Raw genomic sequence first — 115,343 nt, 5'->3', positions numbered from 1 at the left:
AAATCTGTCCACCACTTAGCGGTTTGTTGATAGGCTTTTTTAGGACTAGGAGACTGAGCAATCCATCCAGCAATTTCCTTTTCCCAAGTTGCCGCATCAGGTGTTTGCCGGGTATAGCCGGCTATCCGAATATCAATGTTTTTTAATGGCCTCTTGGTGTGTAAAACGCTATCAGAAAGACTTACTAAACCTGAAGCTTTGATATAACCGCCAAAAGTATTATCCTTCAAGGGATCAATAATCTGATTAGCATAGTCTTCCATTCCTTGTTTCTTAATGTGCACAGGCACACTGCTGTAGGCATTTCGATGATACCAAGCAATAACATCCGTTTTTTTAAGAAATACATCTGCAGATTCCCAGGCTTGTGCCCCTTCTGGAACTCCGGTTCTATAGAGCCAGGTAGAAGCAAGTTCTTCCGTATTGAGTTCATGTTTATTTTTTCTCCAGTTTTCCAAAGCCACCTTTACCTGAACTGGCTTTTCACTATATCCAGAAATATACATCACAGGAGAGTTTGCATCAATAAAGATCTCTAAATTTAACTTCTCTCCTTTTTTCCCCGCTAGAATTTTTAATGTTCCTTCTTTCAGATTCAATTCCTGATGGAAGGGCTTCCCTTTAAAAAAAGGACTCTCTGAAAAGGAAATCCTGATCCTTCCTAACTTTAACAGCCGTTGTAATTCAGAATGTGAATCATTACGCGAGAGATATAATAATAGATCGCCATTCTCTTCTACCCAGACGTTACTGCCTAGACTTCCATTACCGATTGGAACATTACCTGTTTCGTTGATGGATGGTGTATTAAAAACGATTTTATAGTTATTCTTCTCTTCCTGCGGAAATGCTTCGGATATCAGCAATTGCACTATAAACAAGATGGTTAGTCGGAGTCTACTCATTTTTAAAAATATTTTGAATACAAACTGCAGATAGCACAGCTTTCTTATATCATTGTAGATCGATCAAATCAATGTGTCAATACGAATTGATCCATTAATAGCTTGCCTAATCAACTTTTAAAATAAATAGATGCTAATAGCTGCAATTGGTTATTATTAAATTGTTTTCTTCCTATAAAGCTATAGAGTAAAGTCATAAAGTATGCATTCAATATTAACATGAAATGCATGCATTATTAACTTCTTTTAGAAAAGGGCTAAATGACTTAGTAAATGATGTTTAATAATTTATCAAAGAGCCACCTAGGATTACTTTTATAATTTAAACTATCTTTGTAAGACAATCTCTTAACACTGTCAAGATGGATTTTGAAATCTTATTGAAACAAATTGATTTTATAAAAGAAATCGATAAGGTCAAATACATACAACGGAAAACTAAATTGTTCAATAGTAACCGTAATGAAAATGATGCGGAACATAGCTGGCATCTGGCGATGATGGCATTGATTTTGGCTGAACATGCAAACGAACCAATTGATGTCTTGAAAGTGGTAAAAATGGTTCTGATCCATGATATTGTTGAAATTGACGCTGGAGATACCTTCATCTACGATATGCAAAAAAATCATATTAATACAGACCAAGAAAGACTGGCTGCTAATCGGATTTTTGGCCTGTTACCTCAAGAACAGTCGAAAGAATTTATTGCAGTGTGGGAAGAATTTGAGGCAGGTCTAACTCCTGAAGCTAAGTTTGCGAGAACATTGGATCGATTGGAACCTCTCTTGCAAAACACTTCAAATAATGGGGGAACCTGGAAAGAGTTTGATGTTGATTACAGTAAGGTATTCGAAAAAAAGAAAATCATTAATGAGGGATCTACTACGATATGGAAATATGCTGAAGAACTCATCAACGAAAGCGTGGAAAATGGTATTTTAAGAAAAGATTAAACTGCAAATGGCTCATTTATTCGACTTGGTCGGTGGAGCGTTTTAAGGTAAGAACTGTGATTTCGGGCCATACGCCCACCCTGCCTTTCAGACCATGGTAGCCAAATCCTCTGTTAACATATAGAAATTTTCCTTCGCGTTGGTACAGTCCTGCCCATTGTTTATAAAAGTACTGGATAGGACTCCATTTAAAACCAAAAAGCTCAATTCCAAATTGCATACCATGCGTATGACCAGCCAGGGTGAGGTGAACATGTTTAGCGTGATCTACAGTAACTGCATCCCAGTGTGATGGATCATGCGACATCAGGATCTTAAAGGAATCGGCAGGTATAGCATCTGTTGCTTGATTGAGATTGCCAAACTGATGGAAACCGCCTTTACCCCAATTCTCCACCCCGACTAATGCAATACGTTGTCCATGCTTATGCAGTAAGACAGCTTCATTAAGTAATAATTTGAAACCCATCTCGCTGTGGATTTCCTTTACACGCATCAGATTTGCCTCTTTCAGTGATGTGCTCGACCATTTGGTATAATCACCATAGTCATGATTACCTAAAACAGAATACTTCCCATAAGGAGCTTTTAAGGTGGTAAAAAGATCAATCCATGGATCCATCTCGGAAGCCATGTTGTTGACCAGATCTCCTGTAAATAAGAGCAGATCACTGTTTTGGGCATTCGCAAGATCAATACCTTTCTGTACACCTTTGATGTTACTTAAACTACCAGAATGGATGTCGGACAATTGTGTAATGGTAAAACCATCGAAAGCTTCGGGTAAATCTGAAAAATGTAAGATCTCTTTTCTAACCCTATAAAAATGACGACCTCTAGTCAGCCCGAAAATAATCGCCAAAAAGACTATGCCAGCAAGTACTGCGACAAGTTCACTAACGTAAAAATTCCTGGGCGGAAAACTACGGAATAGTCGACCAATATCTTCCAATAATAGAATCGGAACAGAAAATAATTTTGGAATAAAGATAAGCAACATCGCTGTGATCAAACTCGATGCATAACGCTGAATATCGCTAATACGTTTCCGCAGAAATATAGTGACTATAATAGCACCCAGTACAACAATATCAATAAGCCAATAAATGACATGGATCAGCGGATTTGAAAAAAGTGTAATTATTGCCTGATAAAAATAAATATCTCCTATGAGGAATAGTAATAAAATTAAAATAAGTCTCTGTGCCATATTGTATATAGTAAGGCGAATGCCGTGCCAAAACATAAAATGAGTTACAGAACATTTATTCCTATTCGACAGGAATACGTAAAATTACTAATGTACCGCCACCTTCTGGAATTTCTGTAATAGAGACGCTTGCCTTTTTACCCAATAATTGTATTCGCTCGTGACTGATCGTACCTGATAATGACCGGTGTCCAGAATCAAAATTACTTGTTTCAGTTTTACCACTATCTGCAATCTTTACTTGTAAGATATCTTGTTCTATCTCAAAATGAATACTAATATCTCCTAGACCGTCTTCCAGATCGATCCCGTGAAGTATCGCATTTTCTACATAAGGCTGTATAAGCATGGGCGGAACCATAATTGCTCCCAGATCATGTTCGATTGATTGTAATATAGTATACCTAAATGCATCTTCATAACGCATTTGCTGCAGGCTTAAGTAGTTCTCTAACGTTTCAATCTCCTCATCTAGAGGTACACGATTTTCGCGACTGAGCTCTAAACTGCTACGCAATAATCGACTAAAACGGTTAAGGTATTTGATGGCAATTTCTTTTTTATCCAACCGCACAAAACTCTGTACAGCTGCTAATGTATTAAAGATAAAATGGGGTTCCATCTGTGTGCGTAACAATTGTTGCTGCAATAGTATTTTTTCTTTTTCTTGAAGAAAACGACGTTGACGAAAACTATAAAACAAAAACAATATGGTGACACCAAGGAGGATAATACCTAAAACAGATACGGCAAGCCATAAACGATTTTGTTGCAATTGCAGTTTATTAATTTTTATACCTTCATTTAATTTATGAATAGAGCGATCTTTAGTCTGCAACTGATGAAGAGCATTCATTTCTGCAACAGCTTGTGTATTTTCTGTCTGATAGATTCCTTTTTGTAATGCTGCTGTTTGAGTCAATACCGCTATGGCTTCATTTTTCTTTCCCTGTAAATTGTACAATGATGCCAAGCTTTGCTGATAAACGAGATCACTGTCTGCGAAAATTAGTCCTGTATGTTTTTCCTTTAGAAATTTTGCTTTTTCAAGAAATTGTGAGGCTAATGTTGCGTGTTTTTGAGCCGTATAAATAGCTGCAATATTGCAGTAATCGATAAAAAGATTATTAATTTCACTGGAAGTTGCCTCTTCATTGTACAGATATCCATCTGATTTAATTTTAAGCAGCTGATAATGAAGTAACGAATCAAGTTGCTTATGTTTTTCAAAATATTGAATTTTAGAATCGTATAGAAAACTAATATTATATTTATCAGGGTTCTGCGCATGTAACACTTCCAGTTTTTGAAGATAAAAAGACATACTATCTGCTGGTTTCTGGCGCTTATTCAGAGTCTGTATCATTTGTACCAGCACACGTTGTCGATTAATATGTCCTTGTGGCAATGAATCTGCCATAGGCAAAGCAGCACGGTTCATTTTTTCAGCTAAGTCATATTGAAAGCTTAGGAGGTTACTTTGTGCTGCAGATAGTAACATAGATGTTTTTGCTATAAATGACAGATCTACCGTTGAGTCTGCTAAAACAATTGCGGCTGCTTTGTTATAATAATAACTGGCTTCTTTCATCCGGGCTCCCATGCTCAAAACATTCCCCATCCCATTGTATATAAGCGCCTTATTCTTAAAACCACCATCTATAGGATCTATCAGTTCAAGTGCATCTTCAATAAGGACACGAGCAGAATCATTGCCCTTCATACTGTAAAGCCTTGCCAATTGATATTTAACGGTTGATGATTGTATGGTATCATTTTTCACAATGGGGTTTCGATCGAGTTTTCGCCAAACAGTAATCAATGAATCTCTATTGGTGGGATTAGCTCCTACTTTTTCCAAATCCTTTATCTGAACCGAAATGGCATCATCAGATTTTGCCAACAAAACTTTCTTGTTATTGTCTTTACAAGATGAATAACCTATAACCATCCATAAATAAAAAATAAGTAGCTGTATACGTATCATTTTTTCAAAAAAAGTTGGGTTAATATCGTATTCTTCCGTCGTGTAGAGATTGGAATCTCTTCTTTATTTTTCAGAACAATATATTCGGATCGGTTAATGCCTGAGATATATTGCTGATTAACCAAATAAGACTGATGCGTGCGTAAGAAATGTGGAGCTGGCAAAAGTTCCTCGTAATACTTAAGAGGTCTTGAGATAAGCTCCTTATCACCATTACTTAAAATGAAAAGAGTATATGGACCATCACCTTTACAATAGACAATATCACTAACAGAAACAATGCGTGTGTTATTGATGGAATTCAAAACAATACTTTCTGGTAATTCACCTATCTGGATTGAGGTCTGTGCTAAAGACAATTGTTGCATCCATTGCGGATTATTTTCCCTTCGACGACGATATCGCTCTAATGCCTCCTGGAGCTCTATCTCATCAATAGGCTTGAGCAGATAATCGAGTGCTCCGTACTTGATGGCCTTTATAGCAAAATGATTATATGCAGTAATGAATATTATATTTTGTGGAATGGGCGTTAATTTTTTCAACAAATCGAATGCTGTTCCATCTTTGAGCTGAATATCCATAAATATTACATCTGGTTGCTTTTCTTCAAGCAACTTAATGGCTTTATGTACGCTGTCTGCCCAACCCACAAGTTCGGTATTGGTTTCTTGCTGTATCAGGTAAGCGATCTCTTTACGAACTGCAGGCTCGTCTTCTATTATGGCAACGGTTATCATCTTTTCACTTTTAGCTATTGTAAAGATAGTATATTGTAAGTGCTCTAAAATAAATTCATTTTTTAAATTTAACGATATAGCAATAAGAAATAAACATTTGGAAATAGTTTAAAGATCAGCATCGAGATTGGAACGATCATTTTTTTAAGTTCTATTCTCATGAGATGATAATCGAATAACGTATTGAATAACAAAAGCGCCAGATCTTTATTAGATTGGCGCTTTTGTTATCTATTGAACTGGATACTTATGTTTCCTGATCAACAACAGGACATACTTATTTCAATATTTTAAAAGATTTAGCTTGTTTCTTTACTTTAAAAAAAGCAAATGCACATAAAATCGACATTGTAGTAAAAAGCAAATCAATAAATAAGATATCATATGATTTTGTTTGAAATGTATTCCAGATCCAGAGATTTGTGGTGATACCATTTACAATCGGTACTGCCAAACACAAAATGGTTGATAAGAATAGGGTATGCTTGTTTACTTTCGTTAGATCACGCAGTATTAATAAATAGATGATCATCACTAACCAACTATAAAAATAAAGACTATAGATAAAACTCTGATTTACGACAGCTGAAAATTTTATGACAATAAAGGTAAATGCAGTAACAGGAAGCATCCCTAGCGACATAGATATAAACAGATTGGCTGCCCAAAAATTAAACTTCCTTTTGTATGCAGGAATATTAGGTTTTTCTCGTGCTACCAGCCAAATCATAATGCCTGAAATAATGACAACACAGCCCAGTAAACCCAAAACGAAATAAACAATACGCAAGGTCCTACCTCCAAAATCTCCAAAATGAAGGTGATAAACTAAACTTTTTACCCAATCAACATATGTTGCATCTGTTGTAGGTGATTTTACTGATGAAGGTTTTGCTTCAGCGGCTTTCATAAGAACATAACCAGACCCCGCGAAACTAGCGCTGGGTTTAGGTTTAGTTTCTAAAGCAATTTCCATACTTTTATCTCCAAAATTTCGGATATAAAGTCTCGAAATATCCGATTCTGGCCATTCATTCATCCAGTGGTTTACGAATGCGTTGACATCTAATTTTTTGGCTAAGGGTTGATAACTGTAAGTTGGTTCCATCGCTCGGTTATACTGAAGCTCCTGGTATAATTTATCCTGATCACCATTGTAAATTAATTTACTAAATGGTGAAATCAATACATAATTTACGATAAGAACAACTCCTGTAATGGCAAATATCAATTGAAATGGAAATCCGATAACTCCCAAAACAGTATGCATGTCGGTCCACACTGTTTTCCATTTACTCCAGGGTCTAAATAAAAAGAAGTTATTTTTAATCTTATCCCAATGAAGAAATAAACCTGTAATCAAGGCAAACAGAAACAAAAATGAAACAATTCCTGCCAGAAGGTAACCAAATGGAGTTCCCAATCGAATTGGAATCTGATTGAGCGGTGCTAAGAAATGTAATCGATATAAAAATTCGCCGATATCATAGCCTTCATCATAAGAACTCTGTGTTTTGTCTACAAATGAGTGTAAAAAATAGGCCGAATCTTCATTTTTTGCTCCCCGTCTCTTACGACCTTTTGATTTTTCGGTTTTTGGTTCAGGTTTACTGATCGTTGTATCTTGTGACACACTCATATTAACATAAGTCCCGTGTCCTTGCCTCAATAAATAGAAGTCGAAATTTCTACCTTGGAGATTATATTTTGTTCCCATCGAATCCAATATATAATTGAAGTCAGCGGGAGATTCTACATTGCTAAGTGATTTACCTTTTTGCCATGCAGCGATATCATCTTTAAAAAAAGAGAAAGAGCCTGCAAAAAAAATCACATAAAGCAGTGCTGCGATAACAATACCACTGATCGTGTGGGTATGAAAGTAAATATTATATTTTCTTTGATCCATGGTATAAACTTAATGATTGATAATATAAGGTAGCGAAAACAATAAAGTAAGGCCAATATAAGTTAGTGCCAACCGCCACAATTTAGGCTCTAAAAATGCCCAGAATAATAAAAATGCCCAAAGTAAATATCCGGTAAAGAAGGCCGTAGCAATTACATTTTCTGGTGGAAATAATGCTGTTAATAATACATGAAAACTGATCATGACCGTATAACCACCTAGGGTTCCCAACAAAATACGACAAAGTCTTATCCAGGGAGATTTTGTTAAATATTTTTTATTAGCAGGCATAGATTAATGAATAAGTACTTCAATCAGAAATGAACATAAATAAACTCCTAATACTACACGATAACCAAAGTAGGAAAAAGGAAAGAAAAAGACTACTAGACAGCCCATACACATGAGGATAACAAAAAAAGCAAATATTCCACTGGCTATACCTACAACATAAATCAAGCAGGCAGTAGCTATTAGGAACAGAACTATTGCTATTGTACGTGATTGTTTTTTTCGATCGGCAAGATTGGCCCAAAGTTTGGATTTATTCTTCCACGCAATACGTTTGGAAGTATTCATCCATAACATAAATGCAATAAACAATATTAAACATACTGTACTTATCATAATGAGAAAAGCAAATTAAAAGATAGAACTTGGGAATCTCTTTGAGATTCCCTTATGCTCTACCTGTTATTGATATGAAACAATTTTTTATACTAAATATTTATTGAATACGCGCGACGGCAGTTATTGATCCCTCCTCAATTTTCAAATCCAATGTTTCTACATCAATAGTCAATATTATTTTGCTATTTTGCATTGTCTTTTAAATTGTAACACTTTTAGGGATATACTACATGCTTAACGTAGTAGTAAAGGCAGCCTAATTACCGTTAGACTACCTTTGGCGTCATTCTAGAATTACCGTTCTAGATGACGCTTTTTATTTTACTTGAAAACTTGCGGTAAGTCCCTGCCAATTCTTATTGTAGGTTTTATCGTTCCAAGTTCCTGATTGATCTGCCATATGACTGTTTTCGATTACGTAAGTACCAGCCCAGATAGCCTCTGCCTTAATTTTACCTTGACTATCAGTCTTATAGTTTTTGCTCCAACCGTTTGGAGACATCACCAAAACTTCTTTATCAGCAACTGGACTATTCCCGCGCAATAACTGAATTTCTACCAGATCATTTGTTTTAAAGATTTTGTTTTGGAAGATAAAGTGAGCGGCTAAAGGTATTGCTGCATATCCAACGTCTTTACCTACTTGAATCTGGCTTTGCGCTAAAAATTCATATCGTGTGGTGCCTCCAAGTTCTTTGGCAGGGTGAGAAACAAAGATCTGATAAATGCCATCTTTAGCAGGTACAAAACTAGCTTCTAAATATTCTCCTTTATCAGTAAGTTTTAGCTCAACCTTATTCTCAGAATCAACAAGATTAAGTTTTAACTGATTCAAGTCAGAATACCAATCTTTTGTCTTTTCAATTTCTCCAGTTGCATATTCTCCATAGTAAACTCGGATGGTATGAGATTGATTTTTAATACCTACAGGATTACTTTCAATCCAAATCGCGTGAGCTTGAACTATTTGGTTACCGCCAAAAAGTACAATCATCGCAATTAATAGTTGCTTAACGTAGTACATTGTTATTTAGATTAATTAAAGATAATGGACAAATATACAAACATTGACAAAATATCCAAGTCAATTTATTAATTCTATTAAATGAATTTATATCTGGAGTATAACTGGTTTAGGCGATTGGTAACCATAATTATATTTATGAAAAGAACTTTTAAGAAGTCCTAAATATCATTGTGTGAAAATTGATTACTCGTTTCTATCTTCTGTAATTGCCTGTCAATAAACATCAAATCAGAGAAAACAAAAGAGGTTGTATCTGATGATACAACCTCTTTTGTAACGTTTAATAAAAATCTATGGAACTCCTACAATGAAAGTATCCATTTAACAATTTCATTCGCATCCTCTTGCTTTAATGATGGATGAGCAGGCATGGCTACCTCACCCCAGACACCGCCTCCACCATTGATGATTTTCTTAGATAACAACGATAATGCGTCCTTATTATCTTTATAGTGTTTAGCAACTACTGTATATGCAGGACCAACTGATTTCTTGTCGACACCGTGACATGCTTGACAATCAGAAGCTAACACTAAAGCTTCTCCTTTTGGTGTATCTGATCCTTCTTTATGCCCCAATGCTCCGTTTGCTTTATCTAAATCTTTATAAGTCGTATCACTTGGTGATTTTTTTGCCGAAACAGTTTTATTAACACGTTTTGAAGCTAATTCACCTGCATTATAATCGATTCTTGATATTGCTGCATCTGCATTTTTACTGAACCAACCGTTACCATATTCTAAAAGATATATTCTTCCATCAGGACCAACTTCCATATCAATCGCAGAAGCTAATTTTGTATGTGGCATAAATGGTTCCATTTTATCAAAGTCTCCATTTGGTAACATAGTGACTGCTTTGATCCATCCTCTAACCCAATCGTAAATAAATAGCTTGCCATCATAGTAATCTGGATACCTCGTTTCTTTTGGATAAAGATCCGAATAGTATACTGGCCCGGCCATCGCATTACGCCCTCCTGAACCCACCTGTGGAAAATCTGTTGATTCTGCATAAGGATACCATATAAAGGCCGGTTGTGCGGCCGGTAATTCTTTTATACCGGTATTATTCCGGGAACTGTTAATTGGCTTTTGTACATCAAATGCCTGTCCACTAACTCCAGTTTCATAATTATACGGATTGTAGGCATAATTATTACCTACGAAAAATGGCCACCCGAAGAAGCCTGCCTTACGCGCTTGGTTTACCTCATCATATCCGCGAGGACCTCTACCTAAACTATCGGTATTGGCATCAGGTCCCACTTCTCCCCAATACAAGAATCCATTTTTCGGGTCAACAGATATCCTATAGGGGTTTCTGTTTCCCATCACGTAAATTTCTGGTTTTGTATTTTCCTGTCCCTCTGGAAATAAATTTCCTTTTGGAATCTGATATGAACCGTCTTTTGCTACTTTTATTCTCAAAATTTTACCACGCAGATCATTGCTATTTCCAGAGCTACGTGCGGCATCATACTGCTCATGTCCAGCCCTATCATCCCGCGGTGAATAACCATTGCTGACAAATTTTTGATCCTTTTCGTCAAATGGTGTTGAGTTGTCTCCTGTTGATAAATAAAGATTTCGGTCTTTATCAAATGCTAAAGAACCACCAGTATGACAGCAGATATCTCGTTGTGAATAAAACTGAAGCACAATCTTTTCGGTTGCGAGGTCTAACTTATTATTTTTGAACTCAAAACGTGACAAACGATTAACAGATGTATCCTTTGGACTATAAAAAGCGTATATATAATGATTATCTGCAAAATCCGGATCTATTGTTAACCCCATAAATCCTTCTTCTGCATTAACATTGGGTGTTTCAGTTTTGTGATAAACATCTAACAGTCCCACTTGAGTTACTTTTTTTGTTTCTTGATTGTAATGAAGCAATTCTCCCCGACGTTGTGCTACTAAAATATCCAAATTAGGAAGTATGGCCATTTCGGTAGGTTCAAAGAACTCGCCTACAGCCAATGAAACTTTCGTAAATCGTTCCTCTTCTGGAACCCGCTTTGTTTTAGCCTTACCATAATCTAATTCGTAATTATCTCCAATTGCATATTCGATAGCACCTAAGATGTGCTTTAAGAATAAAGGGTCTGAATAATCTTCATCTTGATGACCTAAACCTGTATAAAAAGAACGGCCACCATCAAAATCATGATACCAGGCCATTGGCGTCTCGGCCATTTGTTCTGGATTTGCATATACCTCCTTATTGATATTCATTAACACATGGGTAGCTTCATAACGTTTTTTAAAGACATACCACTCATCTGTATGTACCCAAGTATCGGGAAGCATTTTTGTTGCTGGATGTTTTTTATCAACCACTGTTAATTTTCCTTCTTTGACTTCAGGATGAGTAGCAAAGTATCCACCTACCAACCTTCCATACCAGCCCCAATCATACTCGGCATCGGCAGCTCCGTGAATACCGACAAAACCTCCCCCAGCTTGTATATAACGCTCAAAATCGGCTTCCTGATAATTATTCAAAAGATCACCAGTGGTATTTAGGAATATCACAGCTGAATAATTTTTTAACGAATCTTCGGTGAACCAATCTGCATTTGTTGTTGTATCTACATCAAAGTTATTTTCGAGTCCTAACTTCTGGAGGGCAATATTTCCTTTTTCAATAGAATTATGGTGGAAACCTGCAGTTTTACTGAAAACCAATACTCTTGGTTTTCCGGACCTCTTTTGATGGCAAGAACTTAAAACTGATATAAAAATCAATAGTAAAGAAATCTTTGACAAAAGTGTTTTAATCATAATAAATTTTAATATTATCGGTTGTACTTACTTAAATTTGTATTCTTGACATAAAGATGCAACTATAACCCCACTCATACTAGCTTTATTTTAGCCAATATATATATTATTTTGCTGATCCATTTTTAGAGGCTATTTTACCAGTAATATGAATATTTAGAAATCATAGGTTAATATTAACCGCAACAGTCAGTATATTCACTTTGTTACACAAAATCCTTTTAGCAAGCACAAAAATTACTATATTTAAATTTTTAAACCTAGTACTCCATATGAAATTAAACTATTTGAAGTTCGGAACAACCGGCTTATGCTGGTTATTTGGAACGACATTATTACTAGCCCAACAGCTAACCGATCAATCGGAAATTAAACTTAATGATCTTGCTGCTTTCAATGCTGTAGGAAAATCTTGGACTATTGCTGAAAAAGTAATCTCTGACCCAAGAAATGAGAATGAATTGAAAGCTACAAAAGGATCCGGTATCCTTGTTAACATCACTTCTAATAAAATGAAGGGGTATGACTTGTTAACAAATGCAGTTCATGGTAATATAATTCTTGAACTGGATTACTTAATGGCAAAGAACTCAAATTCAGGAATCTACCTACAGGGGAATTATGAAGTCCAACTTAAAGATTCTTGGGGAGTGCTGCAACCCATGTCGTCTGACAATGGCGGTATATACGAACGTTGGGATGATGCTAGACCGGAAGGATCCAAAGGTTTTGAAGGTTATGCTCCTCGTCAAAATGCAAGCAAAGCACCAGGTCTATGGCAACATTTAAAAATTGCATTTCAAGCGCCTAAATTTGATGCTACAGGAAAAAAGACTGCAAATGCGAGAGTTTTAGCTGTGGAACTGAATGGTGTTTTAGTTCAGGATAATGTTGAATTGTTTGGTCCAACGGGCGGAGCGGCCGATAAAGAAAAGCCGTTAGGTCCACTGCGTCTTCAAGGCGATCATGGTTCAGTTGCTTTTCGAAATATTAAAATATCAAAACTTCCCGAAGAACAGATTAATGTAAACAATAGAGGCGGTGGTGATGCTGACCCTATTTATATAGATGCACCTTCTAATACCATGATTAGAAGTTTTGTGAATTATGCACCTAAGTTACTTGCTGTTCACGCAATATCTGTCGGCAGTCCATTAAAGACACATTACAGCTATGATTTGGACAATGGCCTATTGTTGCAGGGATGGCATGGCGAATTTATTGATGCCACTCCTATGTGGGACGGTAGAGGAAACGGTACTTCTAGAGCCCGTGGAGCAGTAACTTCTTTTGTAAAGAAAGCTACTCCTGCTTTAGCACAGCTCGCAACGGTTCAAACCACATGGCCTGCTGACAGTACTGGTAGTGGTTTTAAAACTAAAGGTTATATTATCGACAATGAGGATAGACCACAATTTAAATATAATATATATGGCGCTGAAGTCACCGATATCATCACAGTTTCAAATGATGGTAAAGGACTGAACAGATCCATAAACATAGACAAAACTGTCCCTAACTTGTATGTTTTACTGGCAAATGCAAGTTCAATTGAAGAACTAGCGAAAGGCTATTACCTCGTTGATGGTCAGTCTTATTACCTAGAACTTGACAAAGGTGCTCCTAAACCTATTATTCGAGATGCTAACGGAGGAAAAGAATTAATCATTCTCCTAGACAAACAATTAAATTATTCTATTTCATTCTAATTGAGAGAGTACAAATATTATATGAAACACACTTTTAGAATGCTAGCAATGCTAGCTTTGAGTTTTGGCTATACTGTTTCCCAAGCTCAAGAAACACCAAAAGAAGAAGATTTTTTTAAGATCATGAAAGTAAGAATGCCCGAAGGACCTGTTTTAGAGGTTGGTGGTCTGGTTACTTTACCTAATGGAGATCTAGGTATATCCACCCGTAGAGGTGATGTATTTATCGTTGAAAACCCCACCAGCAACAGACCGTACTTTCGAAAATTTGCAACGGGTCTTCACGAGATTTTAGGTCTTGCTTACAAAGATGGTGCGTTATATGTTGCACAAAGAGGTGAGCTAACGAAGTTAATTGACAAAAATATGGACGGCAAAGCTGATGTTTATGAAACTGTGTATGCTTGGCCTTTAAGCGGACATTATCATGAATATAGTTTTGGTCCTAAAATCGCATCTGACGGTTCTTTTTTCGTATCTGGAAATGTAGCTTTTGGTGATGAAGAATGGTGGCGCGCAGAAAGTCGTGTTCCTATGCGTGGATGGATTATGAACATTAGCGCAGATGGAAAAATGCAACCATGGGCTGCAGGTGTGCGTTCTCCAGCAGGAATAAATGTGATTGACGGTCAACTCTACTATACAGAAAACCAAGGTGACTGGGTTGGTTCCGGAGGATTATGGAAGGTCAGTAAAGGAGATTTTATGGGACATCCAGCCAGTTTAGTATGGACAAAAAGACCTGATTCACCGTTAAAGTTATCATCTGAATCTTTCTATTCTAAAGTAGATGAACGTCGTATCAAAAATGCTGAAGGTCGCTACATCAAACCGGAAAATAGAGTCAACGAGAATTTCAAAACGGTATTTGAGATGAAAAAAGAAATTCCAGAGATTCGTTTACCGTCGGTATGGTTGCCACATGGTATTCTTGGTATTTCAAACTCTGAACCGGTCAAAATTCCGAAAGGCACATTTGGTCCATTTGAAGGACAATTACTCGTTGGTGACCAAGGTATGAGCATCATTTCACGTGTTTTCTTAGAGACGGTAAATGGTGAAGAACAAGGCGCCGCATTTTTGTTTAAGAGTGGTTTCCGTTCTGGTGTTTTGAGAATGGCGTGGGGACAGGATGGATCTTTATTTGTCGGTGAAACCAACCGTGGGTGGGGTTCTGCAGGTGAAGCAAATGAGGGACTTGAGCGCTTAGTATACAACAATAAGACGCCTTTTGAAATGAAAGCAGTAAGAGCTATGCCAGACGGTTTTGAGATCGAATTTACACAACCTGTTGATTTAAAATCTGCTGAAGATCTAGCTTCATACAGCGTTGAAAGCTTCATATATAAATACCATCCTGTATATGGTTCTCCTCCAGTAAATAAAGAGACTTTAAACATAAAAGGAGTTAAGGTTTCTTCTGATGGACTAAAAGCAAGAATTGTTGTCGATGGTTTACGTGAACATTATATCCACACCATAAGTGTAGATGGTATTCGTGAGAAACAAAACTTTTATTCAATTGTCCATCCTGAAGCTTACTATACTTTAAATGCAATTCCATCTGGAGAAAAACTAGCAATAAGTTCACTTAGCACAAGGAATTCTACTCACGACCCTGTAGTTGAAGTTACAGCTAAACCGGCAGAAAAGACAGTAACAGCAAATAATAAAACTGTTGCCGGTAAAAAAACTGCGACTGTTAAAACAAAAAACACAGAAGCGAAACCTGTTGAAGCAAAGGCTAAAGTACATGAAGTGAAAACAGTAACTAAAGCTCCTACTTATGCTGAGGTGAAGGGAATTTTGACTAGTAATACTTGCTTAGCCTGTCACAATCCTACGAAAAAACAGATTGGACCGTCATTCACTGATATTGCAAAACGCAAATATTCAAATGAGAAAATTTTGCAGCTCATCTACAATCCTAAACCAGAAAACTGGCCTGGATATGCAACAGAAATGCCGCCTATGCCACAAGTTTCTAAAGCCGATGGCTTGAAAATCGCGGCTTATATCAATTCATTGAAATAATACTTTGATGGTATCAATGTCTTAAAACAAACAAAGCCATTCTGTAAAAAGAATGGCTTTCTTTATTTTAGAATAAACTATGTTCGGCTTGTTACTTATAGATGTATTATACAAGTAGTAGTAAAATTACTTCTCGCTATGCAAAGATTTCCAAATTAAATCGTAAACCTCAGTTGCCTGTACATTGCCTATACTTAGATCAGGATCTGTAATTAAAACAGGGTGAAATTCCTCAGGTGTATTCACGCTACCATGTGAACCTTTTACCAAATTAGCATTTAAAGGTATTACATCCATAACGTAACGAAAACCTGCTTTTTTTCTCAACAGTTTATATAATGCACGAAATTTAGAAGACATAAACATTTCAACAGGATCATATCCTGGTTTTTTATGGATATCGACGCATCTTGCATAATCGGGTGCTTTAGCATCATCCTGCCAGAAATAATAAGTAAACCAACTTTCTGGATTTGCAACCAAAACAAAATCTCCTGCACGGTCATGGTCTATCCCATATTCCTTTTTACCTTCTTTGTCAAGCACTACCGCAATTCCTGATAATTTATCTAACATATCCTTCACCTGATCAACTACCGATAAATCATTTATATAGACATGTGCAACCTGATGGTCTGCCACTGCAAATGCTTTGGAGGCTCCTGCATCCAATAATTCCAGACCTCGTTCTACACGGATCTGTAATAATCCGGCTTCCCTTAGTATTCGATTGATATGAATGGGATTATTTACAGGTACAATACCATATTCCGAAAGAATAATAATGTTCGCTCCTCTTTTTTCATAGAATTCAACCAAGTCCTTAATCAGAATATCGATCTCACCTAGTTCCTTACCGATATTAGACCAATCATTTCCAAATTTTTGCAAACAATAATCCAAATGTGGCAAGTAGATTAAAGACAGTGTAGGATCATACAGTTCATCTGTGATCATAGATGCATCAGCAATCCATCGGCTTGATTTAATATTAGCACCAGGTCCCCAAAAATTAAAAAGAGGAAACTGACCAAGCTTTTCCTGCAAAAGATCTCTCAATGTTGCCGGTTCTGCATAACAGTCCGGAAGCTTTCGACCGTCGGCCAGATAATTAGGTCGTGGTGTAACGCTATAATCTGCATTTGAATACATATTATACCACCAAAATAGATTTGCGCACGTAAAGTTCGGGTCTTCTTTTTTTGCTCTATCCCAGATCTTTTCCGCTAATACAAGTTTGTTAGACTGCTTCCAAAACTTAATTTCCGAATCTACATGATCATACCAACCGTTTCCAACCACACCATGCTCGGTAGGTTTTTTACCTGTAAGATAGGTAGACTGGACGCTGGTAGTAACAGCCGGTAACATTGGAGCTATAGTTGCTAAATTTTTTCTATTTATGTATTGTTCCAAAAATGGGGTATACTTTCCTATTAAATTTGCAGATAGCCCAACTACGTCAATTACAACTGTTTTCTTCATCTTATACATTTGTTTTAATTACCCACTCCAGTTCATTACTGATAGAGGCAGCTATTGGTATCTTTAACTGTTCGGGCAATACTTCCCAAGTATAGGTTTCCACTTCCAAATGTTCGGTAAAAGGCGCAACTTTTTGGAGATTCAACACTTCTATAATATCTTGTTGCGTTGACTGCAAGACTCCAATATCCCGAACAGATATAGGAACATGAAAATGTGCGCGCCATTGCATCACATCCTGGTGCTCAAAATCTGCTATGGCTGGTGTTAGATCTGTATAACGAATAAGCTTGCCATCTCTTTTTAAGGCCACGACCTGATGTAAATATGTCGGTTCGTTGAATTTTTGAAAACTTTCTTTAATAGCTATACGCTGATCAGGGGACTGATCCATATTTGCTTTCAAAGCAGCAGATATCTGTATCTTCCCTACTGCAATACCTTTCTCCTTAAGTTCTTTTAATACATCGGCGTGATCTTCATAGCCAATTGCAAAATGGCATACGTCATAACAAAGGCAAAGATGTCTCTTGGTAAGAGCTTCAGCTTCGATAGCGGTAATGCCAAATGAATCTACAAGATCTGAAATAGCAGTTGGAAGCAGATCGTCTGTATACCAATCTATAAATTCTCGTCCAGTTTCAATGATTCCATCAGGTTCTGGTTCCAAGTCAAGGTGCATAACCGTACCTGTCGCATTTGCTATTGTAACTAATTCTTGTATTACAGCAACTATATTTATCGTAGCAGCATTTTTGGCTTCCGTAAAATCGGTAGTCGTCTTGAACCAATGTCTATAACTAAGCGGCGATGTCGAAATTCCACCGACCATTCCTTCTGGTAATAAGGATTGAAGAATAGTGAAAAGTCTGATTGTATAATCTTTACGTGCTTCTGTAGTCCAGTCAGGGGTATGTACATCTTCTTTGACAACAGTACGGTGAAATTCTCCATAAGGAAATCCATTCATTGTAAAAACATAAGCATTATTTTCTTTTAACCAATGTTTAAATTCCGCTATATTACCCTGCTCGCTAAGTTCTAAACTCGATACATTTGATAATCTTAATCCTATTCCCAATGGCTGGCCAGGCGAAACTGATTCTTTGATAAAAGAAAAATTATCTTTTAGAGCTGTAAAATCATCATTCCAATTTTTCCCTGGATGAATATTGGTGCAATAGGTTAAATGTCCTGTATTAACTTTCATTTTAACTAATTTAATGATCCAAACCAGCTGTTGTGCTGGTAAAATTTAAGACATAGTTACTTGCCGCTATCAATAACTGGTGATCCATGTGGTGAACTTCCTTACCTGTTCCGAGATCCGTCAATAATGTAATGGTCAATTTACCGCCAAGATGTTCCTGGAATTCAGTTAAACCGCGAAGTATTGGTGATTCTTCATCATTGATCTGAATAAATGGATTAGAAATATCAAATGATAAATGAAGCAGCACATTCAATATGCGCAAAAGCTTATCTTCTGTTAACAATCCACTTAAGAAAGAATACGTGCTATCCAAAGCTATTCCCATGGCTACAGCCTCCCCATGCAGCACACTGAAATTACTCAATTGTTCTAATTTATGTGCACTCCAATGACCGAAATCTAATGGTCTCGCAGATCCCATCTCGAATGGATCGGCTGATGCGATATGGTTTAAATGCAATTCGGCACAACGTACAATTAAGTAATCCATGGTCTCTAAATCACGACTCACCAGTTTCGCTGCATTATCTTCGATCCAATAAAAGAATGTAGGATCTTTGATTAAAGCAACTTTAACTGCTTCAGATATTCCTGACCGCCAATCTCTATCCGTTAATGTTAACAAAAACTGATCATCATTAAACACAGCCGCGGGGGGAGCAAAAGTGCCTAAAAAATTTTTCTTACCCTTATAATTTATACCGTTCTTAACACCAATCCCAGAGTCATTTTGCGAGAGTACAGTCGTTGGTATACGAATGTGTTTAATTCCACGATGTGACACTGCGGCTGCGTAACCGACAAGATCAAGCACGGCACCACCACCGATCGCGGCAATGTAAGAATGTCGGTCTATTCCATATTGATCTACTGCTTCAACCAAACGATCGAATAGACCTGTATCATTTTTTGAGGCTTCTCCTCCTTGTATAATCAAAATTTCAGAAATCAGCTGTACTTCTTGCTGATGATCGAAATAGGTTCTGATCGCTGAAACCAGATCTGGGTGTGCATCAGCAACTCCCTGATCTAGGACGAAAAAAATCTTACGCAATACATCTGTAGGATTGCTTTTAAAAAAATCTGTAAAAGTAGGGTTATCGGTGTGAAATAACGATTTAGTAAAATGTATTTTATATTCAAATTTCACACTAAATGACTGTTCTAAAAAACTCATAATTGAAAATCATTAATTAAGTAACTGCGAATGCTTTACTCAGTATAATAGATAATGGTAATAAAAAAATAATGACAAGTGCAATTTTCCAATCAGCAAATACACTTGCCCATGCAGCATTCATGAGGATCAATGCAATCACTCCTGCTTTAACGGCTTTACCTATATTGGGGCCTATCGGATTATTTATAGCTCTTAATAGGGGTTTAAAAATCATCCAAGCGAACGGAATGATAAACAAAAGAGTAATAATAATATCCCCCTTTGTTTGTGCAAAAAATAAAATGTTAGCGATAACAACTGCATAAAGAACAGCGGCAAAATAAAGCATTTTTTTACTTCCTCCATGTACTTCTCCCCGACTAATCATTGTAATAGAAGCGATGTAGATAATAGGTACAATAGCCAAGAACCACCATTGACTTACCTCTGTACTTATAATACTAACTCCCAATAAGAGGTTTAGGCCACGGCAAAGTCCCATATTAAGCGGACCTAAAAATGAATGATGTTTTGCCCATCTGTTGTAGACAAGACAAGCTAAAATAATCGCTATAGCTAATATTACTGTAATACTTCCTACTAAATAGGCTGCTATTAGTCCAATTAAGAAGAATAAAGATCCAAATACTGTGGCCTCTTTTTCGCTGATCAATCCACTAGGTATGGGTCGCTCAGGTCGTTCTATTCTATCCAGATCTGCATCAAAAACATCGTTAAAAATAATTCCACCACTATACAGCCCTATTGTTGAAATGCAAAGTAAAATAATAGGTACTGGAGAATTCCATCCTTCGGTTAATAAATATCCGGATATTGCTATACCAGCGAGTGCGTCGGCTACTGCAGTAACGACATTTGCTGGTCTCATTAATCGTATATATCCTTTTAATTTTTTCAATATGTGTACGATTAAGTAATAATGATCGAATTCTTATCTATCCTTGGTTGTTGACCACCACGCAAAATAGAATTACTTTCAAATTTTTGAGACTGATCAATATTTTTTATAGTTACAAAATCACGTTCGTCTATCTGTCCACTTTGACCAAAAGCGGTAATTGCATTCCGGTAACTCACCAATTCAATATCATCTAAACTAATACCTGATTGTTTCATCAGAGCTGCCGTTTTAGGAACAGCGAGCGGATCAGAAATTCCCCAATCGGCAGCTGAATTAATCATAATTCTTTCAGAACCATATTGTTTAACAACCTCAACCATACGTTCATTTCCCATTTTCGTAAAAGGATAAATCGTAAAAGCTGCCCAAAACCCTCGATCTAAGACTTCTTTAACCGTTTCTTCATTATTATGATCTATAATCACTGAATACGGAGAAAGTCCATGTTCAATAGCAATATCCATGCTTCGTTGCGTGCCTTTTTTCTTGTCTCTATGTGGTGTATGAATCTGTACGGGAAGTCCAGCTTCTTTAGCAAGCTCCAGCTGTAACCGGAAATATTTTTCTTCGGCAGCAGTCTGATCATCAAAACCAATTTCACCAATACCGACCACACCTTCCTTGAAAATAAACTGAGGCAGTAATTCCATCACCTGCTCGGCTAATTGCTCATTGTTCGCCTCACGTGAATTTAATCCTATAGTACAGTAATGCTTAATACCAAACTGAGAAGATCTAAATCTTTCCCATCCAATTAAGCTACTGTAGTAATCCGTAAAACTATCGATCCCTGTTCGAGGTTGTCCTAACCAAAAAGCAGGTTCAATAATTGCCACAATCCCGGCATCAACCATTGCTTGGTAATCATCGGTAGTTCGTGAAGTCATGTGAATATGAGGGTCAAAAAACTTCATTCCACTAATATCATCTAAATCAAGAGTACTTTGGTTTCTTTCGCCTAAATTTCTTTCTTGGAAATTTTCATTACAGCACATAATTCAATATTTTTTTATTTTCCTAATTCTATTAATTGGTAGATTTCTGGATGAACAGTTCTATGGGCTGCCAAGCGTTCCTGTACATAATCGTTCAAGGTATTCGCTAAAGCCTGATTAACGCGCTCTTTTAATCCAGTAATTTTTTTAACATCTTTCTCTGTAAAAAATGCTTTCAAAATCATTTGATTCCATGCTCCTTCTGAAAGCATAACTGATGGATAAGGATTATGATACATAATTGCTTCCAATACAGTACCTATATTACTACGGATTCCTTCTTCACATTTACCGACCCATTCTTCGGTATGGCTCAAGAAAGGTAAAGCGGAGTATAATGCAATCAGTTCATTCATTTCTGAAGCAATAAATAAAGTCTTGATTTTTTTCAGATATTGTTCCTTGTTCTGATCAGGTAACTGCATCAACAACCATACTCTACATAATCGGTCAATGGTCCATGCTTCCAAAGAAAAGCCAGGTAATAATTGTTTTAGATCAAAAACATCTTCGGATTGGACAACAATATTTTCTTTTCCAAGCTTTCTTGGGAGCTGGGAAAAACTCAAATTTAATTGAAGTGTTTTTTCTTCATTTTTAATCAATTCCACTTTATTGTCCAACCAAGACCATGCATCTAATTTTAGGTTTTGTTGGATAATTTTTTGAAATATATCACTTAGCTGTTTTTTCTTTTTTAAATCAATCACAAGTATAAATTTTATAAATTAACAGCAACAAAATAATTTATAGCTAATGCGCCACTAACAATCAGAAGACCAAAAAACTCTCTTGTCTTCTCAATATATGGCTTCGTTGCTTGCATACTTTCCACAATACTTGGTCTACGATATTTCATCAACCAATCGCGAACGCCATCTTTTGCAAAAAAAAGTATAACTGCATAAACTAGATAAAATACAATAGCACCAAGGTATATAAATGGATAGTAGAAATTAAACACGGCTAGTCCGCAACAAATAGAGGCCAGCATATAAATTGGAATCCACAGCCAGGAATCTTTATCATTGAGATTTACATAGGCAAATCCTATAAAAGCAATGCAAAAAATAATATTTAAAATAATTAGCGCCATACGGTTAGGTTTATTCGATGAAATTTCATCATTACTGATACACAAATAAACAGATTATAAATCTGTTTTAATCAGTCAAATTGTAAAAAAATTAAGACGAAAGTAAAATCACAATAAGAGAGATGCTTAAACAACTAATAAATAGGTTTAAATTTCATCTTTTTCTATCCATTTAGTAACCTTGGGTGCTTCGTACCGTTCCATTTTTTCTAATAACTCTTCAATGGTATTTCCAAACAGAAGCATGGATTTATTCTCTTCTTTCAATAAACCTTCTGCCGTCATGTGATCAATAAATAGCAGGAGGTGATCATAATAACCATTCGTATTGAGAATTCCAACTGGTTTTTTATGCAACCCCAGCTGACCCCAAGTCACCATTTCAAATAGCTCTTCGAGTGTTCCAAAGCCCCCTGGCAATGCAATGACTCCATCTGAATAATCGTGCATGATTCGCTTGCGATCATGCATGGTATCTACTGTAATTAACTTTGTAACCCCTGTATGCTCTCTTTCCTTGGAATTGAGAAACTCAGGAATGACACCTATCACTTCGCCTCCTTTTTCTAATGCACCATTGGCAACTGCTCCCATCAATCCAACTCGTCCACCACCATATACTAGACGAATACCTTTTTTCGCAAATACATGCCCGACATGAGCAGCTTGCTCCTCATAGCTATTTTCTTTACCTAAACTAGAAGCACAAAAAACAACGATACTTTTAATTTTTCGCATCATAACACTTTTTTTATTTAAACAATTGAGGAACAAAATCATTGAGATATTTCCTCCAGTTGCTCCAGGTATGACCGCCTTCTGATTCGACATATTGATAGCTAAAATTCATCTTATCGAGTTTATCCCTGAAGCCGGCAACATGCTTGTATAAAAAATCCGTTTTCCCAATGGCAATCCAGTACAAGCGGCAAGCGTTGTTTTTTTGAACCTGAAGCTTGGCATCAAGATTTTCGTAAATCGGACTTTTCTTATTTTCTGGAGGAAGAATTGCAGGAGAAAATAATCCAATATAATCAAAAGTTTTAGGTTGGTTAGCTGAAATATACAAGGAATGAAAACCTCCCATTGAAAGTCCAGCAATAGCTCGATTTTTCGCATCAGCTTTCACCCGATAATTCTGTTCTGTAAAAGCTATGATTTCATTAAAATTAGCTTCCATATCTCCTGTAAAAATATCTGGAGTTACCATATCAATTTTATAGAAACCCTTAGAAGACTCCCCTGGTGCAGCCGCATTACTCGTGTGACCATTAGGCATAATGACGATCATCGGCTCTGCTTTTCCTTGCGCTATTAGATTATCTAAAATTTGTGAAGCTCTCCCTAAGGTCATCCAAGCTTCTTCGTCCCCCCCCATCCCATGTAAAAGATAAAGGACAGGATATTTTTCTTTTGAAGCCTCATAACCGGGAGGTGTATAAACGGTTAATCTACGATCTTCTTTTAGCCCTCTTGAAGTATACCATCTTTTAGCAACAGTACCATGAGGGACATTTTGAACAGTATAATTGGATGATTCTGATCCATTTACGATAAACATGCTCATGACAGAACTCACATCCCGAACCTGATAAGCGTTATTGGGATCAGTAGCTTTAACTCCATCCACAATAAAAGAATAGGTATAAATATCGGGTTTCAGATCTTGATTTGTAAACGACCATACTCCCCTTGAATCTTTAATTCCAGAATTCAAGTCATCAGTTTGCATCCAATTTCCCTGTAACTTTACAGTCTTCGCTTCTGGAGCCAAAAGTCTGAAGGTTATCTGTTTTCCGTTAATCTCGGGAGAAACAATGGTCTTATTGCCACTAAAATCGAGATTTTCCTGGGCTTTGCCAATTAGGGGCCCCAATAGCAATAAATATAAAATGGATGTGATCTTCATTTCTATGTTTTTATGAACATTAACAATACAAGCTTGACAAAAAGCTTAAGGCTAATAAGATATTGATTAACTAAACCCGCTTAATATTGGAGTATTTAAATTTAAGGAATTTCAGTGGGAAATACGAATATTTAAAATCACCATATGCTTTTAAAATGATAAAACGAATATTGTATTTCATCACCCCATATTACAGGACTTTAAGTAATAGTCAATTGAATATAAAATAGACATCACAGTTAATTACCACACACTAGCATCAATCAGATCGATCGGAACAAAATAAACGTCAATAATAGAAAACAGAGTCAATTCTAATTTTTGAGTTCTACTATCCACTATAGCAAACACGAATTTTTATTCAGCAAATCATTAATCACAAAAAAAACACTAACAATTTGACTGTTAGTGCTTTTTAACTGTTAATTATTCCAATTATTATTTTCCGATACAGAATTTAGAAAATATATTATCCAACAAATCATCGGTTGAAACAGAACCTGTAATTTCGCCTAAATGATATAATGATTGACGTATATCCATGGCTAAGAAATCAGATGTAACCGGGTTGTCAATTCCGTTGAGTACGCGTTCCAAGGATGTTCGTGTATGCTGAAGAGCTTCTACGTGACGGATATTGGTTACTAAGACATCGTCAGTATTTAAGTTAGATAGATTTACTTGATTTAATAGTTCATCTTTTAGCTCTTCTACCCCTATTTGTTCTTTTGCAGATATGTATAGCGGTTTTAAAACCTCATACTGCTTTTTCTGCTCTACTGTAAGCAAGTCAGCTTTATTAATAATTGTAACAAAAGGTATGTTCAACACTGCAACTTCTGCAATCTGCTCCTCAATATCTACCACCTCGTCTTGTGTAGGATCAAATAAATAAATGATTAAACGTGCCTGCTTCATTTTTTCTCTTGTACGCTCTACTCCTTTAGCCTCGATAACATCGATAGTTTCACGAATACCGGCAGTATCAATAAATCGGAAAGTAATTCCTTTGATATTTATTTCATCTTCAATCGTATCTCTTGTGGTACCCGCAATGTCCGATACAATGGCGCGCTCCTCATTCAATAAAGCATTCAACAATGTAGATTTTCCGACATTAGGTTTACCTGCAATTACGACTGGAACACCATTTTTCAAGACATTACCTTGTTCAAATGAAGAAATCAACTTACTCACCACTTGATTAATTTGTTTAATTAAACTTTTCAATTGATCGCGGTTTGCAAATTCTACATCTTCTTCTGAAAAGTCGAGTTCTAATTCTATTAGTGATGCAAAGTGGATCAAATCATCTCTCAATTTTTTCAACTGATTGGAAAATCCGCCTCTCATCTGTTGCATCGCAATTTGATGGGAAGCGGCAGAATTTGAAGCAATCAAATCAGCAACAGCTTCTGCTTGAGAAAGGTCCATTCCCCCATTTAAAAAAGCACGTAATGTGAATTCCCCTGCTTTAGCTGCTCGTGCTCCTTTTTTAATAAGCAAACTCATCACACGTTCAATTATATACTTAGAATTGTGGGTGGAGATCTCAACTACATTTTCTTTAGTATAAGAATTAGGACCTACAAATAGTGAGACCAATACCTCATCAATGATTTCTTCTCCATCTCGTACTGTACCGAAATGAAGCGTATGTGAAGCTTGCTTGAGCAAATTCTTACCCCGAAATACCTGGTTGGTTATTTCAATAGCATCTTTACCAGAAAGACGTATTACAGCGATAGCACCATTACCACTTGCTGTGGCTAATGCCACAATTGTTTCTTGTTCCAAAATAGCGTGTTCAGACATGATGCAAAGATAAGGATTACTACTTTAGTTCATGGGCAAATAAATTACAAATTGACGTATAAAAAACGAATAGCGAATAAATATTTTTTAGTTATTTTAATCTTTCACAAACGTGTAATCTCCATCGATCATTTATCCTATTTCTAAAGTTTGTATTAAAACTTTTCAAAATGAGTTTCAACCTATAGTCATCCTATAAGCTCATTCGGCTATTTGTTGTATGTATATTGTGCATAGCAGGTGCATAGATAACCTATTCATTGTGTCGATCTAGGCTGATGGTATAGTCAATGTTATCTACTTGCAGGCTCAATCCTATGTCGTGCTAGGGTGATCGTATAGCCATTGTTATCATCCTGCAGGCTCACTCTTATATCGTGCTAGGGTGATCGTCTTGTTAATCTTAAAAATACAAAAAGCATCACCTTTGTGGGGCAATGCTTAATATAAATGATAATAATTCAGTTATTTACCGTCGTAAATTAATTTATTTTCGATCATTCGGTTATTATATTGCTGTTCAAAAGCTTTAAATTTTGTTTCCATGGTATCTAGCACTAGGGGTGGTTGTTTCAATAAATCATGTTTCATCAACCTATCTTCTTTTAGATTGTGGAGGGAAATATTTTTTATTCCATCGTTGATCAGCAAATAATCTTTGTAATAAAAATTAAATATTCCTGAATTATTGTTGACTACAAAATTTTCCTTTGTTGGATTTAATGCATCGAAACCAAATGCAAAATATGGTTTATCATAATTCAAATAATTTAATACTGTAGGCATGATATCTATCTGTTGCGCCAATTTATCACTTCTACCTTTTAAATCTCCTCCTGGATGGTAAAGGATAATAGGAATCGCATAACTATTGGCCGCAGTCTGGTATTCTGGCAATGCACTTACCGTTGCATGATCTGCACAGATAACAAACAAGGTGTTTTTATACCAAGACATAGAAGATGCAGTTTTAAAAAATTGACGCAGTGCATTATCAGTATAACCTATAGGTTCTTGAACAGGTAAAGGTCCCTTTGGAAAAACTCCTTCATATTTTGAGGGTACTTTAAAAGGGTGGTGAGAAGAAAGCGAAAAGAAGCTTGCAAAAAATGGCTGTTTAAAGGTGTTAATTTCATTAGCCATATATTGCATAAACGGTTCGTCCCATATGCCCCAGATACCGTCAAAGTCTGCATCGTTATTGTATTCGTTTTTACCATAATAATGTTGAATACCGGCTAACTTCATATATGCAGAAAATCCCATACTTCCATTTGGAGCACCGTGAAAAAATGCTGTTTCATAACCTTTATTTGCTAACAAATTAGCAATACTGGTCGTTTTATTACCTGAATATACCGACAATACAAATGGTTCACCTACAGATGGTATTCCTGTTATAACAGAAGGCAATGCATCAATTGATTTACGTCCGTTAGCATAGGTATGTTCAAAAGTATATCCTTCCCGGATTAAAGAATCCAAAAATGGTGTATATCCTTTATACTGTCCGCCTTGAATATCTTTATTTAACTCTCCAAAATGTTCTTTTGCAAAGCTTTCCAAAATTAGAAAGACAACATTCATTTTTTTAAAAGGCTCCTTACTTTGAGGATAATGAACAGGATTATAAATTGTAGTCAGCTCTTGTTCTGTATACGTATGAATAGGTTTTAAATTAACCGCTTTTAACGTCTTCATTAAACTAAAAGGGGTATTTAATACAATATTCATCTCTTCGGGATTCGTTACATAATCTCCTGCATTACTTAATGTAATAGGCCTTGTACTATGCGCCCATCCTCCACGAACACCTCCAATAAACAGAAAAATAGCAATTAAAAAACAAGCCGATTGAATGCTATATGTAGGCCATCTAAACAGTAGTGGACGCTGCACTTGTACGAGATCATATAGCTTAATTAAAGCATAAATCAATATCGCAAATAGTATAAAAAGATACCAGTAGTCAAGGCAAAAATCTATAGCCAAGGAACCTAAATTTTTTTCATTTGCAAACTGATCAAATACCGTCCCTGTAGTTCGTTTCAAGGTAAATGGATAATAAGCAAAATCAACTAAATTTAAAGCGATTCCGATTGAATTGGTAATAATAAAAATCCACTTTGCTATTTTTTGATATAAGGTATTATACTTGAATGGTGCAGGAATAATCTGCATCAATAAATAGAGTATATTTAAATATAGTAGTGCTACGATATCAAATTTAACCCCACCCCATAACATATACAATAATTGAGCACTATTTACATGGGGAAAAAGAGCATAATTAATCCCATAAAAACCCAGTCTTAAAAAAGCATAAATTAACAACAGTATGAGAAATCTAATCAGCAAACCGAGATATGGTGCAAATGAACCTTTCAACTTTATCATATTTTCTATCTAATATTTTAAAAACTCTTTATACACTTCTTGGTAATAAGCTTTTCCTATATTGAGTAAACTATCTGTTTTTACAGGAGAATAGTCACTATTCTGTTTATAATTAATAATCTTCCCTACATTATCAAAACTCACGACTTGATCTGGTGTAATTACACCAAAAGCATCTTTAGAATTGTAAAACGCAATTTGAGGTGTGGTTGGATTCAATAAGTCGCGACTCCAATGGTATCGAGTAGCCGGAAGATTTAATTGATGAAGCAATGTAGCTACCATATCGGTCTGATTACCGATACGGTCGATTTTTTTACCTCTGAATTCGGGTTTGATTACATCGCCAAAAAATAAAAGTGGGATATGAAAACGATGCGGGTTAGACAACTCCCATTTCTCTGCAGGCAACCGGTGTCCATGATCTGCTACAACAACAAATAGGGTATTTTTATACCAGCTTTTGGTTTTGGCTTGATTAATAAAATCATAAACAATCGAATCTGTATAGAAGGCCGTGCTTCTAAATTTATCTGCATTTGATTTGGTCCCAAATTTATAACGCCCTGGCAAGTTAAAGGGTTCGTGATTGATTAGTGTAAAAATTGTTGAAAAGAAGGGGGTTTTCTCGGTATCAAAATCATGTAGCATTCGTTTTAATACAATATGGTCATAGACACCCCATGAAGCCCGTGAAACATCTACACCAAAGTTTGCATTATCGACAACTTTCGAAACACCGTGCATCAACATGTACGATTTAAAATTGTAAAACTCACTTTGACCCCCATGATAAAATGAGCCATGGTAACCTGCACTGCTTAATTCTTGACCTACGGCCGGCAAATTCTCATGTTTATCGATATACTTGATAATGCTTTCGGGTCCTTGTGCCGGAAAGGCACTGAATATTCCCACCATTCCTTTATCAGATCGATCTGCGGCCGCATAAATGTGATCAAAAAATACGCCTTGATTAATTAATTTCTCAAAATTTGGTGTAATTCCTTTTTCTCCTCCCATTGATTCAATAAGACCGCCAACAAAACTTTCTAACATGATAACAACAACGTTGGGACGTTTCGTAGTCAATATAGAAACGGATGAATCTGGATTTGCATTAAATGCTGGTTTTAAAGTCGAATGGAGCTGGGCTTCATCATTATAAAACTGATAAGGACTTTTTAACCGGGTACTTTTCGCAAAATAGTCCCGCAACAGTGCCCATTGTGTATTTACCGCAGCATGATTATAAAAGCTTTGCTCAGAAAAATAAGCTTTGCTCGGATTTAAAGTTGCTCTTCCATATCCTCCTCTTATAAAGGTAAATAGCAAAATAGCACCAATCAATAATTTAATAGCATTCTGCCAAGGCAACTTAATATTATAAAAATGCACTTTTTTGAACATCCAACGATATAAAAAATAGCCCACAACGATTCCGACAATCATTCCAAAAACTGGAAAGAATACAGGTGTTGATTCGGCAGAAGCAACGGCTCCAGATGGTGATGCTAAAAAAGCATCAATTGCTCTCTTTGAAATTTTATCGCCCCATTCCCGATAAATATTGATATTAATAAAAGAAACAACAAAATAAATAACGAGCAAAGTGATGGTGTACACATCCAATATTTTTCTTTTATAATGTACATTCGGTAAAAAAGATAAGATACAGTAGATAAGAAATGGAACTGCACAGATATAGGATACTGCTGAAAAATCTAAACTAAGGCCGTGATAATAGATTTTGAAAATCTCTGAGAAATTTTTCGATCCAATTTTATCAAAAAAAGCTGTTATAAACAGCAATCGATCAATAAAACATATGATAAGCCAAAATAAAAAGTACTGAGTTAGGGCCTTTAACTCATTGGCAATTCTATTCATTTTTAGTATTTATGTAAAACACGCAAATGTACGCTATTTCAGTAATAATAGTCTAAAATGTTATGATTATGTTATAAAAATATTACCATAAGGTCAATTTCAATTTTACAAGAGAAATGGTTGCAAAACCAACACTACAACAAGATCATACTCAACACATTAAAGCTTGATAAAATTTAAGATATACTCTTAATTATATATTTACATTTACTAATGTGGTTTTATACGCAATGAAAAGCATAAATGAGTCGAAAACCAATTTTTGAAATAGCAATATTAAACTTCTATAAAACAACTAAATTCGCTAAATTTGCAAACGATTTTGAAAAAAAATTATCATGAGTATAGCAAAAACTTACAATCCTAAAGAAGCTGAAGACAAATGGTACAGCTACTGGATGGAGAACGGATTTTTCCGTTCTACACCTGATGAGCGTGAACCGTACACAATAGTAATGCCTCCTCCGAACGTCACCGGTGTATTGCACATGGGACATATGCTGAACAATACCATTCAAGATGTATTGATTCGTCGAGCACGTATGCAGGGTAAAAATGCTTGTTGGGTCCCTGGAACCGATCATGCCTCTATTGCAACTGAAGCAAAGGTTGTCGCTATGTTGAAAGAGCAGGGAATTGATAAAAAATCATTATCGCGTGAAGATTTCTTAAAACATGCTTGGGAATGGAAAGAGAAATATGGTGGCATCATCTTAAAACAACTTGAGAAATTAGGTGCCTCATGTGATTGGGAACGCACAAAATTTACAATGGACGCTGATTTATCAGAATCAGTGATTGACACCTTCATCAAGTTCTATAAAGAAGGTTATATTTACCGTGGTGTCCGTATGGTAAACTGGGATCCACAGGGAAAAACAGCTTTATCTGATGAAGAGGTAATCCGTAGAGAGGTCAACCAAAAACTATACTACATCCGTTATCAAATTAAGGATTCAAATGAACAAATCATCATTGCTACGACTCGTCCAGAGACGATCATGGCCGATGCAGCTATCTGTATTAACCCTAATGATGAGCGCTATACACACCTAAAAGGTAAATCAGTTATTATCCCATTAATAAATCGTGAGATTCCAATCATCGAAGATGAATACGTGGATATAGAATTTGGTACAGGTTGCCTTAAAGTAACTCCTGCTCACGATTTGAATGATTATGCTTTAGGTCAAAAACATAACTTAGAAATCATTGATTTATTAAACGATGATGGAACATTAAATGCCAATGCTCAAATTTTAGTTGGTGAAGACCGCTTCATTGCTCGTAAAAAAATTGCGAAACTTTTAGAGGAAGTCAATCAGATCGAAAAAATTGAAGATTATAAATCTCAAGTAGGCTTTTCAGAGCGTACTGATGCTGCTATTGAACCAAAACTTTCCATGCAATGGTGGTGCAAAATGGATAAATTAGCTCAACCTGCATTAGATTATGTTGTAAGCGGAGAAGTAAATTTAATTCCAGACAAATTTACATCCAGCTACAAGCATTGGATGGAAAATGTAAAAGATTGGTGTATTTCTCGTCAGCTATGGTGGGGTCAACGTATTCCGGCATGGTACAATGAAAAAAACGAATGGGTAGTTGCAAAAACTGAATCTGAGGCAATTCAAGAGTTTGAATCTCAAGGTAAAGTTGCTGGTGCGATCCGTCAGGAGGAAGATGTACTCGATACATGGTTCTCGTCTGGTTTATGGCCTATGTCGGTATTCGACGGGGTTCGCAACCCTGAAAATGAAGAATTCAACTATTACTACCCTACAAATGATTTAGTAACAGCTCCCGAAATTTTATTTTTCTGGGTAGCGCGTATGATGATCATGGGACATGCATATACGGGTAAAGCTCCTTTCAAAAATGTATATCTAACAGGTATCGTTCGTGATAAATTGGGCCGGAAAATGTCCAAATCATTAGGAAATTCTCCTGATCCGATCGAACTGATGGCTCAATACGGCACCGATGGTGTACGCGTAGGTATGCTACTTTCTTCGCCTGCTGGAAATGACTTAATGTTTGATGTCTCTTACTGTGAGCAAGGTCGTAATTTTGCGAATAAAATATGGAATGCATTCCGTTTAGTTAAAGGTTTAGAGACTATAGATGCTCCTGCAACTGAAGCTCAGAAAACTGCGGCAAAATGGTTTGAAAGCAAATTTAATGCTACTTTAATTGAGATCGAAGATCACTTTAATCATTATCGCCTATCCGATGCCCTGATGTCTACTTACAAATTAGTATGGGATGATTTCTGTGCTTGGTATTTAGAGCTTGTAAAACCTGCGTATCAAACTCCTCTTGAAACGGAAACTTTTGAAGTGGTAAAGGGATTTTTCAAACGTATACTTACATTGGTTCATCCTTTTATGCCTTTCTTGTCTGAGGAACTTTGGCATGATGAACTATTTGGAGAACGCGATGCAAAAGATTGTATCATTGTTGCAGAGTATCCAACGGTTGGCGCTATCGATCAAAAAATCATTAAGGAATTTACTTTTGTTCAGCAGATTATTTCTGAAGTTCGAAATATCCGTAATACTAAGCAGATTTCACCTAAAATTGCTTTACCGTTAGCTATCAATGCAACAGAAATTGATTTTACAAACTATCAAGAAAGTATTATCAAGTTGGCTAACATTGAAAAACTAACCTTTGTTCAAGAAAAAGTAGCTGGAGCAGTTAGTTTCTTAGCTGGCAAAGAAGAATGTTATGTTGCGCTTGAAGAAAACATAGATGTAGACGCTGAACGTGAAAGAATCACAAAAGAAATTGATTATTTAAAAGGATTTCTCGTTTCTGTAGACAAAAAATTATCGAATGAGCGTTTTGTTCAAAATGCGAAGCCAGAAATTATTCAAAATGAACAAAACAAGAAAGCTGATGCTGAATCTAAAATTAAAATATTAGAAGATAGCTTAGCTAGTCTTGCTTAAATCATTTCAGAATTAAAAATTTAAGAGGGCCAATTTTAATGAAAATTGGCCCTCTTAAATTTTAGCGTTTCATCCCCATAGCCAATGCTACCCTATATTAAAAATATGTGCGTTTAAAAGACGATATAAACAATTAAAATTCAAACGCATAGAACTGAACAATATTTTCATTTATAATGATGTGTAAAAATAATTACATTCATATCCCTAATTGGAATCAAATTTGTCATCTAATTGATTATGATCATTCCAAAATAAGTATTTTACACAAAAAAACTAGATTGTTAAAAACATGAAAAAAAAAGCACTTCTCTTTCTATTTTCAATTACCTTTTTATTAGTTCGTGCACAGGAACAACCTGCAGCGTATGCTGTCAGTGATGAATACACTTTATGGAATTTTCAGAAAGGTGATACAGCTTATGTATTCGCTGACGTGGCATATGTCCGTGAAAATGCGGATACTAAATCGAAGTTGGTCGATTCTCTACAAGAGGGCGCAATGGTTGTTATTAACAGTGAGGGGTACAATGGAAGTACGATAAGAGGATTTTATGCGCCATGGTATAAAATTAGTTTTATAAAAGACAATGTCAAAAAAGAGGGTTTTATATGGTTAGGTTTACTAGCTCTCAACAGCATACTTAACCAGGAGGGCGAACAGTTCATTTATGGTTTTAAAAAATTCAGATCCTTTACTGAAAATTCACCATCTTATTATGACGCCGAACTCAAAGTTTTTGATCGAGAAAAAAACGTTATTGCGCGCGCTTCATATCAAGCTGAGGTAAATGATCAAACTGGTACCGAGACTAAGATCTTAGGAGGAATGGGATTAAAAAACATTAAAAATATTCATCGTTCTGCTTTTTTAGGTGAGGCATGTGGAATCGCTACCCAATATTACTATTTTGCATGGACTGGTCAAGAATTAATTCATTTTCCAAGCAAAATGTCTGTTTCTGATGCGGGTGTATTCTATTATGATGAAACAATCTTGTTCCCCTCCGAACATAAAGGTGATCCCACTATGATCTATAAAAAAATAGTTGAAGGCGAAAATATTGATGACAATTTAGATGAGCCGAATTACAAGGAAACAAAAAGTCAAAAGAAATACACCTGGGATGGAAAAACGTTAAGTGAGCTCATCGAAATGAGGTAAGCAATTGAAAGAAGGAATTTATTCACCTTTTTATAACCTATGTTCGCCGATGCTTTTTCTAGGTTTACCTAAAAAAGACGTGAATAAATTATTGTAGGATTTATCTTTGGCTAAACAAAGAAACAAAAGATATGATCTTAATAGCAGTATTATTACCTTGGCTTTCCTTTTTTTTAAGAGGGAAAATATTTTCTGGAATTTTATGTTTGATTTTGCAATGCACACTTATCGGTTGGTTGCCCGCGGCAATATGGGCAGTAGCTTCACGAGTTGATGGTAAAAATAAATCCAGATTTAATCAGTTTAAGCGTGAGCAACGCTTTTAACATTTCTATCCAATTATTTGGACAATAATGATTATATTTATTGGACATCATTTTAAAAATCAAATCATTATGAGCATTAAAGAAACTTTCTCGATTACAGGTGAAAATCTACTAAAGAAGATTAAAGAACTCATTGCGGATGGAAATGTGACGAAAATCAGCATATCCGATAAATCAGGAAAAGAAATCATGAGTTTCCCTGTTACTGTAGGTGCTATAGGCCTCATCTTTGCCCCTATATTTGCAGCAGTTGGTGCTATGGCGGCTTTATTGACAGAATGCAAAATAACTGTCGAGCGACAAGAAAAAGATGATAATGACCAAGACAATCAAAACACATCTCAGAGTATTGAAGTAAAATGATAGACATATGAAAGAGAGCACTTATGATCCTCTCTTTCACATTATGCTTTTTATTAAGAACTAGCTAATAACCGTATCTTTTACTTCTACTTTTACCCAATACTTACTATATTGATCAATCCCAGCTAGATGATCTGGATGTTCTTCATATTTTGTAATTGCTTCCAGATTTTCAAAGGTCAACATGATATGATATGAAAAAGAATTATCGACCACTGGTCTTGGATTAGTTTTAGCGGGTTTACCGATATGGCAAGATTGTACTCCTGGCACTTTTTTCAAAATGTCAAAAAACTTTAAAAAATCCTTATCTTCCTCTGCCGTGATTCCTTCTTTTAACCAGAAATAGACGCTATGAAATATAAATCCGGCATTGAATCCGGCTTGTGTTATTGTTGTTTCATTATTACTTTGTGTATTTAGACATGAAGTCAGTACTGTTCCTCCAACGCTCGCTAGCGCTAATGAGCTTAAAAATTTCTTTCTTTCCATTTGTTTTATGTTGATTATCTCGAATATACGTAGAAAAAAAGCAAAAAACCAATCTAAAAGCCAAACTTAAAAATAGAGGTTGTATACTAGAAATAAGGCACTATTTTTGATTAATTTCGACAACATTACAAATACTTCTCCCTATATTTAGTTCTTGGAGAAAAACTGGAATATCCATCCTTCTTTGTAATAAAATTAAATGTAAAATAGTAAATAAGATATAAACATAATCACTTGTTTTACGTTATAATAATAAATTAAGGTTTATATAAAGACTAAAAAATATTTTGAATAAATTTAGCCGTATCGCATTAAAGACCCTTTTATGGATTATTGGATCTGTCATTGGACTCTTACTTCTCATTATTTTTTTGATTCGACTTCCTTCCGTGCAAAATTTTATTGCCGGAAAAGTAGCCACTTATGTTGAGGGCAAAATTGGCACGCCCTTTCATATTGGTAGCATCAATATTGAATTTCCAAAAAAACTTGTTTTAGAGAACATCTATCTGGAAGATCAATCTAGAGATACATTAGTAGCAGGTGAGGCCATCAAAGTGGACATCAATATGATGAAACTACTAAAAAGTACAGTAGAAATCCAGCAACTGGAGGCTACTGGCATTACCGCAAAAATACGTCGGTCTATGCCTGACAGCAGTTTCAATTTTGACTATATCATAAAAGCATTTGCGAGTCCTGAAAGTACCAAAGCAAAAACTGATACTTCTTCTGCTATGGTATTCAATATGGACAAAGTTATCTTTGATCGTTTTCATGTGGTATATGCCGATGACGTAATTGGCACGAGCGCTGACGTCTATTTGAAACATTTTGACACCAGGATCAAGAAATTTGACTTGACAAAAAATATGGCATTTGATATGCCAAAAGTTACTATTGACGGCTTAAGTGCATTAGTCACACAATGGAATCCTACCCAAGAAGGCGATGGCCCCAGTGTTGAAGATTTTGGAATTACTGATTCCACTGCAATTGCCACTTCTTTATTACCTGATATTGGTATTAATACGGCAGACCTGCGAAATATCAATGTTCGATATGAAGATAAAGCGGGAAAACTGAGAACAAGGTTTGCCATTCAAAAGCTACACGCGGATATTAATAGTATTGATCTTAATAAGGAAATTGTTTCAATAAAAAAGATTAATTTAGAAGGATCTGATTCACAGGTGTTTTTTGATAAAATAGCAAAAATAACTAAACCAGCCGCAGATAAAAATACAACAGCATCAGCACCATCCAAGGTTAATTGGATTGTTTCTGTTTCGGACATCAACATCAATAATACCAATGTATGGTATAAAGATGACAATCAAGCACGGATGAAAGGATTTGATTATTTCAATATTAAAATCCCTGCGATCAATACTGCGATGACTGATTTGTATTATAGCGCAGATTCAATTAGCGGATCGCTAAAATCATTAACAGCAAAAGATCACTCCGGTTTCGAAATTAAAAATCTAAAAGGTGATTTTATCTATACCAATACAGGTGCTGAGATCAAAAATCTGTATGCTGCAACTTCTAAAACATTATTACAAGATTATATTAAAATATCTTATCCTTCTTTAGAGGCTATATCGGAAAAACCTGAATTGCTTACTGTCAATGCCAACATTAAAAAGAGTCATGTTGATATGCGCGATATTTATTATTTTGCTCCGTTCTTGGATACTATGGAGATCATGCATCCGCTCATGAATAAAAAATTCAATATTGACGGAAAAGTAATGGGAAAACTGAACGATCTCAATATCCCACACTTAGATTTCAGCACATTATCGAATACAAAAGTAATTGCCAGTGCTAGACTCAAGGGTCTTCCTAATGTTGATAAGATGTCTATTGACCTTACGCTCAAAAAATTCACAACTGGCCGATCTGATATTGAACAACTTGTTGCCAAATCATTATTTCCTAAAAATCTTGAACTTCCAAATGCAATAGGGCTTACTGGAACATTTAAAGGGGGAATGCAATCATTCAACACCAATTTATCCTTAGTGACGGAAAAAGGAACTGCTAAAGTAAATGGTAAATTTGATATGGCAAAGCGTGATACGACATATGATGCTTACGTATCTATTAAAGACTTTGACATCGGAAAAATTTTGAAACAAGATTCTGTTTTAGGTATCTTATCATTTGAAGCCAACGTAAAAGGGCATGGATTAGATCCTAAAAAAGCGATAGCGAATGTGGACGGAAAACTAATCCGTCTGGATGCTTTAGGATATCAATACCATAATATCGATATGAATATGAATGCTAATGTAGGCGATATCGAAGCTTCAATTAATAGTATTGATCCAAATGTCAAATTCAATTTAAATGCTACCGCGAATATGCATGCAAAATATCCGAAAGTCGATTTTGAACTGATGGTCGATAGCATTAATTTACAGAATTTAAAGTTAATGGATGATGACTTCCGTTATCATGGCAAAATGGTCGGAAATTTTGAAACAGCAGACCCTAATTTCCTGAATGGAGAAGCACATATCATCAATTCTTCAATTGCATACAATAATGACCGCTACACTCTTGATAGTATTTCAATTATCGCTCGTTCGGATAGCAGCTCAAATCTTTTAATGTTAAAATCTGCCTTTTTAAATGCCCATTTAGTTGGTAAATATAAATTAATGGAGCTTGGTACAGCAATACAAGACATTGCACACGTTTATTATCAACCTGGAGCTCCTGTAACCATTCCAAAATACGAAGATCAACAATTTGAATTTTCTGCTCAGTTGACCAGAACAAAATTTATAAAGGACTTCTTACCTGATCTGACTGAAATGAAAGACATCACACTTGATGGTATGTTTAATAGTAAGAACAAGTTAATCCAGGCTAAGCTCGATGCACCAAAAATTGTTTATGCAGGCACAGATATTAATAGTGTGACTTTTGATCTGACAACAGTTGACAGCACCATGTATTATTCTGCTTTGATTAACAAAATAAAAGTTAGCAATATCGAATTGATCAATACGGTACTCAGTGGTAAAGTCATTAAAAATAACTTAGATTTTGGCGTTTGGATTAAAGACAAAAAAGATAAAGAACAGTACCATTTAGGTGCCCATATGAAAGTAGATCGTGGCAACTTTCTTTTTAGCTTACTAGAAGATGGATTAATGCTAAATTATGATAAATGGAATGTCGATAGTACGAATGTTTTATCCTTTGGTAAAGCGGGTATTCAAGCTCATAATTTCATTCTGGAAAACAAGGGACAGTTATTGGAAATTAAATCACAGGATAGTGTTCTGAATTCACCTATAGATCTACTTTTTAAAAATTTCAGAATTGAGACCCTCAGTAAAATGATTGCCGCTGATGACATGAATATTGGTGGTGGTATTAATGGACAAGCAACGATTTCACGCCTTGAAAGTAACCCTGTTTTTGTATCAGATATTGGAATTGATAAATTTTACTTAGGGACGGATACAATTGGAAATGTCAATATTAAAGTTAATAATGAAAAAGAAAACACGTATGCAGCCAATGTCAGTATTACTGAAAATGGCAATAACGTCAGTTTAATCGGAGAGTTTATAAGTCCTCCAACTGGAGAAGCTACTTTTGATGCTACGCTCAACATTGCTCCTTTAAAAATGAAGACAATCCAAGCTTTCAGCTTTGGGTACTTAAAAGAATCTAAAGGGGATGTCCAAGGAGAGCTTAAAATATCCGGGACGACTGATAGACCTGTTATCAACGGTGATCTGAATTTTAATGGTGCTGAATTTAATGTTGCTATGCTTAATGCGGCGTTCTTAATTGATAACGAAAAAATTAGTTTTGATAATAGGGGAATCTCTTTATCCAATTTCAACATCAAAGATAAAAAAGGCAATACTGGTGATTTGAATGGTACCATTTTAACTAAAAACTATACAGATTATGACTTTAATTTGAATCTTAAGACTGATAACTTTGAAGTTGTGAATTCGACTCGGGAGGATAATGATCTGTTCTTTGGTAAAATGTACGTTTCTTCTGATCTACGTATAAGAGGCACATTGGATAAACCTGTTGTCGATGGAAATATCAAAGTTCAAGATAAAACTGATTTTGTATTCATTATGCCGAATGATGACCCTGGAATGGTGGAGCGAAAAGGTGTCGTAGAATTTGTTGATAAAAGTGATACAACAAGAGCAAATGTTTTTGCAAAATTGGATTCACTAACAACAACAAAATTAACAGGAATCGATGTGACGCTGAATCTTCAAACTGACAAGAATGCTAAATTCAAAGTTATTCTTGACGAAGGATCTCAGGACGCCTTAAACATCCAAGGTGAAGCTGAATTAAATGCAGGTATCGATGCGAGTAACAAAATCACCATGTCGGGAACTTATACGGTCGACAAAGGAAGTTATTCGTTTTCTTTTGGGCCTGTGAAACGTGAGTTCTTATTTAAAGAAGGAAGTACAATTACATGGGCAGGAGACCCGCTAGATGCGAGAATGGATATCACTGCAGTATACAAAGTCAAGGCCCCTACCCTGGAATTGGTACAAACTCAACTTGGTGCAGATAATTCTAATCTATACAAACAGCGAGTACCATTTAATGTCAATTTATTAATCACAGAAAAGTTATTCGAGCCTAAACTAGGATTTGATATTGATCTGGATGAAAATAACGCCATTGCGTCTCAAGATGTGGTGAGTAAAGTCAATAATGCCCTTTCACAAATACGAACAGACCCTTCTGAAATGAATAAGCAGGTTTTCTCATTGATCGTATTAGGACGCTTTTTGGCTTCTAATCCATTTGAAAGTTTATCTGGTGGTGGCGGTGTCGAATCTATGGCACGTAATAGTGTGAGTTCATTACTAACGTCACAGTTAAACCGACTAGCTTCGGATTTAATTAAAGGAGTGGAATTAGATTTTGACTTACAATCCGAGCAGGATTTTACAACTGGAGTTGGGGAAACACGTACCGATTTAAATATTGGTGTTTCAAAAATGCTATTTAACGACCGTTTGAAAATCACTATAGGTTCGAATTTTGAAGTTGAAGGGAATTCAAGACCTGGAGAGCAAGCTGCGAATATTGCCGGAGATATTAGTCTAGATTATCAACTGTCTCAAGATGGTCGCTATTTCGCTCGCGTATATCGGAAAAACCAATATCAAGTAACACTTCAGGGCCAATATGTTGAAACAGGTATTGGATTTATCATCAATATGAGCTACAATAAATTCAGAGAAATTTGGATGAATTCTAAAAAATTAAATGAATATAATACCCGAAGCAAAAATTTCCGTAAACGTTTTGACGTAGAACGTATGGAAACCGACTCCGTTTACAGGGACAGCGTCCGCTTTGCAATTCGAGATAGTATGATGCGTAACGATCCTAAGAAATATAAAGAACGTTACTTGGATAGAAAACAAATCCAGCAAACCAAACCAAGCAATAAGACTGATTCAACGAATCAGAAAACAGATACAATAGGAGAAAAAGTGATTAGAAATGAAGAAAGGGAGAATAATGAAAAATAGCAATCAATTTATAGCTTTTGTTGTATTTATAGGGCTTTTCATTGCTTCTTGTTCGACCACAAAAAATTTAAAAGAGGGTCAGTCCTTATATGTGGATGGCCATGTCGATATTGAATCGGATACGATTTCCAAAGAACATAAAAAGGCCTTAGCTACGCATCTGGAACAGGTATTAATGCCCAAACCCAATAAGACACTTTTTGGATGGCGTTACAAACTAGCTTTCAACAACATGGCTGGTGATTCAGTTGGAAAAAACTTCATTCGCAGACAACTAAAAAAAATGGGTGAAGAACCCGTTTTATTGAGTGATGTAAATAGGGAATATAATGAAAACCTGTTAAGAAATCGACTTGAAAATATTGGTTTCTTTAATGCAGAGGTAAAGTCTGACACTACAATTAAGGATAAAGAAGCGACCATACACTATATTGCGACGACTAATCTGATTTATAAAATAAAATCTGTTACGTTTAATGTAGACAGTACGATACAGCTTGGCCGAGATATACTCCTATCTCGTGATAAGTCTCTTTTAAAGGTTGGTAAGCATTATAGTTTAGATGATATCCTGAATGAACGTGATCGGATTGATAATGAACTTAAAAATATTGGGTACTATTATTTCAGTCCTGACTATATATTGGTGGAAGCAGATAGTACAATTGGAGATAATAAAGTCAATTTATATGTCACTATTAAACCTGAAACACCTGTTATAGCTAAATCACCATCCAAGATAAATAATATATACATCTATCCAAATTATACGGACGAAGGTACAGGATATCAACGTGCTCCACGTAATGCGCAATTATTCGATAGTTCATATTACTTTATAGATCCAAAAAATACCTTTAGAAAACCCGTTATAGCTAACCATATCTTCTTTAAAAAAGGAGATCGTTATAATCGCGGTGCCCATAATAAAACAATCAGTCATCTTGTAAATCTAAATAGCTTCAAATTTGTTAAAAACAACTTCGTTGATAGTAAAGATGTCAAAAACGGACTAGATGTATATTACTATCTTACTCCTCTTCCTAAGAAATCTATTCGTCTCGAATTGTTAGGAAAAATGGCTTCGGTATATAATGGATCCGAACTTAATGTGAACTGGCAATTACGCAATGCCTTTAGAGGTGCCGAACTGTTAAGTCTAAATGTTTTTGGTGGATACGAAACACAGACCGGTGGAAGTGTAAGTCTAAACTCAAGCTATTATCGCTATGGTGCAGATCTTACTTTAACATTTCCCCGTATTCTTTCGCCTTTCAAAATAAATCCCAGTCGTAGATTTATACCAAAAACCTACATCAAAACGGGATTTGAATTCTTAAATAGAACTCGAGCATATACATTACGATCTCTAAAACTAGACTATGGTTATATCTGGCAGGAATCTGAAGAGAAACAACATGATTTGGGATTATTAGAGATTACATATGTACAGCCCAGCCGTATTTCAGACGAATATAAAGCCCAGATGGATACGGTACCAACGCTAAAACATGCTATAGAGCCACAGTTTACTATTGGTCCAAATTATAATTTTACTTTATCCAATATGATGAACAAAAATCTAAAAAACACCTTTTATTTTAAAGGAAATTTAGATTTATCTGGTAATGTATTGGGATTGATAAAAGGTGCCAACTACAATGAGGGTAAAACATTTAAATTATTCAACGCTTATTTTTCTCAATATATCAAGGTAAGTGGTGATGGTAGACATTATTTAAAACTAAGTGAAAATTCACAATTAGCATCGCGAGTCAGTTTAGGTCTAAGTTACTCTTATGGTAACTCCCGTGCTTTACCCTATCTAAAACAGTATTATGTGGGTGGTCCAAACAGTATTCGCGCTTTTGCTGCTCGAGCAATTGGTCCAGGAACTTTAAAACCTCAAAACATTGGGACCAATAAGTTCTATGCTGATCAAACTGGAGATATAAAATTGGAAATGAGTACAGAATATCGTGCTAAATTGGCTGGTTTTGTCCATTGGGCGGCATTTATTGATGCCGGTAATGTGTGGCTACAAAATACAGATGATGAAAAGCCCGGAGCAAAATTTAGCAAAGATTTCTTGACTGAATTAGCTGTCGGTGGCGGTTTAGGTTTAAGATTTGACTTTACTTTTCTTATATTAAGAACAGATTTTGCTATTCCATTCCGTATTCCATATTTGGATAAAGGAGAGCGTTGGGTCTTGAAAGATATTGATTTAGGAAGTAGCAGATGGCGCAAGGACAACTTAATGTTTAATCTAGCTATTGGCTATCCATTTTAATAAAAAGGAGAACGAAAGTTCTCCTTTTTATTTCCTATCATTTTTTATACAACTTAATTGCTTTCCTACTATTTATTGAGTAAATTCAAAGAAAAATTAATGTCTAAGGACCAAAATTAAAAGGCTTATGAAAGTTACAATAGTTGGTGCAGGAGCAGTTGGAGCGACAACTGCAGATAATTTAATTAGAAGAGAGGTTGCTGAAGAAATCATCCTTTTAGATATCAAGGAAGGGTTTGCTGAAGGTAAGGCACAAGATATGTCACAGACTGCTGCTTTATTGGGATTCGACTCAAAAATAATAGGTGTAACGAATGATTACAGTGCAACCGCAGGCTCCACTGTAGCAGTTATTACTTCAGGAATTCCGAGAAAACCGGGCATGACCAGAGAAGAACTAATCGGCACTAATGCAAATATTGTTAAAACAGTAGTTGATAATTTGATCAAACATTCTCCTGAGGTCATTATTATTATTGTTTCAAATCCAATGGATACCATGACATATTTGGCTTTAAAAAGCTCTGGTCTTCCAAAAAATAGAATCATAGGTATGGGGGGAACATTGGATTCTGCACGATTTAAATATCAGCTAAGTCAAAAATTAAACGCTTCTGCAAGTGACCTTAATGCAATTGTTGTCGGCGGTCACGGCGATACGACTATGATTCCTCTGATCAAACATGCCACATGGAATAGTATTCCTGTAACTGATTTTTTAACAGAGGAGGAGCAAGAAGAAATTATTCAGAAAACAATGGTAGGCGGTGCAACTTTGACATCCTTAATCGGAACCTCTGCATGGTATGCTCCTGGGGCAGCGACTGCAGCTGTCGTTGAAAGTATCGTTAGAAATCAAAACAAGCTTTTCACAGCAAGTGTATTTTTGGATGGAGAATTTGGATTATCGGATATCAATTTAGGTGTTCCAGTCATCATCAATAAAAATGGATGGGATAAAATTGTACCTTTGAAGCTTTCGGAAGAGGAAAAGCAAAAACTACACAAAAGTGCGGATGCTGTTCGAAACATGAATAATGTACTAAAAGATATTAACGTTTTATAAAAATAATATGCAACTCTTTATTAAAAATATGGTCTGCAATAGATGTAAGATGGCTGTAGAAAATATATTTAAAGAGTTGCATATCCCTTATCATGATCTACAACTAGGTGTTGTTACGTTGGACCATTCACTACAACCGGAACAACGAAAGAAAGTGAAGGAAAATCTGCATGCTATTGGTTTTGAATTAATCGATGATAGAAACACGCGTCTTATTGAAAAAATAAAATTGCTGATCATCGATTATACACGCTGTCCTTATAACTATCTGAATAAAAATTTATCAGATATATTAAGTGATCATTTACATGTTGAATACAGCTCTTTAAGTGCCCTCTTCTCTTCTGTAGCAAGTATCAGTATTGAAAAATATGCTATCTTCCAAAAAATAGAATATATTAAGGAGTTATTAATTTACGATGAACTTTCATTAGCTGAAATCGCTGAAAAGCTTAATTATTCAAGCACTGCATATCTCAGCAATCAATTCAAAAAAAACACAGGTTTAACACCAACGCAGTTTAAAAATTTAAATAATCCTACCGCTTTACGGCAAACTTTAGATCAAGTGCATTAATCTATCTAAATAAAGATACTTTAACTTTCATGAAGCACATATTTTTTCTATGTTTGGAATATGGCAATCATCCCCTTACAGATTTTACAATTACAGGAGCAAGGCACTCATATTTTAATAGAGGTCACTTTATACGAAACTACCCATTTAATGGTTTTAGATACTGGAGCTTCAAAGACTGTTTTTGATAAAAACCAATTAGAAAAAATTCACACAGACCAATTCCAATTAGAAAGTACCGATACGCTTTCAACAGGTTTAGGCACGAATAACATGGAAAGTTTTTTGATTCATATTCCTCTTTTTAAAATCCATGATTGGAAAATAAAAAATTATAGGGCTGCAGTTCTTGACCTCAGTTCTATTAACTATGCTTACGAACAGATGAATCTACGTCCTGTGATCGGAGTGATCGGAGGAGATATTTTAGCTCCTTATGGCGCAGTGATTGATTACAAAAAGAAAACGCTTAAATTACTCAAGAGAAAGTTAAAACTTAAAGAGCCTTTTATGAATATGCAGACGTAAATATAAATAATAAGATAAAGCAATCAAAAAACCTGCACCGCCCATAAAGTATAAGACACTACGCAATCCGAAATAGCTTGCTAAAGCCCCTATAAGCAAACTACCTATAGGGAAAACACCTTGAAACGCCATTACATAATAAGAAATTGCTCGTGCTCTATAGATCGGCATCGCATGCGTCTGTATATACGTATTAATACTGGAGTTCTGCATCATCATAGCGAAAGAAACGATCGCCGTATATAAGAGAGCAAGAACTAAAACAGATGAATGCCCGAGTAAAAACAAGGCAGCTCCCATTAACAATGCTGCGCCCATTACTTGGTAGCGCATATTAGTCCCCGATTTTAGCCGTGCCATATTAATAGCACCTATCATTGCCCCAAGACCAGCTGCACTTTCAAACCATGAAAATGTACCTGCATCGCCATTAAACATTTCTTTTGCTACAGCAGGTAATAAAGAAGTATATGGAATCACTAATAAGCTAGAAAAAGTCATCACTATAATAAGCGAAAAAATATGGGGCGATCTTTTCAAATAATAAAACCCTTCGACCAATCCCTGCCAATTACTTCCTTTGCTTAAGCTTGCTGTACTTTCTGTGACATTCATCATCCATAAAGTAATCAAAACAGGGATAAAACTCAGAAAATTACTGCTGAAACACATCATTTCACCGTATGTACTCAATAATATACCACCAATAGCCGGACCAACCATACGCGCGGCATTAAATATAGAAGAATTTAGTGCTATTGCATTAGGCAGATCTTTTCTATTATCCACTAAGTGTACCATCAACGATTGTCTTCCTAACACATCGAAAGCGTTGATTACTCCTTGTGCAAATCCCAAAATAGATAACCACAATACTGTTTCCATCTTCAGGTACACTAATAGTGTTAAGATTCCTGCTTGAATCATTAGACCTATTTGTGTAATAAAAACAAGCTTATACTTTTTATGTTTATCGACAAAACTTCCAATAAATGGAGATAATACCAAAGAAGGAAGCAGGGAGATGAAAGATACAAAACCTAACCAGAAAACAGAATCTGTTAACTTATATACTAACCAACTTATAGCAACACGTTGCATCCAAGTGCCCATCAATGAGATTGCCTGGCCAATTATATGTAATCTAAAATTTGGATACTGAAGCGAACGAAATATCTGCATATCAATGAATAATAGAAGTAAATGAAAGGAATGATCTAAAATGAACAGTAATGACTAAGCAATATTTGTGCAGTAATTTCATTTCTGCACAAGATTAGTGAATTTTAATCGATAACTTTGCCACTTAATGGTAAATAAACCAAACAATTAACAATCAATTCAATACAAGATGAAATTTTTTATTGACACAGCAAACTTAGAACAAATCAAAGAAGCACAAGATTTAGGTGTATTAGACGGGGTAACAACAAACCCAAGTTTAATGGCTAAAGAAGGAATCAGTGGTGACGAGAATGTAATCAATCATTACAAAGCGATCTGTGCTATCGTAGATGGCGATGTAAGTGCGGAGGTAATTTCTACAAACTACGAAGAAATGATCAAAGAAGGAGAAGCACTTGCAAAGTTAGATGACAAGATTGTTGTTAAAGTTCCTATGATCAAAGATGGTATCAAGGCAATTAAATATTTCAGCAAAAAAGGAATCAAAACAAATTGTACTTTGGTTTTCTCTGCAGGTCAGGCACTCCTAGCTGCAAAAGCTGGAGCTACTTATGTTTCACCTTTCATTGGTCGTTTAGATGACATTTCTACAGATGGTTTAGGACTTATCGAAGAAATCCGTTTAATCTATGATAACTACAGTTTCCCAACACAGATCTTAGCCGCTTCGGTACGTAACAGTGCACACATTTTAGGTTGTGCTAAGATTGGAGCTGATGTGATGACGGGTCCTTTATCTGCAATCACAGCTTTATTAAAACACCCTTTAACAGATAGTGGTCTTGCTACTTTCTTAGCTGACCACGCGAAGGCAGCAGGGAAATAAAATCGATATAAAACGACTTTAAAGAAACGGTCAGAAACGAGTATGAATAACTTGTTTCTGACCGCTTTTTTATATTAGAATAATGATGTATTTTTGTATTATGAGTAAAGAGCAACAACAGGAAAAAACAGTACATGAGCGTGTCGATTTTACAACTTTACTAAAACAATATCAGCTTAAGGTTACACAGCCTAGACTGCGAACTTTGGAAGTTATATCGACTAAGAAATCAGCCATTTCACAACCAGAGCTCGAAAAATTAATCGGTAAAGAAATTGATCGTGTCACCCTCTATCGCGTTTTAGCTTCATTTGAGGAGAAGGGAATATTGCATAAAATTTTTGATCTAAATGGTACAGCTACTTACGCCCTCTGTTCGACCAACTGCTCCGAGCACAATCATCATGACCAACATGTGCACTTCATCTGCAGAAGCTGTAACTCCGTATTTTGTATGGATGAAATCACACTTCCCTCCTTCAACATTCCTGAAGGTTACAAACTTGAAGCTGTAGCTATAAATGCCCTGGGTCTATGCGATCAATGTCAGGAAAAATAATAAAAAAACAAAATTTTACTGAATTCAAAGGAAGGTACCAGTATTTCTAAAAACCTTTACTTTGCACACGCTTCTACTAAATCCTGATGCTAAGATTCTTTCTTAATCATCAACTAAAATTCAGCAAAAAGAAATCTAAATAATTGATACAATACACTTTATTAAATTTTAATAAATAAGAATTTGATAAAAACACATTTAGCAAAATATTAAAAATCGAGCAGAACCTGAAAGTATATTGTTTATCAACATCACAAATAATGATTCATTAAGCTATTTAATACTCACTATACTGGTTATCAAAATATTAAATAAGCTAAATAGAATTAAAAATACACTTAATTCTATAACAAAAACAAAGAACATTTAGATATCCACAATTTCGGATTAATATTTGTATATTGTATGTGATAAGACATCGGGAATAGCCTAAATAGCAATGGTATTATATTGCAAACTACAGTAGCCTTCTCCCCCACTTACAACACGATAAAAGTAAATAAAAACGTATGACGACAAAAAAAGAAAACCCGTACCAAGAGGTTTTAACACAGCTCATCATCGACATCTTCGAGAAGTCAAACAACAAGCCACTCAACTATAAACAAGTCGCATCAAAGCTGAACGTTCACGATTCAGATTCCAAAATAGCAATCGCCAACATTCTGACTGACCATCCGAAAAACAGCCCTTTTTTAGAGGTTGAGAAGGGTAAATTCAAACTTCGTCAACTTAAAGTTTACGTGACGGGAAAAGTCGATATGACTGCTGAAGGATCGGCTTATATTATACCTCAAGACGAATTTGAGAATGATATCTTTGTAGCACCTCGAAAATTACGTCAAGCACTGCATGGAGATATTGTTAAAGTACATACTTTTGAAAAGAGCAGAGGCCGTAAAAAAGAAGGAGAAGTTGTTGAAATTATACAGCGTGCAAAAACAGATTTCACAGGTATTATCAATCTTTCTCAAAACTTTGCATTCTTTATTGCAGACGATAGAAAGATGTTGCATGATATTTTTATACCGCTTGATAATCTTGAGGGTGCTAAGGATGGAGAAAAGGTTGTAGTCTCTATTATTGAATGGCCACAAGGTGCAAAAAATCCGATTGGCAAAGTCAAGACTATTTTAGGTAAAAAAGGAGAAAACAACACGGAAATGAATGCTATATTGGCAGACTACGGATTTCCATTAAAGTTTCCTAAAAAAGTTGAAGAAGAGGCAAATGCTTTACCAGAAACCTGCTCTCAGGATGAAATTGCAAAACGTAGGGATTTCAGGGCAATCACCACATTTACAATTGATCCTGCTGATGCAAAAGATTTCGACGATGCAATTTCTTTTCAGCAATTAGAAAATGGGAATTATGAAATCGGAGTCCATATTGCCGATGTTTCGCACTATGTTATTCCAGAGACTGAACTGGACAAAGAAGCTTACGAAAGAGGTACTTCAGTATATCTTGTCGATAGGGTAATCCCCATGCTTCCAGAGCGACTTTCCAATGGTGTGTGTTCATTACGACCACATGAGGATAAACTTTGTTTTTCGGCGGTCTTTGAGCTTGATGAAAAGGCAAATGTTGTAGAGCAATGGTTCGGAAGAACTATCATTCATTCTGATCGACGCTTTTCTTACGAAGAAGCTCAAGAAGTTATTGAAACAAAAACAGGAGATTTTGCTTCAGAGATACTAAAACTAAATGAACTTGCTTATATTCTTCGTGAGCGCAAATTTAAAAATGGTGCAATCGCATTTGAAAGTGAAGAAGTAAAATTCACGTTGGATGAGAACGGTAAACCAACGGGTGTCTATACCAAAGTAAGAAAAGATGCGCATAAACTCATTGAAGATTTCATGCTTTTAGCCAATAGAAAAGTTGCTGAATACATTGGAAAACAAGGAAAAGGAAAAAATAAATTACCATTTGTTTATCGTTTTCACGATGTCCCCAATCCAGAGACATTAACTACATTTTCTCAATTTGCTGCTCGATTCGGGCATAAGTTAACGATCAAATCTGACAAAGAAACTGCAAAATCTCTCAATGCTTTAATGACTAAAATTGAAGGCAGTAAAGAACAAAATATGTTAACATCCTTGGCAATTCGTTCGATGGCAAAAGCGATCTATACGACTAAAGGAACAAGTCATTATGGTCTTTCATTTGATTATTATACGCACTTCACTTCACCTATTCGCCGATATCCAGATGTAATGGTACATAGATTATTAGCATACTATTTAAGTGGAGGTGATAAAATCAATGCCGATCATTATGAAAAAATGTGTGAGCACACTTCACAAATGGAGAAGAAGGCAGCAGAAGCCGAACGTGCTTCAATTAAATATAAACAAGCTGAATTTTTACAGGAACAAATTGGGACTGAATATACAGGAATTATCTCTGGTGTAACTGAATGGGGTATGTACGTAGAAATTGAAACCAACAAATGTGAAGGTATGGTTAGATTACGAGACATTAACGACGACTTTTATGTATTAGACGAAAAGAACTTTGCAATCATAGGTCAACGCAAGAAAAAGAAATATCAATTAGGTGACGAAGTACAGATCAAAGTTAAAAAGGTTGATCTTGATAAACGTCAAATCGATTTTACTTTAATCAGTTAAGTTATATTAAAATACAATGGACGCCTCCAATCAAGTAAAACACTTTTTTGGGGGCTTTTCATTTCAAAGAGAAACTAACCATCCAAATGTCTTAACATCTCATCTGTAAAATGCTCAATATGCCTAGTCTGCGTAAATTTAACAGCATTAAAAACTTCTGATTCGCCTTTCGGGATGGATAATGACTTCCAATTATTCCCTTTCATCATTTTTCCCAACATAACAATTTGTCCTACATGATAGGGATAATGAGCCAATTGTCGATTAATTGCTTCTACGACTGTATGGCCCTGATTACGGATATAAATTAGCTTTCCTAGATCTTCAAATTCCAAACACTTCAAGGTGTTAAATAAATTGTCCCATGCTTCATTCCACTCCCGAAACAACCTATTCTTGTCCTGATCCACCAATTCAAACTCTGCATCACGATTTCTCCATTCTTTTTCACCATCAGAAGTAAGAAAATCTGTAAAACGAGACTTCATATTACCGGATATATGCTGAATAAGTACAGCTACACTATTACTTTCATCATTGTAGCGCCAAAATAACTGGCTATCACTTAACTGATTCAAAGTACTATCAACTAAATGCTTATAATACAAAAACAATTTTTGAACATCCTCTAAATAATTCATAACAATCTGATTTACAAAATAAAATAATCTCTCATACACCTTCCAATTATTCTTAAATCTAAGTAGAAAAATTCACTTTTTTTTAGGTAAAACACAAAAATTGACATTCAATTGAAAAAAACATAGCCATCATTAATAGTATATTTTAAAAAACCATTCGTTTTCCTTGCTCCGGAAAAATAAAATTAACTTTATAAGAATTATTTTCCAGCAATTGCCGTTTAATCGTGTCAACATTATCGGAAACAGGCTTCATATGGGTAACAATAACATTTAAACCTTGTACCATATCTATTCCGGTAAAACTTGCTAGCTTTCCCAATTCCTCGTTTAAAAGTTGAGGTGTTAAATGTCCAAAAAGTGATTTTTCTGGTTGAGCATTAGGAAATGAAACTTCAATCATTAAAGCTTTCAATCGTCGTGATTTAATTATGGGTGCTATAGATTGCCATAAATTTTCAAGATTTGTGACCTTTTCCACACGGTCTGCTCCTGTATCTCCTAGGTATACGATAGAACTGTCGCCTATAGTTACTAAAACTGCTGAACTCTTCATCGGGTTCACATGGCTTAAATCAAAAGCCTGAATAGTCATTCCGGTATTTGTTACCGTATCGATCTGACCAATTTTTAAACGTTTATATTGATATTTCCGTATGGGTAAATCACCTTCATTAGCAAAATTAGCCCATGTATCGTTTATAAAATAATGCGCTTTCAATACATCTATCATTGCTGCTGTTGCGTAAATATTTTTTGCAGCATCTGAGGGAGAATTGATTATCATCCCTGCCAGATGATCAAGATGTCCGTGCGAGATGAAGTACCCTTTGATATAATCTCGCAATACCCTGCCTGCTGGAACCTCAAATGTTTTTAAGGTTATCGCTTTTCGAATTCCAGCATTTATAGTACCGGCATCTAGCGCTAAATACGCATTTGCCTTATACTTACCAATCAAGTATGAAGATAGATTATCTTCATGATCTCCTCCATAAACTCCCAACGGCACTACTTCAAATGTCTGACTATATACTTTAGAACACAACAGAGTCAGCGTAAGCAGGATGATTTTTTTCATATTTATATTTTCGATTTTGATAAACGATACAAAAATATCATAAAAACATGAACGCAATTTCATGTTTTTATGATATTGTCTAAAAAATAAAATGGAACAAAATTTCATGTTTTTATGATATTTTCTAAAAAATAAAATGGAACAAAATTTAATAGGTGAAATAAATTATTTTGTTCAGATTTGCAGTTTACAAGTTACTTTAAAAATGAAATTTAGAAATGATATAGGGGCATTACGTGCTTTAGCGGTACTGGCAGTAATTTTTTTTCATTTCAAAGTACCCTATTTTGACGGTGGCTTTAGTGGTGTGGATATTTTTTTCGTCATCTCTGGCTACTTAATGACCCGAATTATTTTAAAGGGCTTTGAGAATAGCAACTTTTCTTTTAAGCAATTCTACACTAAACGTATAACACGCATTATTCCTGCACTTTTGTTTCTTCTTGTAGGTGTTTCTATTATTGGTAGTTTTATATTACTTCCAAAAGACTTACAGCAACTTGGAAATAATGCATTTTTCAGCATAATCTTTAGTTCCAATATTGAATATTATTTAAATAGTGGATATTTTGATGTTGCCTCTCAAAATAACATCCTTTTGCACACATGGTCATTATCGGTCGAATGGCAATTTTACCTTTTATACCCTGCCCTCTTATTCCCTTTTAAAAGTCTTTACTCGAACAATAAAATAAGGTTTGTTAGCTTTTTCATCTTTTTGATTATCCTGTCATTAGGTCTGAACTTATATTTCAATAATACAGATCAATCCTTCAGTTTTTATATGTTCCCGACTCGGGCATGGGAAATGTTAATTGGGGGACTTGCATTTTTAGGAGAGTCTTATACTCAAAAGTCGATACCCAAGCTCTTCAGAAAAGTAGTTGCAATTACGGGATATGCTATTTTAATTGTTAGTATCTATTTATTTAACGAACAAAATATAAGCTGGCCTTCCTATTATACACTTATTCCTGTCATTGCGACCTTTGGTATCATTATAGCACAGTGCGATTTCAATTTTTTATCCATTAAACCAATACAATGGGTAGCGAAACTATCCTATTCTTTATATCTATGGCATTGGCCAATTTATGTATTCGCCATTTATCTTGGATTGAATCAACCTCTTATTATCATTCCCATCCTCACACTATCTTTACTTTGTGCAAGTATTTCCTATTATTTCATCGAGATCAATAAGAAATTTGATCAACTACCATTTACAATAGCTGCTACCATCGTTGTTGTGTTGCTAACAGGAATTATGATGATATTTCCTTATAATCGATTACAAATAAACAAAGAAATTGATTACCTGACGAACTATAACACCAATTACAGAAAAAACAGACTTGCTTCACAATTCAGAAAAGGCATATGCCATCTGGATATAGACAATACATTTAAGCAATATAATTTTGAAAGCTGTGCCACCATCATTCCAAACAAAAAGAATATTCTTTTACTAGGGGATAGTCATGCGGGTGTTTTCGGACAGAGTTTAAAAGAGCAATTAGAAAAACAAAATATCAATCTTTTACAAGCAACCGTATCCACTACTTATCCACTTTTGGACACCAAAGGGCCAGAGGCATCTTGCGAACTGATCGACTATATGTATCAAAAATTTATACCAGAAAATACGAAAAAAATTGATGAAGTGATACTTGTTGGTTTTTGGGGCTCGCAACAATATCCGGATGAAACCTTAAAAATAAAACTTCAGCAAGTAATTCAATATTTCAAAGAAAATGGTATTCCACTTAAAATGATCGGACAGACCCCTAGTTATTCTATCATCTTTCCAAATATTTTGGCTCTACAGATAAAAAATAAAAGTGTAAAAGAAGAAAACTACGTTGAATCCCGATCTGCACATATCAACACTTATCTAAAAACCTTTATTCCAGAAGATATTTACATTGATATTTACAATTTACCTGAAATAATTAAATACAATGGTCAAGATCCCTACATGCATGATGACGATCATTTATCGAAATATGGAGCTGATCAAGTTGTTCGTTACTTATTACAAAAAAAACTAATCTAACAGCTAACTCTAAGATTTTCAAGCAAAATGTGGAAAACTAATTGACTGGACATTTCGATTTAACAATAAAATGGTTATCTTTGCGAACTTATAATAATTTAAGAATAAAATTAAATAACAAAATCAGGTAAATGCCTACTATTCAACAATTAGTTAGAAAAGGTAGAGTAGCTCTGGTTGACAAGAGTAAGTCACCAGCGTTGGACTCATGTCCACAGCGAAGAGGTGTATGTACACGTGTATATACTACTACCCCTAAAAAACCAAACTCAGCAATGCGTAAAGTAGCTCGTGTACGTTTAACAAACGGTAAAGAGGTTAACGCTTACATCCCAGGAGAAGGTCACAATTTACAAGAGCACTCAATCGTTTTGATTCGTGGTGGTCGTGTTAAAGATTTACCAGGTGTACGTTACCACATTATCCGTGGTGCATTAGATACTTCAGGTGTAGCAGGTCGTAACCAACGTCGTTCTAAATACGGAACTAAACGTCCTAAACCAGGACAAGCAGCGGCTGCGCCAGCAAAAGGTAAAAAGAAATAATTAAACGGAGGAAAGAAAAATGAGAAAATCAAAACCAAAAAAGAGAATCATTTTACCTGATCCAAAGTTTAACGACACTCAGGTAACACGCTTTGTAAACAATATGATGTACGATGGTAAAAAATCTACAGCATACGAAATTTTTTACAATGCAATTGAATTAGTAGAGCAAAAAACTAGCGAAAGCGGTTTAGAAGCTTGGAAAAAAGCTTTAAACAACGTTATGCCAGCTGTAGAGGTTAAATCTCGTCGTGTTGGTGGTGCTAACTTCCAAGTTCCTATGGAAGTTCGTCCTGAGCGTAAAATTGCTTTGGGTATGAAATGGTTAATTTCATATTCACGCAGACGTGGTGAGAAAACAATGTTTGAAAAATTAGCAGGAGAAATCATTTCAGCTTCTAAAGGTGAAGGTGCTGCTGTTAAGAAGAAAGAAGATACGCACAAAATGGCTGAAGCTAACAAAGCGTTCTCACACTTCAGATTCTAGTTTTGAACTTACACACAAAAATATGATTACACCGATCTTTGGTAAACGTTCATTCTTTTATCAGGATCGGTGTACTTATTTAGACAGAAAAATATTTAGCTCCATCTGGGCTAATGCTTAAAAATATTATGGCAAGAGATTTAAAATTCACTAGAAATATTGGTATCGCTGCTCACATCGATGCTGGTAAAACAACTACAACTGAGCGTATTCTTTACTACTCAGGAGTTAATCATAAACTTGGTGAAGTGCACGAAGGTGCTTCAACAATGGACTGGATGGAGCAAGAGGCTGAGCGTGGTATCACGATTACTTCTGCAGCTACTACAGTTTTCTGGCAGTACCGTGGTAACAAATACCAAGTAAACGTTATCGATACTCCAGGTCACGTAGATTTTACGGTTGAAGTAAACCGTTCATTACGTGTATTAGACGGATTAGTATTCTTATTTTCTGCAGTTGATGGTGTTGAGCCTCAATCAGAAACTAACTGGAGATTAGCTGATAACTATGCCGTTCCACGTATCGGTTTCGTTAACAAAATGGACCGTTCTGGTGCTGATTTCTTAAAAGTTGTTGGTCAAGTAAAATCAATGTTAGGTTCTGAAGCAGTTGCTTTGCAATTACCTATCGGCGCTGAAGACACTTTTACTGGTGTTGTTGATTTAATTAACAACCGTGGTATTGTTTGGAACGAGCATGATAAAGGTATGACGTTTACAGAAGTTCCTATTCCAGAAGATATGTTGGAAGAGGTTGCTGAATACCGTGAGCGTTTATTAGAAGCTGTTGCGGGTTATGATGAGTCTTTGATGGAAAAATTCTTCGAAGATCCTAATTCATTAACTGAGCGTGAAATCTTAAATGCTTTACGTGCAGCAGTATTGGATAACTCTATCGTTCCTATGGTTTGTGGTTCATCTTTCAAAAACAAAGGTGTTCAAACTATGTTGGATTTAGTAATGGAATTATTGCCTTCTCCAATGGATTCAGAAGGTGTTAAAGGTACTCATCCAGATACAGGTGAAGAATTATTACGTAAACCAGATGTTAACGAGCCTTTCGCAGCATTAGGTTTCAAAATTGCAACTGACCCTTTCGTAGGTCGTTTGTGTTTCATCCGTGCTTATTCAGGTAAGTTAGATGCAGGTTCTTATGTATTGAACACTCGTTCAGGTAACAAAGAGCGTATTTCTCGTATCTTCCAAATGCACGCTAACAAACAAAACCCTATCCCTTTCATCGAGGCTGGTGATATTGGTGCTGTTGTTGGTTTCAAAGACATCAAAACTGGTGATACTTTATGTGATGAAAAACACCCTATCGTGTTAGAGTCAATGAACTTCCCAGAGCCAGTTATCGGATTAGCGATTGAGCCTAAAACTCAAGCTGACATCGATAGATTAGGTATTGGTCTTGGTAAATTAGCTGAAGAAGATCCTACATTCGTAGTAAAAACTGACGAAGAAACTGGTCAAACAGTTATCTCTGGTATGGGTGAGCTTCACTTAGAGATCTTGATCGATCGTTTGAAACGTGAGTTCAAAGTTGAGGTTAACCAAGGTGCTCCTCAAGTATCATACAAAGAGTCTATCAACGGAACTACAGAACACCGTGAGGTATTCAAAAAACAATCAGGTGGTCGTGGTAAATTTGCGGACATTAAAGTTGTTATTTCTCCAGCTGATGCTGACTACGATTTAACTAAATCTCCTCTTCAATTCGTAAATGAAATTGTTGGTGGTAAAATTCCAAAAGAATTTATCCCTTCAGTTCAAAAAGGATTTGAAACTTCAATGAAAAATGGTGTATTAGCAGGATTCCCATTATCAGGAATGAAAGTTCGTTTGATTGATGGTTCATTCCACGCTGTCGATTCAGATTCATTATCGTTTGAATTAGCTGCTCGTTCAGCATACCGTGAAGCATTGCCAAAATGTTCTCCTGTCTTAATGGAACCAATTATGAAAATAGAGGTTTTAACACCAGAAGAAAACATGGGTGATGTAATGGGTGACTTAAACCGTCGTCGTGGTTTAATGCAAGGTTTAGATAGCCGTAATGGTGCTCAAGTAATTAAAGCATTAGTTCCACTTTCGGAAATGTTTGGTTACGTAACACAATTGCGTACTATCACTTCAGGTCGTGCAACTTCTACTATGGAATTTGATCACTTCGAAGAAGCTCCACGTAACGTAACTGAAGAAGTTGTTGCAAAAGCAAAAGGTAAATTAAAAGGAGAATAATCCTTTCTAATATAAAGTAAACCGATCTCCTGTTGATAATAGCTCTAACGGGAGATCATTTTAAACAAAAACAAAAATGAGCCAAAGAATCAGAATCAAATTGAAATCATACGATTACAATTTAGTTGACAAATCAGCTGAGAAAATCGTAAAAACAGTAAAACCTACAGGTGCAGTTGTTAGTGGTCCTATTCCATTACCTACTGAGAAAAAAATCTATACAGTTTTACGTTCTCCACACGTTAACAAAAAAGCGCGTGAGCAATTCCAATTATGTTCATACAAGAGATTGTTAGATATTTATTCATCTAACTCTAAAACTGTTGATGCATTGATGAAACTTGAATTACCTTCAGGTGTTGAAGTAGAAATCAAAGTGTGATAGAATTGCACTGATTGAAAACAAGAAAGGCTTCTAATGTTAAATTAGAAGCCTTTTTTATATGCTGCTTTTTACTACTTATGGAGCCTTGTAATGAATAATTTATATAATTCCTAACATAGGTGTGACTTGAAGAAAAAACAAGCTTTAAGCTCAAATACAGTATTTAAATCACAATGACTTTTAAGTCAATTCCAAATCCTGGCTTTACGCTGAAATACTCCAAAAAAAAACTAATTTATTGCTACTTCTTAGAACTTATTGTATTACGTATAGTGCAATAAGTATCTCCTTTATGATCTTCTTCTCCAAGCAAGTAGCCCCATGGCTTCAATTCTTTTACACGGTCCATCACAATTTTGCAGATAGCCAATATAGGAATTGCTAAGAACATACCTGAAATCCCCCATATCAACTCTCCTACGATTATTGCCATCATCGCAAATAAAGAATTTACTTTTACTTTTGAGCCAACTACCTTTGGAACAATAAAATTACTATCGATAAGATGTATAATAATAAGTGCTCCAGTCACAATCAGTACATGTGTAAAGGAGGTCGTCGCAAAAGTAAGTAGTGCAATTACTAACATAGACGTGAAAATCCCAATATAGGGAAGCACATTAAACACGCCCGTGATAATAGCTAACAGTAAACTATATTTCACTCCAATGATACTCAAAGCTGCAAATACCAATGTAGAAACGATCAGCATCTGTAGCAATAAACCAATCAAATATTTTTTCACTACATACTGCACTTGGCCAACGACATCCATAACGATATTGTGGTGTTCTTGATGATTTAACAATAACAGAAATCGCACGATGTGACTACGATAGATAAGTAGAAAGAAAGTATAAAGGAAAGTAAACACAAAAAGTATCAACAGAGAAGATAAAGATAACAAAGCTGTTCCCAGTAAGAGCGTACCGCTATCAAGTGACTTAGTTGCCGTCTTATTAAGGATATCCATTTGTTCATTATGCATAACGCCAAAGCGATCCGTAACCCAGATCTGCACATTATGAAATCCCACTAATATTTGTTCCTTAAAAGCTGGCCAATCTTCCTTAATCATCGATAATTGTGAAGCAAGCATGTAAAATCCAAATCCTAAAAGGCCAAAGAAAAGTAGAACGGTAATAATTCCAGCAAGAGTGCGAGGAAATTTCAATTTTCTCTCAAAAAAATTACTTACGGGAACGAGCAACAACGCTAAAAGCAGACCCAGTATAAAGGGGACTAATATTGTATCCCCTATCTTTGCGAGATAACCTAAAATAACAATGGAAATTAGCGTACAAGCTAATTTGACGTAAAATGGTAAGCCCAGAAATTTTATCATAGTATCATCTAATTGTAATTGTCAAACAATACAACTAATGTAAAGTTTTAGTTGACAATAAAAAACCCCTGCTCAAAAAGCAAGGGTTTAATTTTAAAAGATTTAATTACAATCTTAATTCTTTTAATTAAATTCCGAATCCGAGGCCTATTGACCAAACTCGGTTTTTAACATCCCCATTAAACGTTTTTGCTCCAGCAATATTAGTTAAACCTAAACCGTAGCCAGCATTGATCGATAATCCACTACCCAACTGATATCCTGCTAAAAAATTCACACCGAAGTCTGTACCTTTAAGGGTTTCATCTTTACCAAATTTGAAATCATCGCTAATGGAGGTTGTTCCGCTACCGGATTTAGCTTCATATTTATTTTTTCCGCTTAGACCAAATGATACATATGGACCAGCTCCAACGAAGAATTTACCTTCACCAACTGTTGGAAATTTCAACACAAAATTCACAGGTACTTCTAACCACATTGTATTTTGTTTCAATTCATATGTATTGCCATTAAGTTTAACATCTGCAAACTTAGCTCCTTTTCCTTGTAAAGAAACTCCTGGTTGTATATAAAAGTTGCTCGTAACGGGTGCATCTAAATAACCAGTAACATGAAAATTAACAGTGGATTTTGAATCAGAAAGGTCACTTCCTCCGTAACTGTAAGAAGGAAGATTGACACCTGCTTTAACTCCGTATCCTAATCCTCCTTGTGCATATGCACCAACAGAAAGTAATACTGCTGCAGTAGTTGATAATAATAATTTTTTCATCGCTCTATTATGTTATTAGTGTTTTCACAAACAATGCAAGTTACACGCCAAATGGATAAACCACTAATATTCAGATATATATTAAAAAAACAAAAGTCAAGATTACTGTACAATAAAATAGACAAGGACCTGTTTCTTGCTACAGTCTTTCTGAAACGCGGAGTATCAAAAAAAAACACAAAAAACAAAACAGCTTGATAATGATTATTTTAAAAAATAATTGCACAATAGTCTTTTTTAATCCAAATATTAATTTTACTTTTGCATTCCCCTAGGGGAACAAATAGGGTCGGATGGCCGAGTGGCTAGGCTGAGGTCTGCAAAACCTCCTACAGCGGTTCGAATCCGCTTCCGACCTCGTTTTATTGAACAATAAAAAAATTTATCAAAATGGGAGTTACACGTTTAAAAAGAAAAGATAGAAGAAATAAAACTACTTCACGTGTTGAAGTTCAGTTCTTAAGTTTAGGTAGTAATGTTGAACTTGGTTCAAGATCTAAAATGAAGAAATCAAATCAAATCGTTAAAAACGATGCTATCTTAAACCAATTAGTTTTAGAAGCTAAATAGGTTAAAAAATATTAAGAACAATAGCGTTGTAAATTACAACGCTATTGTTTTTTAAGGATGTCTACCAATTGGTGGACTTTTTCTTTTGATGTACGATAGATCGGTTCATTCATACCTTCCACTTCACTTCTATCATAAGACATTTGTGAAAAAACTGTTTCTTTCGCGGAACTATGTATAGCAGTCGCTCCAGTTGTCTTTAAGATCATTTCAATATTATTACTATCCACTCCTGCACCAGGCATAATAACAATTTTTCCTTCCGCAGATTTGACCAATTCTTTAAGTAATTCAACTCCATCCACTGCTTTATTCTGCAATCCTGAGGTCAATAAACGATCAATTCCCAATTCGATTAAAATAGCTAACGAAGACAGTGGATCGGCGCACTTATCAAATGCGCGATGAAAAGTTACATGCATCGGTCTTGCAGCATCGACAAGGGCTTTCGTTCGTTCAATATCAACTGTTGCATCGTTCTTCATTACTCCTATCACCACACCATCACAGCCAGCCTCTTTACAAAACTGTACATCAGCCAACATCTCATCAAATTCCAAATCGGAATAAACAAAATCACCTCCTCTTGGACGTATGAGGACATGTATGCCAATATCGATCAACTTTCTTGCTTGAACAATCTGACCGTAAGAAGGAGTGATACCGCCATTTTCCAAATTTTGACAAAATTCGATCCGCGTAGCCCCACCTTGCGCAGCATACAATGCAGATTGAGGTGAATTGGAACAAATTTCCAATTGATACCCGTTTATAGTGATTTCTTTTCCCATTAATTTAATATACAATAATCTTTTCTGAAGTTTTCGAATAAAAAGGGAGAAAGATCAATTTGAACCTTCTCCCTTCTATATTAAGTACAAAATCCCAATTATACTCAACCATTAGGTAGATGTAGAGTCCTGTAAAAGCCTCTAATCTTATTTACTTAACAAAGGTACAATAAACTAATAATATACACTAAAACTTCTTTAAACTGGGTGTATGCGTGATATAAAAAGCTCAATGCAAAGCAAAAAAACTTTATTTCGTTTTTTTTGTTTTACACTATTGTAATTTAAAATGATCAAAATTTTAATTATATTCATACAAAAAGGGGTATTATGTCAATCGTATCAAAAGATTTTGAAATTCAAGAAAATCTCATTGTACTCATTGAAGATCTTGAAAGCACGATTTATGATCTTAATCATCGGCTTGCTGGTTACGGCCAGCTCTATAATAAGGCACGTAACCAAACGAATGACTCTAGCGTAGCGTATGAAGAAATTGCAGATCAAATTGGTGAAAAGCATCATATTTTGTATCACAAGATGAAATCGCTTAATCATTTGCTCGAAATAATTAATGACTATCGTGACAGCAATGGTATTTTTCAGGACCATAATGATCTAATAATACAAATACAGGATATTATGCTTACTCATGCTGAAAAAGAGTCTTATGAGGAAGCTGCGACTATCAAAAAATGGTATGACCGACTCTATTCAGCTGTCGACGTTAAGTAAAGCTCCTTGAACTTTATTTGTAGTCTGTTAATCTTACTTTTGTACCTTTGCAAAAAGATTTACATGAAAAAACCCCCTGTACAAATAGATTTACATGCTGAAGCCTTTCTATACGACTGGCAGGATTATACACCAGATGAATTAGCTAATGAGTCTCTCATCTACATGCGCGATATGTTGGATGCTGCAATATATTGGGATATGCCTGAAATAAAATTTGTACATGGAAAAGGTAAAGGAATTCTGAAAAAAATGGTCTATGATGAACTGATGATTTATAAAAATCAAAGAGCAATTTCCCATTTTCATCCTGCTTATCATAATGATGATATTGTCGTAGTTGTTATTGGACTTTAATTCCTAAGTCTTTCCTAATTTCAAAATTAACTTTGTTAGCTAATTAAAAGATATGAAAATATTACTAATCGAAGATGAAGTTGCCTTGAGCCAGGTTATCATGCAATCTTTAGAAGCTGAAAAATACCTTGTTGAACAAGCTTTTGATTACAATAGCGCATTAGAGAAAATATCAATTTATTCATATGATTGTATTTTACTCGATATCATGTTACCCGGAGGTTCTGGATTGCAACTCTTAGAAAAGATTAAAGAAATTGGAAAAGAAGAATCGATCATCATCCTGTCGGCCAAAGATTCTGTAGACGATAAAGTAAAAGGTTTAGAGCTAGGTGCTGATGACTATTTAGCCAAACCTTTTCATTTGGCAGAATTACATGCACGGATCAAATCGATTATTCGCCGAAAGAATCAACATGGTGATGATATCATTACGTATAAAAATATTGCAGTAAACACAACAGACAGAAGCATACAGATTAACAACAAACCTGTGATTCTCAATCGAAAGGAGTTTGATTTACTCTATTATTTTATTATCAGGCCAACTAAGCTTATTCAAAAAAATAGCTTAGCAGAGTCAATTTGGGGTGATCATATTGATCAGGCTGACAGTTTAGACTTTATTTATTCACAAATAAAAAATTTAAGAAAAAAATTAAAAGATAATCATGCTGACATCGATATCCAGGCTGTTTATGGTATAGGATACAAATTGATTTAATGACCCACAAAGCAATAATGGCCAAGATCTAAAAATATATTCACGATTGTTTGAATGGCTTCTAAAACTGGTGAAGTGATCTTTATATTGCCACTAACTGCTAATACCATTATTTAAAACTAAATATTTTAATGAAAAAGTCGCTCAAGAATTACACTATAAGATACATTACAATCATGATTTTGATTGTAATTGCGGTGTGGGCAACATTATTTTATGCATACATCACAGAAGAAGTGTATGATAATGTAGACGACGGCTTAAAGAATCAAAAAATTGAAATTATTCGTGCTGCATACCAAGATGAATCGATTCTAAAAACGGATACATTCGGTATTAATCAGTTTAAAATCACCAAATCTGATGTGCAAGTAAACATGGATGAAAAAAATATTTTCAAAAACGATCTCATATACATGCCATATGATGAGGATATGGAGCCTTATCGAATTTTAAATACTTACTTCTATGGTAAGGACAAACAGCTATATCAACTGGAAATTCGAACTTCAACCGTAGAAGAAGATGAACTAAAATATGATCTGGCAACTGCTTTGATAATACTATACATCTTGATTATTGTGAGTATATTTTTACTCAACACACTTGTATTTCACCGAGCTTTTAAGCCTTTTTATCAAATTCTTGACAAGTTAGAGCGCTATCAGTTTGGGAAAATAAAAACAGCTGTACCGATCAACAGTAATGTTAGAGAATTTATGCTATTGGATACCGAAATCGATAAAATGCTTGATCGCAATGAAAAAATATTCCAGCAACAAAAACTGTTTATTGAAAATGCTTCCCATGAGTTACAGACGCCTTTGGCTATCAGTAGTAATAAACTAGAATTACTGCTAGAAGATGAACAACTGACAGAGCATCATTTAATCACGATCAGTGAAACTAAAGAAGCTTTAGAACGTATGATTAAATTAAATAAGGCATTACTTATGCTATCTCGCATTGAAAACAATCAATTTGATTTTACGCAAACAGTGGATTTTAATAGCGTGATTCGCGAAGCGTGTGAAGAGTTAGCAGACTTGATTGAATTTAGGGGAATCACTTTAGAAGTTCTTGAGCATGGAAAGTTCTCAGCTGATTTCAATGCGGATCTGGTAAAGATATTAATTTCCAATTTACTCCGTAATGCTATCAACTATAATAAATCAAAAGATGGATTTATAAAAATCGATATTCATAAGGATTTCTTTACAATTGCAAATTCAGGCAAAAACACTGCACTACAAGCAGAAAATATTTTTGATCGATTTCACAAAGAAAATACTGCAATCAATTCAAATGGATTAGGTCTTTCTATAGTTAAAACAATCATAGAGACAAACAAGACCATTAGCATAAATTACTCATACTTAAATAATTTTCATATTTTTAAGATACAAAAGCTATAATTCCTAATTCTTTACCAAATTGTATAGGAACTTTGTTATATAAATAAATAGGAGGATATATTATGAAGAAAATTAAAACAATGGCGATCGTTGCTTTAGTAGCATTATCGACAGTTAGCTATGCACAAAAAAAGGTGATTAACAGCAATCAATTACCTGCAAATGCACAAACATTTATTAAAAACAATTTTGCCAGCAATCAGATCACAAGTACAATTGAAGAAAAAGAAAATCTACTTTCAAAAGAATACCAAGTGATTTTAAATAATGGTACAAAAATAGAATTTGATAAATCAGGAAATTGGGAAGAAGTAGATGGTCACAATAACGCTATTCCTTTAAAATTTGTACCAAAATCAATTCAAAATTATGTTACAAAAAGTTTTCCTAATACCCACATTGTAAAAATCAAAAAGTCAAGCCGTAAATTTGAAGTTGAAATTTCAAATGGTCTTGAATTGGAGTTTAATAAAAAAGGGCAGTTTACTAAAATAGATGATTAATAGAATTAAAATATGAAAAAGTTAATTTTAACATTTACGGCGTTAATTACAGTTGCATTCATTTTAGTATCTTGTGACAAAGATGATGATCATCAAGTCCCTGCTACATCTTTACCAGCATCAGCATCCACATTTCTTAACACCTTCTTCAAAGATGTAACTATTCGAAAAGTTGAGAAACAAACTCCTACTGCAACAAATAAAACAGCTTACAGTGTGGAGTTAGCCAATGGAATCGAAGTTGATTTTGATCAAGAAGGTAATTGGAAAGAAGTAGAATCCGACAATGATACTGCTATTCCTACGGGTTTTATCTCAACTACTATAGTCAGCTATGTGGATACAAATTATAAAACTGCACAAATCAGCGCCATCGATAAAGTTACTGCTGGATTTGAAGTTGAACTAACAAATGATATCGATTTATTGTTCGATCCAAGTGGTCAATTTGTAAAAATCATCTTATAAAATTAAAAGCCTCCTTCAGTAGAAAGAGGCTTTTTTATTTGTATTGTTATTATTTCTTAGCCGGTGTGATCTTTATTTTTCTAAATTCTACCGGAGCATGATCTCCTTGTAAATATATAGGTCCTGGTTCACCTTCTTTACTATCTAACGCACCACCTGTTATTCCTGGTATTTCTTGATTATTAATAATCGTCTTACCATTTGCGACAATAGTAACCAATCTTCCAACCAATGTAACTTCATACTTCTGCCATTGATCTGGTCCTAATGTAGCCATTTCATTTGGAGCTAGAAAGCCATAGATACCGCCAAAATAGAGACTTCCTGGATGTTGATCCTTTGGACTGTCTTCAATTTGCAATTCGTATCTTCCTCTTAAATAAATACCAGAATTACCACCGGTTGTATATCGAAATTCTGCTTCTAATTTAAAATCTTCAAATTTTTGATCTGTTACCAAATTAGCACCCGCCTTTGCGTTCGTCAAGATACCCTCTTTTACCGACCAGTTATTCTCGCCACCAATCGTTTTCCAACCTGTCAAATCTTTACCATTAAAAAGCTCAATAGCCTCTCCCCATTGAACAGTTCCTGTACGATTTAAATAAGGTGCTTTTTCACCTGTAAAGTTATAGCTAACACCTTTATTAGTCGTCACGGTCCCTTTAATACCCGTAGCCGTCAATTCACCTGCAATCACAAAATCACCTTCTCCACCTTCCCATTGTGGCGGAATAGCAAATGAAAATTTTCCATCCTCAAGCTTTACATGAGAAACAGGGCGAGCACTGCCACTGTCACCAACATAACTTCCTACCAATGTGTTAAATCCAGATAGTTTTACTTCAATCCAAGATGGTACTACTTTTCCATCTTTATCCACATTCAAATCCCAACGACCGATCAAATCTTTAGCTCTTTCAGGTACGACTTGTTTTGCAGGATTATGTTCTACTTCGGGTTCTTTTTTTTGATCTGCCGTTTGACATGAACTTACACTTGCTCCCAATAAACAAAAGAGAACACTATATTTTAAATGATTTCTTAACATTTTTTAAAGAATTGTAACAAAGATTTAGATTTTTTATTATAGTTATCAAAACGAATATACTAAAAATATCAATTATTGAATCTAGTAACTCCGAATCAACACAAAAAAATTACGAATACAGGCTTGAATATAATAAGAAATACTCTTCCTAAACTAGAAATCGTGCATCTATCACTAAAACAAAAAAATTACGTTACATATAGTTTTTATCAAATGTTAAAATTAATACCACTTTTAGTAAAGATATTTGTATCAGCAATTTATATACGGAAACAATATGAAAACAATACTGAGTACAAAGACAATAATCCGATTAATGACCATCTGGATTATTGTCATCGGTTTAATGGTATTTGACCAACAGATTTTTAAAACAACATTTTCTCCTGTATCGGCAATCACCATATTTATTATTCTTTTGGCTACAATTTTAACCGCTTCATTCGGTGTTGTAAAAGAAGCGGACGAGCTTGCACATAAGTTAGGTGAACCTTTTGGAACACTTATCCTTACACTTTCAATCGTTACGATCGAAGTGGTTTTGATTGCTGCTGTTATGCTTGGTCCTGCAGAATCTCCAACAATCGGAAAGGATTCAATCTTTTCTGTCATGATGATTATCATGAATCTTGTGGTAGGACTTTGCATTTTACTTGGAAGTGCCAAATATAAAGAACAAGAATATAATGCTCAGGGAACACTGTCTTATTTTTCAATGATTGTAATACTTGGAGCAACTTCATTATTACTTCCTAATTTTATTCAAGGAGCAGGCAATGGCGCATTTACGACTTTACAAGCGATATTCATTTCAACTTTAATTATACTTGTATACATCGCATTTCTTTACTATCAATTAAAAGGATATAGTCACTTATACATACAACCGGCAAAAGGAAATCTTGAGATTCAATATCCTAGCCAGATACAAAATTCTGTTAATAAAGATGCCCCAAAATCTCAGGATAAAAAGGAAATATGGATTCGTTCAGCCCTTCTTATTTTAATGATTCTACCAATAGTATTGCTATCACATCAAATGGCAGTGGTGGTTGATTATGGTATTGCTACCGCAAAACTTCCAATAGCATTGGGTGGTATTCTTATTGCTATCATTGTATTTACCCCGGAGTCTATTACAGCGGTTAAAGCAGCTCGTAATAACGAATTTCAAAGAAGTATCAACTTATGTCACGGCGCTTTTGTCTCGACTGTAGGTTTAACGGTTCCCGCTGTACTGCTAGTAGGATTACTAAAAGGAAAATTAGTTCTATTTGGATTAACTGGTACAGAGACTGTTTTATTTACAATGACCCTCTTACTAAGCTTGATCAGCTTTTTAGGGAAAAGGACTACTCCTATTTTAGGTATTATTCATTTGGCTCTATTTGCTCTGTACATGATGCTGGTATTTAATCCATAAGTTTGAATTTCGTCATCTTATCGCCAGATAAAAAAGCGCACCTATGTAGTGCGCTTTTTTTATGAACCTTAAAAAAACAACGATCTACATTATATATTGGTCGACCTAAGAATGATTAATTACATCTCCCATTAAAGGATCAGTCTTACTTGGCATCCCATTTTCAATATGTCCAGCAAATACAAAACAAAATTCTGGATCTTCTTTACAAGTTACCTCAAGATCATACCATCCATGGCTTTTGCTGAGGTCAAGTATTTTGGTACCTGAAAAAGATTGATCTAGCGAAAAAGGCTCAAAGCAACCATAATTCCGATCTTTAATCAAATAACTGTGTCCTTTATTAATCTTTTTCAGTTCCAATGCTATGGTGTTTTTTTTGTGATATTGTTTAACGATGATGGCATGTGGCTTTTCTTTATGCAACTTGAACATTCTGAAAAAGCCGTTAGGACCATGTAGCTCCATTTCGATACTATCTCCCTTTAATTGATCCATATGCCAAGCATACCTCAAAGGTTCATTTTCTTTAACCGCAAAATTCCAAACCTGACCTGCACCTACTTTTCCATAAGCCATTTGGGATCTAACCTGAAAAGGAACTCCAATTTTTTTCTTCGATTTAACAGGAACTTTAGTTTCAAAAGTAATTTCAAAACTATTATGTTCCAACTCTGCATTGACTTCCAATGCATATGGCAGTGCACATGCTGGTTTGATACCTTTCTCCTGTATAGCTTTTATTGAAGTTGGTAAACCTTTTTTACGAATTTGATCCAATTCTGAAGGTGCGATCTGTACAAATTCTGTTGGTAATTTCTTTGCACGTGCACTATAAATACGCTCTACATACTGATCCCGATTAACAGGAACTAAAGAATTAAGGGAAGTATCTGTTACTTTACGAAATACAGAATTTAAATCTCCACATACCAATCTTCTCCATGAGGAAATATTTGTTTCTTTGATATCTTTTCCTGTTTTCTGGAGTAGAAATTGTTCCAAGAACTGTAAACAAGAGGTATGATCGAAAACTTCCGAATTTACCCATCCGCCTTTAGACCAAGGTGAAGCAATCACTAATGGAACTCGAAATCCTAGTCCTATCGGGCTTTCCAGTTCCGAATCGGTTTTCCCTGTTCTTCTCCGCTCCTGTTCTTTAGTGACATATTCATCTGCCGTATGGATACCTACAGCAGTCTTTCCGGAATCTCTATTACCTTCCATTGGAGGGACAAATGGCGAAACATGATCGAAATATCCGTCATTTTCATCATACGTCAATATAAAGATTGTTTTTTTCCAGACCTCAGGATCCTTTGTCAAAATATCTAATGCTTCTGAAACATACCAAGCTCCATACCAAGGCGACCCAGGATGGTCAGAAAAACGACATGGGGCTACCAACCACGACACTGTAGGTAAGTTCTTCTCTTTAACATCTTTACGAAATTGATAAAACACATCTCCAGCAGGTACATCAACTTCCTGCTTACCCTGGCTATCTTCGTAAACCAATTTTTCTACCCGATGATAATCAGGATCACCAATATTAGTTACAAAAGCTTTTTTATGAATGGCCTGATGTAGATCGGATAACTTTTCGAAATTCTGTTTTGAAAAGCGCTGTAAATCTTGTTTTAGATCTTCAATTTGCTTTTTTAACTTAGATTCTTCCACTGAGTCTTTTAAACCGATCACATCTTTTTCTAGCTGTTTCAATTTGCATTCCATCCAGGTACGGTGCGCAGGGTGATAGCGGACACCGTATTGTTTGTGAAATTCCAGATTATTATCTGTAAAGTTGGCCAACCAGTCTTCTTCCTCACCTTCAAATCCGACAGGGATGCTCAGTTCGTTTTGATATACCTTCCAAGATACTCCAGATTCTTCTAACCGTTCTGGATAAGATTTCCAACTTACATCTTTGTAATTGATTTGGCCATTATCCACATGGGCGGTTGATTCAGGGTCACGTGGATTTTCGCGCACTGTTCCTGTCCAAAAATAGGAGCGATTAGCACTTGTCCCTGTCAGAGAAGAGCAAAAATGTTGATCACAGACAGTAAAAGCATCGGCAAATGCATAATAGAAAGGTAAATCTGCCCGATTATAATAGCCCATCGTAAGCGGCATAGCTTTATAATCTTTAATACCTGAACTTTTTGCTTCCAGCCAATTGTCCATCCGGCCATCATTACGCGCGGCTACCATATCTCGCCAACCATGTGGCAAAGAACCCATCCAAGTGGATTTACTATTAACAATATCTAAATGAAAAGGTGCAAAATATTCTCCTTTTTTATTTCCTTGTATCCAAACAGGAAGACCGTTAGGTAGTTTTAGTGCTCGAGGGTCATTAAAACCGCGCACCCCTTTGAGTGTACCAAAGCAATGATCAAATGAGCGATTCTCTTGCATTAAAAAGACAATATGCTCTGCGTCCATATAGGTCGATCCCAACGGTGCTTCAATAGCTAATGCGCGTTGAATTGATTCAGGTAACCAATTAACGACTGCTGTAGCGCCAGCTAATGCTGACGCTTTTTTTATAAATTGTCTTCTAGATTCCATTATTTCAACCACCAGGTCTGTAAGTTTATATTATCATTGCCTGCAAATTGACGTTTAATTGCTTCAGAGACTTGTACCGTATTATTATTGTATTCGTCTTGAGGATACATCCAACGGTAAGCAATTTTTACTTTATCGGCTTTAAGCAAACTTGGATAACCCGTTCTTAAATGATCAAAATATGCTGTATAGCCTCCTTGATGAAAAGAGCGTAAATATTTTTGCATAAGGATACGTTCCAATTTTTCTTCCGAAGTTTTTGCGTTATCCAAATTAACCATTTTTTGTGACAAATAACTTTCTAAACGTGATGCATCAACGTAGGTATTTAAATTTTTAGCATAATTCTCATAAAATTTAAAAGATGCCTTAATACCATTCACATAACAATCTTTCTCATTTCCTGTAATCCATCCTCTTACTATTGCCTCCGCTATTATAAATTGTAATTCTGAATAGCCTATCAGAACCAACGGTTCGGCAGTTGGATCTTTGTAAAAGCGCTCGTGTACCTTAGATAGTTTCCCTTTTACAGCTTTTTCATTGACTTCTGCATAAGGTACAATAGGATCACCGCCTTCATATGAACTAAAATCATCAAGTGCCTTACCCGCCTCTTTTCCTAAACGTGTTTGTGTGGCCAAAACAAATAAACGTGGATCTTTATGATCCTGCAATCGTTGAATAAAAGTGGAGTCCATATACATACCCGATCCATAACCACTTGAATTAAATTCGGGATATCGATTACCTTCTTGATTTAAAAAGATTAATTGTCCGTCCTCTGATCCTGTGGCATCAGCGATCAAAGTCTCTCCTTTATAAATCTTTGCAAACTCTGATTTAATATCTATAGGAAAGTCTGCACTTTTACGGGATAAAGTAAGTAATACTTTTAATCGAAATGAATTGATCAGCTTTCGCCACTTATCAGAATTTCCTCCATAAATAATATCTCCATTAATCGGATTGGTATTTGATTTCAATAAAGTATTTGCTTCTTCTAACTCCTTTAAGATTCCAACAAAAACTTCTTTTTGTGTGTCATACTTCGGCAGAAACATTTCAGAACTTTCTCCTTTTGCAGCTTCCGCGTATGGAATATCGCCAAAAGTCAAGGTTAAGTTATAAAAATAATATGCCCTAAAAAATTTGGCTAAAGCTTGATAATTATTATCAGTGATCTTTTCTGCCTCCTCAGTCATTTTAGTGATATTACGCAAAAAACTATACTGCTCAAAACTACCACGTTGCCAGTTATAAATTTGGTTGGCATTTTCACCATCTGTTTGCACAATCATTTTTAATGCATATAAAGGCGAAGTTCCATGCCAAGTCCTAAAGACATCCCATTCAACTTTTGTCAATAGCGCCTGCGGATGTGTTGTAGATGCTTCATTTGGATTAATATTGACATCTGTCAATTTTTTACATGACTGCAATCCTATTACAGTAAGCAGACCAAACCCTAGTATTATATGTTTGAAAACAAGTTTCATCTTATAGAATTGTTTAAAATTTAAAATCAAGAGATAAACCAATATATCGTGTAGATGGATCTTGCAGATTACCGTCATTCCCCACTCCAAAATCTGGATCTAGGTATGGTACTTTTTTCCACATAGCTAAGTTGTAACCAAATACAGACGCGTCTAATGTTTTCAGATGCTTCAATTTAAATAGTTTATTAACATCATAGCCAATCGATACTCGACGTAGTTTGACAAATGAACGATCAAATACATTGGCAAATAGTTTGTTTTCGGCTTCTGAGACACGAGCTTGATAAGGGTAATTTTGACTCCATGCCTGCCAATCTACTGCTCTGCTATTTTGAGCATAGGTACGTGTATCAGAGGTAATATTACCATTAACATCTCTAGTCAGCTCACCGCCGGTTACAACAACACCTTCAGGTACATAAATAGGTTTTCCAGCATCATATTCTTCTTGTCTGTACAATACTGAAGAAGGGTGTTTTCCTCCCCACCACATCTTTTCAATAGTAGTCGAATTCATAACCCCTCCAATAGATCCGTCGATATCTATATTGACCGTAAAATCTTTAACCTTAAATCTGTTCGCAAAACCAAATTGCCAATCGGGTTGAAAGTATCCTAGATACTGGGGAAACGGATTACGAATTGGCATACCTGTATTGGCATTAAGGACCAATTGTCCATCAGCTGATTTCTCCCAGACTGTTGCATAGTAGCTATCGGCACGATCACCAATTTTTAAGTTACCCATTTTAACCTGGTCTTTATAAATCTCTTCCAGTCTCTTTACTGCTCTCGACCAATTAACTGTTGAGGTCCATGAGAACTCTTGTTGTTTTATAATATTACCGGTTAAAGAGATCTCTAAACCTTTAGTGCGAAACTTGTTTGCATTAACTTTACGGGATGTGAAAGCTGAAGCTGCAGAAATACTTAAATCAATGATTTGGTTTTTATCAATAACCTCATAATATGTTACATCTGCTGATAATCTATTTTTAAATAATGCAAATGCGGCACCTATTTCTAAAGAATTAGATTGCTGTGGTAAGATATTAGGATTCACAATTCCTGCAGGATAAGTCACTGAAGGTGTAGAACCATAAGTTACATCTTTTTTATAAGTCGCTAAAATGCTATACGGATCTAAATCGGATGAAACTGATGCCCAAGAACTATATAGTTTAATAAAATCAATTTGCTCAGGTAGTTTAAAGTAGTCCGACACTACGGAACTTAGTGATACAGAAGGATAGAAAAAGGATTGGTTTTCTTTTGAGAAGGTAGATGACCAGTCATTACGTCCTGATAAATTAAGATATGTTGATTTAAATAAATTAAAATTTACAGTGGCATACGCACTTCTGACTATTTTTTCACTAAATGCACTTTCTGCTTTAACAGGTCCTTGCGTATTCCCTAAGCTGTATATAAAAGGTACTACTAATCCATCGGTCGTTTGATATAACTGACGGTATGTTTTTTTGAAAGTTGAAGCACCCGCATTGACGGTAAGCCCAAATTGATCTGAGAACTCCTTATTGTAAGTTGCCAAAACATCAGCATCAAAATTTAACTGATTACTATCCCAGTTTTTATAATCTCCATTTCTTGAATCACCATAGTTCATATAAGACTTAGGGCTTTGCATATCTTGAAAAACATTTTTTTGTCTGGCAGAAGCACGACCTTTTAGTGTAAAATCGGGCGCTACTTTCCAAGTTAATGCTGTCTGACCTTGCAACACGTCCTGGTCATATACTTGATTAAGTTCGTACGCTGCGAAATAAGGATTATTATACCATGCATAATTATAATTTGCTTGACGATATCCTTCTTGACCAGGAATATAGTGATGTGCGTTAAGCTCTTTGCCATTGACATCATTACCCATCCACAATAAAATGGTATACATATGATTTTTGGGACCATAGTTATAGCGAGGATAATTAGGTGATTTAACTTTATTATAAGAAAGATTCAAATCCAACTGCACTTCTGGTCTAAAACGAAAAGATGTGTTTAAATTCAGACCTCCGGTCGTCAATTTTGTATTCGGCACCTGCCCTTTTTGAAAGGCATATTTTCCAGAACCAAATATGCTTACTTTTTCAGAGCGGTAAGATACCGTAGCATTATTTTCTGTAATCAATCCTGTTCCTAAGAAGTCTTCCAAGTTATCGTGTGACACCCAATCTGTTGGTACTCTTTCATAGCGTGATTTATCGTCGTATTTTGTACCTTTTACGTCGCCCCACCATGGTGTCACTTCACCTGTAACCTTATCTCGGATCGGACTATTCCATTGCGGTACTTTAAGTCGTGCATTTAGCTTTGGACCCCAAGCCATATCACCATCAGAAATACCCCCGTCTGCTCCATCCCAAAATTCGTATTTCCCATTTGATCCACTTCCAAATTCCTTTTGTGATTCAGGAAAAACGGTAAATCCTGCAGAAAACATGTTGGTGGTACCAAAAGAAAACTCTAAGCCTTCATTTTTAGCACTTTTTGTAGTAATTAATATGGCCCCATCCTTACCTCGTAAACCGTAAAGTGATGAAGCGGCTGTACCTTTCAACACATTGATGTTCTCAATACTTTGACTTGGTATATCAAAAAAATCTGTTTCCACAGGAATACCATCAACCACGATCAATGGGGGTTTTCCACGCAATTGAAAAGAGGGTGCTTGGAAGATCCCCGTAGGGTTATTTACAATCAAACCTGATACCTGCCCTGTTAGCGCTGTCCCTATGTTCATGGTTTTCGACTCTTTTAAGACATCGACCTTCACCTCTTGTGTTGCATATCCAATTTGTTTTTTCTGTTGCTTGATACCAATAGCTGTTACAACTACTTCATCTAATTTTGATGCATCTTTTTCCAAGATTATCTCTAGAGTAGCGTTTCTGATCTCTACAAATTGGGGCTTATACCCCAACGAAGAAATTCGAAGTCGATCTCCAACTTTTCCCTTAATAGAAAAATTCCCATTAAATTCTGTTCTTGTACTTTGTTTATTGGCTTCGTTTATGATGGTTCCCCCGTCTACAGGATTACCTTGCTGATCACGAATTACTCCTTTAATGAGTTCTTGACCTATTGCTGTTCCAACAGGTGAAACAGAAGCAATTTTGTTTGCCCAAACCACTTCTGTCTGCATAGCATATAGAAGTGCTACACAGAGTGTCATTTGGGTACTTTTCTTAAATAATTTTAATGAGTATGGTTTCATCATGCTAAGCGATTTGGCGCAAAGTAATGATCTACATATTAAAGAAAAATGAAAGCAGTATTAAGTTTAAAAGGATAAAATTAAAGCAACGATAGGTTAACATACCAACCGATTTTTAACATTTAACAACCGTAAAATAGCACAATCAGAAAAATAGGTGTCTTACATGTTTTTGTTCAAGTCTATTTTCATAAATTTATACTTTATTAAAAAGCATTCCATCATGTTTGAAAAAGAAATATACGTCCACAGAAGAAGAGAACTAAGCTCTAAATTTTCATCAGGTGTTCTCCTTTTTTTAGGAAACATTGAAAATCCTATCAATTTTGAACACAATACCTATCCTTTCCGTCAAGACAGTAGTTTTTTGTATTATTTCGGGATCAAGAGTCCGAAATTAGCGGCTGTTGTCGATATCGATGCCGGAGAAACTCTTTTATTTGGTGATGAAATGACCATTGATGATATTGTATGGATGGGTCAACAACAGACTTTAAGAGAAAAAGCGCAATGGGTAGGAATCGCAGCAGTTCGACCTTTTCATGAACTCCAGCCGTATTTGGAAAAAGTGCTTAAAAATAGTAATCAGGTACACTACCTACCTCCTTATCAAGCGCACAACAAGTTATTACTTCAACATGTATTAGGCTTATCCATTGACCAGATCAAACCATCTGTCGAAATGATCCAAGCCGTCGTAACACAACGCAATATAAAAGCAACAGAAGAGATCGTAGAATTAGAAAAAGCGGTGGACGTAGCTGTGGATATGCATCGTCTAGCAATCAAAATGACAAGGCCGGGTATGCATGAGTATGAAATCAGTAATGCTATTCAACATCTTGCACAAAATAGACAAATGTCATTTTCATACCCTCCCATTGTGACCAAACATGGAGAGATATTACACAATCATATACAATATCATAAAATAAAAGCTGGTGATATATTGCTTAATGATTCTGGTGTTGAAACTGCGCTAGGATATGCGTCAGATTTAACACGTTCATTTCCTGTAGGCAAACGATTTAACCCACTACAAGAAGAATTATACGCTGTTGTTTTAAATGCATTTAAAACTGCTGAAGCAGCATTAAAGCCGGGAGTTGCTTTTAAAAACATCCATTTAAAAGCCTGCGAAGCACTTGCTGAAGGATTAATCCAAATTGGTTTCATGAAAGGAAACGCGCAAGATGCTGTTGCGGCACATGCTCATGCTTTATTCTTCCAATGTGGTTTGGGTCATATGCTAGGACTAGATGTACACGATATGGAAGATCTTGGCGAACAATATGTGGGATACACCGCAGACGAGCCAAAAGACACCAAAACCTTCGGTATAAAATCCTTACGATTAGGAAAAAAATTAGAGGCAGGTAACGTAGTGACAGTAGAACCCGGTATCTATATCATACCTGAACTCACTCAAATGTGGGCACAGCAAAATTTGCATCACGAATTTATTAATTATGATCTGCTCAATAAGCACCTTGACTTTGGAGGTATACGAATCGAAGATGACTATGTTATTAAAGATTCTGGATATCATCGTCTAGGAAAATATCTCGAACGTGAACTCAATGAGATCTATGATCTCAAAGATCAAGGAACAGATTAAAAGCACCTAAGTAAAAATATACATGAAACATATACGTATTATAATACTATTACTAATAGTATGCTACTTTCCAAATTTGCTATTGGCACAGCGATTTTGGGCAGAAGATGATGGACAATATTATGAATTCTCTGAAAAGGGTATTGAACTCATCAATCCCAAAAGTGCTCAACGCACGCTATTTCTAGCAAATAAATTGCTTGTACCTGCAGGTAAAACCAATGCATTAGAGATAAGTCATTTTTCCATTTCGAATAATAAAGAACGTATTTTATTGTACACCAATAGTAAAAGAGTCTGGCGTGAGGAAACGAGAGGTGACTATTGGGTCTTTGACAAGAAAACAAACCAGTTGACTCAACTGGGCGCATCTTTTCCTGCGTCTCAACTGATGTTTGCTAAATTTAATCCACAAGGTACCAAAGTAGCATATGTGGTTAAATCCAATCATAATATTTATGTTGAAGATCTTGCAACAGGAACAATAAAACAGATCACCACAGATGGTACTGATCGTATTATCAACGGAACATTTGATTGGGTCTATGAAGAAGAATTTGGATGCAAAGATGGTTTTAGGTGGTCTCCAGATGGAAATGCTATTGCCTACTGGAAACTCGACGCACGCGCTATTCGTAATTTCTTAATGATCAATAATACCGATAGTATCTACTCTTATACAATACCTATTGAATATCCAAAAGTGGGTCAAGTACCTAGCGCATGCACCATTTGGACTTACCAATTAGCTACAGATGCGACGACACAGATACAAGTTCCTGGAGATGCTATTCAGCACTATATTCCAAGGATGGAGTGGAGTCTAGACAGCAAACAAGTCATCTTACAGCAACTTAATAGAAAGCAAAATGAAAGTAAAATTTATTTAATAGATGTTGCTACTAATAACGCTAAAAATATCCATAGTGAAAAAAATGATTCATGGATAGATATTAAATCACGTTGGAACAATAACGATCCAACCGGATGGGACTGGATTCAAAATGGCAAAGCTTTCATTTGGGTTTCAGAAAAAGACGGTTGGCGTAAGATCTATCAAATCGATCTTCAAGGCAATGAGAAATTAATCACGCATGCAGACTATGATGTCATCGATATTGAATTGTTCGATGCAAAAAGAGAAATGATTTATTTCAGTGCTTCACCAAATAATGCAACACAAAAATATCTTTATTCGGTATCAACCAAAGGTGGAGCTCCAAAAAGACTTACACCGGGATCATTTTCAGGAACTTGTGAATATGATATTGCCAAAAATGGGCAAATCGCGATCTTCAATTTTAGTAACAACAAAACAGCCAAGAGCAATGCTTTAATTGAATTACCTACCCACAAAACTTTAATCGATTTTAGAGGTACAATAAGTAAAAAACCTGAAGATGGGATAACTGAATTTTTCAAAGTAACTACAGCAGATGGTGTTAGTTTAGATGGCTGGATGGTCAAACCTTCGGATTTCAATCCCAAGAAGAAGTATCCCGTAGTTTTCATGGTGTACGGCGAACCTGCTTCACAAACTGTATTGGACAATTTTAGAGCTGGTATGAACAGCTTATATAGTGGCAATATGTCTAAAGACGGTTACATCTACATTTCACTGGAAAATAGAGGTGCACCTGCCCCCAAAGGTACAGAATGGCGTAAAAGTATCTACCGAAAAATCGGACAGCTCAATATCAGAGATCAGGCATTGGGAGCAAAAGAAATACTTAAATGGTCTTTTGTAGATAGTTCGCGGATCGCAGTATGGGGCTGGAGCGGTGGAGGTTCCAGTACTTTAAATCTATTGGGACAATATCCCGAAATCTATAAGACAGGGATAGCTATTGCTGCTGTTGCCGATCAATTATTGTATGATAATGTTTATCAAGAAAGATATATGGGTTTACCACAGGAAAATTTAGAAGATTTCCAGAACGGTTCACCACTAAAATATGCCAAAAATATCAAAGGTAATCTTTTGTACATTCATGGCACTGGAGATGATAATGTACATTACCAAAATGCAGAAGTTCTCATCAATGAACTCGTTAAAAACAATGTGCAATTTCAGTTCATGTCTTATCCAAATCGAAGTCATTCCATCAATGAAGGAGAAGGAACTTCTCAACATTTGAAAACTCTGTTTACAAATTATTTAAAACAGCATTGTCCTCCAGGTGCAAGATAAAAATCAAATAACTTTAACATAAGAAAAAGTCGATATCTTAAGATATCGACTTTTTTTATAAATCGTTAACAAGCATGAATAAGATTACATATTTGAATCCAACCAATTTACAAAGGCGCATTTAAACGTAGTGGGAATACATTTTAACATTTTTTTAACAAAAAGCACAAAAACAAAGACTACTTATCAGGTGGATTTTATATATTTGCATCATTAACAATAAATAATGAAAAAACACAGTACCTGTATGTACATAAAACGAATGCTTCTAGGAGGTACTTTAGCTTAATGATACACAACTATCTCCTATAACAAAAGACTCCCTAACTTCATATATTACATCTTATTAACATGATAAAACATACAACAAATTTTGTCGTAGCAGCAGCGCTTTGCCTCAGTTCAAGCGCACTATATGCACAATCTACCATAAAAGGAAAAGTAGTTGACGAGCGCAATACAGCCATTCAAGGCGCTACTATTACTGATATTTCAAGTAAAAAGCAGGTTCAAACAGATGTAAATGGTTTATTTGAATTTCCGTCAAACGAAAATACGGTTACACTACAAATACAATACATTGGATTTGAAACTAAAACGATTCAAGCAAATATTTCAGGCTTAAATACGATACAGTTATCACCTACTAGTTCACAGCTTAACGAAGTTGTTGTAACTGCATTAGGTATATCAAGAGAGAAAAGATCTTTGGGATATGCTGTACAAGAAGTAAAAGGAACTGAGTTACAAACTCGCCCTACCAATGCGTTAAGTGCATTATCAGGAAAGGTTGCTGGTCTTCAAGTTACAACTTCAGGTGGAAATATGGGCGGTTCATCCTCCGTCTTGCTCCGCGGCATCAATTCAATCTCAAACAATAACCAGCCTCTCTACGTAGTTGATGGTACGCCTATTGACAATACAGACTTTAATTCAAGTTCTACAATCAATGGTAGCGCGGGAAAAGATATAGGTAACATGATTCAGGATCTTAATCCAGATGATATTGAAAATATCTCTGTATTAAAAGGGGCGACAGCAGCAGCACTATATGGATCGAGAGCAGCAAACGGTGTTATTATGATCACCACAAAACGTGCATCAAAGGGTGAAAAGGTCGAAATATCTCTTAATACTGGTATTGACTTTGAGAATATTACCAGATTGCCCAAAAGACAACATCTTTACGGCCAGGGTTATTCGACCAATTTTCAAACTCAGAAAATCAATGGAAAAGATTATAAGATTGTCGATTATGCTTCCGATGAAAGCTGGGGTCCAAAACTTGATGGAACACCGGTGTTACAATGGTATAACCTCAACCCTGAAGATGAAGCGAATTATCTGAATCCAACACCTTGGCTTTATCCAAAAAATGATGTTAGCTATTTTTTCAGAACTGGAATAGCTAATACCAACAATTTTGCCATTGCAGGTAACAGTGGTAGCACCAATTACCGCTTTTCATACACCAATAAAAATGTAGAGGGTACCACCCCGAATTCAAGTTTGACACGAAATGCATTTAATTTTTCTGGTGGCACACAATTGGGAAAAGTCAAAATAACCTCCAATTTTAATTACATCCGTAACTCTTCTATAGGCCGCCCATGGACTGGTGCTTCCAATAGAAATATTATTCTTGAAGCTTTCCAGTGGGGTGCAGTACAAGTCGACTATAAAATACTTGAAAACTACAAACGTGCAGATGGAACACCATTAGCTTGGAACCGTACAGGCTGGCAAAATACACCTGCTGCTGAAGCAACTCGTTTTATCGACAATCCGTACTGGTCAGCATATGAATCTTACATGGAAGACAGTAGAGATCGTTTCTATGGAAATATCGGAGCTGAATACAATGTGAATAGCTGGTTAACCGTGGGAGCAAAGGTACATGGTGATATCTATTCATTGCAAGCACAGGACCGTATTGCCGTATACTCGCGAAGCACATCGCAATATGAAGAAACAAACAATAAACTCAATGAGTATAATTATGAGTTTATAGCGACTGCTAAAAAGAACTGGGATAAATTTTCACTTGTGGCATTTGCTGGTGGAAATATCCGAGACAAAAGCTGGCAAAATAACTATGCTATAACCCAAGGAGGATTAATTCTACCTAATTACTATAATTTAAAAAATGCAAATTCTGTTAAAATAGATAATTTCAAATATCACAAACGCATCGCTTCAGTTTTTGGAAGTGCCTCTTTTGGATATAATGATTTATTTTATTTAGATGCTACAATTCGTAATGACTGGTCCTCAACGCTTCCTTCTTCAAATTGGTCCTATATTTATCCATCTTTAGCGGGAAGTTTTGTTTTTAGTAATCTAGAACCATTTAAAAATTTGCCATGGTTAAGTTTTGGTAAAGTTCGATTGGGTTGGTCGGATGTAGGTAATGATACGGAACCATATCAACTTGCAAAATTGTATGAGGCAGAACAATCTTTTGAAGGTTCCCCTTCTTATACAGCACCAGCAATAAAACCAAACGATCAACTTGTTCCTGAACGGACAGGATCATGGGAAACGGGTATCAACTTTCAGTTATTCAAAAACCGTCTAGGTTTGGACGTTACGTATTACAACAACACGACAAGAAATCAAATTTTCCCAGTTCCAGTATCTTCGTCTTTTGGATATGAAGCCAAATGGCTTAATGCAGGTAAGATGAATAATAAAGGTATCGAAATTGTTCTTAATGGTACTCCGATCAAAACAGAAAACTTTAGTTGGGATGCAACAATAAACTGGGCAAAAAATAAAAACAAAGTTGTTAAACTAGACGACCAAGTCAATACGCTAAATTTAAGCAATTCCTTAGTCCAATTAGTGGCAAGAGAGGGACAATCTTACGGTCAATTTTTGGGTAATGATTTTGTTTATGCTTCCGATGGACAACGTGTCATTCAAGCAGATGGCACCTACATGAAGACCTCACAATTAGTACCATTAGGATCAATTCTTCCTGACTTTACTTTTGGTTTTCAAAATAGCTTTCATTACAAAAACTTCAATTTAGGATTTCTAGTATCCGGTCGTGTTGGAGGTAAATTCTTCTCACAAACCTATAAGGTAGGTATGTATTCCGGTATTCTGGATAAAACAGCCGCCAATAATATACGTGAAACAGGAATTGTACTTGATGGAGTTAAAGGTGACGTTGCATTTAATAGCGATGGGACATACGATGTAACTAATATTCAACAAAACACAACTAATATCACTGCTCAACAATGGGCACGTAATGAATACAATGGTCCGACTACATTTTCAATTTTTGACGCTACATTTGTTAAATTAAGAGAAGTTACCTTAGGTTATAATTTCAAATTGACCAATACCAAAGTCATTAAAAATATTGGTGTAAATGTCTATGGCCGTAATCTTTGGAATATTTATACCAAAAGTAAATACATTGATCCCGAGTTTACTTCCAGTGGCGGTAATGTCCAAGGCATTGAAGGAGGAAATATTCCTTTGCCTGTCACTTATGGTTTCAATTTGAATCTTAAATTCTAAAAAAATGAAAATAATTAATATATTATATACTTCAGTAATCGGTATTTCAATTGTTGCATCTTCATGTTCGAAGTCTAAATTTGCAGAGATCAATACCGATCCCAATCGTCCCACTTTTGTAACAACACCGACATTACTAGTGACGGCCGAAAAACAATTAGTGAATGCGCTACGCAGCGAAGATATCAGTTTAAGAGGGGCACAATTATTTTCGCAATACTTTGCACAAAATATTTATACCGATCAATCACGTTATCAGATACCAACCGGTTATTCGGACAATTATTGGACAGCGACATATAAGGCTCTTAATAATCTGAATGATATTATTAAATTAAATACAGCTGCCAACACCAAAGCAATCGCTTCGGCAGGAACGGCAGGCAGCAATGTCAATCAAATTGCGATTGCACGTATTTTAAAGTCGTATGCTTTCCATTCATTGACCGATGTATTTGGTAATATTCCATATCAATCCTATGGCAATGCAGATCCCGATTTTGAAGCCCTACAGCAAGATCCAGATAACTTGGCGCCTAAATATGCCAGTCAAGAAAAAATCTATAAAGATATCCTGAATGAATTGAAGCAAGCAGCTGATACTTTGATCAAATATAAAGGTGAAAAAACATTTGGTGCATCCGATGTCATTTATCAAGGTGATAATGCAAAGTGGGCGAAGTTTGCCAATTCGCTACGTTTACGCTTAGCAACGCGGATCAAAACAAAGGATGCCAATCTTGCACAAACTCATATTGCTGACGCGATAAACAAAGGCATTTTCACCGCTAACAGTGACAATGCCGTATTTAAATACTCTAAGACTTCACCAAACGAAGCACCTTTATTTCGTGCTACAACATCAAACCGTAGAGATTTTGCAATTTCCAATGTCATTGTTGAGGCGCTACAAGGAAAAAGAGGACCATTTACAGCTGCAGATCCTAGACTTGATAAATATGCAAGACCAACAACTGCAACAAATACGTATTTTGGACAACCCTACGGCTTACCTTTAGCTGCCGGCAACTTATTCCCAGCCGACAAAGTTTCTCTACCAGGCACGGTAATCAATGCTGCAGACTATGGAGAAGTACTATTAGAATATGCAGAAGTAGCTTTCCTGTTATCTGAAAATAGCAATTGGGATCAAACCCAATATGTAAATGGCACACGTGCATCCCTAGAAAAATGGGGGGTAACAACAACAGACATTACAGCTTATTTAGATAAGCTTCCTGCAGCCAATAAAGAGCGTGTACTATCGCAAAAATACTTGGCTCTATTCAATCAAAGCATTGAATCTTGGTCAGAAGTAAGACGTACCGGTTATCCGTTATACTTAATTAAAAAGGGAGATGTAGTATGGAGTGGCACCATAGATGGAAAAACAGTAACTTATACCTTCACTCCTGAAATCGGAGATGCTATCCCTAGTCGTTTGGTTTACCCGACTAAAGAGCAAAGCACCAATAAAGTCAACTATCAGGCTTCGCTTGCACAACAGGGCGATGATGTGATTACGAAGAAATTATGGTGGAACAAATAAGTGATTCCTAATTTTCTTAAAACAAAGCCAATCTGAAAAGGTATGGCTTTGTTTTATTTAAGCATATTTTCTAAACATCTATCTATCAGATCTATGAATTTTAAAAAATATATTTTTCACTAGTTTATATGATCTTTCTCATAAAATCAATAAAAATGATAACAAAAGCAGGTTTATCTTAAATGAACAATGGTTTATTACTCTTTTTTATTTAATGACTTTGATATGTCACAAATAAAAAGTAAAAATCAGAATTTTGTCTTAACACTGTTAAATCATTTATGCTTATCAGGCATGGCTAGTAAAGATCGCATACAACGTCTTAAAGACGAAAATAGAAGCAATATTCTTGACGCCTCTCTTCAGATTGTAAAAGAAGAGGGATGGCAAGCATTGAGCATGCGTAAGATCGCCGATATCATCGAATATACGGCACCCATGATTTATGAATATTTTGCAAACAAAGATGCTATCTTAACAGAACTTGCTAACCAAGGTTACAGGCTCCTTGCCCAAAAAGTAAAAGAAGCAAAATCTACAGAAACAAATCTGGAAAAACAATTGGAAACTATGTGGTTTAGCTATTGGGATTTTGCCTTCGAGGAACGTGAACTTTATCAATTAATGTTTGGTGTCGGAACTGCCTGCTGTGGTTTTGAAAAAACATATAAATGTGCTGAATCACACGGGAAGATGATCAGTGACGTTATCCGAGAAATTATGAAAGAAAAAAATCCTTCGGAAGAACTGATCTGCAGAAAGTACTTTACATACTGGTCTATTATACATGGATTAATATCGATCAATCTGGTGAATCAAGGTAATGGAGATATTACCAACCAACAAGTTTTAAAAGACGCGATTTACGGAATTACACGTTCGCTTACTGATTAGTTTTTTTTACCTTAAATAATACAACGTTAAAGGATTTAACAGCGTTAAATATACCATACCTCAATTTTTTAATATAACATGAAAACACATCTATTACTGGATTTTAAGAGAATTTACGTCTTATCACTTAACAGTGTTAAACAACTTAATGTAGTAAAGGCGCTTTATTTTTTACCTGCAATTTTCCTGTACAGCTGTACCACAGGAACAAGCAAACCAGCACCTCCTCCCCCTGCTAACTTACCGGTAATGACCATATCAAACGGTGAGGAAACAGTCTATCAGGAATATCCTGCTAGCATCGAAGCATCGGCCAACATTGAAATCAGACCTCAGGTAGAAGGTATTTTGGACCGTATTTTTGTCGATGAAGGAGCAAAAGTTAAGAAAGGTCAGGCACTCTTCAAAATTAATGATCGTCCTTATCAAGAGCAACTTAATCAAGCGAAAGCTAATTTACTATCTGCCCGTGCAGCATTAGAAAATGCGTCTTTAGAAGTAGAGAAAAAGACACGGTTAGTCAATAATAAGGTATTGACAGATTTCCAACTCAAAACAGCAATCAGCGCCCGAAATGCAGCAGAAGCAAATGTTCAACTTGCGATTTCAGCAATTGAATCCGCTAAAATAAATGTTGGATATACGTTGATCCGTGCCACATCTGATGGCTTTATCGGAAGATTGCAAAAAAAGCAAGGAAGTTTGGTTAGCCCATCTGATGCACAACCATTAACGGCTCTGTCTGATGTACAGGATCTACATGTATATTTTTCTCTAGGCGAGAATGATTTCATTGCATTCAAAAACAACACAGCAGGAAGCAATTTACAACAAAAATTAAACAATCTTCCTCCGATTAACTTAGTGCTATCTGATCAAAGTATATATGATCAAACTGGTAAGATCGATATGGTGGACGGTCAATTTGACAAAAACACCGGAGCCATTACTTTACGTGCTACTTTCAAGAATCCCGAAGGTGTTTTAAGAAATGGAAATACGGGACGTGTACGATTGCAGAAAAAATATGACAATACGCTATTGGTACCACAAATGGCAACCCTCGAGATGCAGGATAAAATTTTCGTTTATACTGTTAACAAAGAAAACAAAGTAGTGCAACAGCCTATCACAGTCATCGGCAAAAGCGGATCCAATTACCTCGTTAGTAACGGCCTTAAAGAAGGAGACCGTATCGTATATAAGGGAATTGATTTGCTTCAAGATGGTCAAGTGATCACCCCACAAGCACTACCTAAAGACAGCATCAACTAAAACATAATACGATAAACAAAATGTTTAAAAAATTTATAGAAAGACCCGTACTTGCTACAGTTATCTCCATTCTGCTCGTCATATTGGGGATCATCGGGATCCTAAAACTTCCTTTGCAACAGTTTCCCGATATTGCTCCACCAGCGGTGCAAGTTACGGCACTTTATCCCGGAGCAAATGCCGAAACGGTACTCCGTGCTGTAGCCCCCTCTCTTGAAGAGTCCATCAATGGAGTGGAAAATATGAGTTACATGAGTTCCACAGCCAGTAATGATGGTTCTCTCATGATTACCGTTTATTTCAAATTAGGAACTGATCCGGACCAGGCTGCAGTCAATGTCCAAAATCGTGTTTCACAAGCCACCAGCCAACTTCCAAGCGAAGTTGTACAGGCGGGGATCACAACCGCCAAGCAGCAAAACAGTCTGATCATGGTATTAGATCTTTATACGGAAGATGAAAGCAAATATGATCAAACTTTTATTACCAACTATGCGCAGATCAATATTATTCCTGAACTTAAACGTATCCCCGGAGTAGGACAAGCTTTGCCCTTTGGCGGAAGTAAAGATTATTCGATGCGTGTATGGCTCAAGCCTAATCAGATGGCGACTTACAAACTGACACCAGAGGAAGTCATGGCGGCCATTCAGGATAAAAACGTTGAAGCAGCTCCCGGAAAATTCGGAGAAAGCAGTAAAGAGGCTTTCGAATTTGTTATCAAATACAAAGGAAAACTTAACCAGCCAAGCGATTACGAAAACATTATTATTCGCTCTAATACAGATGGTTCGGTTTTAAGACTTAAGGATGTTGCCCGTGTTGAATTGGGTTCTTATACCTATGCCAGCCACACTCGAATCAATGGTAAACCTGGACTTAATATCGGTGTAATGCAATTGGCAGGTTCCAATGCCAATGAAATTCAGATTGCGATCCAGGAGTTTATGGAAAAAGCATCATTAAGTTTTCCAAAAGGGGTCAAATACTTAGTGCTTTATAATACGAAAGATGCTTTGGATCAATCCATAGACCAAGTTAAACATACTTTAATAGAAGCTTTTATACTGGTATTTTTAGTCGTATTCCTATTCTTACAAGATTTTAGATCAACACTGATTCCTGCCATCGCAGTTCCTGTAGCGATCGTCGGAACCTTCTTCTTCATGCAGTTATTCGGCTTCTCGATCAACTTGCTGACACTATTTGCACTTGTCCTCGCCATCGGTATTGTGGTCGATGATGCTATTGTCGTCGTCGAAGCTGTACATGCTAAGATGGAGAATGAACATCTGTCTCCAAAACTGGCCACAACATCGGCCATGAGTGAAATCACAGGAGCCATTATTTCCATTACATTAGTTATGTCGGCGGTATTCCTTCCAATCGGATTTATGGAGGGATCAACAGGCGTATTTTATCGGCAGTTTGCTTTTACTTTGGCCATTGCTATTGTTATTTCAGCTATCAATGCGTTGACTTTGAGCCCGGCACTCTGTGCACTTTTTTTAAAGCCTACGCATCATAACCAATCTGATAAAAAGCAACTCAACTTTAAAGAACGCTTTTTTGCTGGATTTAATGTCGGTTTTGATCGATTAACTAAAAACTATATCGGTAGTCTGCGTTTCTTAATTCGTTACAAATGGATTGCATTTAGTGCTTTGGGCGTGATATTACTGCTTACTGTTGTCATGATTCGCAAGACTCCAACTGGTTTTATTCCTTCGGAAGACCAGGGTTTTATTGCAATATCTCTTTCAATGCCAGCAGGAGCATCTTTAGACCGTACATCAAGCGCATTAGCCGAAGCAGAACAACAGTTGCAACATGCCGATTTTACAAAAACATTGAATGTTTTAGCCGGCTTCAATATTTTGACACAGTCAACTAGCCCATCTGCTGGTGTGGCTTTTATCTTACTTAAATCACATAAAGAACGGGGAGCTATAAAAGATATCAATGCTATTATGGCTGATGTTAACCAGAAATTATCTAAAATTAAAGGTGCTAATTTTTTCGTCTTTACTTTCCCAACTGTTCCTGGATTTAGTAATGTTGATGGACTTGATATGGTTTTACAAGATCGAACTGGTGGCCAACTGGGTAAATTTAGTACTGTAGGACAACAGTTTATTGGAGAACTGATGCAACGTCCTGAAATTATGATGGCCTTTACCACATTCAAAGCCGACTATCCGCAGTTCGAACTGCAGGTTGATGACATAAAGGCTGAACAGCTCGGTGTAAGTACCAAAAGTATTTTGCAGACCATGCAGGCATACTTCGGAAGCTCGCAGGCTTCAGACTTTAACCGATTCGGTAAGTATTACCGCGTCATGGTTCAGGCTGACGTACAAGACCGTACCGAGCCCTCTTCTATGGACGGGATTTTCGTTAAAAATCGTCAGGGAGATATGGTTCCTATCAATACGCTGGTTACCATGACACGTGTATATGGTCCGGAGACAGCATCACGCTATAACCTATTCAATTCTATTGGTATCAATGCGATTCCAAAACCTGGATACAGTTCAGGAGATGCTATTCGTGCGGTAGAAGAGGTAGCAAAACAGCACCTCCCTACAGGATATACTTATGAATTCTCAGGTATGACAAAAGAGGAAATTGTTTCGGGTGGACAGTCTACTCTTATTTTCATCTTGTGTTTGATATTTGTTTACTTCCTGCTTGCTGCACAATATGAAAGTTATATCATTCCATTAGCAGTTATCCTATCTATTCCAACAGGAATCTTCGGCGTATTTGCTGCGATTAGTCTAACAGATATATCCAATAATATTTATGTTCAGGTTGCCTTGGTTATGCTGATCGGCTTATTAGCCAAAAACGCCATTCTTATCGTTGAATTTGCTATTCAGGGACGTAAACGAGGACTTTCGATTGCAAGTGCTGCTCTAAAAGCTGCAAAACTACGTCTGAGGCCTATCATTATGACCTCTCTCGCTTTTATCGTAGGAATGATCCCAATGATGACGGCAGTTGGTCCTTCAGCACAAGGAAATCACTCTATTAGTATTGCCGCTGCAGGCGGTATGCTCAGTGGAGTTGTACTTGGCCTATTCATCATTCCGGTGCTTTTTATTTTCTTCCAATATATACAAGAGAAAGTAAGTCCAAATCCTACGGAAAAACAAGAATTGGACCAATCAGAAGTGGTTAGAGTACCCGCACATACTAATGTTTAGTGAAACAATGACAAAATTGAAATACATGAATATAAAAGTAAACATACTGATGGCTTTCATATTACCCCTTGTTGTATGGTCTTGTAAAACCGATAAACTGATCAGCAACAAGGATCTTGCTCCTGCCCTTCCTACACAGTTTCGTGATCAAGAAGAAGGAGCAAAAGAAACGAGCATCGGTTCCATTCCATGGCGAGACTTCTTTCAAGACCCTATTTTACAAGTTCTGATTGATAGTGCCATCCATCAAAATGTAGACATGCAACTCGCCATCAAAAACATCGAGTCATCGCAGCTGATGTTAAAACAAGCTAAGGCTAACTATTTGCCAAATTTGCAATTGCAGATAAAAGCAAACAGTACTAATCCATCCAATAATAGTATGAATGGGTTGAGTCTAGGACAATTTCTAGGTCAAAATCATGTTGAAGATTATACAGCATCGTTAGGACTATCGTGGGAAGCCGATCTATGGGGAAAGATCAAGAGTCAAAATACCGTAGCATTAGCTTCTTATTTACAGACCGAAGAAGCAAAAAAAGCTGTACAGACACAACTGATTTCTCAAGTAGCACAGGGATATTACCAGTTGCTTATGCTTTATCAGCTACATGAGATTGCACAGCAAAATCTACGTCTTAGCGACAGTACCTTACGCATTGTCCAACAACAATACGAAGTTGGTGACATCAGTATGTTGGCTGTAGAGCAAGTGGATGCGCAACGTCTTGCTGCGGCCAGTCTTATTCCAGATTTTGAGCAGCAGATCCATTTACAGGAGAATGCCATTCAAACGTTGAGTGGTCGACTACCGCAGGAGATTAAAATCAAAGAAAAACTGGCAAATATTCAACTTCCTGACAATTGGTCTGCGGGTGTACCTGCCGATTTATTGAGCCGTAGACCTGATGTTAAGCAAGCAGAACTTGCTGTTACCAGTTCCAAAGCCTATCAACAATATGCTAAAGCTAGGATGTATCCTTCCTTAGTTATCAGTGCCGAAGCTGGAATCAATGCTTTCAAAAGTAGCAATTGGTTCAACATACCAGCTTCCCTATTTGGTGCCGTCGCAGGAAGTATTACCCAGCCTATATTTCAACGTCGTGAACTAAAAACACAATACGAAATCGCACAAATTGATCAAGAAAAAAATGTTATCCGATTTAAACAAACAGTGATCACAGCAGTTGGTGAAGTATCTGATGCTTTAATTTCAATACAGAAATTAAAAGAAAAGCAACGCATCACTTTAGAAAGAACCAATCGATTGAAGAAAGCTATTCAACATGCCGATGTGCTTTTCGAAACCGGAATGGCAACTTACTTGGAAGTCATCACAGCTCAAAGCAATATGCTACAAAGTGAATTGGAACTTGCACAAGTTAAGAAGGCAGAACTTGCTGCTGTTGTCGATTTATACCGATCACTAGGTGGTGGCTGGAATCAATAATTAACATATACAAGTATAACAAAGGAGCAAGTTTAATAGACCTGCTTCTTTGTTATTTTTAAAACTTATATAGCCCTTTTTAAAAATTATTAATTCTACAGATTATCTTTTCCCCACCTCTTAACCTTTTCGATCCACTTTTTCCGCAAATTTTCATCAGCTGTTTTTACAATACCGATGTAGCTTACCTTTATTGGAGTAACACCACAAAACTGTAGTGTTGATTTTTTCAATTGATTGATACTTGGTCTTCCATAGATAAGACGGTAATACCAGCCCGGCTGATCCAATGTCGTAATGATATGCCCAGTCTTACCTTTCAGCAGTCGATCCCAAAATATTGAATTAGGTCGATACTTAAAAGCCATACCTGGTAAAAACAAACGGTCTATAAATCCCTTCATTAAGGCTGGCAATCCGCCCCACCATACCGGATGTACCCATACAAGATGATCTGCCCACAAAATCATTTCCCAAGCTTTGATTAAATCTGGTTCTAGGTCCATACGTTTGTGATAACCATATTGGAGATTAGGATTAAACTCCATATCTGCAATTGTAATCTCTTTTATTTCGGCTCCTGATTGTTCGGCTCCTTCAATATAGGCTTTTACAAGAGCAAAGTTTAGCGCATCTTTATTAGGATGTCCATTGATAATTACTATATTTTTCATTAGCGTAATTAAATTTGTAAACACTACATTTTAGCCACATCCATTAATATATTTTTACATTAATGGTTTTATATTCCATTAATTGTTGCTGCAAATCCTGTTTTTTATGCAATTCATGCGCAAAATAGACACGATTATTAAAAACATTTTTGCAAAGAGATTCAATATGTATAACTGTTGATAAGGCAGTCAATTCAGCCTGCCCTTTCTCACTGAGTACACTAATTTTCTTAAATTTTCCATCAGTATTTGCTACCGTAATTTCGAAGACTGCTAAATCTCCATTTCCACTCGATCCGAAAACTTTCTTCCTAGTATTAAGAGACAGCTTATTAAAAATTCCGAATTGTTGCATCGTCCCTAATAACCAGGTTATAAATTTAGAATTATAGGTCATCTTGACAGAGACATCTGAGATTTTTTCAACTTTATTAAGGATATACAAATCCGGTACGTCGAAATTATAAACTTGCCGACGGCCGATTCCAAACCCAAAATTAAAATAATCGGTATCCAAAAAATGTTTAATCTGTACGGGCTCATTGTTCTGGTATCGGACAAAAGGTTTGGCAACATTTTCTGCCATAAAATGAGCTGAACTTTCTCCTGCAAGATCTTTAACAGAATAGTAAACGGCTACATCAACTTTTTCAATATCAGTCATGCTGTTTACATTCGCCTTGATCAAACCAGCAATTATTCCTCCCATCCAACCCGATGCAAATACAATCCGGCTATTGATATCATGACCTACGAGCAAGTGGTAGGCTTTCATCAATGCTGGAGTTGGTTTTGTAATATCAATATAATCCAAATGGTGTTTAACCGCAAAATGTAAAACATTGTCTTCGTTATCATTTACACTCAACACAATAATATCTATTTTTTTATCTAAAATAGACTGAAAAGTATCTGGTTGGTTGACATCAATCGTTAGTTCATTATTTTCCACAGTAGCTTTCCGACTTCCCACGAAGAGGTCAGCATCAGGATTTCTGGATTTAAGTATCCGATAAATAGTCTTCCCTACCAATCCTTTACCTCCAATAATTAAGATATTCTTTTGCATATTTTTTTTATACAAAAATATCGCTGAAAACTTAACCTCTACAGGACATATGTCTAAAAGGTAATTGTGACATAAGAACAGTTCTGACTATAAAGATTAATTTTCTGGTTAGTATTAAATTAATCTCAGACCTCTTCTTTTTCAAAAATTAATAAGGGTAAGGGAGCATCCGGTTGTCAGATATAAAAAGGGATACTTGTTGAAGTACTGAAATAATAGGATTTAGTTTTTCTACAAATTACGGCATAGTATTAAAATTTCTCGGAACATTAAAAACAATCAATATGTTAGGTTATTTCATTGGACAAGTTTGTAAATATCGGCTAAGCGTATGCGTACAAAATCTCGCTCGCGCCTTCCCTCACTTGTCCTATCAGGAAATTAACATACATCGTCATAATTTCTACCAAAATCTTGCCCGTATTATATGGGAAAATTTTCATCCTCGTCAGGTAAAATTACATTTATCAGAATCAGCCCTTGAAACGATCAATAGGCTCCAAAAACAACGAAGTCAAGCTATACTGTTATTAGGTCATTACGGAAATTGGGAGCTGATAACGAAAATACCACAATTTACAAACATACCTACACAAGCTCTATATAAACCTTTAAAAAACAGATTTTTAAATTATTTAAGTTATAAAAAAAGGACCAAACATGGTATGCGCCTGTTGCCTGCTCAACATGCATTAAGGATACTTTTACGGGAAAAACAAACTCCTTCCATTACATTATTTATTGCAGATCAATTTCCTGGACATGACAATGGAATTGCTGTTGAGTTTTTACAACAAACTACCTTCATGTTTTCTGGTGCAGAAAAGCTAGCAAGGCAACTAAATACATCTGTAGGATATGTTTCCTTACAACCTTTAAATAAACTAGAGTGGGAACTTGATATTAAACCGATATGTGATCATGCAGCAGCAACTTCAGAAGGATTGATAACTAAGCAATTTGCGTCCATGCTGGAAAAAAGCATACAAAAAGACCCTAGTTGGTGGTTGTGGACACATCGCCGTTGGAAATAAAAATAAAGGGTAAAGTACCTACCAATTGTCTTAATAAAAATTAAATACTTCATATGATCAGAAATTTTGAAATTAAAAAAACAGTGCTTTTCGCATTTATAATGGTTATTTCCTGCCAATTTGTGGATGCACAAGTACAAATAGAAATGAAAACCGAATATATTGGAAAATCGGACTACCGAAAATCAGAGAACGAAAAAAGCGAAAAAGTAGGTGATAGCCAAGGTGCTGCTATGGTTCACCAAGCTAACATTACGATTCCTCTATCTTTAAAATTGAACGAAAATAAACGTCCCACACTCTGGGCTATAAGTGCAAATGGTGCTTATGCAAAGCTGGCCAATAAAAACTTTACAGCGCCCTTAGTCGTAGATGAAATATTAAATATTGGGATGAATCTAACTCATTTGAGACCTTTGAACGACCGGTGGTCTATACTGGCGACTATCGGTGGAGGTATTTTTATGTCTAATACTGATTTTTCACAAGCAGGATTCAAAAATGTACTTGGCAATGTCGGAACTGTTTTCATTCGTCACTTAAAACCAAATTTGGATTTAGGCGGTGGTATTATGGTCAACAATTCTTTTGGTTTCCCAATGGTCTTTCCTGCCCTTTATCTCAACTGGAAAACTGAGGGAAAATATGCAGTAAAGATAGCTCTTATGCAGGGCTTAGAAATGGCGGTAGGATATGATTTGACGAAAAATTTCCGGTTAAATCTTATCGCAGAAATGAATGGCCAGACAGCTCTACTACAACAAGAAGGAAAAGATAAAATGTTTTCACATTTATATATGATTGCGGGTTTTCGTCCAGAAATAAAAATAGGAAAAAAGATATCAATACCGCTAACCGTTGGTATGAATCTGTGGCGACCAGCTCAGATCACAGATAGAACATTGAAAAGTATGTTTCAAGATAAAGAGTATTATTTCAGAGCATCTCCCTATGCATCGGCAGGTTTAAAGATGAATTTATAATAAAGCAAAAGGAGTCAGATATTATTACTATAAATCTGACCCTTCAACATATTTTAAGAAGCAATCTATATTCAAAGATACAAGACAAAAAATAGTTATAACATGCCTCTAAAAATTATTATTATACCCATCTAAACCTTATTGATTGCTTTTTATTCGTTAAGGTCACATTGATAAATCAATATCACATTAGTGACTAAGAAGTAATCTCTTTTCGTATACGACTCAGATGTCTTTGCGTAATACCAAGGTAGGAAGCGAGATAATGTAATGGGATTTGCAAGATAAATTCTGGTTGATTTTTGAGCAACGATGCATAACGTTGGGCGGCAGTTTCCTTCTGCAATTGAAAAACCCGTTTTTCCAATTCTAGATATTGCTGTTCTGCTATAATCTTAAGAAACATAGTCCATATCGGCTTCTCAAGAACCAATTGATCAAGTTTATTTTTCTGAATCACATATAATTCTGTCGGCACAATAGCCTGTATGGCTTCCACACTAGGACCACCAGTTATAAAAGAAGAATAGGCCGCCATAAGATCATTTGGAAATCGAAAACAATAAGTAATATCGTCACCATTGGGAGTTGTATAAAAGGAGCGAAAGATTCCAGATCGAATAAATGCCACTTCATTACTTTTTTCATGCTCACGAGCAAAATAATCTCCTTTACTCAACTTTCTGATCGTAAAAAGTTGAAGAACTTGTGCAATCTCCTCTTCCGAAAAAATTCCAAAATCACGAAAAAATGCTGCTATCATTTATGCTCTATATCTAATTTCAGTACGTTCTAACAAAATTATTATTACAAAGCTACATTTTATCTTTTGCAGATAGATCTATTCATGCGCTATAGTTATTCGTTTTACATTTAAGCCTATAAAATTTATTTTTTGTAATTTTGAATCAATAACAGAAGACTCATTAAAACAGAATATACATTGGAAGAACTACAGTACAGCAAGATATATGGAGCAGAAAACGCGGGTATTCCGTTAGTAGTTATACACGGCTTATTTGGCATGTCCGATAATTGGGGAACATTTGGCCGCAATTTTGGAGAAAAAAGACAAGTGCATCTTTTGGACCTTCGTAATCATGGGCGCAGTTTTCATAGTGAAGAGATGTCTATCGAAGTTATGGTTGATGATCTATCTGCCTATATCGCATCTATTGGAGCGGATCAAATTGATCTTATTGGACATTCATTAGGTGGTAAAGTTGCCATGCAATTTGCTATAGATCATCCTGAAAAAGTAGCTAAATTGATTGTAGCTGATATTGCCCCCAAATCCTACCCTCCGCATCATGAAGATATATTCAATTCACTAAGTGCCGTTAATATTGAAACTGTCGAAAATCGTAAAGACGTACAGATAGCACTTGAGCACTATATTAAAGAACCAGGAGTTGTCCAGTTTTTATTGAAGAACGTGTATATCAAAGAAGACCGAAGTCTAGGGTGGCGTTTCAATCTAGACGTTCTGAAAGGTAAATACACTTCGTTTATCACAGTAGGTGTCAAATCAGGTATATTTAAAGGACCTACTTTATTTTTGGCTGGTGAAAAGTCACGATACATCCTGCCCGAAGACAAAGCAAATATCGAAAAGCAGTTTCCAAAAGCCATAATAAAAACAATCCCTAATGCAGGACATTGGGTACAGGCAGAAAATCCACAAGCATTTGATGCTTTTGTTGCCGAGTTTTTAAATCATTAGTAATAAATTAAATCCTGATATAAATCTTATTGTTATCAATAGATCTATTTTAACAATAACATATAAACAAAATTTAAACACTCCGATATGTGTACCGGAGTGTTTAAAAACTCATTCATTGCGTTCTTGTGCAATTGTTATATCTGGAGTTTATACATCCTCTTATTTTTAAATCGAGTATTACATAAACGATACTCTTGTTCTCATTTATAAGTTAAGATATAACAACCTTAATACAAGGTAATATCACATTGATGCGTTAGAATAGGTGCAGATGATACACTACCAGTACCCAAAGAAGGAAAATCTCCCAAATTACTACCTGCAATACAAAGGCTCTTACTTTTATCCTTTCGCAACACCGAAAAGTTAAATCCTATTGCGATTCCCTTAACATTGGACTGTCCTGAGATTTTTGTAATTGTATTTACTCCAAGATCATCATTTGAAGTAGAATTGATTGCACCATTACCCAATTCTCCATACGTATTAATTCCCCAGCCATAAAGGTCACCGTTATTTTTTGAGGCGAGTACCGTTAGATTAAATGTCGCTATATTTTCCCAATCTTTGTCTGTCCCTACCTGCGTAAAATCTTTCTGTTCGGTCGTATTACCGACTTGTAATAAACCTTTATTATTACGGCCCACAGCCCATAAAGTTCCATCCTCCGCGATAGCAAAAGTATGTCTACTTCTAGCACTTGCTACGGTTTTCCATTTCCTATTTACACCGACTTGAATTGGAGCTGACTGGTTGGTTGTACTACCTGTACCCAACATATAATTTTGAGCCTTGCCCCAAGCCCAAAGTGAACCGTCCGTTTTGATACCAAAAGAAGCTCCCCAATTGTTAAATGCAAATATTGATTTCCAATTTGTATCTGTTCCAACCTTTGTTGGTACAGAAGTTTTTCCATCTGTTTGACCATTACCGATACTACCACTAGCATGATTGCCCCATGACCAAAGTGTGCCATCTTTTTTTAAGGCAAGACTATAACTGCCGCCGATAGCTAACTCAGTCCAATCTTTATCCGCCCCTACTTGAGTAGGAATTAACACATCCTCTCCCGATGTACCTAACCCGAGCTGACCTACGTCATTCTTACCCCATGTCCATAAAGTCCCATCCGATGCAATTGCCATACTATGAGCATACCCGGTCATGGCTTTTAACCATTTCTGAGAAGAAACCAATTTGATAGGTTTAGAAACAACAGCTTGACCGCCGTTGCCCAATTGACCTTCACTATTATCACCCCAAACATAAATAGCTCCCTCTTCACTCAGAGCAAGTGCATGGGCCTGACCAGTCGATACTGAAGACCAGTAATATTCCTGTGGTTTTGGCTCAGGATCAGGTCCAGGTGTTACTGTTTCATCGACTTTTGATTTGCTACAACTGCCCAATATCATGGCCAAAGTTGTCAAGTATAGTACTTGTCTATTGATATATTTCATATTCAGTTAAGATATTATTCCAGCTATAGGACTAAAAAAATAAAAAAAGGGTGAATACCAGTTCACCCTTTTTTTTAAAATCTAGTCTTGTATATAAATCAGTATCCGCATTTATGGAATTTGACAAAAAGCAAGCTTGGCAAAATATCACTCACCGCATCGACAAGACAACATATCGACGCAAAAGAAGACTAAAAGCTATTCATACATGTGCAACAATATTAATTATAGTCGCTGGATTCTTCACTTGGAAACATATGGTGACAGAGCAACCTGTTAACATGATTCTTGTTAGCACCGCAAGTAATGAAATTAAATCTATCAAACTTTCAGACGGCAGTACTTTAGTTATTAATAACAACAGCAGTTTACGCTATCCTGAAAAACTAGATAAAAATCTACGTAAGGTGGAACTACTTCATGGCGAAGCAATCTTTAATATTGCTAAAGATCCAGAACGCCCATTTCAAGTTTCGGTAGATGATTCGCAGATTGAAGTACTTGGTACGATCTTTAATATCAACGCTTATACATCGAAAATTTCAGTCACGCTAGCAGAGGGCAGTATTCGCTTCAGCAATAAAAATTTCAATTGTCTATTAGTTCCAGGCGAGCAGCTCACTTTTGATGCCAACGAAGGAAAAGCAAAACGGCAAACTGTTGAAGCGTATGCTTTGATAGATTGGAAAAACAATAATTGGGTATTTCAGGATATTCCTTTAGATGAAGTACTGTCACAGATCGCTGCACAAAAGAAATTGATCTTTAAAAAGGCCAATCCAAACAAACAATATCCCAAGATAACAGTCTATCAGAATCAAGCCGATATTGCGTTACCTCAATTTATGCAATTACTGCAACATCTTAGCAAATCAGACATCCACTTAGATCAGCACAGCATTCTTTTAAAATGATAACAACTTCCTCTGTGGCGCGCAAAGCATTTTTAGCCACTCTCTTTACCATTAGTCTGCACGGCAGTATTCAGGCCCAACAGCAGAAAATAAATATAGATGATCAGAAGCGCAGTATTCCTGAATTAATTGCGATTTTGCAATACCATTATCATATCAATGTGATCCATCTTCCCGCAGAAGTTAACAAACATCCCAATATACGTCGAGCTGCAAAAGGAGAAAATATCAATGATTATCTCCTTTCAATCTTTGATCCAACCATATTGCAATGGCAATGGCAGGGAAAAACACTGGTGATCACGCAAAGTAAATTAAAACAGAAGAACAAATCCGTAAAAACGACCATTCATGGTCAAATAGTAGATGAAAGTAATCATCCCTTACCTTTCGCGACTGTTTCTATACCTGAATTGCAATGGCGTTCCAACTCTGATGAGTTAGGTAATTTTTCGATAAGTGTACCCAGCAATACTCCAATAGAATTAGAATATACCTATATAGGCAAGCAAAGTCTGAAGATGAATCTCATTCCTACAGATTTCAAAAATAGTATCAAAGCTGTGCTAAAAGATGCAACACTGCAACTCGAGTCGGTAGATATCGATGGCAACCGAGATATGCGTCGCTCCTCGAATAGTTCCATCGTGTTTGATCGTGAGACCATTGAAAATACACAAGCCATTAGTTTAGCAGATGTCCTGAACATGTTACCGGGCAAATCTGTGACTGAAACCAATATGGCAAAGACCAATATGTTGACATTACGATCTGTATCAGGAGACAGTTGGGATACCGACATCTTTAGTCGCAACAATGCTTTTTCAGTAAGTTATTATATGGACGGGGTGCAAATGAGCAACAATGCCAACATGCAGAGTTTAAACCCTGGTGCTAATGGTTTTCTCAATCCCTATATCGCAGGCGAGTATGGATTAGGACTCAACAATCGCAACACAACAAGTGGAGACAATGCGTATGGAGGTATAGATATGCGTAGTATCGGAGTAGACAATATCGAAAGTATCGAAGTCATTTCTGGCGTCGCATCTGCCAAATACGGAGACTATGCAGATGGTGCTGTGATCATCAATACACAAGCTGGGCGATCACCGTGGTATTTTCGCACATCTTTTCGGAAAGGAACCACTCAGTACAGTTTGGGTAAGGGATTTTTATTGCCAAAAAAATGGGGAGCATTAAATATTAATGGAAACTTACTCCAGGCCAATAACGATCCGCGCGATAATTTAAAAGCGTACAGGCGCCTCACTGGTTCATTGACTCATACTTTACAATTTAACACAAGATCCAAAAACAATTTTTCATTCACAGTATCTGGTAATCTCGATGGTGCCAAAGAAGATATAGATGACCGCGCAATGAGAAAATCTACCTTCGAATATTTCAATATTAATTTGACAGATCGTTATCAATATCATTTTAAAGAAGAAAGCTGGTTTGACCAATTTAATGTGAGTCTAGGCCTATCGGCAGGCCGTCAATATTCATCTATGCAATACCTGGTCAATGATGAAAGTTTCCCTTATACAGACATTAAATCCCCTGGTATCTATGAGGCACAGTGGGCAAATGGCAGTTACCTCGGAGTCACTGCAATAGAAGGCAAACCGATTACAGGTAACGCCAATTTTAGCCTCACGGCAATAAAACCCTTCCTTCATACCGTACACTCCTTAAGTATTGGTGGAAATGCATACCTATCGGCCAATAGAGGACGTGGTCAAATCATTGATTTGGAGCGCCCGCTATTTAGCAGTTCAAAAGAACAAAGCTATAATTATAAGCAAGTACCGACCATGCTCAATGCTGGAATATATGTAGAAGACAACTTCCGGTACAAATTAGCAGAACGTCCGCTTTACTTCCGTTTAGGTATGCGTGCCGATAACCAAGCAGGATCTTGGAATTTTTCACCGCGTCTCAATGCCCGTTACGAAATTAACCAGCAATCAAGTGTCGGTTTTGCTTGGGGATATGCCAGTAAGGCCCCTTCCCTTGCTCATCGTTATCCAGGCCCCGTATACTTTAAAATCCCTGTTATTGATTTCCCTAGTGACGATCCAGATCTGAGGCTCTACCTGGTATATGCAGACCTAGCATATGCCAATAACGAAAATTTGAAAGCTACTACTTCCAATATGCAAGAAATCAGCTATCAATATCGCAAAGGCAAGACAAATTTTAGTTTAACCGCTTACCGCAAAATCAGTAGTAATGGTTATTCTACCAAAAGCATATTCAAAGAATGGCTTATACCCCAATATCAATATAAGCTTGACGCCAATGGTAAACCGGCTTATAGTCCAACAGGATTGGCAAACAAAAAAACAAGTTCTTATTCACAGATTATCAACAGCTTAGAATCCACCAACTACGGTATTGAGCTCATGGCCTCTACACCAAAGATATCTTGGCTAGCAACTTCATTCAACATTAGTTCAGGTTATACCAATTCATACTATTATGATACATCTCCCTATCTGAATTACGTATCATTGGATGGGATCGATTATTCTCAAGAAGCGATATTTGGGGTATTTGCGCCAGAAAACAACCGCAATCAACAGATCAGAGCCACCCTCTCATCACAGACCCATATTCCATCGTTAGCCCTGATGATCAATCTAGTAACCGACTTCCCATTGATGACCCACAACAAACGCTATGGAAAATCAGGTGAACCTATTGGATATTATGATAGTAAATTTAATTTTCATCCAATTGAAAACTATGATGCGGACAATCCTGTATATGGACACCTTGCTGTTCTTGGCGAAACCAATACAAAAAATAGCGAACGCCATGCTATCAAGTACGGTAATATTCACCTTCGAGTTTCGAAAGACATTAATAAAAAGCTTCGATTTTCATTCAATGTATACAATATGCTCAACTGGAGACCAAGTTATATGGTACCCGGAACCGAAAATCGCGTGGTACTCAATGCTCCACCATCATTTGGCGGTGAGATCAGTTTAAAACTATAATCCAACTTCTCATGCAAAGAAATTATACGATCACATTTATTTTCCACTTGTTAGCACTTATCATGCTAGGTTCATGCCGTCATGAACTGGAATCAGAACTCAAAGCCACGGTACTAGAAGTGGAGGTGAGCTACGCCGTAGGATCAGCACCTCAAAATGAGACCACTGAAAATTATGTCGTACAGCTCAAAAATCTAATTACCAATAAAGTCGATAGCGCTAAAGTCGACAGTAAAGGCATCGCTAGATTTGATTATGTAAGTAATGGCAAATACGATATTCAGGTTTCAAAACGTTTCTCATCAGAAGCCTATGAATTGGCATTCGGCCAGTCCTCTGAAAATGAGGTCACATTTAACGCCGCAGCAACGAGTTATCGGATCGGTATTTCCGCAGGTTCGGTAACCAATCTCTCGCTTATCTTACGCCAGTCTGTGACCGGTGACTGGGTTATAAAACAACTCTATTACGCCGGATCAGATCTATACAAAGCAGCCTCTTTGCGAGACAATTTCTTCGAAATATACAACAATTCGGATAAAGTCCTTTATGCCGACAGTCTCTGTATGATGTTTGTTTACGGTAGATTATCGACCACCTACCGGGCAGCAGACAAATTACTAGAAAGCGGTCAGTTTGATTGGACTAAAGCTGCTGGTACAGCACCAGCACCAAACAATGCAAATACCGATTACCTATATGCCCAGGCCATTTATATGTTTCCCGGTGATGGTAAAACCTATGCTGTACAACCCGGACAAGGTATTATCGTTGCACGAAGTGCCATCAATCACAAAGCACCATTTACCAATAAAAACGGTAAAGTTTACCAAGTGAGCCGGCCTGATCTAACAGTAGATCTCAGTATAGCAGATTTCGAAGTTATTACCACACCATATCTAGAAGAAGGAGAAAGTGGATCGCTCATAGACATTCCGACAGCTGGAAAAAAGAGCCTTATTGTAATCCAAAAATTTGGAAAAACGATGATGATGGACAACATCGGCCGTATTGGATATGCATTGTTCAAAGCACCTGCTGATATCCATAGCTGGCCGAAATATGCCGAGGTAAAAGAAAGTACCATAGAAGGAAAAACATTGTATACACAGGTACCTAAAAAGTATATTATTGATGCCGTAGAAACACAGCCCAATACTGCAGACCGACGTCTACCAAAGAAATTAAGTGCTGAGCTTGATGCCGGATTTACATATAGCCCTCTAGGCTCATACAGTTCACAAGCTGTGATACGTAAAATAAAAGAAGTACGCAATGGCCGTCGTATCCTTGAAGATACCAATAATTCCAGCAATGACTTTGAATCTATCATGCCTGCCATACCTGGAGGATTTAAAGAATAGTTAGTTAACAACATCATGATTATCAATCGCTTTATACCATTTCTATTAGTATTCTTTATTACACTGTGTATCATTCCCAGTCAAGCCCAAGAATTACTTCAAAAAAAATCTACTAACACAGACAGCAGTACACAAAAACTGCTTCAGTCACCTTTATTGGAAAGCACCTATCATCTTGCTAAAGGAACCAGTCCTCTTCTGCTAGAGCAAGTTATGGGCAAGCAGATCAGTATCACTTCCCTACGCTATCAGACCGAAAATGGAAAGTTTCGTCCCTATCAAGATCCCGAGCATAGCAAAGCAGCAAATTTCAGCGCTCAAGGAGGTAAAAAACTAGCCAAGATGCTCCTTTGGGGAAGTTTTTCCTACAGCAATAATAAATTAGATAGTATACGCTGGGGACACCGCAAAGACTCAGAATTTTCAACACCATTTTATTATGGCTCTCAGCGTGCTGTCCACTATCAACAGACAGACTATGCCATCCAGACACATCTAGTTCATCAGATCATTTCTGGTTTTTCAGGCTCCCTATCAGGTGACTATGGTATGGGAGATCATTTCAGCACCAATGATCCCAGAGCAGCTTTGAAACATTTCAAACTTCGCCTAACACCTGCATTACAATGGAAAAACCAACATTTGGGAGTCGAAATACGCGGTCTATGGGGGTACGGGCAGCAAGAGTCTCAAGTGGATTATCGCAACAAAGAATATTATGAATCATCCCAATATCCTGAGTATCTCAACTGGTTTATCAATGGCTACGGTACTATGCGCAATGCACTTTCTTTTTCCGACCGTGTTTATACCAACAACCAAGATTTCAGTGGAGCAGGGTTTGCTTTCTACTACAAATCGAGCCGCTGGCGAGGACAGGCAAATATTAATTATGAGCGCATCCATGAAGAATATGATCGCGGTAATTCCTCTGGCCGTTATGATGGTTACGACATGTACGGAGACTATGATGTCAATCAATGGAAAGGTTATATTGAAGCCCATGATGTATCACTACGATGGGGATTTCGGTTGCTGGGTTCACAGTCAAAAGGAAAAGATTATAACATTGATCTTTTGGGTAACAACTATGCATCTATTACGCGCGAAGGTACTTTACAGATTTATTACAGTCAACCAGTATGGGGCAGAAACACACAGTTTAGTTTTGAGCAAAAGTTAAATTATCACAATCAGGTTGATGGCAATATGTTAATCAAGCGTGCAGCAGGACGGCAGTCGGCATTATTTAAGCTCAACCATCAACTCGATCAGCATCGCAGCCGCTTATTAGAACTTGGTTTTGGAATAGCTACACCATACGGTACCGAATTTAATCAAAGTCCGCGTAGCAGTAATGATTTTATTGATCAGGTTATTAAGCACGATGTCGCACTAGATAAAGCAAGCTTTTGGCATATTCAAGGCGGATTGCAGCAATATTTCAATTTCACTGGCATGAACTGGATGGCACATATACATACAAAACAAATTCAGTCTACGAGTACAAGTGAGATTTTGTCAGGAAAATCGCGCAATCAGACAACGCTATCTCTCCATCTTTACTTTTAACTCATGTAAATAGAAGAGTATCTCAAAAAAACTATATAAAAACAAATTTAACACAAAAATAAGGCACAGACCCCAGTAAGGAAACGCATTGTCATGAAGAAAATAACTGTTCTATTCACCCTGTTTTTTATTTTACTCATATTTTCATCTTTTTTTAAAAAGCAGGAGCATGAACAACCAGATTTCACTTGGTTACGTTCACTTTACGAACGACCATTATTAGACTGGCCTAGAGCCGAAATTGATTCCGGAGTCCAATATAACGAGTGGGCCCCATTACCTACTCCCCCAATATGGGAAAATACAGATCCAACTACTAAAGCTAAAATAGCACTTGGCAAAATGTTATTTTTCGAGCCACGATTAAGTGCCTCCAAGCAGATTTCATGTTCCTCGTGCCATGATCCTGATATGCATTGGACCGATGGAAGGAAAAAAGCAATTGGAGACGGGCATTCTCAAGGCAGGCGGCACAGTCCAAGCATTCAAAATGTATGGGCGCAAAAAACACTCTTCTGGGATGGTCGAACAGCCACACTCAAAGATCAAGCTAGATCACCAATTGAAGATCCAGCCGAGATGAATACACCTATGCCAGTGGCTGTCCATCAGATCAATCAAATACAAGGGTACAGAATACATATTCGAAAGGCATTTGGATCTGATAGCTTACAAGCACAACAACTACAAGAAGCATTGGCTGTCTTTGAAACATCCATTTCGAGTAATATCACACGTTTTGACAACTTCCTCAAAGGGCGTTACCGCGCACTATCCGATCAGCAGATTTGGGGCATGCATTTGTTTCGTACCAAAGCAAGGTGTTTCAATTGCCACAATGGTCCATTTTTCCAAGATGGCGAATTCCACAATCTGGGTTTTAGTAATTTTGGTAAAAGCAATGCCGATCTTGGTCGATATGAGATCACACATAAAAAAGAAGATTTAGGTGCATTTAAAACACCTTCCCTTCGCGATGCTGCACGTACATTTCCTTGGTTTCACGATGGGCGGTTTTCAGATCTCTCTATGTTGCTCAATCAATATACTGCCGGCATGCCACAACCAAAAGCGACAGTTCATATTACTGGTGATAGCCCATCTCCAAAGCAATCACCATTACTCAAACCACTCAACATAAATCTTTCCGAGCGAGAAGCTATTATTCGGTTTTTAGAAGCACTAAGCGCTCAACCAATTACGGTAGAACGCCCAATTTTGCCAAAATAAATTGCTCAAATGAATATTAAGTCGTATTATTGCATATTATTTATAATTAATCTAAATTAAAATAATAAAAACAGCAACATGTTTAACCGTAAGAAAAGTGTCGATGTAGAAGATCTTAAAATGTATTTTGAGCAATACTATACTACCCTATGTAGTACAGCTCATTATTATATACAAGATGATCAAGAAGCAGAAGACATTGTACAAGATTTCTTTTACTCGCTATGGGAACGCAAACTATTATCTAACATTCAAGGAGATTTTATTCATTACGCCAAAACATCCATTCGCAACCGTTGTCTAACTTTACTTAAAAAGAGATCCCGAGAAATACAATGCAGTTTGCCAGAAGAGCTTATCGATGACAGTGAAGATATTGATCATCGAACAGAATATGAACATCAACTGGATCATCTCTATGCCAATTTTCAACAACTCCCAGATAGACAACGCGAAATTCTAGAGATGAGTGTTTGCGGTGATATGAAGTATAAAGATATTTCAGCTAGGCTGAACATTTCGGTTAACACGATCAAAACTCACATTAAACTTGCTTACAAAAAACTACGAAAATAATCTTGCCTTATTATCATCTCTTATAAAAAGCAAACAGCATAAATCTCTAAAATAAAACAACTTGTGCTAATAAAATATCTTAATTAATTCAGCGTATACTACTTCAGCCTTGATACACGATCTATTTTGTCTCATTTTTTAGATTAATAACTTTCAGAAACAGTCACTTTTTATACACAACCACCATATACAGAATCTGAAAAAGTATCATGAAGCATATCATAAAAACCTACATAGATATGCACCTGTTCATTAATACTCGAAAATAGTGAATGATCCCATACCACCTTACCTGCTGTCGAGATAGCTCCGCCCTCATTTAAAGCCGAAAACCCTTCAATGACATAAGCCAATATAACCACAACAGCTCGACCCCCATTAGCGGCATCCGTATTCCATTCGACATGAAGCATACCTTCTTTTCGCTCCACATTGATGAGCAGAGGAGGTGTTATATCACCCCTGAAAACCACTACTTTTTCAGGATTAACATAGGGCATACTCTCTGCATCATAATCAATCGCATTGGTAAGTAGATAGGATTGAGCTAACTGGAAAGTTCCCACACGGCTACCTTTAGGTGCTATATTTTTATAACCAAAAGCGATTGGTTTTTTAATATATTTCAAAAATTGGGACACGACCTTCACACGCATACGATTAATGATCGTGAGTTTGCTTGGCGGTCTTTTTACAATTGCTGGTAGCGAACGAATAATGGTTTGACCATTTAATTCATAGCCAACAATACTTCCCACTTTACCCGAAAATGGTCCGTTTACTCCTGCTTTTAATATTGCCATAATAGTTTATTTTATTGGTAGTGACTTAATACTTAGGTATCTCTCTAATAGGATTCAGGTTTTCTTCTTTATTCCTATAATTCATCCAGACTTTATCTTCATATATAAATCAGAGTAAATTGAGGTTTTATACAGTTTTACCTCTATGAACCCTCTAGAAACCCTCTAGAATTACTGTATAATAACACTAAAAAATATAACTGATTCATACATGTGTTGTGCACAATTCATACATCATCATGTGCTCATCCTGCTTATCATTACAGCCCTTGGTCACGATCATAGCATCTCAATTTTTATCAAACCAACGTTTAAAATCATTGGCATCCTGTCGGCTCACGAAAATCTGATCTTGTATCTGATCAAAATCAGATTTTAATTCGATAGACAGCACACCGTTATCCAATATTTCGTAACCTTTAATGATGCTCCGGTTGACTATGTACCTTCTATACATCAAAAAATATTGATCGCGATCCAACACCTTCATCAACATATCGAGGCTATAGTTGTGATTATATTGCTTATTGGTCGTCAATGTCAAAAGTCTTTTATCCTCGGCCGAGCTTTTAATGAAGGATATTCCATCTAATGCAATATAATTATCTTCATAACCGTATTTTACTTTCAGACAGGAAACAAGTTTAACTACATCAGATATTTCCTTTATATTTTCAGCTTCTAGATTTTGTTGTTCCTCTTCATAGGTGTGAAGTAACTTCTTTAGCTCAAATTTCTCATTTTCTGTTTCTACATATTGATTTTTGACAAATTGCGCAAATGAGATAATGTACCAAACCATGTATATTAAATTCAGTATGCATATAAATAAAAAAACAAAGCGAAATTCATTACGCATATAATTACCGACAGATTCCCAACCACTCGGAAGAAAAGGTAAAAACAGGATCATCACCACCGCAACCGTAAGTAATGATGGCAATACCAAACCATATATAATCTGCTTTAACAGACGAGCATTGAAGTCCGTTAGCCATGATATTTTTTTATCCATATATTTATTAAACCATTGCGCCCAGTAAAATACGGCCATTACGACAAGAACAGAAAGAAACCAATACAAATAAAATTTTGGCATCAAATAGCGGTAGTCAAATAGTAGGAATTTACTTGGGGTGCAGAAAAAATTTCCTACAATAATAGAGAGAAGCAATTGAATTTTAAGTGGAAAATAGTTGACTTTGATTTCAGAATGAAATCGATTAATTAGTTTTTTTGTTTGCATTAAGTATATAATTTAGTTAATCTCATAAAAATAGCAATTTTCTTAAAGATAAAATAGCACCTGTAATACGAAAACAAACGAAACGCATTACGAAAAAATATAAGTAAACTTAATTACACAATAAACATCATCACTTCATTAAATCACAAACTATTGAAATACAATTAAATAAGTTGTTTTTAAAAATAAAACTAAAATAAAACTAATTTTACCTATAACAGTAAAAAAACATCAAATTATCTAACGAAACGTTCAGTAAAATGTTAAAACTATTCAGAATAATCATGGTTCATAGGGATATTTCATCTTTTCAAATACCAATAAAACCACCTGAATTCATCTGATAGCCACATTTACAACACAAGACCTTTACCATTCGTTTTAGATCAAGTTCTTAGTCTTGTGTTTGAGCAAATACCTACTTAATTTTATAATGGAGAGGAAGACGATTGATAAATTATGAAAAGATAATGTTCAATCGCAACAATAAATTATTTTATCACAAATCAGATTATAGCATAAAGGCTGTGATGGGCTATTGCTATGATCCTTTAAAAAAGTAAATATGAGAAAATTTCATATACCACGCGGGCAATCGTTCTTCAGCTCCCCGACTAATCAATGCTACTACTGTGAACGTAATCTCAATGGTGCAAAGAGCTGGACGAATCTAGAAAGAACAAGTGATCTTTTTCGTCCATCAACAAAATCTTACGGTCACAAAATTAAAGTCATTGTGTGTCATACCTGCCAACGGTCAAAAACTGGATTAGAACCGGAGGAATTTTTAGAACATTTGCAGGAAGCTCTTGACAACCGGCAAGACTATAAAAATATCGATCATTCGAGAATCAAAACTATTGTCAAAAATGTAAATTTTATTTTAAGAAATATTGAAGAGAATCTAAATAAAAGAAATCTGACTATCAGCCGAAAATCAGGTATAAAAAAGTCTATTTTAACCTATCATTCGATTCAAGCACCATCAAGGGAAAACAAAAATACACTTATGTGTTTTTACTGTCAGAAACCATTGGACAATACGCTCTATGACCCCAGTTGCAAGATTACCAGAGACCATGTTCGTCCAAAATCCAAACATCCAAAATCCAGACTGATTGTCTTCAGCTGTCCACCCTGCAATGGTACTAAAAATAACGACGAACCCGAAGTATTTCTCGCCAAACTTAAAATAGCTTATTGCCAGGAGCAAGATTTTAAGAAAATACCTTTATGCCATTTGGAAACAATCATTATGAATCTGGAAAGTTTAATTACAAAAACTTTAAAACCTTATCCCGATTATCCGGCATTGGCACTGGTGCAACATTATGATATCAGAAAGTTGCGACAGCGCATACATGATCATCAGGGAGCATCTTGGCTAGATGAACTTGATGATTATACACTCTTGGATCTATTATTACTTTGCCTTACCCTGCAGCACAAGAAATCCCCAGAAAAACTGCACAGTGAAGCCCGTTTTTTAAATATCCAGAACCTAGAGATACTACTGAACCTCGCTTTACAGATCGGATGGGTCTCTGCTTTTTACCGCATCGATACCATTGATTTTTTATCCATTACCGAAATAAAACAGCTGAATCAGTATTACATATTAAATGATCGTGGCCGAGCTATCTTACAATTGGATGAACTATTTCATAGTGAGCATATCGCCAATAATTCCACCGCGTTGAAACCTATAGATTCAGCTAATGGAAAATAGAGAATCATACAAAATGCTGATTAAGCATCTGGAAACCTATCGAAAGCTTAATGTAGACCAGGAAAAACAATTGCGACAACTTGCAACGGTAAAGTACTGTGCCGAAAAAGAGATTTATCTCGAACGTGGAGGTATTGCTAAGCATCTTTGCTTTATTTACGCTGGTCATGCCTTGGGGTATGAGCGAGAGGATGAAGAACCGTCACTTAGCCGTATTTGGCAACCAAGTCAGATCATACTCAAGACCGACAGCCTACTATCTTTTCAACGTAGTGAGATGGATATAGTCTTTCCAGAAGGTGGGCATATTATCGAGATACCTTTTGATTATCTGGGGCAAGCTACGGAGCTACAGCCATTTTTCAACTATTTGCTCTGGCAGGAAGTTGATTACTATCAACAACAGGAAAACCTATTCCGCCGGCTAAATAGTAAGAAGCTGATCGATTGGTTTCATCACTATTATTCATCTGTCCGTTACAAACTAACTGACCAACAGATCGCTCAGTTTCTAGGTATTACAGTCCGATGGTATAATAAAAATAAGAACATGATCACTAAGGAATAAATCCGGATGAAATAGTCATTTATTCCTATCATTTAGGAATAAATGACTTCAATGCAAGAATTTGTTCTATAGTAAAATCTTCACTTTGACTATAATTTAGCATCATAATCAAAACACTTATGTTATGATGAAACATAAATTTGCAGTGAAAGCATCACTTTTCACTTTAATCTTGGCACTAATTGCATTCGGTACGTATGCAACAGTTGCGGTGATGAAAAAGGACAGTATTAAAATTGAGAAGAAAGTTACCGCTACAGTTTGGCGCTTCACGGGAACAAATTCAAGTGAAATACTCCAAGCAGATAAGTGGGAACAGGGAGCCTCCTCTGACGCGTCTTGCGAAAATAATCCATCCGAACCATTACCTTGTCAGTATACCGTTGCTGACCAGAACATTTCAGATTCGGATGAATTGATGGAGTATTTTGAGACGACTTATCCATTAAACACAGCAAGCGAAATTCGTGACCATGCAGATTCTCAAAAACCCGAAACGCTCTAGTTAACAGTTTAAATTTTAACACAAAATAGGCCCTTTACCATAGGGCCTATTTTTCTATCTGGGGTTTTGAACGATATCAGAAAGTTCAACTATATCATCTGGTATCGGAAGCGCATAACGTAGGTCATTGGCTTGCAATATAAACTCTTTTCCATTAACCATCCTTTTCAACACTATATTTGCTCCGTCCCTATTTAGACGCTTTAGGTCGTACCAACGAACCCCTCTAAAGACCAAGCTTTTTCGACGTTCCAGCAAAATACGTTTGAGTAGATCATCGCTACCGGAGTCTTTTATTTCTTGATAAGTCGTTTTACCATTTTCTTTTTTCCAGCGCGTTACCAAAAGAGTATTCAGGTCTTGTATTGCAATATCTATTTTCTTCAACCGAACTGCAGCTTCCGCTCGAATCAAATAGAGTTCATCTGTGACAAACCCTAAAAAAATCGAAGTAGTTCCTGTATACGACCCTCGAAAGCCATAAGAGCCATCCATATTTTTAATAAAATAGAGATCGAGACGAAGATCATTCGGTTCGTAGCTTGCGATTAGATCAGGTACAATTTGTGCCCTAACATAATTCAAGATCTGAGGAGAACCTGCTAAAGTGTGATAAACAACCTCCTTATTAAATTGTGGCATCGGATAGGATTTTGTTGCATCCAATGTTGAATAATCCATCAATTGGCTATTCAGTTTCAGTGCGGCATCTGCATATTTTAAAGCATTCTCATAATCTGCCATATACAAATATACTTTGGATAATAATGAATAGGCTGTACAGCGATTAGGTTCTACTAGACTACGAGTCTGTTTTACTAAAAGCTCCATAGCCAACGTTCCATCTTTTATAATCTGTTGGTAAGTCTCTCCCAAAGTCGATCTAAAAGAACGTTTGTTAAAATCTGTATCGAGACGAATCGGCATCCCTAGTGCATTTGCAGCAGTTTTTTGATCATATACTTGACACCAGAGCAAACTTGCATAAAATAATTTTTCTGCCCGTACAAATAAAGCTCTTCCTTTGATCTGGTCATATTGGGCAGCATTCCCACTATTTCGCTTAATCTTGGTCAGTCCCTCCAAAGCAATGTTGCAATTATAGATTGTTGTATAGTAGCGTGCCCAATCGGAGGATGCATTCCCTTCCTGAAATAAATTATATGAATCCCATTGGTACATCCTACGGTGGAAATCAGAGGAAAGCGATGCCAGATTAGCATCACTAACAATAAACTCCCCTGCTCCCACTTCCAACGCGTCACTTTCTATAATATGAATGGAATAATTGTCTAGTAGAGCCTGTAAATCATCCAGACTTTCGGGCACAGCCAACTTTTGGTCTGGTTTGACATCGAGATATTTTTCACAAGAGCAGAAAAAGATACAGGCTATAAATAGCAGAAAAAAACTACTCAATCCCTTGGTTTCATATGTTTTCATAATGAGCATTTGATATTAAATGAATAAATTTTTGACGGTGAAAAGCCCGTGCTAGAAGATTTACTAAAATCAGGATCTATACCCACTTTATTCTTCCGGTAGATTAGCCCTAAATTATTGACATTGAGGGAAACGAGAACATCCTTTAGCCAGCTTGTCGCACCACCTTTGATCCGATAAGACAAATTTAAATACTCAAAGCGCACGTGATCTCCTCTCTCAACAAATGGCTCGGCATAGGGATAGAAATTTTCAGCGCCTGATAATACGGGATAAAACATGGCAGGGATATCGCTTTTTTTCTCGTCTCCGGGCTGTTGCCAACGTTTACTAAAATCACCATGTCCATTCCATGTTGAAAACAGCGAACTATACCGGATTGTCTCTCTGCGGAAATAATAATCAAATTTGAATGTCCAGCGCATAGTCAGCGCCCAGTCCCGCCATGCAATTGTATTACCAAAAGACCCAAATACTTTAGGCAAGATCCCCCCATGGAAAACAAGATCATCAACCGTAGCACTCGTCCCCGTAAATTTACGGTATTCGCGCGAAGGCTGACCATCAAGAAGCCCCAATGCTGCACCATCTTCAGGATCCAGCCCCATCCATTTGTACGAATACATTGAATAGACTGGAGAACCTTCTTTGCCAGAAATCAGATTTATCCCACTGATAAATTGGGTTGCTGATGTCGTTTCCATATGATACTTGGTTATTTTATCGCTATTGAGACTCAAATTTAAGTCAGAGCTCCACCGCAACTTTCCTATTGTGTTTATTGAGTTCAGATTAAGATCCAAACCTTTTCCTTGCATAGCAGCCACATTTTTCATGACAAAGGGTCCAATTCCACTGGTGTAATCCAAAGGTGCTATTCCATAAAGATTACTTCCTTTTTTTATATACCCTTCCAATGTCCCTGATATCCTTTTGTTTTTTAGGGCGAAGTCAAGACCAATATTGACGGTCGACACACTTTCCCATTTCAATTCAGGATTTACATAGTTTTCAAACCTCGCATATGGGGTCTGTGTATAGGTATTTGGTCCTGCATATTTAATGGTAGTAAGCGCAACCATTGCAGGATTAAGATTTCCTGTTTTTCCGTAAGTGCCCCGCAATTTCAGATAAGATATTGTATTTGGATTCCAATATTTCTCGTTAGATATTGTCCAGCCTATGCCTGCCGACCAAAAAGGGTTCCATTTATCCTTAACATTGAGACCAAATAAATTAGAAGCATCCCTACGCGCACTAAAAGTAGCCATATATCTGTCATCAAACGAATAAGATGCATTCAAAAATGTTGATATGAACCTATCCTGTTTTTTGTTTATTGAGAGACCATCCATCACATAGTTTTTGGCACCTGTGATATAGTGGGTATAAGGAACCGTCAAATCAAACAAAGCATAAGAAAGGTTGTCTTTGTTGTAACCATATAGTCTTGTACTATTGCCATTGGAATTAATACTTCTTAACTCCGAGCCCAACAG

The 115,343-nt window shown here is 36.2% G+C and carries 88 protein-coding genes and 1 tRNA gene (2 of these 89 only partly in view); 49 read left to right on the top strand and 40 right to left on the bottom strand.

Translation table 11 applies throughout. The features are described 5' to 3' along the window. Positions 1-905 carry the 5' end (the start) of a DUF5703 domain-containing protein gene (locus tag WH188_RS07480; protein ID WP_339423658.1) on the bottom strand. The gene continues 1,345 nt to the left of window position 1, outside the view, so the window shows 905 of its 2,250 coding nt (coding positions 1-905); the start codon lies at positions 903-905; its stop codon lies beyond the left edge, outside the window. Positions 906-1,267: 362 nt separating this feature from the next. On the opposite strand from WH188_RS07480, the gene WH188_RS07475 reads away from it, so the two are divergent. After that, the gene (locus WH188_RS07475; protein WP_339423657.1) at positions 1,268-1,861 is read left to right on the top strand and encodes an HD domain-containing protein; all 594 of its coding nucleotides are present in this window, start codon (positions 1,268-1,270) and stop codon (positions 1,859-1,861) included. Positions 1,862-1,877: 16 nt separating this feature from the next. On the opposite strand, the gene WH188_RS07470 is transcribed toward WH188_RS07475, so the two are convergent. The 8 genes from WH188_RS07470 to WH188_RS07435 all read right to left on the bottom strand — a co-directional run bounded on the left by WH188_RS07470 (position 1,878) and on the right by WH188_RS07435 (position 12,153). After that, on the bottom strand, positions 1,878-3,071 hold the full coding sequence (locus WH188_RS07470) for a metallophosphoesterase (protein WP_339423656.1): 1,194 nt from the start codon (positions 3,069-3,071) through the stop codon (positions 1,878-1,880). A gap of 61 nt (positions 3,072-3,132) precedes the next feature. Beyond that, positions 3,133-5,058 carry a sensor histidine kinase gene (locus WH188_RS07465; protein ID WP_339423655.1) on the bottom strand — a complete coding sequence of 642 codons (1,926 nt, stop codon included), beginning with the start codon at positions 5,056-5,058 and terminating at the stop codon, positions 3,133-3,135. Continuing rightward, positions 5,055-5,798 (bottom strand): LytR/AlgR family response regulator transcription factor, encoded by a 744-nt coding sequence (locus WH188_RS07460; protein WP_132770790.1) that lies wholly within the window; start codon positions 5,796-5,798, stop codon positions 5,055-5,057. The genes WH188_RS07465 and WH188_RS07460 overlap by 4 nt, the downstream gene beginning before the upstream one ends. A 277-nt stretch (positions 5,799-6,075) precedes the next feature. Beyond that, positions 6,076-7,707, bottom strand: a complete 1,632-nt coding sequence (locus WH188_RS07455) for a PepSY-associated TM helix domain-containing protein (RefSeq protein ID WP_339423654.1) — start codon at positions 7,705-7,707, stop codon at positions 6,076-6,078. Positions 7,708-7,716: 9 nt separating this feature from the next. Continuing rightward, positions 7,717-7,998 (bottom strand): hypothetical protein, encoded by a 282-nt coding sequence (locus WH188_RS07450; protein WP_021189975.1) that lies wholly within the window; start codon positions 7,996-7,998, stop codon positions 7,717-7,719. A gap of 3 nt (positions 7,999-8,001) precedes the next feature. After that, on the bottom strand, positions 8,002-8,334 hold the full coding sequence (locus WH188_RS07445) for a hypothetical protein (protein WP_339423653.1): 333 nt from the start codon (positions 8,332-8,334) through the stop codon (positions 8,002-8,004). A 319-nt stretch (positions 8,335-8,653) separates the two neighbouring features. After that, positions 8,654-9,361 (bottom strand): hypothetical protein, encoded by a 708-nt coding sequence (locus WH188_RS07440; protein ID WP_339423652.1) that lies wholly within the window; start codon positions 9,359-9,361, stop codon positions 8,654-8,656. A 305-nt stretch (positions 9,362-9,666) separates the two neighbouring features. Beyond that, positions 9,667-12,153: a ThuA domain-containing protein gene (locus WH188_RS07435; protein WP_168127151.1), complete on the bottom strand. Its 2,487-nt coding sequence runs from the start codon at positions 12,151-12,153 to the stop codon at positions 9,667-9,669. Positions 12,154-12,425: 272 nt separating this feature from the next. Here WH188_RS07435 and WH188_RS07430 point away from each other — a divergent pair, with 272 nt between their 5' ends. Together WH188_RS07430 and WH188_RS07425 are read left to right on the top strand one after the other, a co-directional pair. Continuing rightward, the gene (locus tag WH188_RS07430) at positions 12,426-13,862 is read left to right on the top strand and encodes a 3-keto-disaccharide hydrolase (protein ID WP_339423651.1); all 1,437 of its coding nucleotides are present in this window, start codon (positions 12,426-12,428) and stop codon (positions 13,860-13,862) included. A 39-nt stretch (positions 13,863-13,901) separates the two neighbouring features. Further along, positions 13,902-15,896 (top strand): c-type cytochrome, encoded by a 1,995-nt coding sequence (locus WH188_RS07425; protein WP_339423650.1) that lies wholly within the window; start codon positions 13,902-13,904, stop codon positions 15,894-15,896. 126 nt (positions 15,897-16,022) lie between these two features. On the opposite strand, the gene WH188_RS07420 is transcribed toward WH188_RS07425, so the two are convergent. From WH188_RS07420 to WH188_RS07365, 12 genes are all read right to left on the bottom strand, one after another. Next, positions 16,023-17,381: an alkaline phosphatase family protein gene (locus WH188_RS07420; RefSeq protein WP_339423649.1), complete on the bottom strand. Its 1,359-nt coding sequence runs from the start codon at positions 17,379-17,381 to the stop codon at positions 16,023-16,025. Position 17,382: 1 nt separating this feature from the next. Further along, entirely contained in the window at positions 17,383-18,591 is a 1,209-nt protein-coding gene (eboE, locus tag WH188_RS07415; RefSeq protein ID WP_132842755.1) for a metabolite traffic protein EboE, read from the bottom strand. 10 nt (positions 18,592-18,601) lie between these two features. After that, a complete protein-coding gene (locus WH188_RS07410) occupies positions 18,602-19,771 on the bottom strand; it encodes a 3-dehydroquinate synthase (protein ID WP_132770810.1) in 1,170 nt (389 codons plus the stop codon). A 16-nt stretch (positions 19,772-19,787) separates the two neighbouring features. Beyond that, positions 19,788-20,642 (bottom strand): UbiA-like protein EboC, encoded by an 855-nt coding sequence (gene eboC / locus WH188_RS07405; protein WP_339423648.1) that lies wholly within the window; start codon positions 20,640-20,642, stop codon positions 19,788-19,790. 41 nt (positions 20,643-20,683) lie between these two features. Beyond that, positions 20,684-21,670: a TatD family hydrolase gene (locus tag WH188_RS07400; protein ID WP_132770812.1), complete on the bottom strand. Its 987-nt coding sequence runs from the start codon at positions 21,668-21,670 to the stop codon at positions 20,684-20,686. A 14-nt stretch (positions 21,671-21,684) separates the two neighbouring features. Continuing rightward, positions 21,685-22,380, bottom strand: a complete 696-nt coding sequence (locus WH188_RS07395) for an EboA domain-containing protein (RefSeq protein WP_243655430.1) — start codon at positions 22,378-22,380, stop codon at positions 21,685-21,687. 11 nt (positions 22,381-22,391) lie between these two features. Next, positions 22,392-22,766 carry a transmembrane 220 family protein gene (locus tag WH188_RS07390; protein ID WP_132770816.1) on the bottom strand — a complete coding sequence of 125 codons (375 nt, stop codon included), beginning with the start codon at positions 22,764-22,766 and terminating at the stop codon, positions 22,392-22,394. A 147-nt stretch (positions 22,767-22,913) separates the two neighbouring features. Then, positions 22,914-23,507 (bottom strand): LOG family protein, encoded by a 594-nt coding sequence (locus WH188_RS07385; RefSeq protein ID WP_339423647.1) that lies wholly within the window; start codon positions 23,505-23,507, stop codon positions 22,914-22,916. A gap of 10 nt (positions 23,508-23,517) precedes the next feature. Further along, a complete protein-coding gene (locus WH188_RS07380) occupies positions 23,518-24,675 on the bottom strand; it encodes an esterase (protein WP_339423646.1) in 1,158 nt (385 codons plus the stop codon). Between the two features lie 438 nt (positions 24,676-25,113). Next, the gene (mnmE, locus tag WH188_RS07375) at positions 25,114-26,490 is read right to left on the bottom strand and encodes a tRNA uridine-5-carboxymethylaminomethyl(34) synthesis GTPase MnmE (RefSeq protein WP_132770820.1); all 1,377 of its coding nucleotides are present in this window, start codon (positions 26,488-26,490) and stop codon (positions 25,114-25,116) included. A gap of 465 nt (positions 26,491-26,955) precedes the next feature. Beyond that, the gene (locus WH188_RS07370; RefSeq protein WP_339423645.1) at positions 26,956-28,887 is read right to left on the bottom strand and encodes an LTA synthase family protein; all 1,932 of its coding nucleotides are present in this window, start codon (positions 28,885-28,887) and stop codon (positions 26,956-26,958) included. Between the two features lie 9 nt (positions 28,888-28,896). After that, positions 28,897-30,777: an LTA synthase family protein gene (locus WH188_RS07365; protein ID WP_132770823.1), complete on the bottom strand. Its 1,881-nt coding sequence runs from the start codon at positions 30,775-30,777 to the stop codon at positions 28,897-28,899. A gap of 338 nt (positions 30,778-31,115) precedes the next feature. Here WH188_RS07365 and WH188_RS07360 point away from each other — a divergent pair, with 338 nt between their 5' ends. The 4 genes from WH188_RS07360 (at position 31,116) to WH188_RS07345 (ending at position 35,585) form a co-directional block, all read left to right on the top strand. After that, the gene (locus WH188_RS07360; RefSeq protein WP_132770825.1) at positions 31,116-33,731 is read left to right on the top strand and encodes a valine--tRNA ligase; all 2,616 of its coding nucleotides are present in this window, start codon (positions 31,116-31,118) and stop codon (positions 33,729-33,731) included. A 292-nt stretch (positions 33,732-34,023) separates the two neighbouring features. Next, the gene (locus tag WH188_RS07355) at positions 34,024-34,896 is read left to right on the top strand and encodes a hypothetical protein (RefSeq protein WP_132770827.1); all 873 of its coding nucleotides are present in this window, start codon (positions 34,024-34,026) and stop codon (positions 34,894-34,896) included. Positions 34,897-35,027: 131 nt separating this feature from the next. Beyond that, positions 35,028-35,222 (top strand): YqaE/Pmp3 family membrane protein, encoded by a 195-nt coding sequence (locus WH188_RS07350; protein ID WP_021188471.1) that lies wholly within the window; start codon positions 35,028-35,030, stop codon positions 35,220-35,222. A 69-nt stretch (positions 35,223-35,291) separates the two neighbouring features. Then, positions 35,292-35,585 (top strand): DUF4342 domain-containing protein, encoded by a 294-nt coding sequence (locus WH188_RS07345; RefSeq protein ID WP_037525171.1) that lies wholly within the window; start codon positions 35,292-35,294, stop codon positions 35,583-35,585. A 60-nt stretch (positions 35,586-35,645) separates the two neighbouring features. On the opposite strand, the gene WH188_RS07340 is transcribed toward WH188_RS07345, so the two are convergent. Continuing rightward, the gene (locus tag WH188_RS07340) at positions 35,646-36,077 is read right to left on the bottom strand and encodes a Dabb family protein (protein WP_132770829.1); all 432 of its coding nucleotides are present in this window, start codon (positions 36,075-36,077) and stop codon (positions 35,646-35,648) included. 287 nt (positions 36,078-36,364) lie between these two features. Between WH188_RS07340 and WH188_RS07335 the strand changes: the two genes are divergently transcribed. The 5 genes from WH188_RS07335 (at position 36,365) to WH188_RS07315 (ending at position 46,099) form a co-directional block, all read left to right on the top strand. Next, the gene (locus WH188_RS07335; RefSeq protein WP_339423644.1) at positions 36,365-41,635 is read left to right on the top strand and encodes a translocation/assembly module TamB domain-containing protein; all 5,271 of its coding nucleotides are present in this window, start codon (positions 36,365-36,367) and stop codon (positions 41,633-41,635) included. Then, a complete protein-coding gene (gene tamL, locus WH188_RS07330) occupies positions 41,625-43,928 on the top strand; it encodes a translocation and assembly module lipoprotein TamL (protein ID WP_237682784.1) in 2,304 nt (767 codons plus the stop codon). The genes WH188_RS07335 and tamL overlap by 11 nt, the downstream gene beginning before the upstream one ends. 127 nt (positions 43,929-44,055) lie before the next feature. Then, a complete protein-coding gene (locus tag WH188_RS07325; protein WP_132770832.1) occupies positions 44,056-44,994 on the top strand; it encodes a malate dehydrogenase in 939 nt (312 codons plus the stop codon). 49 nt (positions 44,995-45,043) lie between these two features. Continuing rightward, positions 45,044-45,571 (top strand): helix-turn-helix domain-containing protein, encoded by a 528-nt coding sequence (locus WH188_RS07320; RefSeq protein ID WP_206368423.1) that lies wholly within the window; start codon positions 45,044-45,046, stop codon positions 45,569-45,571. A 60-nt stretch (positions 45,572-45,631) separates the two neighbouring features. After that, complete coding sequence (locus WH188_RS07315) at positions 45,632-46,099, top strand: aspartyl protease family protein (RefSeq protein ID WP_021188476.1); 468 nt, start codon at positions 45,632-45,634, stop codon at positions 46,097-46,099. On the opposite strand, the gene WH188_RS07310 is transcribed toward WH188_RS07315, so the two are convergent. Further along, entirely contained in the window at positions 46,061-47,281 is a 1,221-nt protein-coding gene (locus tag WH188_RS07310) for an MFS transporter (RefSeq protein ID WP_339423643.1), read from the bottom strand. The two genes, WH188_RS07315 and WH188_RS07310, sit on opposite strands and share 39 nt — an antisense overlap. Positions 47,282-47,450: 169 nt before the next feature. Between WH188_RS07310 and fsa the strand changes: the two genes are divergently transcribed. The 3 genes from fsa (at position 47,451) to rnr (ending at position 51,308) form a co-directional block, all read left to right on the top strand. Further along, positions 47,451-48,110, top strand: a complete 660-nt coding sequence (fsa, locus tag WH188_RS07305) for a fructose-6-phosphate aldolase (protein WP_021188478.1) — start codon at positions 47,451-47,453, stop codon at positions 48,108-48,110. 100 nt (positions 48,111-48,210) lie between these two features. After that, entirely contained in the window at positions 48,211-48,669 is a 459-nt protein-coding gene (locus WH188_RS07300) for a Fur family transcriptional regulator (RefSeq protein ID WP_021188479.1), read from the top strand. Between the two features lie 509 nt (positions 48,670-49,178). Further along, on the top strand, positions 49,179-51,308 hold the full coding sequence (rnr, locus tag WH188_RS07295; RefSeq protein ID WP_132770835.1) for a ribonuclease R: 2,130 nt from the start codon (positions 49,179-49,181) through the stop codon (positions 51,306-51,308). Positions 51,309-51,382: 74 nt separating this feature from the next. Here rnr and WH188_RS07290 read toward each other — a convergent pair whose 3' ends face one another. Together WH188_RS07290 and WH188_RS07285 are read right to left on the bottom strand one after the other, a co-directional pair. Continuing rightward, the gene (locus WH188_RS07290) at positions 51,383-51,949 is read right to left on the bottom strand and encodes a DUF1572 family protein (RefSeq protein WP_021188481.1); all 567 of its coding nucleotides are present in this window, start codon (positions 51,947-51,949) and stop codon (positions 51,383-51,385) included. Positions 51,950-52,094: 145 nt separating this feature from the next. After that, positions 52,095-53,030: an MBL fold metallo-hydrolase gene (locus WH188_RS07285; protein ID WP_132770836.1), complete on the bottom strand. Its 936-nt coding sequence runs from the start codon at positions 53,028-53,030 to the stop codon at positions 52,095-52,097. Between the two features lie 205 nt (positions 53,031-53,235). Between WH188_RS07285 and WH188_RS07280 the strand changes: the two genes are divergently transcribed. The 5 genes from WH188_RS07280 (at position 53,236) to rpsJ (ending at position 58,746) form a co-directional block, all read left to right on the top strand. Continuing rightward, the gene (locus WH188_RS07280; RefSeq protein WP_339423642.1) at positions 53,236-55,086 is read left to right on the top strand and encodes an acyltransferase family protein; all 1,851 of its coding nucleotides are present in this window, start codon (positions 53,236-53,238) and stop codon (positions 55,084-55,086) included. Between the two features lie 131 nt (positions 55,087-55,217). Beyond that, a complete protein-coding gene (rpsL, locus tag WH188_RS07275; protein ID WP_002993550.1) occupies positions 55,218-55,631 on the top strand; it encodes a 30S ribosomal protein S12 in 414 nt (137 codons plus the stop codon). A gap of 19 nt (positions 55,632-55,650) precedes the next feature. Further along, complete coding sequence (gene rpsG, locus WH188_RS07270) at positions 55,651-56,118, top strand: 30S ribosomal protein S7 (protein WP_021188484.1); 468 nt, start codon at positions 55,651-55,653, stop codon at positions 56,116-56,118. 128 nt (positions 56,119-56,246) lie between these two features. Beyond that, entirely contained in the window at positions 56,247-58,364 is a 2,118-nt protein-coding gene (gene fusA, locus WH188_RS07265; RefSeq protein WP_031287331.1) for an elongation factor G, read from the top strand. 76 nt (positions 58,365-58,440) lie between these two features. Next, positions 58,441-58,746 (top strand): 30S ribosomal protein S10, encoded by a 306-nt coding sequence (gene rpsJ, locus WH188_RS07260; RefSeq protein WP_013667229.1) that lies wholly within the window; start codon positions 58,441-58,443, stop codon positions 58,744-58,746. A gap of 244 nt (positions 58,747-58,990) precedes the next feature. Here the strand turns inward: rpsJ and WH188_RS07255 are convergent, their stop codons facing one another. Both WH188_RS07255 and WH188_RS07250 read right to left on the bottom strand, forming a co-directional pair. Further along, the gene (locus WH188_RS07255; RefSeq protein WP_339423641.1) at positions 58,991-60,094 is read right to left on the bottom strand and encodes an AI-2E family transporter; all 1,104 of its coding nucleotides are present in this window, start codon (positions 60,092-60,094) and stop codon (positions 58,991-58,993) included. Between the two features lie 127 nt (positions 60,095-60,221). Then, the gene (locus WH188_RS07250; RefSeq protein WP_021188486.1) at positions 60,222-60,869 is read right to left on the bottom strand and encodes a porin family protein; all 648 of its coding nucleotides are present in this window, start codon (positions 60,867-60,869) and stop codon (positions 60,222-60,224) included. Positions 60,870-61,156: 287 nt separating this feature from the next. Here WH188_RS07250 and WH188_RS07245 point away from each other — a divergent pair. Both WH188_RS07245 and WH188_RS07240 read left to right on the top strand, forming a co-directional pair. Next, a tRNA-Cys gene (locus WH188_RS07245) sits at positions 61,157-61,227 on the top strand. Positions 61,228-61,259: 32 nt separating this feature from the next. After that, entirely contained in the window at positions 61,260-61,439 is a 180-nt protein-coding gene (locus WH188_RS07240) for a hypothetical protein (protein WP_021188488.1), read from the top strand. A 41-nt stretch (positions 61,440-61,480) separates the two neighbouring features. Here WH188_RS07240 and WH188_RS07235 read toward each other — a convergent pair whose 3' ends face one another. Beyond that, positions 61,481-62,230 (bottom strand): copper homeostasis protein CutC, encoded by a 750-nt coding sequence (locus WH188_RS07235; RefSeq protein WP_132770840.1) that lies wholly within the window; start codon positions 62,228-62,230, stop codon positions 61,481-61,483. 330 nt (positions 62,231-62,560) lie between these two features. Here WH188_RS07235 and WH188_RS07230 point away from each other — a divergent pair, with 330 nt between their 5' ends. The 6 genes from WH188_RS07230 to WH188_RS07205 all read left to right on the top strand — a co-directional run bounded on the left by WH188_RS07230 (position 62,561) and on the right by WH188_RS07205 (position 66,432). Next, positions 62,561-62,965, top strand: a complete 405-nt coding sequence (locus WH188_RS07230) for a hypothetical protein (protein ID WP_339423640.1) — start codon at positions 62,561-62,563, stop codon at positions 62,963-62,965. 63 nt (positions 62,966-63,028) lie between these two features. Further along, positions 63,029-63,322, top strand: coding sequence for a Smr/MutS family protein (locus WH188_RS07225; protein ID WP_132770842.1), 294 nt, complete (start codon positions 63,029-63,031; stop codon positions 63,320-63,322). Between the two features lie 52 nt (positions 63,323-63,374). After that, positions 63,375-64,046 carry a response regulator transcription factor gene (locus tag WH188_RS07220; protein ID WP_132770843.1) on the top strand — a complete coding sequence of 224 codons (672 nt, stop codon included), beginning with the start codon at positions 63,375-63,377 and terminating at the stop codon, positions 64,044-64,046. A 131-nt stretch (positions 64,047-64,177) separates the two neighbouring features. Further along, on the top strand, positions 64,178-65,461 hold the full coding sequence (locus WH188_RS07215; RefSeq protein ID WP_132770844.1) for a sensor histidine kinase: 1,284 nt from the start codon (positions 64,178-64,180) through the stop codon (positions 65,459-65,461). 62 nt (positions 65,462-65,523) lie between these two features. Then, complete coding sequence (locus WH188_RS07210; RefSeq protein ID WP_339423639.1) at positions 65,524-65,964, top strand: PepSY-like domain-containing protein; 441 nt, start codon at positions 65,524-65,526, stop codon at positions 65,962-65,964. A gap of 12 nt (positions 65,965-65,976) precedes the next feature. Then, entirely contained in the window at positions 65,977-66,432 is a 456-nt protein-coding gene (locus WH188_RS07205; protein ID WP_132770845.1) for a PepSY-like domain-containing protein, read from the top strand. 49 nt (positions 66,433-66,481) lie between these two features. On the opposite strand, the gene WH188_RS07200 is transcribed toward WH188_RS07205, so the two are convergent. Next, complete coding sequence (locus WH188_RS07200; RefSeq protein WP_132770846.1) at positions 66,482-67,483, bottom strand: 3-keto-disaccharide hydrolase; 1,002 nt, start codon at positions 67,481-67,483, stop codon at positions 66,482-66,484. Positions 67,484-67,760: 277 nt separating this feature from the next. Here WH188_RS07200 and WH188_RS07195 point away from each other — a divergent pair, with 277 nt between their 5' ends. Continuing rightward, positions 67,761-68,906, top strand: coding sequence for a calcium:proton antiporter (locus WH188_RS07195; RefSeq protein ID WP_132770847.1), 1,146 nt, complete (start codon positions 67,761-67,763; stop codon positions 68,904-68,906). A 105-nt stretch (positions 68,907-69,011) separates the two neighbouring features. On the opposite strand, the gene WH188_RS07190 is transcribed toward WH188_RS07195, so the two are convergent. From WH188_RS07190 to WH188_RS07180, 3 genes are read right to left on the bottom strand one after another with little or no spacing between them, the layout of a single operon-like run. Then, positions 69,012-71,480, bottom strand: coding sequence for a phosphocholine-specific phospholipase C (locus tag WH188_RS07190; protein ID WP_206368417.1), 2,469 nt, complete (start codon positions 71,478-71,480; stop codon positions 69,012-69,014). Next, on the bottom strand, positions 71,480-72,979 hold the full coding sequence (locus WH188_RS07185) for a SusD/RagB family nutrient-binding outer membrane lipoprotein (RefSeq protein ID WP_132770848.1): 1,500 nt from the start codon (positions 72,977-72,979) through the stop codon (positions 71,480-71,482). The genes WH188_RS07190 and WH188_RS07185 overlap by 1 nt, the downstream gene beginning before the upstream one ends. Positions 72,980-72,992: 13 nt before the next feature. Beyond that, a complete protein-coding gene (locus WH188_RS07180) occupies positions 72,993-76,220 on the bottom strand; it encodes a SusC/RagA family TonB-linked outer membrane protein (protein WP_339423638.1) in 3,228 nt (1,075 codons plus the stop codon). Positions 76,221-76,440: 220 nt separating this feature from the next. Here WH188_RS07180 and WH188_RS07175 point away from each other — a divergent pair, with 220 nt between their 5' ends. From WH188_RS07175 to WH188_RS07140, 8 genes are all read left to right on the top strand, one after another. After that, a complete protein-coding gene (locus WH188_RS07175) occupies positions 76,441-77,835 on the top strand; it encodes an aminopeptidase P family protein (RefSeq protein ID WP_339423637.1) in 1,395 nt (464 codons plus the stop codon). A gap of 22 nt (positions 77,836-77,857) precedes the next feature. Then, positions 77,858-80,026: a S9 family peptidase gene (locus WH188_RS07170; protein ID WP_339423636.1), complete on the top strand. Its 2,169-nt coding sequence runs from the start codon at positions 77,858-77,860 to the stop codon at positions 80,024-80,026. A 351-nt stretch (positions 80,027-80,377) separates the two neighbouring features. Further along, on the top strand, positions 80,378-83,560 hold the full coding sequence (locus WH188_RS07165; RefSeq protein WP_132770851.1) for a SusC/RagA family TonB-linked outer membrane protein: 3,183 nt from the start codon (positions 80,378-80,380) through the stop codon (positions 83,558-83,560). Positions 83,561-83,564: 4 nt separating this feature from the next. After that, positions 83,565-85,109 (top strand): SusD/RagB family nutrient-binding outer membrane lipoprotein, encoded by a 1,545-nt coding sequence (locus WH188_RS07160; protein ID WP_339423635.1) that lies wholly within the window; start codon positions 83,565-83,567, stop codon positions 85,107-85,109. Between the two features lie 294 nt (positions 85,110-85,403). After that, positions 85,404-86,003: a TetR/AcrR family transcriptional regulator gene (locus WH188_RS07155; RefSeq protein WP_132771065.1), complete on the top strand. Its 600-nt coding sequence runs from the start codon at positions 85,404-85,406 to the stop codon at positions 86,001-86,003. 78 nt (positions 86,004-86,081) lie between these two features. Further along, complete coding sequence (locus tag WH188_RS07150) at positions 86,082-87,278, top strand: efflux RND transporter periplasmic adaptor subunit (protein ID WP_132770853.1); 1,197 nt, start codon at positions 86,082-86,084, stop codon at positions 87,276-87,278. Positions 87,279-87,298: 20 nt separating this feature from the next. Next, on the top strand, positions 87,299-90,487 hold the full coding sequence (locus WH188_RS07145) for an efflux RND transporter permease subunit (RefSeq protein WP_339423634.1): 3,189 nt from the start codon (positions 87,299-87,301) through the stop codon (positions 90,485-90,487). Positions 90,488-90,512: 25 nt separating this feature from the next. Further along, positions 90,513-91,937, top strand: coding sequence for an efflux transporter outer membrane subunit (locus WH188_RS07140; protein ID WP_339423633.1), 1,425 nt, complete (start codon positions 90,513-90,515; stop codon positions 91,935-91,937). Between the two features lie 95 nt (positions 91,938-92,032). Here WH188_RS07140 and WH188_RS07135 read toward each other — a convergent pair whose 3' ends face one another. After that, positions 92,033-92,611: an NAD(P)H-dependent oxidoreductase gene (locus tag WH188_RS07135; protein ID WP_132770856.1), complete on the bottom strand. Its 579-nt coding sequence runs from the start codon at positions 92,609-92,611 to the stop codon at positions 92,033-92,035. Between the two features lie 43 nt (positions 92,612-92,654). After that, on the bottom strand, positions 92,655-93,680 hold the full coding sequence (locus WH188_RS07130) for a hypothetical protein (protein WP_339423632.1): 1,026 nt from the start codon (positions 93,678-93,680) through the stop codon (positions 92,655-92,657). A gap of 284 nt (positions 93,681-93,964) precedes the next feature. Here WH188_RS07130 and WH188_RS07125 point away from each other — a divergent pair, with 284 nt between their 5' ends. Beyond that, positions 93,965-94,714 (top strand): lysophospholipid acyltransferase family protein, encoded by a 750-nt coding sequence (locus tag WH188_RS07125; protein ID WP_339423631.1) that lies wholly within the window; start codon positions 93,965-93,967, stop codon positions 94,712-94,714. Positions 94,715-94,767: 53 nt separating this feature from the next. Next, positions 94,768-95,697 carry a DUF6268 family outer membrane beta-barrel protein gene (locus tag WH188_RS07120; protein ID WP_339423630.1) on the top strand — a complete coding sequence of 310 codons (930 nt, stop codon included), beginning with the start codon at positions 94,768-94,770 and terminating at the stop codon, positions 95,695-95,697. Positions 95,698-95,893: 196 nt separating this feature from the next. Here the strand turns inward: WH188_RS07120 and WH188_RS07115 are convergent, their stop codons facing one another. Continuing rightward, positions 95,894-96,460: a Crp/Fnr family transcriptional regulator gene (locus WH188_RS07115; RefSeq protein ID WP_132770859.1), complete on the bottom strand. Its 567-nt coding sequence runs from the start codon at positions 96,458-96,460 to the stop codon at positions 95,894-95,896. A gap of 180 nt (positions 96,461-96,640) precedes the next feature. Between WH188_RS07115 and WH188_RS07110 the strand changes: the two genes are divergently transcribed. Continuing rightward, positions 96,641-97,420, top strand: a complete 780-nt coding sequence (locus tag WH188_RS07110) for an alpha/beta fold hydrolase (protein WP_339423629.1) — start codon at positions 96,641-96,643, stop codon at positions 97,418-97,420. A 230-nt stretch (positions 97,421-97,650) separates the two neighbouring features. On the opposite strand, the gene WH188_RS07105 is transcribed toward WH188_RS07110, so the two are convergent. Continuing rightward, positions 97,651-98,883: an RCC1 domain-containing protein gene (locus WH188_RS07105; RefSeq protein WP_339423628.1), complete on the bottom strand. Its 1,233-nt coding sequence runs from the start codon at positions 98,881-98,883 to the stop codon at positions 97,651-97,653. A gap of 113 nt (positions 98,884-98,996) precedes the next feature. On the opposite strand from WH188_RS07105, the gene WH188_RS07100 reads away from it, so the two are divergent. From WH188_RS07100 to WH188_RS07075, 6 genes are all read left to right on the top strand, one after another. Beyond that, entirely contained in the window at positions 98,997-99,797 is an 801-nt protein-coding gene (locus tag WH188_RS07100) for a FecR family protein (protein WP_339423627.1), read from the top strand. After that, complete coding sequence (locus WH188_RS07095; protein ID WP_339423626.1) at positions 99,794-102,808, top strand: TonB-dependent receptor; 3,015 nt, start codon at positions 99,794-99,796, stop codon at positions 102,806-102,808. The genes WH188_RS07100 and WH188_RS07095 overlap by 4 nt, the downstream gene beginning before the upstream one ends. Before the next feature lie 11 nt (positions 102,809-102,819). Further along, positions 102,820-104,172 carry a DUF4876 domain-containing protein gene (locus WH188_RS07090; RefSeq protein WP_339423625.1) on the top strand — a complete coding sequence of 451 codons (1,353 nt, stop codon included), beginning with the start codon at positions 102,820-102,822 and terminating at the stop codon, positions 104,170-104,172. A gap of 15 nt (positions 104,173-104,187) precedes the next feature. Then, a complete protein-coding gene (locus WH188_RS07085; protein ID WP_339423624.1) occupies positions 104,188-105,744 on the top strand; it encodes a DUF6850 family outer membrane beta-barrel protein in 1,557 nt (518 codons plus the stop codon). A gap of 93 nt (positions 105,745-105,837) precedes the next feature. Next, positions 105,838-106,974 (top strand): cytochrome-c peroxidase, encoded by a 1,137-nt coding sequence (locus WH188_RS07080; protein ID WP_339423623.1) that lies wholly within the window; start codon positions 105,838-105,840, stop codon positions 106,972-106,974. A 78-nt stretch (positions 106,975-107,052) separates the two neighbouring features. Continuing rightward, positions 107,053-107,550 carry an RNA polymerase sigma factor gene (locus WH188_RS07075; protein WP_339423622.1) on the top strand — a complete coding sequence of 166 codons (498 nt, stop codon included), beginning with the start codon at positions 107,053-107,055 and terminating at the stop codon, positions 107,548-107,550. Between the two features lie 170 nt (positions 107,551-107,720). Here WH188_RS07075 and WH188_RS07070 read toward each other — a convergent pair whose 3' ends face one another. Further along, a complete protein-coding gene (locus tag WH188_RS07070; RefSeq protein ID WP_339423621.1) occupies positions 107,721-108,353 on the bottom strand; it encodes a DUF6266 family protein in 633 nt (210 codons plus the stop codon). A gap of 289 nt (positions 108,354-108,642) precedes the next feature. Next, positions 108,643-109,599 (bottom strand): LytTR family transcriptional regulator DNA-binding domain-containing protein, encoded by a 957-nt coding sequence (locus WH188_RS07065; protein ID WP_339423620.1) that lies wholly within the window; start codon positions 109,597-109,599, stop codon positions 108,643-108,645. A 565-nt stretch (positions 109,600-110,164) separates the two neighbouring features. On the opposite strand from WH188_RS07065, the gene WH188_RS07060 reads away from it, so the two are divergent. The 3 genes from WH188_RS07060 (at position 110,165) to WH188_RS07050 (ending at position 112,401) form a co-directional block, all read left to right on the top strand. Then, positions 110,165-111,328 (top strand): HNH endonuclease, encoded by a 1,164-nt coding sequence (locus WH188_RS07060; RefSeq protein ID WP_339423619.1) that lies wholly within the window; start codon positions 110,165-110,167, stop codon positions 111,326-111,328. Continuing rightward, positions 111,318-111,896 (top strand): hypothetical protein, encoded by a 579-nt coding sequence (locus WH188_RS07055; protein ID WP_339423618.1) that lies wholly within the window; start codon positions 111,318-111,320, stop codon positions 111,894-111,896. Before WH188_RS07060 ends, WH188_RS07055 begins: the two co-directional genes overlap by 11 nt. A gap of 124 nt (positions 111,897-112,020) precedes the next feature. Next, positions 112,021-112,401, top strand: a complete 381-nt coding sequence (locus WH188_RS07050) for a hypothetical protein (RefSeq protein WP_339423617.1) — start codon at positions 112,021-112,023, stop codon at positions 112,399-112,401. 54 nt (positions 112,402-112,455) lie between these two features. On the opposite strand, the gene WH188_RS07045 is transcribed toward WH188_RS07050, so the two are convergent. Both WH188_RS07045 and WH188_RS07040 read right to left on the bottom strand, forming a co-directional pair. Next, positions 112,456-113,844: a RagB/SusD family nutrient uptake outer membrane protein gene (locus tag WH188_RS07045; RefSeq protein WP_339423616.1), complete on the bottom strand. Its 1,389-nt coding sequence runs from the start codon at positions 113,842-113,844 to the stop codon at positions 112,456-112,458. Continuing rightward, a protein-coding gene (locus WH188_RS07040; protein ID WP_339423615.1) for a SusC/RagA family TonB-linked outer membrane protein crosses the window boundary here: on the bottom strand, positions 113,841-115,343 show its final stretch. The gene runs 1,716 nt beyond the window's last position; only the last 1,503 of its 3,219 coding nucleotides appear in the window; the start codon falls outside the window, past its right edge; its stop codon occupies positions 113,841-113,843. The genes WH188_RS07045 and WH188_RS07040 overlap by 4 nt, the downstream gene beginning before the upstream one ends.

This window comes from Sphingobacterium sp. MYb388 (genome assembly GCF_037479535.1).
In the GTDB taxonomy this organism is placed as follows: domain Bacteria; phylum Bacteroidota; class Bacteroidia; order Sphingobacteriales; family Sphingobacteriaceae; genus Sphingobacterium; species Sphingobacterium anhuiense.
This window is presented reverse-complemented; position numbering and strand designations above follow the sequence as displayed.

What these genes read in the sequence shown, in the direction of transcription:
- WH188_RS07475 (WP_339423657.1), top strand. Translation starts at nt 1,268, where the DNA reads ATGGATTTTGAAATCTTATTGAAACAAATTGATTTTATAAAAGAAATC.
- WH188_RS07470 (WP_339423656.1), bottom strand. Translation starts at nt 3,071, where the DNA reads ATGGCACAGAGACTTATTTTAATTTTATTACTATTCCTCATAGGAGAT.
- WH188_RS07465 (WP_339423655.1), bottom strand. Translation starts at nt 5,058, where the DNA reads ATGATACGTATACAGCTACTTATTTTTTATTTATGGATGGTTATAGGT.
- WH188_RS07460 (WP_132770790.1), bottom strand. Translation starts at nt 5,798, where the DNA reads ATGATAACCGTTGCCATAATAGAAGACGAGCCTGCAGTTCGTAAAGAG.
- WH188_RS07455 (WP_339423654.1), bottom strand. Translation starts at nt 7,707, where the DNA reads ATGGATCAAAGAAAATATAATATTTACTTTCATACCCACACGATCAGT.
- WH188_RS07450 (WP_021189975.1), bottom strand. Translation starts at nt 7,998, where the DNA reads ATGCCTGCTAATAAAAAATATTTAACAAAATCTCCCTGGATAAGACTT.
- WH188_RS07445 (WP_339423653.1), bottom strand. Translation starts at nt 8,334, where the DNA reads ATGATAAGTACAGTATGTTTAATATTGTTTATTGCATTTATGTTATGG.
- WH188_RS07440 (WP_339423652.1), bottom strand. Translation starts at nt 9,361, where the DNA reads ATGTACTACGTTAAGCAACTATTAATTGCGATGATTGTACTTTTTGGC.
- WH188_RS07435 (WP_168127151.1), bottom strand. Translation starts at nt 12,153, where the DNA reads ATGATTAAAACACTTTTGTCAAAGATTTCTTTACTATTGATTTTTATA.
- WH188_RS07430 (WP_339423651.1), top strand. Translation starts at nt 12,426, where the DNA reads ATGAAATTAAACTATTTGAAGTTCGGAACAACCGGCTTATGCTGGTTA.
- WH188_RS07425 (WP_339423650.1), top strand. Translation starts at nt 13,902, where the DNA reads ATGCTAGCAATGCTAGCTTTGAGTTTTGGCTATACTGTTTCCCAAGCT.
- WH188_RS07420 (WP_339423649.1), bottom strand. Translation starts at nt 17,381, where the DNA reads ATGAAGAAAACAGTTGTAATTGACGTAGTTGGGCTATCTGCAAATTTA.
- eboE (WP_132842755.1), bottom strand. Translation starts at nt 18,591, where the DNA reads ATGAAAGTTAATACAGGACATTTAACCTATTGCACCAATATTCATCCA.
- WH188_RS07410 (WP_132770810.1), bottom strand. Translation starts at nt 19,771, where the DNA reads ATGAGTTTTTTAGAACAGTCATTTAGTGTGAAATTTGAATATAAAATA.
- eboC (WP_339423648.1), bottom strand. Translation starts at nt 20,642, where the DNA reads ATGAGACCAGCAAATGTCGTTACTGCAGTAGCCGACGCACTCGCTGGT.
- WH188_RS07400 (WP_132770812.1), bottom strand. Translation starts at nt 21,670, where the DNA reads ATGTGCTGTAATGAAAATTTCCAAGAAAGAAATTTAGGCGAAAGAAAC.
- WH188_RS07390 (WP_132770816.1), bottom strand. Translation starts at nt 22,766, where the DNA reads ATGGCGCTAATTATTTTAAATATTATTTTTTGCATTGCTTTTATAGGA.
- WH188_RS07385 (WP_339423647.1), bottom strand. Translation starts at nt 23,507, where the DNA reads ATGATGCGAAAAATTAAAAGTATCGTTGTTTTTTGTGCTTCTAGTTTA.
- WH188_RS07380 (WP_339423646.1), bottom strand. Translation starts at nt 24,675, where the DNA reads ATGAAGATCACATCCATTTTATATTTATTGCTATTGGGGCCCCTAATT.
- mnmE (WP_132770820.1), bottom strand. Translation starts at nt 26,490, where the DNA reads ATGTCTGAACACGCTATTTTGGAACAAGAAACAATTGTGGCATTAGCC.
- WH188_RS07370 (WP_339423645.1), bottom strand. Translation starts at nt 28,887, where the DNA reads ATGATAAAGTTGAAAGGTTCATTTGCACCATATCTCGGTTTGCTGATT.
- WH188_RS07365 (WP_132770823.1), bottom strand. Translation starts at nt 30,777, where the DNA reads ATGAATAGAATTGCCAATGAGTTAAAGGCCCTAACTCAGTACTTTTTA.
- WH188_RS07360 (WP_132770825.1), top strand. Translation starts at nt 31,116, where the DNA reads ATGAGTATAGCAAAAACTTACAATCCTAAAGAAGCTGAAGACAAATGG.
- WH188_RS07355 (WP_132770827.1), top strand. Translation starts at nt 34,024, where the DNA reads ATGAAAAAAAAAGCACTTCTCTTTCTATTTTCAATTACCTTTTTATTA.
- WH188_RS07350 (WP_021188471.1), top strand. Translation starts at nt 35,028, where the DNA reads ATGATCTTAATAGCAGTATTATTACCTTGGCTTTCCTTTTTTTTAAGA.
- WH188_RS07345 (WP_037525171.1), top strand. Translation starts at nt 35,292, where the DNA reads ATGAGCATTAAAGAAACTTTCTCGATTACAGGTGAAAATCTACTAAAG.
- WH188_RS07340 (WP_132770829.1), bottom strand. Translation starts at nt 36,077, where the DNA reads ATGGAAAGAAAGAAATTTTTAAGCTCATTAGCGCTAGCGAGCGTTGGA.
- tamL (WP_237682784.1), top strand. Translation starts at nt 41,625, where the DNA reads ATGAAAAATAGCAATCAATTTATAGCTTTTGTTGTATTTATAGGGCTT.
- WH188_RS07325 (WP_132770832.1), top strand. Translation starts at nt 44,056, where the DNA reads ATGAAAGTTACAATAGTTGGTGCAGGAGCAGTTGGAGCGACAACTGCA.
- WH188_RS07320 (WP_206368423.1), top strand. Translation starts at nt 45,044, where the DNA reads ATGGCTGTAGAAAATATATTTAAAGAGTTGCATATCCCTTATCATGAT.
- WH188_RS07315 (WP_021188476.1), top strand. Translation starts at nt 45,632, where the DNA reads ATGGCAATCATCCCCTTACAGATTTTACAATTACAGGAGCAAGGCACT.
- WH188_RS07310 (WP_339423643.1), bottom strand. Translation starts at nt 47,281, where the DNA reads ATGCAGATATTTCGTTCGCTTCAGTATCCAAATTTTAGATTACATATA.
- fsa (WP_021188478.1), top strand. Translation starts at nt 47,451, where the DNA reads ATGAAATTTTTTATTGACACAGCAAACTTAGAACAAATCAAAGAAGCA.
- WH188_RS07300 (WP_021188479.1), top strand. Translation starts at nt 48,211, where the DNA reads ATGAGTAAAGAGCAACAACAGGAAAAAACAGTACATGAGCGTGTCGAT.
- rnr (WP_132770835.1), top strand. Translation starts at nt 49,179, where the DNA reads ATGACGACAAAAAAAGAAAACCCGTACCAAGAGGTTTTAACACAGCTC.
- WH188_RS07290 (WP_021188481.1), bottom strand. Translation starts at nt 51,949, where the DNA reads ATGAATTATTTAGAGGATGTTCAAAAATTGTTTTTGTATTATAAGCAT.
- WH188_RS07285 (WP_132770836.1), bottom strand. Translation starts at nt 53,030, where the DNA reads ATGAAAAAAATCATCCTGCTTACGCTGACTCTGTTGTGTTCTAAAGTA.
- WH188_RS07280 (WP_339423642.1), top strand. Translation starts at nt 53,236, where the DNA reads ATGAAATTTAGAAATGATATAGGGGCATTACGTGCTTTAGCGGTACTG.
- rpsL (WP_002993550.1), top strand. Translation starts at nt 55,218, where the DNA reads ATGCCTACTATTCAACAATTAGTTAGAAAAGGTAGAGTAGCTCTGGTT.
- rpsG (WP_021188484.1), top strand. Translation starts at nt 55,651, where the DNA reads ATGAGAAAATCAAAACCAAAAAAGAGAATCATTTTACCTGATCCAAAG.
- fusA (WP_031287331.1), top strand. Translation starts at nt 56,247, where the DNA reads ATGGCAAGAGATTTAAAATTCACTAGAAATATTGGTATCGCTGCTCAC.
- rpsJ (WP_013667229.1), top strand. Translation starts at nt 58,441, where the DNA reads ATGAGCCAAAGAATCAGAATCAAATTGAAATCATACGATTACAATTTA.
- WH188_RS07255 (WP_339423641.1), bottom strand. Translation starts at nt 60,094, where the DNA reads ATGATAAAATTTCTGGGCTTACCATTTTACGTCAAATTAGCTTGTACG.
- WH188_RS07250 (WP_021188486.1), bottom strand. Translation starts at nt 60,869, where the DNA reads ATGAAAAAATTATTATTATCAACTACTGCAGCAGTATTACTTTCTGTT.
- WH188_RS07240 (WP_021188488.1), top strand. Translation starts at nt 61,260, where the DNA reads ATGGGAGTTACACGTTTAAAAAGAAAAGATAGAAGAAATAAAACTACT.
- WH188_RS07235 (WP_132770840.1), bottom strand. Translation starts at nt 62,230, where the DNA reads ATGGGAAAAGAAATCACTATAAACGGGTATCAATTGGAAATTTGTTCC.
- WH188_RS07230 (WP_339423640.1), top strand. Translation starts at nt 62,561, where the DNA reads ATGTCAATCGTATCAAAAGATTTTGAAATTCAAGAAAATCTCATTGTA.
- WH188_RS07225 (WP_132770842.1), top strand. Translation starts at nt 63,029, where the DNA reads ATGAAAAAACCCCCTGTACAAATAGATTTACATGCTGAAGCCTTTCTA.
- WH188_RS07220 (WP_132770843.1), top strand. Translation starts at nt 63,375, where the DNA reads ATGAAAATATTACTAATCGAAGATGAAGTTGCCTTGAGCCAGGTTATC.
- WH188_RS07215 (WP_132770844.1), top strand. Translation starts at nt 64,178, where the DNA reads ATGAAAAAGTCGCTCAAGAATTACACTATAAGATACATTACAATCATG.
- WH188_RS07210 (WP_339423639.1), top strand. Translation starts at nt 65,524, where the DNA reads ATGAAGAAAATTAAAACAATGGCGATCGTTGCTTTAGTAGCATTATCG.
- WH188_RS07205 (WP_132770845.1), top strand. Translation starts at nt 65,977, where the DNA reads ATGAAAAAGTTAATTTTAACATTTACGGCGTTAATTACAGTTGCATTC.
- WH188_RS07200 (WP_132770846.1), bottom strand. Translation starts at nt 67,483, where the DNA reads ATGTTAAGAAATCATTTAAAATATAGTGTTCTCTTTTGTTTATTGGGA.
- WH188_RS07195 (WP_132770847.1), top strand. Translation starts at nt 67,761, where the DNA reads ATGAAAACAATACTGAGTACAAAGACAATAATCCGATTAATGACCATC.
- WH188_RS07190 (WP_206368417.1), bottom strand. Translation starts at nt 71,480, where the DNA reads ATGGAATCTAGAAGACAATTTATAAAAAAAGCGTCAGCATTAGCTGGC.
- WH188_RS07185 (WP_132770848.1), bottom strand. Translation starts at nt 72,979, where the DNA reads ATGAAACTTGTTTTCAAACATATAATACTAGGGTTTGGTCTGCTTACT.
- WH188_RS07180 (WP_339423638.1), bottom strand. Translation starts at nt 76,220, where the DNA reads ATGATGAAACCATACTCATTAAAATTATTTAAGAAAAGTACCCAAATG.
- WH188_RS07175 (WP_339423637.1), top strand. Translation starts at nt 76,441, where the DNA reads ATGTTTGAAAAAGAAATATACGTCCACAGAAGAAGAGAACTAAGCTCT.
- WH188_RS07170 (WP_339423636.1), top strand. Translation starts at nt 77,858, where the DNA reads ATGAAACATATACGTATTATAATACTATTACTAATAGTATGCTACTTT.
- WH188_RS07165 (WP_132770851.1), top strand. Translation starts at nt 80,378, where the DNA reads ATGATAAAACATACAACAAATTTTGTCGTAGCAGCAGCGCTTTGCCTC.
- WH188_RS07160 (WP_339423635.1), top strand. Translation starts at nt 83,565, where the DNA reads ATGAAAATAATTAATATATTATATACTTCAGTAATCGGTATTTCAATT.
- WH188_RS07155 (WP_132771065.1), top strand. Translation starts at nt 85,404, where the DNA reads ATGGCTAGTAAAGATCGCATACAACGTCTTAAAGACGAAAATAGAAGC.
- WH188_RS07150 (WP_132770853.1), top strand. Translation starts at nt 86,082, where the DNA reads ATGAAAACACATCTATTACTGGATTTTAAGAGAATTTACGTCTTATCA.
- WH188_RS07145 (WP_339423634.1), top strand. Translation starts at nt 87,299, where the DNA reads ATGTTTAAAAAATTTATAGAAAGACCCGTACTTGCTACAGTTATCTCC.
- WH188_RS07140 (WP_339423633.1), top strand. Translation starts at nt 90,513, where the DNA reads ATGAATATAAAAGTAAACATACTGATGGCTTTCATATTACCCCTTGTT.
- WH188_RS07135 (WP_132770856.1), bottom strand. Translation starts at nt 92,611, where the DNA reads ATGAAAAATATAGTAATTATCAATGGACATCCTAATAAAGATGCGCTA.
- WH188_RS07130 (WP_339423632.1), bottom strand. Translation starts at nt 93,680, where the DNA reads ATGCAAAAGAATATCTTAATTATTGGAGGTAAAGGATTGGTAGGGAAG.
- WH188_RS07125 (WP_339423631.1), top strand. Translation starts at nt 93,965, where the DNA reads ATGTTAGGTTATTTCATTGGACAAGTTTGTAAATATCGGCTAAGCGTA.
- WH188_RS07120 (WP_339423630.1), top strand. Translation starts at nt 94,768, where the DNA reads ATGATCAGAAATTTTGAAATTAAAAAAACAGTGCTTTTCGCATTTATA.
- WH188_RS07115 (WP_132770859.1), bottom strand. Translation starts at nt 96,460, where the DNA reads ATGATAGCAGCATTTTTTCGTGATTTTGGAATTTTTTCGGAAGAGGAG.
- WH188_RS07105 (WP_339423628.1), bottom strand. Translation starts at nt 98,883, where the DNA reads ATGAAATATATCAATAGACAAGTACTATACTTGACAACTTTGGCCATG.
- WH188_RS07100 (WP_339423627.1), top strand. Translation starts at nt 98,997, where the DNA reads ATGGAATTTGACAAAAAGCAAGCTTGGCAAAATATCACTCACCGCATC.
- WH188_RS07095 (WP_339423626.1), top strand. Translation starts at nt 99,794, where the DNA reads ATGATAACAACTTCCTCTGTGGCGCGCAAAGCATTTTTAGCCACTCTC.
- WH188_RS07090 (WP_339423625.1), top strand. Translation starts at nt 102,820, where the DNA reads ATGCAAAGAAATTATACGATCACATTTATTTTCCACTTGTTAGCACTT.
- WH188_RS07085 (WP_339423624.1), top strand. Translation starts at nt 104,188, where the DNA reads ATGATTATCAATCGCTTTATACCATTTCTATTAGTATTCTTTATTACA.
- WH188_RS07080 (WP_339423623.1), top strand. Translation starts at nt 105,838, where the DNA reads ATGAAGAAAATAACTGTTCTATTCACCCTGTTTTTTATTTTACTCATA.
- WH188_RS07075 (WP_339423622.1), top strand. Translation starts at nt 107,053, where the DNA reads ATGTTTAACCGTAAGAAAAGTGTCGATGTAGAAGATCTTAAAATGTAT.
- WH188_RS07070 (WP_339423621.1), bottom strand. Translation starts at nt 108,353, where the DNA reads ATGGCAATATTAAAAGCAGGAGTAAACGGACCATTTTCGGGTAAAGTG.
- WH188_RS07065 (WP_339423620.1), bottom strand. Translation starts at nt 109,599, where the DNA reads ATGCAAACAAAAAAACTAATTAATCGATTTCATTCTGAAATCAAAGTC.
- WH188_RS07060 (WP_339423619.1), top strand. Translation starts at nt 110,165, where the DNA reads ATGAGAAAATTTCATATACCACGCGGGCAATCGTTCTTCAGCTCCCCG.
- WH188_RS07055 (WP_339423618.1), top strand. Translation starts at nt 111,318, where the DNA reads ATGGAAAATAGAGAATCATACAAAATGCTGATTAAGCATCTGGAAACC.
- WH188_RS07050 (WP_339423617.1), top strand. Translation starts at nt 112,021, where the DNA reads ATGATGAAACATAAATTTGCAGTGAAAGCATCACTTTTCACTTTAATC.
- WH188_RS07045 (WP_339423616.1), bottom strand. Translation starts at nt 113,844, where the DNA reads ATGAAAACATATGAAACCAAGGGATTGAGTAGTTTTTTTCTGCTATTT.